Raw genomic sequence first — 115,343 nt, 5'->3', positions numbered from 1 at the left:
TACCGCTTCATCCCACGCATTATCAGTGCCATGGCCAAAAAATAGCCCTTCACTTGCAAACTGGCTGGTAGTCCAACGTAGCCAATCTCTGATTGTTAGTAAATCACTTACTGTTTCTTGCGTTAACGCTTCTGTTACCTGAAATTCGCTCATGTATTTATCTCAGTCATCATAATGTAATTGTTGCTATTGTAGCGGTTTTTAAGCTGGGTTTTTATGCTTTTTTTATTTAGAATGGCCCAATGAAAAAAGAACGCCCTGAATCCCACATGATAGATGATGCTGATCTAGATTTATTCCGCCAGTCCATCGCTGGTGCAACTAAGTATAAACAAGATACAGTGCGCTTTGAGAAGGCCCCTAGCAAACCCAAACTAAATGAGCTTGCCAGTCAAAAAAAGCAGCATCAATCTGAGTTTTATTTTTCCGACGAATATATCCCTGACATTGATACCCATGGCACTGTCAATTATGTCAGACCCGGCGCTGACAGATACCTTGCGAAACAATTGCGCAGAGGGGATATTGCACCAGAGTTGATCCTCGACTTACATGGTCTAAACAAAGATCGTGTGAAGGAAGAATTGGCTGCGTTAATCCATGCCTGCAAAAAGCAACACTACTACTGTGCCTGTGTGGTACACGGAATTGGTGAGCACATATTAAAGCACAAAGTGCCGCAATATCTTGTTCAACATCCAGATATACTCGCGATGCATCAGGCTCCTTTAGAGTATGGTGGTAAGGGCGCGGTGCTTATTTTAGTTGACCTTCCTCAATCAAATGAATTTAGACGCTAAATTTAATTAACCTATGTTGTGGATAAGGGCTTTGATATAACAAGAAGTTAATCCCTTACAGTTTTCGCATCCAGTGATGATATTTCGTTCAACATCAAAGCATTTTTGCGAAGTAATAGCGCGCTACTACAAGTAAAAATAACGACCAGAGTGTACAAAATAGCTTTATTTGGCCAATTCACTTATGCGCAGCTGAGGTTAATTAACTGGCTCATAGGCGCGCCATTGGTTAATATGCTTGATATCAAATATCGATAACGCATACATTAACAGGGTTCTTATGAACGAATTACTAAGTGCTGATCTTGCTATCATGCTTATTGAGCCATCTCCAACGCAACGAAAAATAATTACCAAAGAGCTGCAAGGCGAAGGAATCTTACACATTGATTTTGCCGACTCTATCGCTGATGCCAAAGCTCAACTACAAAGCAATATTCCTGATCTGATAATTTCCTGCCTTCACCTGCCCGATGGCAACGCGGTAGATATCCAGCATTACATCAATCACGACCTTAGCGAATATTCCATTCCATTTATGCTAATTTCCAGCGAAACACGAAAAGAGCAACTTGAGATATTCAAACAATCTGGCGTAATTGCCATTTTGCCCAAACCTTTTAACAAGCTGCATTTAGGCAAAGCTATCAACGCAACACTAGACATTTTATCTCCACAGGAGTTAGAACTGGACTTGTACGATATTCAAGATTTACGTGTGCTTGTTGTGGATGATTCTAAGCTGGCACGACAGTACATACTTAGGGTATTGACGAACTTAGGGGCAACCCGATTCACCGAGGCTGAAGATGGCGCTCAAGCGCTGGAAATACTACAAACACAGATGTTTGATTTAATCGTGACCGATTACAATATGCCACAAGTCAACGGCCAAGAGCTCACAGAGTCAATCCGTAACAGTGACAAGCATGCTCACATTCCCGTGCTTATGGTAACCTCAGAGGCTAATGATGCACATTTATCCAACATTATGCAGTCTGGCGTGAATGCATTATGTGACAAGCCATTTGAGCCCGATACAGTGAAAAAGTTGATTTATCAGCTGCTTGAACAAGAAAGCTAAAATATCGTCTTTTTAACCACTTCGAGTGGTCAATTTAGCACTAGGTGATTTTGTTGACCACGACCAAAAAGCTTAAAGTTCATTTAAAAACAATAAGTTAAAATATTTTTATAATATGGCACAACCCTTGTAATAGTTATCACGACTAACAATGCAAAGGAGCAATATTATGAAAACTTTAACTAAACTAACTGCTGTCGTATTAATTGGTTGTGCAAGTGCAACGAGCTATGCGAACCCACTACAATCTGACACGACCGCCGAATTATCTAATGTGATCAGCAATGCCATCACTACAAGCATCAACCACAGCATTGAAGAACTAAAAGCTTCAACGCTTAAAGCGGTCGCACATTCTCTAGATAATGCGTCGGAACAAGAAGCCACCATGGCTACATCTGAATCGACTCAAGTCAAAGAGGAAAGCTCACTATGAATTCTGAACTAATGTTATTGAGCTTACTTTCTCTACCAGTAATAAGCACATTTGTAGCATACGTGGGAGTTGAGCTGCTCCGCTTTGTAGGGCAAAGACTGAGCATGGGGTAACGCTATGGTTGTATCTAGATTAAACGAGGCGTGCAGGCAAATAAAAACCCGCCAAGCGGCGGGTTTTATAAAACGAAAGATGGCTTATTATAGCGCGCCTTCGTTTTCAGATAGGAACTTAGCAACACCTTCAGGGCTTGCGTCCATACCAGCTTTACCTTCAGTCCAACCAGCAGGACATACTTCACCGTGCTCGCTGTGGAACGCCAATGCATCAACCATACGTAGCATTTCGTCGATGTTACGACCTAAAGGAAGATCGTTAACTACTTGGTGACGTACATTACCTTCCTCGTCGATTAGGAATGAACCACGGAATGCAACACCAGCTTCAGGGTGCTCAACGTCATATGCTTTACAGATTTCGTGCTTTACGTCTGCAACAAGTGCGTACTTAACTGGACCAATACCACCATCGTTTACTGGTGTATTACGCCATGCGTTGTGTGAGAACTGTGAGTCAATTGAAACACCGATTACTTCAACGCCACGCTTCTGGAACTCTTCAAAACGCTTGTCAAAAGCAATCAACTCAGAAGGACAAACAAAAGTGAAGTCTAGTGGGTAAAAGAACACGACTGCCTTTTTACCTTTGATGTTTTCATGTAGATTGTAGCTATCTACGATTTCGCCATTACCTAGTACCGCTGCTGCTGTAAAGTCTGGTGCCTGACGGCCAACTAATACACCCATTGTTTTCTCCAAATAGTTAGGTTTTTGTCCAATTATATCTAGCACATATCCATGCGCTAAAACTGTACTGACTATATTGAGGCTGTTTTCAAAAAAACAACCTCAAAAAAAATTTGGCCTCAGTTTATGCCTCATCACTGTAAAATAACAATCGAATAAAGCGATAACTACCATCTATTTTTTTGATTAGTACTGAGCCACCTGTACAAAAAACGCCTCATTTTAGAGGCGTTTTTTGTTAAGCTGTTAGTCCATAATATTGTCTGGCATCTCACCACGGAGTTGCTGCCAAATCTCACCTGTTTTATGACCGTACTTACGCATAAGTGAAATGGCACCATCGTGATTTTGCTCTTGGGCAAGCGCTGTCAAGTCTTTATAAAACTGTCTTGCAAGCTCCCGTGTACGCGCATCTGAAAAATAATGACCACCGATTTTCGAGTACAAGCCCTTAAAGCCGTTGAGTACTAACACGTAAATGCGATTATTACCTGCAATCGCTAACTGGTGGTGAACACGATAGTCATATTCAGCAAAAGCTTCTGCGGTATCTTCCAGCTCATCACTTTTAGATAGTATTTCAATCACAGACTGAGGATTAAACTTGATTGCGGCACGAGTATAAATAGCGCTAATATTAGTGCGTGCTGACAATAACTGATCTGTAAGTTCAGGCATTTTGTCTTCATCCAAACGCGCTAACGTCTCAAGAATGTTTAAGCCTGATGTTTCCCAAAAGTTATTGACTCGCGTTGGTTTGCCATGCTGGATTGTTAGCCAGCCATCTCTTGCTAAGCGCTGCAATACCTCACGTAGAGTGGTTCTAGTAACGCCAATTAATTCAGACAGCTCTCGCTCGGCAGGTAAGATAGAACCAGGTGGAAACTCTCCGTTCCAAATAGATTCAACAATATACTCCTCAGCAAACCCTGCTGGACTCTTGGCTTTGAAAATTCTCATTTAGCACCACTTCTTTAAAAATGACCGCACATTATGCAATCCACTGATTGTACCAGATGATTTTCAAGTAACAAGCAAAGAAAGCGATTAGCGCTCAGCATGCGCTATAGCGAGATTAGTTGCAGCAAAAAGCGTTTATGACTCATAATAGCAACAAAATTAATACTCAGGAGTAGGTATGAATTGGTTAAGTGCACTGTCCTCATCTAAGAAAGCATGGGCGTTGCTAGCAATAAGTGCAGGATTGTTCGAAGTCACCGCATTGTATTTTCAATATGTAATGGGGCTAGAGCCTTGCATCATGTGTATTTACCAGCGTACCGCTATGCTGGGTTTATTTGCCGCTGGCATTGTAGGTTATTTATCCCCAACCAACTGGCAAGTAAAAGGTACTGGGTTCGCCATTTGGGGCATTAGTAGTATTTGGGGCTGGATGATTGCTCGCGAGCACATTAATATGCAAACGACCACAGACCCATTCGCTTTTACTTGTGACATTGTCCCTAACTTCCCAAGTTTTATGCCTGTGCATGAATGGTTCCCTGCATTTTTTGCAGCAACAGGTGACTGCGGAAACATCGACTGGTCTTTCCTATCACTCAGTATGCCAGGGTGGATGGAAGTTATATTTGCGTTTTATAGTTTAAGCTTTATTGCTGTGTTGGTAGCAAGCATTTTGGTTCGCTCAAAATGATTATTCGCCTTAGCCAGATAAAATCTCTCGAGCGCTACAAGCTACGTGACAAACAACGTATCTTGGCAATCGCATTAGATGACATGCCAGCCATGCGTAAAGTGGCACTACGCATTGCTAAGCTCTCGGTATTAATACCTTTCTTTATTGCTTTGGCGTACGTTGAAGGGTGGAGCTTGTTGCCCATTTTGCTGCTCGCTGGACTGAGCTACCCTTTGCTCACCAGCCCTATTGAAATACAGTTTGCCAAACCATGGATTAGCAACGCGGTTGACAAGTTTGAATCACAACAAGACTAAAAAGGGCCCTACGGCCCTTTAATCATAAGTTAAAAGCGAATCTTACCCTCTAATTTGGCAGCTATACGACTACCAATACCTTTAACTTGCTGTAACCCATCAAGGTCGACAAAGCGACCGTTTGTTTGGCGGTAATCAATAATAGCTTGCGCTTTCTTTTGGCCAACCCCCGGCAGTTTTGCCAGCTCTTCAAGTGAAGCGGAGTTTACATCCACCAAATGAGCGCTGTGTTCAACAACTTTAACGCTAGTAGACTTGTTGAGCTGCTGAGCTGCTACATTATAGTTAAGCCCAAAGCCAATAATTAACGTTACGACGAGTATAATAGATTGCATCATAGTAGTTCCTTACTAGTTATATTCCTTAATTAAGTCCTTTGTGTAAGTACTCATACAGCTAAGCTACTTACTATCAAGGAATATTAAATAAAGGAAATGTACCTTAATTTGTCAAGATGCATACTCATGAAAAATACGTAGGTCGCTTTTATGTAATAAAGTAACGTTAGGCTGACTAAAAGATAGATGGCAATGGTGAATAAAACCTTGCATAATCCACCAGAAAGATTTACTGTATAAAAAAACAGTGTTTAGCAGGAGTGATCATGGCTGTTATTGTTAAGTATGTGGTTGAAAGAAATGGAGTCGAGCGCATGACCTTTACCAGTAAAAAAGAGGCTGATGCATACGACAAAATGTTAGACGTTGCAGAGTCGTTGGAGCAGATGCTGAGCAAAGTTGACGTCCCTCTTAGCGAACAACAAGTTGAATCGCTAGCACTTGAGATAGCAAAGCAAAAAGACGATTTTTTAGCTGTGCTTAAGGGCGGTAAGCCCGTTGCGACAAAAAAAGCTAAGCCCTCAGCCAAAACAAATACTGAGAATGTAACGCCGTTAAAAGAAGCGTAGCTCAAATTGATAATAAAAAAGCCGCTATTGCGGCTTATTTATTTGCGAGTCGCTTGTTACTTCAATACGTCAGCAACAGCATCCGCAAAGTAATTGATGTTTGCTTGGCTGATACCAGCTACGTTTACTCGGCTTGAGCCAACGATATAGATACCATACTCTTTTTGTAAACGGTCAATTTGTTCTTTGTTGATACCTAAGAACGAGAACATACCATTTTGCTTATCAATGAACGAGAAGTCTTGAGCAACGCCCTTAGCCGCTAAGCTATCTTTGATTAGCGTACGTAGCCCATTAATACGTGTTCGCATTTCGTCTAGCTCTTCATGCCACATTTGAGTAAGTTCTGAGCTGCTTAGAATGATGTTTACAATATCAGCACCATGCGCTGGCGGCATTGAATAGATACTACGTACAACACTTAACAACACCGAGTTTGAAATATCGGCCACAGCAGCATCTTTTGAGATAAGGGTACATGCACCTACACGCTCACGATATAAACCAAAGTTCTTAGAACATGAAGAGCAAATGATCAGTTCTTCAACCGTATCAGCAAGTAAACGCAAACCGTAAGCGTCTTGATCTAAGCTTGCACCAAAGCCTTGGTACGCAATATCAATCAATGGCGTGAAGCCGACTTCTTTTGCAAGGTCTGCAACAACCTGCCATTGCTCTGCATTCAGATCCATGCCGCTTGGGTTGTGACAACATGCATGAAGTAGCACGATATCGCCTTTTGGCACTTGCTTAAGCGCAGCGATCATTTCATCAAACAGTAGACCCTTATTCTCGTAGTCGTAGTACGGGTATTCTTTAACCTGTAGACCAGCAGCCTCGAATAAACTGATGTGGTTTGCCCATGTTGGCGTGGTAACCCACACTGTCGCATTAGTATTACAACGTTTGATAAATTCTGCCGCTACACGTAACGCTCCCGTACCACCTGGAGTTTGAGCTGTGCGAACTCGATTAGCCAATAATGCGCTGTGCTCACCAAGAAGCAACGACTCCATTTTATGGCAAAAATCTAAGTTCCCAGCTAACCCAATGTAAGACTTTGTTTTTTCATTTTCTAGTCGAAATGCTTCCGCCTTTTTAACGGCACGTAGCACAGGTGTATCGCCCTGTTCGTCTTTATAAACCCCAACGCCTAAATCAATTTTGTTTGGGTTTGTATCTTGCTTGTAAGCAGCCATCAATCCTAGGATTGGATCTGTTGGTAGTGGTTTTAATTCACTGAACATGGGTCATCTCTTATTTTACGTTATATCAGCGAGCAATATCTGCACTGCACGGGCGCTAAGCATCGCTGAACACTAGGGTTTAAACTGAGCTCATATTAACATAAATATTGGTCAAAACGAGTCATATCACTCAGGTAGATACTGAGGAATTTTAATACACACAGCAATTAGTAAAGCTAGTACACTCGGTGTAAAAAAATCTTTGCTAAACGCTTCAGCATCAATAATACCAATACAGTTGTTTGCATTATCAAACAATGGTAAACACGCTTCCGCCTGTACTTTTGGGTCACACGTATAATACTCGCCGCCGTTATCAACATATGCCGCAACATCGTTGATAACTCGAGCATGGCCGCTGATCACCACCTGCACATTATTACTGGTGGCAGCAAATTGCTCATTAACAGGAAACAATGGCCTGCTCGGTGCGCCGTGGTATGCAAGTTTCAATAACTGCGCACCTTGTGATGTCTCACGAGTTTGATATATACCAAACCAGTCCACATTCGTTTGTCTTTGTACAAAAGCCACAATGGACTGTAACTTAGCTAACGCTTGTGAGGTTTGCTCGTCTTGTGGTAGTAATGAATTGAGTTCAAAAGGCTCATCCTGAAGGTGGCCAAATAAACTACATGCACCGCCTTCGCCAAGCTCAGGAATACGATAGGCCCACACCGCATCCTGCCAGTTACTTTGGTCCTGCAAAAATTCATCTAATTGAGATAGAGCCAATTCAACATCGGCGGGCTCTACATTAAGAGCCGATTGAGTTAGGTAAGAAGAAACCATCTAGCCATCCAAACATCTAAAAACAACGATAGACTAGCACGCTAATAAAGCTTTGCAAATAGAAATTATTGCAAAGAATAAACTATTTTTACTTCATTTCCTTGCACATTAAATTGAATGTCACATGACATTTCCTGAAGTAAGCGCAACCCTCGGCCGTACTCCAATTGCAGGTTGTCGTCTTTGCTGTCCTTAATCCTAAACCCGCTACCTGAGTCAGAGATTATAAATTCCAACAAGCTATCTTTGGGCACGTACTTAACGTGAATACTGATCAAAGCGTTTTCTATTTGAGTAAGCGCTTTTTCTCTTAATTGATAGTATTCTATAAAGCCATCTTCTCTATTTTTAATGTCTGAATCTAAACCAAGCACGCCATGGTCAACAGCATTGTTATATGCCTCTGAAAGCAGTAGAAAGATGTTTGACCTGTGTTCACTCACACCTTCGATTTTACTCAATACGTCAACCAACTCTAATATTGGATCTGTACTCACAATACATTGCGCATCAATTTGCACACCGAATTCAAAAGGGATTTTCGAGTATACAATAGGAGCTTGTTGGGCTTTTTCGCATGCTAAACAATTGATAATCGCAATGCTCAGATCATCTTGCTGCGCGCTATGTTCCGAGAAGCTATGGACGAGTTGTATAACTTGCTCAGTCGAAATATTGTGACGGCTTCGTAATGCCTCTTTTAATCGACTTTCACCAAACATTTCACCTTGCTTATTTTCTGTTTCGATTATGCCATCGGTCGCCATTACCAATCGCTGGTTTGCTTTGACTTCTAGATGAATCGTCGTACGTTCAAATTCATCATCGCTCAAGATCCCCAAAGCCATATGCTGCGATTCTAATGTTTGAACGACATCGCCCTGCTCATCAATCAAATACAAATCTGGCATACCGCCTAACCAAGCAGATACACTTTTCCCCGACTCACTCAGCTCCACGATTGCTGCGGCGCAAAACATGTTGCTTGGTAGCAATGTGTTCAGCACACCATTTAACTCAAATGCAATGTCATTTACCGCCATTCCCTTGCTAACCATTGCATAAAAAATACGTGACGCAGGCAATGCACCGACCGCCGCGGCTAAGCCGTGCCCTGTAAAATCTCCGAGCAGGCAATAAAATCCACCCATAGGACTCTTTGCCATCAAGAACATATCACCATTGAACATAGAAGCAGGTGAAAGGTGATAGTCACAATACTTATGAAATTTTGATGATTGGTCGAGCGCGTTACTGAAGATGTGCTCAACTATTTCATGTTCTCGCTCAATTTGATTGTAGTGATACTCTAGCTGCTTTTTTTGCTGGTTGGCTTCTTGGCTTAACCTTCGAGTTCGGGCATGAGCACGGATCTTGGCCGATAAGATCACTCTATCGAACGGTTTATGAATAAAATCATCGCCACCAACAGCCAAACACTTTTCAAAACTTTCGTGATCTTCAAGGGTGGTGATAAAAATGACGGGTAAATATACGTCCCCTGCCAACTCTTTAATTTTCGGTGCCGCTTCAAAACCATTCATCACTGGCATAAGAACATCAAGTAGCACCACATCAACTTTGCATTGCTTCATCAACTCAATTGCCTGAGCCCCATCATTGGCTACAACAACGTCATACTCTTGTTGCTCTAACATGGTTTTTAGCAAGATACAGTTTAACGGCTGATCATCAACAACCAATACACGCACAGTTACGGCTCCTGATTAAAGGTGTGTCAGTCAATATCAAACTTTTTATCAAACCTTGATATTTGCAATATTTTCTTTAGCTGCGGACGACAATTGGTGATTTGAATGGTATCGATGGAATCTGCGAGCGTTTTTTTCATGTTTAGCAGCATACCCAACGCAGAACTATCCATGTAATCGGTTTCTCTCAAGTCAACCACTACTTTCTCAGTTTGTTCACCAACATCGGCATACGCCTGACGAAATGACTGTACTAGGTTGAAGTCAAACTTCCCTCTAATTTGTATTGTTAATATCTTACCGTCTGCCGAAGAATTTTTGCTCAAACTCATGTTAAGCTCCTAATATATTAAGAATTTACTATCCAATGCACTGACTTAAATATAAACGCTTTATTCAGTTTAGCCACAAATAAGTCACTGTGAGCAAATTAACGCACTTTTTTCGCTTCTTGATTCCACCAGCCTAAAAACTACAGCTATGAAATAGATTAGTGTTATGATCTGAGCATTATTCTTTTTAAGCTGTGAGAGAAAAATGTCTGATAGTCGTTTAGTTTATTCAACAGAAACGGGCCGTATTGATACCAAGGAACCAAAAAAGGAAGTGGAGTCAAAAGTATTCAAAGATGGGTTCGTAAGAATTGAGAGACAAACAAAAGGGAGAAAAGGCAAAGGCGTTATGTTGGTTGTGGGTATTGATGCGCAGCAACACGACCTAAAAAAGCTGGCCAAAACACTCAAGAGTAAAATGGGCCAAGGCGGCGCTTTGAAAGATGGTGTGATTGAAATTCAAGGTGACGACAGAGAAAAGCTCAAACAAATATTAGAAACGCTTAAGTTCAAAGTAAAAATTGCTGGCGGTTAAATCGGCGCTATTTACCCATACCAGAGGGGTGGGTCGAACTCCTCTGCTAACCTCCAAAGAACTACACATTCCTCTGTTACACAATTAAACCTGTACGCGATACTTATGTAATATCGCATGAGCCATGGTCACACCAAGTCTTTAACCAAGGACAAAAAAGATAAATTCAGCTAAGCGCTCTTAACCTTTTGATTAATTAAGCTTTGTTTATTTCTCATCACGGTGAGTAGGAACTGAATGAGTTTTTTAACGTTAGGTAAAGACTGTTTATTTGGGTGAGTTAATACCCACAAGTCAGCAAATGAGTCTGAACTGGGCGCAAATTCAACTAACTGCGGAAAATGCTGTGCGATGTAATGCGCTCCCCTGATCATACCTAACCCATTTGCGGCTGCTTGATGGCGCAAAACTAAGTCTTCAATAACTAAATTGACCGAAGCATTTGGAAATGGCGTTTCAGCCAACCAAGCAGGGCGAGATTGACTGTGTGCAACTATCCAAGTGATATCTTTCTCACTGCTATTGTTCAGATAATCTCGGTGCATAAAGTAACCAAGCGAAATGGGACACAAACGATGCCCGACCAAGTAATCATCGAGCTGATCTGATGCACGAACCACCACATCTGCCTCGCTACTATCTAAGTCACTTAACGCATAGGTGGTGTTAATATTGAGCAGAATGTCAGGGTGCAGCGCTTGAAACTCACTCAACACGTCCATTAGCACAAACTGTAAGATTGCAGGAGGTAAAGACAGGTTAACCTGTTGCTTGGCCTGCTTAATAGTGGATTGGATCGCTGGTAGCTGGCTTTGTAACTGAGCTTGCATCGCTTTTGCTGTGGTAAGTAGCTGCTCCCCAAGCTCACTAAAAACCAGTTTGTTTTGTGTTGTTGTACATACAGCAATGGGATAACGCTGGTTGAGACTATGCAGTCTGCGCGCGACGGTTGTATGGTTTATCCCCAACAGCTTGGCCGCCCCACGCAGGGTGTGTGCGCTGTTTAATGCCAGTAGTAATTGAAAGTCATCCCAGCTTTGCATACATCATAACATCGTTCGTTTTGGTGTTATTAAATTAAAGTGTTTTTTGCATTGTGTATAGCAAATGCCGAAATTTTCCATTTGCCATCAATTAAATAGACATAGTAACTGGCCCCTACTTTATTATGTAAGGCTCCGGTTTTGGTATAGCGCTCGGCAATGTTGCTCACCAGCGCAATGTTGTCATCCAGTTGATGAATTGACACCTTGCCCCATTTAACATAGCTCACACCATCAGCTTTTAGACTTGATAAGAAAACCTGCACTTGCTGGTTCATTTGCGCGTGTGTGATCACACTCGGCTTGGAGCGCGATGACATCAACATAACCGTGTCAGCGTATAGCTCAGGTGTATTTGGCAAGACACCATGCTCTAAAAAGTGGTTATATTTGGCCATATAGCCTTCAAATAATGTGTTGATTTGTGCTTTGGCGGTGTCTCCAGCTAAAACACTATTGCTTAACAATAGTAATATCAATGCGGTACAAAATCTCATACTTGCTTTCTCCTTTTTTAGTTTTCATTATCCTAGCAAGTACTGCTGTGTGGGTCGCGGATTAAAATAGTTATTAGGCGCTGCGTTTTAGCACCAGGCTAATACTTATACAACCAGCCTAATCACTTCGGATCTGGTTATATATTTTAACCAAGCGGGAGCTAGATTGAGCGCTGAGGCTAAGAAGATAAACTTAATTAACTATCAATCATTTACCAAATCATCTAACAGAAATCATAAGAACCTCAAGCTTCCAAAGCGCAACTTGTGTAAGGTTAAAACATGTAAGCCAAAAATTGATGGATAACGTTTAGCAGGAATGAATCATGAAACATAATATTTATCTTTTACACCTATTGACGTTGTTTTTACTAACAAACACCAATGCTTTTGCAATGAGTGAACGCCCAACCCTAAAAGGCCCCTATCTTGGCCAAACACCACCTGGCATGATCCCAAAAGTATTTGCCCCAGGTTACGTCAGCACTCGGCACCGAGACCACACCCCATCCTTCACGCCTGACTTACAAGAGCTTTATTTTTCCAGAAAGGATGCAGATACAGATAAATGGTGGCTGATCCGATTCAAACAAATAGACAACGTATGGCATGAATCTGTGATCGGTCCAAGAGTGGGGCGGCCTTCGCTCGCACCAAATGGCAAAGTTATGCACTTAGGCAATAAATATATGCAACGTACACAAAGCGGCTGGTCCGAGGTAAAATCTCTTGGCCCCATGTTTGATAGATCTGACTGGGGAATTATGCGCTTATCAGCTTCGGCGGATGGTACTTACATCTTTGATGATTATAAAAATAATGATGTGTTGCGTATTTCTGAGGTAAAAAATGGCAAACGCCAAACGCCGGTATTGCTTGGCCCACACATCAATGCTGGCAAATGGACCGCCCACCCCTTCATCGCCCAAGATGCTTCGTACATCATCTGGGACAGTGAAAAAGATGATGGCTATGGAAATAAAGATTTATATATTAGCTTTCGCCTACCCAACGGAGATTGGGGCAGAGCAAAAAACTTAGGTGACTCTATTAATACCGCTGGAATGGAAGCAGGAGCTTATGTTTCTCCTGATGGTAAATATCTATTCTTTAATAGACACGTTCTAAAAGACGGCGAAACGCAATCTTCCACAGATGGTGATATCTATTGGGTAGATGCTGCAGTGATTGAGCGGCTGAGACCTAAGTCACCAGATAGCAAACTGTCAACCGTAGACTAAAAAACAGGCTGAGTGATATGTTGCCACACCTCTCAGCCCCATATGTTAGTACTCGAAGTTAACTTGTACAGGATAGTGATCCGATAACTCGTTGTAATAGCCGTCATGGTAGTAGCGACCATCGCTGAGGTTCCAATACCCTTTCAGATAGCTCCAATACCAGTTATTTGGTGCTTTTGGATATCGAACACGCATACTAGGCGCATTGCTAGGCTGTTTATGATCGCGATGCCAGAATACGTAATCCAAGGTATCGTTATAATCTAGGCTGTAATCAAAATAGTAGGCGTTAGCCTTGGTAAACCAGTTGTATTTTGCGGGGAATGAGCCAATAAGCGGCGTTTGAAAATTCAACTCTGCCCGTAAAGTCGCAAGCATATCAGCCACTTCATGCTGTTTACTCCATTCAACATTCATGTCGCCGCCGATAATAACCGGTTCACTGGCTGGAATATTTTCAGCGTCAATAAATGCTTGGATCTCACTTAACTGCCCCATACGAACATGGTGCTCTTGTTGGGTATCATCGTCGTGAGTTGCTTGTAGGTGCGTGCCAATAAGGTGGTAACGCTTGGCGTCTTTTTCTATTTCTACATAAGCAAAGCCTTTGTTTGCCATGTAATCCCAACTACCACTTAAGCTGTTGTTAAACACGTGTGCTTTTTGCGAAATGATGGGATATTTTGACAAAATAACCACGCCACCGCGAATAACAAACGGGCTGTTTGAGCAATTACCAGTTAGCGCGTCCCAACCACTGCCGCTACAGTCCTGACCAACGTTTGGCGTTTGATAGGGATATTGCGCCGACAATTGTGCAAGCGCTTGTTCAGCCTCACTGTTAAATGCCTCGCTGATGAGAATGACATCTGGACTGTCACTTAATGACTTTAATACCGCAGGTAAGCGTTCAGCTCGGTTTGCCTGATCCCAATCCTGTACATTTAATTGCATGATGTTGTAAGCCATGACTTTGAGTGAGTCGGCCATGCTGTGTGTGCTCAACAACGCAAGCGCGCACAGCAAAACATGCTTTATTTTCATTTTACTCTCCAATCTTTCATTTTTTTAATCGTCATTGAGATGTTCACCCGATATTTTGCTGACTAGATTTTGCCTACGGTGTGAAATTTCGGGGCAGAAATTAACCAATATAGGTGTCAGTTTGATTGCGCTAAGTTGCTTTTTTTATGAAGTTTTTCTGTAAGTTATACGACTTTTTAAGACTTTGATTGAGCCGCTGCTGTGGAAGTACGCAAGGTTAACGGATTGAATAGAAATAGCTCAGTAAAATGAAAAGGAGGCAATACATGCCTCCTTTTCGCTTACTTTTGTAATCATTAGAAAGTGCAGTGGCGGCCTGACGCTTGCCAGCTCTACATATCCGCCAATTATGAGTGGTAACTCAAGGTCATAGCGCAACTTTCACAAACTTAAGGGTCATACGGTCAGACTCTCCAATTTGTGTGTATACCTCTTTGTCTTTTTCTTTAAGCGCAAGACTTGGTGGTAGTGTCCAAACACCCTTCTCATAGTTTTTGGTATCTTTAGGGTTAGCGTTAACTTCTGAGCTTGCTGCAAGCTTAAAACCATAAGACTCAACCACATTAATTAAGTCCGACTGCTTCCAGCGGCCACGTTTGGATGACGCATCTCTGTCGCCTGCAAAGTTTTCATCCTCTCGGTGTTGAATAATAGCCAATACCCCACCGTCTTTGAGTATTAGTCTGGATTGTTTCAACCCATCTTCTAGTCGCCCTTGGTTTTGCCAGTTGTGCATAGTGCGAGCAATAAAGACAACGTCTAATGACCCCTCTTTCACAGGCAACCCCTCAGAGGCTGGCAACCATGTGCCAACCGCATTACTGCCGTATAAATCAGGAGCGCTTTTGATTGTGTCTGGGTAGGCAGCAAGCTTTTTAGCCCAATCGGGCCACTTTCCATAAAAAGCAGGATTATGTTGCAAGCCCACATAACGGCCTTTATCTTTTAACAAAGGCGCAAGTATATGAGTATACCAACCACCGCCTGGGGCAACCTCGCCTACCGCGGAGGCTTCATCTATACCAAAAAAGCGTAGCACTTGCTCAGGGTTACGATACACATCACGTTTAACCTCTTGCTCAGTGCGGTGAGGATTGTTATTCACAGCTTGCCAGATTGCATCTTTATCACTTGATTGCGCAAATACATTGGTGGTACCAATTGAAATTAACACAGATGTTATACCTGCGAGCAACTTGGTATGTTTCATTTGTACTTCCTTTTTATTGGAGTTTGAGGATGTTTTTGTCAGGTACTCTCACTAGTACTTGTGTTAGTTCTTGTGTTTATATTTAAAGCCCGTACGAATACCCACGATTGACTCTACAGCACTTCAACATCTACCTAAACTAGTTTTTTAACGCGCCTTTAATCACTACCCTGCATGAACCTAGAAAACATACGAAGCAAAGAGAGGAGATGACACTTAGAGTAAGTTCAGTTCAAGTTTTTATATTTACCCACTAAGGATATGTTATACTATAACACATCTATGTAGTTTGCCGTGAGCTCACTAAGCGACTAACCCATCAAAAAGGAAAGGTAGAATGAGAACTACCCAGCGCGTAACAGACAAATTTGCCGTTGGTTTATCCGTCATGTGTAGCATTCACTGTTTGCTACTGCCCATACTTTTATCCTTGTTGCCCAGCCTAACGGCACTCCCCCTCGGCAACGAGGCGTTCCATATTTGGATGATAGTAGCCGTGCTGCCAAGTAGTCTATTTGCACTCACACTTGGATGTAAACAGCATCAAGATTACCGACTATTACTCATCGGCGGTATGGGCTTAATCATGCTAGTGGCAGCACTTTTTTCAAATAACATCCATTTAGGTGAGGTAGGCGAGAAGGTGCTCACCTTACTGGGTTCAATATTAGTCGCTACAGCTCACTTGCGTAATTACCGACTATGTCACGCAAGCAAAAGCCATGATTGCCCATGCCCTGACACACAGTAAGTGAGTAAGTAATAGCTATAAAGTATTTGGCTTTGCTATAAAGTACCTTCGCAAGCTAAGATACTAAATAACCCAAGCTACAAGGATATGGCTTATATGAGATTCATTTTATTCCCACTACTTTTTTGCACGACACTTAATATCAATGCTCAGCAAAGAGAACCAACGCACTCAGATGGGTTATCTATTCATCACTCTAGCTTAGCGCGCTTTAATCTAGATAATGTGCAAAAACATATGTTACAAGCGATTATCGAGCAAGCCAAATTCGACAAAAAGGTAGATATTAAATATCACAACGGCTTGCAGGATACATTTGGAGATTTAAGCCGACGCGTTACCTACACTGGTAACGAAACTCTCAATCTGAGTATAACAAGTCGCAAAACAGGCGATGAGCATTTTTCCCTAAAACCTACTCATATATCCTATGGTCACGATCAAAAGCTTAGATCTATCGAATTTGCCTCGAATACTAAAGAGGCAAACGTTAAGCTTTATACAAACTTGATTGATGACCCAACTCACTCCCCAACACAGACTCATTCTGAATTAGTCATTTTTTCGCCAAGCAGACAAGTCATTATTAAACTGTCAACTGAGTGGCATACTTTGCAAACCCAAGAGACACACTCAACTGGCAACCTGAGCCGCTACCCCACTGGTGAAACCTCACCTTTGTAAACTTGCAGGCTTTTGAATAGATGAACAGTGACACCCAAGTTTGCATTGGGTATGTGATGCTACGTGTAGATATGCGAGTACATTATGACAGCCATAAATAAGATAAAATGAATAAAATAATAAACACCTAAATATAAATAACAAAATCTCAAACAACATCTCACCACCCAAATAAAAAAAACACAACAACTAAAAAAACATAATTATTAACCACCTATAAAAAACAAGAAAATAATATTAAATTTACCTTTGCAACATCATAAATAATATTCTAAGGTTAAATGGCTCAAACGGATATGAGCCTTTAAAAATGGACTTTCCCTTTCCCGCAACCTTACTGTAGGTAAGTTCATTGTCTCATTTTCAATTTGAGTTTTTACTAATTTATTTATATTAAGAAGGAAATTAATATGCAAAATGAAATGTATGAAGTTGAAGAGCTGGAAGCTCGCTTTGAGATGGAAAGTGTTGTGCCAACAGATGGTACAGTTGAGCCTAATGGTTGGTACTGCCGATGTGGTTGGGAGCCCAACTAAGTAGCAATACAGGTGGAGGAAGAAGCACCGCTGCTTTCTCCACCTATCAAGGTAAACCAACAATGGATACATTTTTCAAATATGTCAGGAGTATTAAAACATGGATTGTTCGATACCCAAAATAAGGGAAGATATAGAAATATCCTTATTCGACAAAGTCAAAGAAAAGAATCGGTATTTAGTTTCTATCGACTCAAAAAACTACTTGGTCTCTGAGGAGGTTATTGGCTTAATTAATAGGGCTAAAAGTTATCAACTTAACAATGAAAAAACAAACGAAAACAGAGACGGTGAAAACTTAAAAGAAAAACTAGAGAAAAACCTACCTAATTGCTTTTTTGAAAACCAACCTATAGACAAGCCTAGACCGCCCTTTATTATTAGCGTTGAGTTAATTTCTCAAAACAGCCTGCAAAAAATCACTGACTTACTAAAAGGACTGGTCAATAAGCGATTAGCCATATTAATACTGACAGTGTTCTGTTTACTACACCCAATGGTTCTCTACTCCATACCGCAATTAGAACACGGCCTAACGTCTTGGTATGCATGGCTCATATTTATTCCACTTTTTATATTGAGTTTTGTTATTCATGAATTAGGCCACGCCTCATCATGTGCAAAGTTCGGACAAAAACCCGGCGGGATCGGTTTTGGGTTGTACCTTATATTTCCTGCTTTTTATACCGATGTGACCAACGCATGGAAGCTAAACAAAAAACACAGAGCAATTGTTGATATATCTGGATTATATTTTCAATCACTATATCTTATAATAATAGACATATTAATATTATCCTCCCCTTCTGCTACTTTAATAACGTTATCTCACTTAATTTCGATTACCATGATACATACAATAAATCCATTTTTTAAGTTTGATGGCTATTGGTTTATGAGCGATCTAAGTGGCACTGTTAACTTACATAAAAAAGTAAAACAAACGATTCAATACTATTCAACAATCACATTTAAAAAGAACTTAAAAAAGCCAGACACTAGCTTTTTAATAATAACCTACTCCATTTGCATGCTGCTTTTCACTTGCTTTATGATCTACTTGCTAGGTAAGCTGGTTAGCGCTTATCAAGTATCTATTCCTACAAGCTACATTGCTTTCGTAAAAGAGCTTTCACTCAGTGAGAGTATATTAACCAAACTTGAGATACTACTTTCGTTTATTGGTTCTTTGTTATTTCCCATGCTTATTTTATGTGGGCTACTTTTCTACTGCTTCAAAATGTATAGCTGCTTTTTCATTTGCCCAGAGAATAAAGACGGAGATAAATAGATGATTAGCTTAAAGTCACTAGAAACCAAGCTTGATGCATGTCAGTCACATATAAAGTTAGTGTTCATTCCTACTAAAGTTTTTACCACTTCATTTGTAACGCTGCTTTCTAATCGCAAAGAACAAATATTGATACTAAAAAACACCCATTTACAAGAATATGCAGCTCATAATATCACCACTTGCTCAACCACTGAAGTAATTAAACAACTTAACGCTCAAGATACTTCCCCTAAAATTGTTGTGGTCACACCCGAGTTGCTACCGCACACGGTCTCGTCATGCAGAACAATGGTCTACAAAGAGCAAAGGTTTATTATTCCAGCCTTTATTGAGCTGCTATTGACTCATAAGCAGGCTGATTTGGTTATTCCTTTCTATACCCCTAATACAGTCCATTTTTTCATTGCACCAACAGCCAACATGCCGTTGCAAACAGTTATGCAGGAATACCTGTCTCTATTAAGTGCAGTCGGTGACCACAACGCTTTAAGGCAACTCTCATTTCTGTTTACATTACAGGTTGAGATTCATCGTCTTCTAACACTACAACATTATATAAACGCCCAAGAAAAGGCGAATAGAAACCGTTATTCAGCGATACTACATAAAGCTGAAAATCAAAAAAGAAGAATGTTTGAGCTGCTAGAAGGAGAAAGCAAATGATCACTTTTATAAAGCAGTCTCAGCTTTTTATTACCTCACTATACGATATATTTAAAAATCGAACCGTGTCTAACAGCGTATTTGATAACTGTAAATTTATCTGTTTCTCTCGCAAAAAGTCCATTGCAAAAGTTTTTCAGTACTTCCTGTCAAAGCGCACAACTCAGGCCCTGTATCGTTCAATCTTAAAAGGTTCATATGACCTTGAACAGTACCTTGATCGGCACGTTAGCTTTAGTAATGAAGAATACTGGAAAGCCTGCAAAGCGCATTCGGGCCCTATCATATTTGTTACTCCACATTACGGCCCTTTTGCAATTGGCTGCATGAAAATTTGCAAGGAACTAAATGGCCTTAAAAAGGTACATGCATTCTATGATCCACCCGAAAAAAATAGCTCTACAAAGTCGTACAAAGCTATTATCGGGGCACTTGGTTATAACTTTTCGCCTATTTTCAATAACAACCGAGGGGTTATTAAAGCCCTTAGAGCACTCAAGCAAAACCAAGCTTTGACCATGATGCCTGACGTTTTTGAGATAAACGGCCAAACCATATACGTGCCATTCTTTTCACATCTTTCTTGCGCAATGACTGGCACCGCTTATTTAGCCAGAAAATCATCAGCATTAATTGTGCATGCCTATGTAAAAAATTCGACTTTTGGACGCGTTGTTATTGATATTGAAAAACCGTTCAAATTAAACGCCTCTGAAAACCCTGAGCATGACCTTTACGTTCAAACATGCCACTCTATGAATTCGTTAGAAGAAAAGCTGAAAAAATCGCCAGAACATTGGATTTATCTGCCCGATTTATCTAGTCGATTAACGACCAAAAAGCTTGAGACTTCAAAAGAAGTCGAACAATTAATGGACTCACTCATAACCAGTTTAAATCTATCCAAGGAACTATAAAATGGCCAAAAGTAACGTATTAAATAATGTTCTTATTATTCTCTTGTGCGCGCTCGTTTGTTCATGTTCAACCATTCACATTACTGAAGATAACTTCCTGCGAGACAAGCAACAAGAAGTTTTGTATCACCTTGTGACGCACGAGCGTAGTTCTATTGCCAAGCTCGCCAACAGTGCGTCCTACTCCCAGTCTCAGCTCACGGCAACGCTGGAAAAATTGGTAGAACAAGGTTTGGTGCACAGTAAAGATGACCTCTGGAGCGTAACAGAGAAATACAAAACACAACAAAGCGAACGATTCAACGAGATATCTAAATTTGATTTGCTGAAATTGCAAAGCCAACTAACTTCACACCAGCTAAATATCACCTCGCTCCAAGAGTCAAATGTTCAAGTTGCATCACTGTTGGCTCACTCAGCAAATGAATCGTTACTCATATTTCCAGGCAATGGCTTTCATCTAGCGCCTGATCTCAAAGAACTTATAAAATTGCTCTCACCAAAGAGAAACCTGTTTGTTATAGAGTACCCAGGAATGGGTAACAATAATGGCCCTTTAACCGTTGAGTCACTCAAAAAAGCAGCTAACGAATTTTACCTTTTCGTTGCAGGCCATCCAAGTACACAAAATACCACACTTAATGTATACGGCTTTTCATTAGGCGGCTTTGTGGCATCAGAGGTTGCGGCATCACATCCGGTTGATTCTTTAATACTCGACTCAACCGCCCCTGATATCCAAAGCTGGATAGATGCCAACGTGCCAACTTATGCCAAGTTAATGGTTAATGTACAAGCAAGCCCAGCATTAAAAGCAATAAGTAACACCCGCTCCATCGAGAATCTTACTCGCCCCATTTTATTTATATCCGGTTCAGATGACCAAGTAACGCCACCTCAATTGATGAAAACCATATACCAATCCGCGACCCACGCCTCATACAAGAAACTAGTTTTACTACAAGGCGCAGATCATGGAGACAGTTTAGATCACACCCAATTTAGCCCAACGATAGAGGCATTTTTCAATCATGTAACAAAAATCAAAACGTCAGGCATGACTAAAAGAGCACTGCGTTAGAGCGAAGAGGCTGATGCAAAAGCTAAACTTTAAGGGGGGTAAAAACCAAACTCCCTTGAATTATCTGTTTTAACTTGCGCAAGAACTTTGACTAACACGGTAACTAAACCAATTAGTGCTGAAGAGTTTTAGTAGATTAGTACAAGGAGTACTATTGATCTAATGAACTGAGAATGAGTTTTTATTTTAAATAAGATAGGAATTAGTATTGTCCACTTCCCTTAACATGAGACATGTTTAATTAGAGTTTTCTGTAATATCACAATCAGGAGACAACGATGAAAAAGTCACGTTTTACAGAATCTCAGATCATAGCTGTGCTCAAAGAAACAGATGCGGGTATGAAGGTTGAAGAAGTGTGCCGCAAGCATGGGATCAGCAGTGCTACGTATTACAACTGGAAAGCCAAATATGGCGGGATGGAAGCGTCAGACGTTAAGCGCTTGAAAGAGCTTGAAGAAGAGAATGCCAAGCTTAAAAAGATGTACGCAGATGTCAGCCTAGAAAACCATGCGATAAAGGAGTTATTCGCAAAAAAGGGTTGGTGACAACGCAGAAGCGAAGTTGCGCCAGCACACTGGTTCAAGCGGGTATAAGTATTTTAAAAGCGTGCAAGTTTGTGGGTATTGGTCGCGCTACCTACTACCGCCCAGAACAAGACTGGCGAAAGGCTGACGCAGCTGTCATTGATGCGATCAATGCAGAATTAAAAAAGTCTCCCAGAGCTGGGTTCTGGAAATGCTATGGGCGTCTTCGTTTTAAAGGTTATCCGTTTAACCATAAGCGCGTTTATCGGGTGTATTGCCAAATGGGTTTGAACTTAAAGCGTAGAGTGAAACGCGTGTTGCCAAAACGAGTTGCACAGCCATTAGATGTTGTCGCTCAAGCTAATCATCAATGGGCCTTAGATTTTATGCATGATTCTTTATACTGCGGAAAACGATTCAGAACGCTCAATATTGTTGATGAAGGCACTCGTGAGTGCTTAGCTGTTGAAGTAGATACCTCATTACCAGCAGAACGAGTTGTTCGAACGCTTGAACAATTGAAAGCAGAGCGCGGTTTACCGAAACAAATTCGAGTAGATAACGGGCCTGAATTAATCTCAGCACGTTTAACTGATTGGTGCGAAGCGCATAACATCGAATTAGTTTATATCCAGCCAGGGAAGCCACAGCAAAACGGGTTTGTTGAGCGGTTTAATGGCTCATTTAGACGAGAATTTTTAGATGCTTACTTGTTTGAAAGTATCAATCAAGTAAAAGAAATGGTGTGGTTCTGGCGATTAGATTACAACGAAGAACGCACACATGAAAGCCTTGGTAACCTGCCGCCCGCAGCTTACCGAGCAAAGTTGGAAAACTCTAGTTTACAGGTGTCTCACTAACGGGGGAGTGGACACATATCCACGCTTATAAATTTCATTCCCATCAGCATCTTTGACTTGCCCCGTGGGCATAACTTCCCAGCCTTGTTTATTGAAAAATTCATCAGAAATTGCGGCTTGGATGGCTTCAACTTCCAGCGGTACCAGTTGTTTGTTTTCAAGTGTGGTGTTGGTTTTATCGCCTTTGGTTCTGTCTATAAACAAGTCTGAGTTGGCTTTTAATGTATTGAGCTGGTCACGGTATTTGTTACGTTCGGCAATCAAAGAGCCGACTACGGCTCTAATCACAGGGTCGTCGATGGCATCCAGAATATGTTGGTCGTTGCTGTTCAATAACTGCTTTTGGCGCACTGAGAGTGGCTTTTTACACGTCGCGCCTGCATAGGCTGCCCAAGCCTCAATTAATTGCTGAAAATGCTTTCCTGTGCGATTACGGATGGTTTGTGTTGATGGACCGCCTTGATTAGCCGTGTACGTTTAGTTAATGAGCAAGAAAAATCAATCGAGCTAAGAATGTATTATAACTATTTGAAATAAAAGGGATGAATATCGGTTTTAACGGTGGAAAATTGGTGATTGAAGTGTAAGTTGACATAAACAACAATGAAACTTCAATCACTTAAAAACATATTTGAAGTATAAGTTGGCATAAAATTGAAGTGTAAACTTGCAAAAAATGACTAAAATTTAGCAACCAGTTCTAAGTAAACCTTGTGACACTTGAGACTGTTCAAATGAGAGAATAATAGTAACAGATGCAAGTGTGGATTTCTCACTTCAAAATCAAATAGTCTGACTTGTGAAGGTGTTATCGATACAACGGGGCCTTGCCCCGTTAGATACATTATCTGCAGCTGCTACTTTGCGAAATAGCTATTTTACTTTCGCTACGCAAAATACTGAACATCAGTATAACACCGCTATTTAAGTTGGTAGAATGACAAACCTATAGCAACACACTGGTTTACAAATAGTTGTTGATTCCAAAATAATAGTAGTTCTACCAATTCACTCTGTGTTGGATAGAAATAGTTTTAGGTTCATATGTATTACGGCCATAACTACGTACCACAGCATTAACCTTAGCTGCATGACCAATATTTTCTCGGATTTTTGCTATTGCTTCGTCTGAAGCAACGACTAACCAGCCATTAGAGCAAATATCATCCATTTTAGGAGGCTGTCGAGAAACAGGGCCATCTTTCCAGTGGATGCTTTCAACCATTATGTTGCCCTTTTCATCAACCCAGCGAAAAAGTCCTTTCTCGGAAATAGACCACCCTAAAGAAAAACCTATCGATGGATTTAATGCTAACCACTCAATGCCTCCATGATCAATGTATGAACCTGTACCATAAATGACCAGTGATGGCTCTCGAGTAGCAGTCATTTCAGGATAATCAATAGCAGACCAATGCATCATGCTTGGAAATAAAGCAGAAGGTGACGTAATGTCCATATCTTCATTCAACCCTGGATGACAAACGTTAGACATTCGAATTTCAGTTGGCAAATCCCAATCTAGCCAGCTCCAGGCTGTTAGTTCACCAATAATTTGTTTCCCAGTGTCGCTCCTATCAACGAATTGTGTAATACCTTGTTCAATATCTTCTAACCATTCATCGTGCTTATAGGATACTTCTCGATCTTTTGCCTTCGGTATAACAATACACTCAGGTCGAATACTAGGCTCAAGCACTAATAACAATTCATCACTACGTTTGAAAATATCTCGCAGAAGATCAATTCCTTGAGGAGGTATTCTCCCTGCATCTAACAACTCGCATACTACATAAGAGAGTGCAAGCTTTGCTACTTTAGGCCGTAACCTATGATAGGTCAGCTCAAGCCCAATCCCTTTCATCCATTTTCTATAAGCTTCTTCTGCCTGCTTATTCCACTCACTCTCCGGGACAAGAGTTTTCATTAAATCGGCAGCTCTGTAGGCCAGATTCTCAAATGGCACGTTTGACATATCAGCTACAAGCTTCGCTTCAGTTAATAAAGGCCTAAGCAGCTCAATCGGATCATCAACATCTGGAAATGTTTCCCCAGGTCGAATGGCGGAAAACGGAATAGCTTCCTTTCTATTCTTTATTTCTGGTAACTCCAGTTCGTATACCAAGGGCAGTTTTGAACGCTCTTCTGGAGGTAGTTTACCTTCTAATTCTAACCTACTAGCCAACTCTAAAGCTGTCATCCTTACGCTAAAGTCTTCCGACGCACAGAGTGAAGATACTTCACCCTCAAATTGAAAAACAAATTCTTTGAAATCCTTCGCCAAGCTACTTAACAAAGACACTATTTTTACTTGCGTCAATCCAATTCGGTCTATTCTATTAGCTATTTGCTTACGAATTTCTGGCCAATTTACTTCAATTTTAGCCAAATCAATTATTGCCTGATGAGCCATATCCCCTAATTCAGGAATGGCGACATCGAGCATATCGAATGCAAACTCAATGAGTAAGCTAGCGTCTTCCTTCTCGCCAATGTCATCTAACAGTGCCGGTGGTTTCTCAGTATTTTTTTCAAAAGCATCTAGCTGGTATGCATGTTCTTTGATTTCCTTCCAAATCGGCAGGGCATCTTTATCCTCAAAGATAATTTCGACAATTTCTTTTAAGTTCCAAATTAAACTACTTGGATACCTATATTCACCAATATAATCATCCACTAAAGAAGCGAGCGCTTTAGGTCGCCACTGTTTAGCATCAATTTCAACAAGGGCTCTAAATACCGACTGCCTAGACCCCCCATCCCAATGCAAATCCCAGCCTTTAGCATCTGAATTATCGAATAAACCTTCAAATAAGCTATTCGCTTTATCCACTTCACCATGTGAAGACAAGGCGCGAGCAATGCAAGAAACAACATTATTATCTGGCTTGAATGGCTTTAATAGCATATGAAGTTCCTCCAACTGAGGGGCACTCATACCTTTTAAGAATGGTTGAATCAAATTCATCCAGCGGAAATAATCGACGGATTCCACAGTTCGAAGAAGCTGAAATAGGCTTTCAGAAGAATTTACTTTCAGCTGCGCTTCTTCATCTGTCAGTTTATACCCAGATTTCAATGTCAGAGAGGATTCATGAGTAACATGTTTTGCTTGGGGGGTAGAAATCGCCATTGATGCATAAAAACTATTGTCTAACCCCGCTTCCCTGACGCCAAGCGCCACCCCTTCTAACCACAAGTACCGATTTGAAGGTAATAGATGTGTCTTAATAGATGTAATAAGTTCTTCTACCACATCCGCCACGCCATCATCAGAAGATTGGCAGCAACGAGACACCAATTTTTTAGGCAGATCCGAAGGGTTGTACTCTTCGAAAGGAATCAGTAGCTTTCTCGCCATCACTGATATTTCTTTAAATGGCGGGTTAGGTCTATCAAGTATTCCAGACAGCAACCCTGTTAGGCCCGGAGCATAATCAAGTCCTTTATGGTCGAATACCCATCTCAAAAGCTTTAAGCCATATTGCGGGTTCCAACGAGTGATAATAGTGATGAGATCAAGTCCTGCTTCTTGCGTACCACGACCATTTCCCGATTGCTCTAAATTTACTAACGCCATAGAAAATCGACATATTTCATCATAGGCCAAATCAGGATATTGATTGATCAACTTACCTAGCCACATTACCCAATGAGAAAACTGCCTATCTTTCCTATGATATATTCCAAAAGATCCCGTGAAAATTTTTGGTAACAGACTAGCTGCTCGATTAGATTCACCAATCTTTGACCACATTATAGAAAGTTCATAGTACTCGGATATTTTGGAGTGAATGTCGTCGAAATCAGGTATCTCTTTTTCTATTTGATTCAGTACGTCAACCAAACCATCCTTGTGATATCCTTCCTTATACAAAGTGAAAGCAATTTCTCTTCGCCAGCTAGTAGGCCAATATCGTCTATTCCAGTCTTTTCTAAAAGCATCAGCTAGAGCCAAGATACAATCATGCCCGTGCTGAGATGTAGCCCTTATCGCGAAGTTAAAGTAATCTACAGCAGCTGATTCAAACTCATACCACCCAATCCAATCTCTTGTTTGGTTGTAAGGCTTTCGTAACAACTCAAAGGAGGGCTTTATCTCTTGAACAATAAAACTTGGCAGTAGCTTCTCTCCAGCCCAACCTCGTCCCCAAATACTTGAGAATCTGACTAAAGCACGTTCAAATAAAACGTTTCCTGTATACTTTTCTTCACTTTCTTTTGGAACCATCTTAACCGGGTCAACATCTTGGCCCAGCGCGGCTCGCAGTCTATTAAGACGAATTCTATCTGCGAATGGACTTAAGTTCTTCCATTGACCATACACGCCATGTTTATAAAGGTTTGGCTGTTCTAAGTTTTCAAACCAGGCTTTAGCTTTATCTATACATCCATTGGCTCTGTAATCCAGTTCAGCAACCAACAGCTTTTCTGAAAAATCCAAGTCATCGTTTTCAGACCAGTCAATAACCGCCTCGAATGCGGTCCCTATCAAAGCCGATGGATATTGGTTAATGCATATGGAAAAACATAAATTTATCAGGCTATCAAAGTGCTCTTCGTTTTCTGACAAGAAAGTGAAAAGCTCACCTATTCTTTCTTCGTCTTTTGTTTCATAAACACCATTGACCAACCGTCTCATTAAGCGAGCATGCAGATCTTCGTCATTGTTGCCCCATGCCCCTACATCATTATTTTCATACTTCGTTTGGTGTATAGTCGATACGAGGTCACCTAGCGGTATGAAATAATGAGCCACATCCACCCATCGTTTCAAATCTTCAGATCCACCATGATGCGGATCAACTGCATCCCCACCCGACAAATAGCCTAGAGGCTCAGCAGACTCAAAGATCCTTTTAGCTTCGCTAAAAAAGCTGTTCTGAGCAAGAACCTTAGAAAATTTGAGCGCTTCAGAATCATCTACCCTTAGTAGTTCTCCGTCAAAAATATAATTAAGCGCTGAACTTATTCCTTCAGATGAAAACAGGAGATTTAGTACATCAACTTCATTAAGAGCATCTCTTCGCTCTCTGAGCTCGCACTCAATTAAGATACACCTCACTATGGCAAGAGGATTATTCAGCTCTTTCGCCGACAATAGAACAGCATCAACATCACCGGTCACACTCGAAATATTCCGAAGACTAAAGAACTGTTTTCTAAAATAACTTTGAGTCCCAGCTTCAATAACAGCTTCCATTTGCTGAGCATTAAAAAGATGATAAATAGCCTCCCATCGCATTGGGTCACTATCATCAGACGACTGGTGGCAATACTCAGCTAATATCTTGTGATACTCTATATTTTTTGAACCATCAAAATTACCAAATAGATTCCGGCTAGTTTTATCCAAAATAAACTGCCTGAAACTATTGTGGAAAAATCGCCAACTTACATCACTGTCTTTCTTAAAATAGTGCGATGCACTCGATATAAAATCGCGAATAGTTGAATGATCAGACCATTTCTCAAGCACTTGAGTATTTATTGGCACCCTCAATCTTGACAATAAAGCAAGCAAGTCAACAAGGTTCTGATTGCTCTCTATTTGTCGCCAATAAACTGAGTAGCTCTGCTCAATATGTCCTTGGTAAAGAGGAAACTCATCAATAGCTTCATCAAAATCCCTACCTGAACTGTCAGTAATAAATTGCAGCAGATAAATCAAAGATAGTGGGTGCCCCAATGATTTTTCGAAAATTTTCTTCTTATTATCATCTGTTAGTTCGGAGCAACCTGGCCATTCGTTTATGGCTGCATAGACGTTTGGCCGAGTCAGAGGAGATATAACAATGGTTCGACCTTCATGGCTGACATGCTCCTTTATGGTGTCAGAGAGATCGTTCAACTCCAGCGTTTGACTACCTAGAATAAATATCACACCGTCAGGCACAGTGTTAGGAGGGGGCAAATCTGACAACAAGCTCTGTAGAGGATTTTGCTCTCTCTGAATATGATCTAACCCATCGACCATAATAATGGTGATCACGCCATCATTTTTCCATTTCTCATGGGCTTGCTGAAGCTGCTCCCCTAATAACGACAAGTATTCTTCTCTTGAACTAGGCTGCCCGGTACTTTCACCACGAAAGCCGTGATTTCTTAGCGACAAGGTGATGTCATGAAGAAAAGTTGTCGCTTCACCACGCCCTTGGTAAGTGCTATCGGGAACATATGCGTAATATCTAACTAATTTATATCCTGCTTTATACTTTAAAGTATGGGTAAGCGTTGTTGACTTTCCCGAACCAGGGCTTCCAAGCAAGGCGACATACCCTTGTTTGGTTTGTGATAAGACATCAGATATAGCATTCACAGTTTCTTCAATTTCCTGATAGGTTCGATCGATAGGAAATTCGTGAACAAACTTGTGCTTAAACCTATGGCTCCATGACAATCTATCCAACATGTCATCTTTGGATAGCTCAATAATTCGGCGTTCACCTCCCGCCATTTTCGTCAGGAGGTTATAAATTTTTTCAATATCCTCTTGTTTTCTTGCTTGTCCCTGATTGGTTACAGGAATATCAGCTGGCCGCTTATAATTGAATTCAAGCTCGCAACACCGAATGAAATTCAGAAATTGGTCATCGTTAAAATTTGACCGTTTCTGTAGATCCAATAGTGCCTCTTTCCAGCATACAGCTACTTTATCAAGACCTGTTTCACACCATGTTCTATCGAACCAGCACTCTTTTAAGAATGATTGAAAGTGAGCATGTTGAGGGGCTGTATCACCCAGAGGAATTTGGGCTTTAGGGTTTGAACTAGGTACTAGTTTGTGAATCAAATGAACCTTTACGGTTCTTTCCTTGTAATACTCATTTAAGTGCTTCCAACCTTCTGTAAGCTGCTTAAAAAGGCTAAGTTTTTCGTCTCCCTTTTTAGTCTTGCCATCTCTCACAAAATCGGCATAACTTATTGCATCAGTATATTCCGCCCACTTTACCTGATACGCATCAAGCTTACCTGTAGTCGCTATAAGTATGTCATCCAAGCTTCCCGCATCAGGATCGGCCACTCGAAACCATTCAAGACTTCCATTGAGCAAAGCTTCATATATTAGGCCTGCTGCTATTTCATACTGCGGAACATACCCTAGCATTGCGGTACGTTCACCATCACCTGAATTAATACTCGACATTACGAAAAGACTCCCTACAAAACGAACTCGATACATTCAGCTTGTGATTTTTAATCAAAATTACTGATACTACAAGCAGCATGACACCATAAATCAACTAATTAGGAGCTACCTGGGGTTTATTTTTTGGAAACTCAACTCTACTCAACAACCACCAAGTTGGAAACAAGTACATTAAAATCAACCTTCAAAAAAATGTTTCACTCAGCGTTCGTTTACTAGAAGTGCTCCTGTTGTTTCAATCACCAACTAAAGTTAATGTATTGAATTAACCTTAGTAAAAAGCCCAGTAAATTCTGGGGCTTTTGAATTGGCCTCTGCCTTTTCGGCAGGTGTATGTCATACGATGTGGTTGTTTACTTCCTGGCCTAATTTCAGCTGCCTATGCGGCAGGTCACTTATTTGATTGGTATACCCGATAATCTCGAAAATTTCCAGCTGCCTATTCGGCAGGTCACGCATTGGTACCAATGTCATTTGCTCACGATGAATTTCCAGCTGCCTATTCGGCAGGTCACTATTAACGTTAGACCAAAATCTTTTAAATTCCATACAATTAAGCCTACTTTCGGCAAATAACCTTTCTTTTATCCCCCCAATGTAACTCTTTGATATACAGCACTCCTAAAGCTATTGATATTTAAAAGGCTAATAGCGGAACACTGCCTGTGTGCTCTTTGTTTGTTGCAAAGCCATAGCTGTTAAAGGTGTTTTGTATTGAGTCTGTTGGCTCTAACCTTAGATGCAGTACAAAGTCGTTTTGATTGCTTTTACTGGCGATGGGGATTTTATGAAATGCGCTAATTTCTGTGTCGGTTGGCACGTACTGCGGAATATATTCTTCACCACGAGCTTCGGCTCTGCGTTTTGCGCGTTCCATTCGGCGGCGTTTTTCACCCATACATAACTTACCTAAGCTTTGATCGCGGATAATCTGTACTTCAGGGGCATCGACTGGTACTGGCTTTATATCAGACATTTCAAACAGCTTGTCGTGGGCCATCATTTCAAAATAGTTTTGCTGGCTTAGGTTTTTAAGTGCGCTTCTATCTTTACTTACAAAAGCTATTTGATTACCAAGGTGTTTGTCGGTCCATTTAGGGAAGCTTACACCAATGTGGTTGCAACTTCGTTTGTTCATAAAACCGTGCAATATGCCAATGCAGCGGCCTGCTAATAGGGTTACATCACAATTTGTTGGTAGGTAAGTAATGGTGAAATATGCTCGGCTCATTCTTTGGCCCTTTGGAATAACCCGCCTTTGATTAAAACCGCTGCTATGTAGTGAATATGGCTGGCTTGATCTTGGTTTTTTAGGCCGTTTTGCTCCATTTCTTTTACGTATAGCGCGACTTTTGGTAGCAGTGAATAAAAGTCTAATCGGTTGCTTGGTGCGCGTCTGGCAATCACGTTTTTGTAGTCTGCGCCGTATTCGTGAATTCTTAGCCGCTTGTTTGCGTCTTCATCGTACCAGTCATCAATCATTTGAATGGCAGCCCCTACCTTTTGAGAATGAAAGCAGGCTGCGTCTTTACCCGCTACTTGGGTGTAAGCGTAAGTTCTTGCTACGTCATCGTTTTCTGCGAATGATTGGCTTGGGTAAACCTCTTGTCCAAAGTAGGTGTCGAGCTTGGCGGTTACTTCTAAAAAGCAAAAGCTATATTGGTCTTCTAGACCTGTTTGAAGCACTTCTGTGAGTGTATGCAACGCGTCTTCAGCTTCGCACCATTTGCCATCCCAGCGTAAACGGTTTGCTTTGGTAATACTGATAGGGTCAAACCCTTTGCCAATTATCTCTAAATCTACATTGGGTGATGTTTTGTTTCGCCATAGCCACTCGCATATGAGAATGTTCTTGGCGTAGCGCTTTGCCAGCTCCCCAAAGCCACCATGCTGCTTGTAGGTGTTCATAAAACGTGTGAGCCAATAACTTACTTTTGGTTCACCACATACATTTGGTTCTAGGCTGTTTGCTTCTACTCTGAGTGAAAATCGGCAATAGAGTTGTTGCACGGTGGGCGGCACATAACAAAGCTCTATGGTGTGCGGATTACCAAAGGCTAAATCTTGCGGTGCAAGTTCTTTGGGTGTGGCTTCATTTTTATAGGCTTCAGCGAAGCCTGACTTTTGACCTCGGATCTTTTGCCGTTCAATTTGTAATGGTTCAAAATCGCTTTCGGGTGTTTTATAAAAAAATACCGCCTTACCTGGCGAGAGTGAGCGGGTGTATGAGAGCTGGCGCGGGAGTTTCATTAGTCGTACTCAAACTTGGCTTTTTTCATAAGCATAGATGCTTTTTTACAATGCATGGCCCAAAACCCATGATTAAAAAAATGCCGAGCGCCAGATAGCCGAACTGTGACCGCATCTACACATTCAAGCAACCCAATAACAGGCTCAACATAACAATGTAACTGGGTGATTGAGCTTTGCCTTGGTTTTGGTTCTTCAAGAGCTAAGTAACCCAGTGCAGCTGGCCGCATAGTAGGTCGCAGCGTTAACTGCTCAGCCAGTTCCTCAAAACTGCTTACCTCGACCGAGGTTGGATAAAGCCACGAACCACCTTTAGGTAACGAGCGGATGCGCTCAAACAATGCCAGTGGTTTTGCATAAACTTGGCACCAATCAACTTGATCATATAACGATGGAGGATGAAGCGTACCACCCGCATAACGTGATGGAAATGACGCTTTGAGTAGGCTTTCAGACAAGTCGTTAGCAACAGCTTGGTTGTTGGTTTGCACTCTAAACACCAAATCAAAACATATATCGCACTTAGGTATTTGCATAATTGCCGAACGCAGCGGCACACGCTTTTGACCGTCTTTTTTGAGTTTGTTGGGCTCTGGCAACTGCTTGTTGTTGTGCAATTGGTACGAGCGAACATACACAGCCACACCAATCACATGTACGCCACTGCCTAACAGCTTTTGCAGCTTGCGTTGAAATTGATGCCCCAAACCTTCAAGCGCGGTGATTGACGGTATACCCATTAGGTAAGCATTCGGCATTGCCTCGGCGTTATAGACTCGCAGATTCTGACAATGCACATACTGAATATGCTCCGCCTCAAATTCATCCTCTTGGTTATTTTGATGCGATAGCACATAACTAAGTTGCGCTTTTAAGATAGGCATTAGTTCTGGGTGATAAGCGTAACGCTTTAAGTATTTAAGCCCACTCATTTGCCTGTTAAGCTCTTGGCTTAAAGTAAGCTCTAACTGCTTGTATTCTTGCGTGGCTAAAAGTTTTACTGGTTCAGGGTCTGAGTCATTTATCGCTTCGTTTTGAGCTAGTTTGATAAGCTTTTCTAACCATCCATAAAGTGCTGTTCGTAGCGCCTTAGTTGCAGCAATACGTGCCAAGCGCTTTTGCCTAAGCGTATTAAACGGCTTTGACTTTGATAGCACCAGCAAAGCCTCGCTCACTGTTTTGCCATTTAATGCCGACACATTAAAAAGCCGGTGTTCGTCTTGGCTGTAGTAGTCGTTAACGCTTGTCGCACTGTAAGTTTTGGCAAAGTATTTAAGCACGTTCACTCTGCCGCCCAGTGCGCTTGGTAGCTCTCCCACATTTGCAGGGCGATTGTGTTCAATGACCCCGCGTTTAAGCAAACCGCTGCGCGTTGCCATTTGCAGCGCAGCTAAAACGGCGTGACTTACAACGGGCGATACACTCAAATAGTCTTGCTCTATTGGAATAAGTAACTGAGGGGTGTAATTACTGATTTGCTCGGGCAAGTCTTCACTTGGGAGCTGCGCAGCTATTTGCTCACACACTGCAATCACATCTCTTTTTAGTAATCCTAGCTCTCTAAACTGTGCTACCCAAAAAACCTCTTGCTTTGCAAGCATCTGTGCCAAACACACATATTCACCACGCCAAACAAAGCCTGTTAAAAACAACTTAGCATGATTAATTTTAGCGCTGTCGTGCGACCAGCCAAATTGCCTTGGATAACTCGCACTGCTGACTACCCTAAGCCCATCATCAACCACTTGCGCCATTAGCCTTTGGTGGCTAACTCGAATATCGGGGTATTTTAAATTATGGGTGTGATACCACTTTACTTCATCAATACAGGTTTTAAGGTGTTGCTCATCGCGTAGCGCAGCTTTGGCACTACTCACACTCGCTAAATCTTTGATGTCTTTTCGCTTGTAGGTGAGGTTAATTAAAATCACCAATGCTTGAGGTTCACTCCCTGTTATATCAACATGTTCAGAGTATGGTGCAAATGCGGCTCGTAGCGTTTGGGTAAGCTCTTTACTTGGCGTATTTTGTAGTAGTGTGTGCAGTTCCATTGATCACCATGGTGGTACAAATTGTTGTTGGTTATTAGGCATGTTCGGTGCAAAAGACTGCTGTAGCTCTATAACCTGCCTGAGGTAAAACACGCTATCGCTCGGCTTTAAAAACGTATTCTTTTTAGGTGGTTGAACTGCTGCTAAAAAGCCCTCTTCGTATAACCTAAACACTTGTTCGGTACTTGTGCCAAGAATTACTGCGGCATCGAGCATAGAGAGTAGTAGATCACCTAAGTTTGGGTGTTTTTTCTTAGGGTTTTGCTCTACTAGCTTGGTTAAAAATGTAATGATGGCCAACTGCACCGTGTTGTAGCCGTGCGAGCCAGCGCAGGCCAGTTTACTGTCTTTAAGCAAACTACCAAATACATCATTAAATGGTGTGTGGTTAAACGGCCTAAGCTGCTTTACTTTAGCAAGTTCAGCAGTACTAATTAGTTCACCCTCAAACCCACAGGGCCAGTTAGAAAAGTAGCTTACAAACAACTCGCTAAACTCGTCTTCATCATAGCTGATAGATTGACACTGGCTAAACCAAGCCATAAGCCCAACGAGCTTTGCAACGGCGTTACCTGCAAGGGCGTTACCTGCAAGGGCGTTTGCCAATTTTAAATCTGCTTGGTTTGCCTTTGCAGCTGGCTTGATTGCAGCACCACACTCACACTCTAAAAACGCCTCAGACGCTCTGTAATCAATTTCCGCAGCACAATGCCCACATATTCTAGTTAAGAGCTGATTATGCTTATGACAGGCTTTATAGGCTCTTAAATGCCAAAGGTAAGGTATGTGCGCAACTTGCTTTAAACATTCGATACAAACAGGAATGCCAGACTTACGAAGCAACTGACGAGGCACCAATAACCCACCACGAGAAACCGCCGTAATAGCACCAAACTGTGTATTACTGCGGAGCCAACACAAGTTAAGCAGCTCAGACGCTTCAACCCCTGCTAACTGCGCAACCAATCGCAGCGCTCGAACCCGAAAATTACTCGATTGAGATGCCTTATACACATCAACCGATTGCAACTCGTTTGGAAAAGCTCCCTCAAGCTCATGATCTTGCGCTACCAGCCAATCCCACAAAATATCGGCCATATCAGCAAAACCAAGATAACCATTGTCTTGAGACAAACGAAGCAAGTAGCTTTCAATGGTTTCATCTGGATAAGGAGTTGTTTGAGAAAGGAATTGCATTTAAAACCCAAACTAAGGAAAACTTAGTTTAGGTTTAGCTGAATACTTATTTATTGCAAGTCGAAATGTCACTTTAATTAAGGAAATAAGTTACTTGTGTTCTCGCCACTCTATCAATGCTGATTGAACATCATATGCCTGTCTAAACCCTTTAATACACCGGCTTTCAAAGTACTTAGGGTTGTACCGAATACTATCCGCAAGCTCATCGATATATTTTTTACCATTTTCAGTGTAACGAGCAGCTTCTGCATTTGATAACTTAACTTCCAAGGTAAAAACCCCAACCGTTCCAGCTATAACAGATATAAAGTGCTCATCACCGCACCGAAATAAGAGCCAAGACATATGCTCTTCGTCTAGAACTACCACTTTTTTCATCGTTGTACTCATTATGCCAACTAGCAGTTGTGTGCCTCAATAAACGCCCAGATCTTATCGCAAAGGTCTCTTAATTCTGGAGTCAATTGCCAATCATCAGATTCATTCATCACTTCAATTGCTGTATTGCAAAACTTAACTTTGTCTTTGATAGTCCCCGAATCGTCCTTATAGAACTTTCTTTTGGTACCACTATTGTTAGTAACATACGATTCCAAAATAGCGCCAACCCCACGCGTTTCAGATTTAAGCTTATCTTCTGTCAGGTTTTTGAAGTTATCAATATGGCATCCATCTCTGCCTCTAAATGTTCCCCAACGCCGTTTGGCCGTTTCTACAAATGGGTTAAACGGTATATAGTTTTCAATTTCTTTCCATTCTAATAAAAGGAAATTGTCGCCTAAGCTAGACTCAAGTGCTTTAACTCTATCACCTTTGCCATCAATATCAGCGTCAGCGATTAACAGTATATTTTGCGATAACTTTTTTGCTGGTGTTTGTGCATCACTTCCACTCTTATCTGAGCTAAAATCCCAGTGAGTAATATTGCTTCCCTGATATTCGGTAAACACATAGTGCAGGTTCTCATGCAAACTTTTTAACTTGTTAGCTCGGTCCTTATCGTCAAGCTCTTCAATATATTTTTTAAGGTATGTTCGCAAATAAAGCTTATCTGTAACGCCTTCAACCCAAATTGAGCAATTAGCTAATAGCACGGAGGAAGCTCGCACTCCCAACTCTGACAGTACATCACTTAATTCCAATGCTGGTTGAACTTTCGTTTCTCCGTTGATGCGTGAAACTCGCTGTATTGAAACATCATCACGCTCCTGAGCTAAGTCTAAAAAGTGATTTGAATGAGTAGTCATAAAAAACATATGCTCTTTGTGCTTAGCAAATGTTTCTATCAATGTGCGCAGCAATCCGGCATGAAGGTAATGCTCTGGTTCCTCAATAAAGAACATCGTTGGTTCTTCGGCCATAAACACTTTAAACGTCAAGATGATTATCGACTGTATACCATCGCCTAAATCGTAGATTGGTCTATCTTCATCATCACCCTCTTTAACATGAACAACATCCTTATCGATCATAGGTACGAGCGATATATCGTTACCAAAAAAGAAGTTTTCAGAAAGATATTCTTCAAACTCACGCACTTTTTGTCGTTTATCGTGAGAACCTAGCAAATGCTCCTTCAAATCCTCATACAGACTATGCCCAGTAAAGATCTCCCCACCTTTTGATGATGCTGAAAAATAATCTTTAGCGGTTCGAAACTCAAAAATATCCTCTTCCGCTACCTGCCTCAAGCTTCGTAATGTCGGTATATAAACTTTAGGCCAGTTTCTGGTTTGATATTCAACTGTGAATTTTTCCACTGACAAAGCAAAACGTGTGTCAATCCACTTGATGAAATTTGATCGAAATTCCTCTTCATCAACTCTTCGTGAATAGGCTGAGTCATGTCTTGATTCTGAATACACAGTAGCGATCAAAGTCTCAAAATTATTTGGCTGGCTTTTAATCTTTTGAAGGCAATGTTTTAACTTTCCTAAATGAATATAATTGAGAGTAAATGGCGTATGGGCTGTAGAAGATTTTTCTAAATAGTCTAAAAGCTCATCGGCCACATACCGTATGTTTAGTTCTGAGATATCGTAAGTCCAACTTTCTCGAGCTCCTGTAAAAAACTCTCTCAGTTTTCGGCTTTTACCTGAGTTGTTAGGACCAATAAAGAAGTTAATTTGACGGGTATTTTCCAGTTGCCAAAGCTCCTCATCAACTTTCCCGATTCTCTCTATTAAATTTGTATTGATTTCCATATTCAATTTGATTCACTATTATTTTTTAGAACCTAGAGCTTTGAGTAACTCTTTTTGTTCTTCTTCTGTAAGTTTACCGAGTGCACGTATTAACTCAGCTAAGGTCTTATCTTCACAATAAAAATAAGCCACAGGCACGCCCAACTCATCTGCAATACGCTTCATGGTTGTAAAGTCTGGTGCATGCTTACCTTTTTCGTACTGGTTCATTCTTGCGCTGGCCGTGTTGGGCTCCATACCTAAAGCAATGCCTAACTGCTGTTGCGTGTAACCAGCTGCTTTGCGGGCCTCTTTTAGGCGTAAGGGCGTTGGTGATTCCATGAGTACCTCAGCTACAAACTTCAATAGCTAAGATTCTCTTAGTATAGCGCCCACTTTGGTACTAAGGAATACTTAGTTAAGCTCAAACGTGCCACATTTTCTTTTCTGCTTTCTAATATTTATTCAGAGCTGAATATGCATGCATTGAATGAGAAGAGCATCACTAAATATAATGCCTGTCTGGTAATACTGGCATATCCACATAATGACAAAACTCAGAGTTAACTCTGCCAACTAGTTTAAATACGTCACCTTCCAACTCATAAAAGTCTCTTCTTGGAAGAAACTCAATTTCTATGCCTACAGTAGCAAGTAGCCCTTTCATTTTCTGTTGATGTGGCTTGTATTTAAAAGACCCTTGGCTCAGATCTACAACCTTGCTGTTGCTGTCCTTTACCACTGCATCAAGATGCTGCAGAAAGTCTATGTATCTTTCAGATGGAGTTAAAATTCCCTCTCTAGATTCTGGAAAGATCAAATTGTAAAATTTGAATGAGTTAATCGCTTTTGGTGATAATCGAAGAGTATTCGATGCCTCTGTAGAAAGAAATCCTTTAAACAGTTGATAGTGAGCTAGATGATTTGAGAATTTTGCTGTCTCTTGATGGCTTATATAGCTATGTAACGCAATATAAATACCATACACCGTAGCAACACCAAGGCTAACCGAAAACCCTATCTCCAAAGCTTTAATTGATGATGCGAAAATAGAAGCAAAATTCAGGGTGCAGGAATTGCTCAAACAAAAATCCATGTTACCTACATTGCTACTGCGAAAAGTTGCTATGTAAAATACGATAGAAACAATCAAACTAAGTGAAAAAGGGAACATACTAAAACACCAAAACTTAGTTTTTAGCTCATTAACTTTTATCATAATTAGGAAACACTTTTTTTAGTCTAGGACGTAATTTATTGACATAGTTAGGATAAGATTTAGCAATAAGGTTTAATCTCTCTTGAGCTCTATAAAACCTTTTATAAAACCAGTAGTTATCACCTTTTTTCTCATAATCTCGCTCTAACGTTGAAATCATAACCTTGATTCGTTTTAAATCTTTTTTTGACGGCTTTGGGTGCACTTTTAATAACCGTTCAGTTAACTTTTTATGCTGATTATGTCCCACTCGCTTTAGCTTATTGACTCTTCCCATACAGCGATTGTAGTCTTGTCGATACGCATGGGTCGTTCTAAATTTCGGTTCAGACGCAAGGCGTTCAACATTTTTAACTGAAGCTCGAATTCTAGAAATTTCATCCGCAGGCAAGCGAGGTTCTCGAAACGAAATTCTAAGCCCATGAACCAATAGTGGACCTTCAGAAACCCTAAAAACGTTAGTTTTTTCAACATTTACTGGCAAATCTTTTTCATGAAGCATATCTATGACGAGGCTTTTTACATAAGAAAAGTCGTAGTCTCTATCCATTGAAGAAATTGTAATATCGTCAACCAACCTGGTATATACCAAGCCTTTGCGCTTAACTCTCCTCACAACATCGGGTTCGACGTCGAACAGACATAACGAAGCAATATAACTAGAGGTTAGGGCTCCTTGAACAACAAAGCCTTTGTAACAGCAAAGTTCCGCTAAGCAGTTTGATACATCATCAGGATACTTAAAAAAACTGGTGAATATTCCAACAACATGATCAATGTGAATATTATTGAAAAAGTCCTGTACGTCGACTTTCAGGATACTACTACGTAGACAATGATTTTTTACACAAGCTACGTAGTCCTTATGTTCCAGCTCTCCATGCAAAAGGTGCTGATTTGGGATCGAACCATAGATGAAGCTCGGCCAGTGTATTATCGCACCACTTTTTGGATTAAATATACGGTTGTTTATACGCCGCTGAACTTTTCTTAGTGTTCGATGGGGGTTATAGACGACCCTTACACCACCAGAAGACTTCGGCACTTCTGACTTTACATACCTATCATCACCAAGCTGGCTAATCTCATCCAATTCGGACTCATCTATATCCAACGCCAAGCATAAATTTTTTATCGAGCTTATAGAGTTCCCTGAATCTTTATCATAGTAGTCAATTAATTCCATATTTTCGCTTCTTACTAGTAGGCTAGGCCTGCCCATACTGTAGGATGAATCGAGGAATACCTTATCCATCGAATTGACTTTGAGTACGCCATTCCTCGAAACGGCCTAGCCTAGACGTCAACCTCTACTCTGGGTTTGAGTGGGAAAGTGTCGGGCTCCCTCGGACGAGTTCGTTTTTTAACGAACGCCTGCAATTCACAGGCTATATCCTCAAAATCTTCTATCTATTTCAATGGTTAAAGGACAAGCGATACGCTTGCGTATCTAAAAATTAGACCTTGAAAACACTGTCGTCAACAAATTAGGTTAAATATAATTTCACTTCTTCAACAACTGAACCAGTGGTACTTTCTTACAAAACTGTGTATCTATAAATGTGTCTTAATCTTGAGGCCCATCAGATCTATACATGGAATACTTCTCCATCTCACAGCCTTTAATTTCACAGCTGAACCTAGCTGGACAGTTACAAGTTTGGGTGCCTATCCACATTAAATTTTTCACTAAGAAATACTTAGTTTCAGCGGTTCATCAAAGTACACCTTCGAAATCTACGTAACGCTTTGGTAATTTGGATACTCAGCAGAAGTTTGGCCTCTTTATAATGTAGGCCAATTAAATGAATTTATTTCAGCTGCTTTAATTGTTCCAATGTTAGTGTTTGCTCAAATGCTCCATTGAACATTTGAGCTTCAAGGTATTGTAAAACAGTATTTATGAATTTATCTAAGTTTTCTGTTGTTAAGTCCTGAGTACCTGTCGAAGCCAATGCATACTTAATAGCTTCATTAAAGTTATTTTCCCGCGCTTTTATCTGTTGTTGGTTAATTACAGAAGTTATAAGTCGGCCAAGAACTTGCTCAAACTGCTTCTCATCATAGCCTCGTTCTTCAACAAGGTCATTTATAGTTTTACAACCGAAATCAGCGTCACAGTCAACAGATTGCGAGCTTATAGGATCAACGGCATGATATCTTTTAATCTCGCCTCCTTCCCAAGAGCGGCTTAATACACAGCTTAGATTAATATGATTAAAAAGCTTTAACCCACAAAAAACCAATTTTTCCTTAGGATCAGCCCAAATGAAGATTTGATGGTAAAACTCCGAACCCCACTTTAGTTCTGGAAAGTTTGTGTTGTAATCAAAAGAAACTTCTACACGCTGTGTGGCTTTCCCTGTTATGTAATCTATAACTTTTTCAAACGATCCATCCCGCAGCCTTTCACTATCACATAGTGTCGCTAAGTAAGTAACCATCATTTTACATACAGATCTAAAAAACGGCTCTCCCCCTAATCTAAAAGAGCCCATAACCTTTGGTATATCATAGGTTGTGGTGACTTTTACGGAAGTATCCACCACGTCATCCAGAGATTTACCATTACTTAAAGCAAACTGCTCCATCAATTTTAAAGCTTCTTCAGGATTCCTAGCTTGGAAACTCATTTTGATTGCGTTACCGTCAGCAGGAAGGGTATTACCTGTCACTTTTGAAATATAAGGGGAGCCCCCTGACTTGAGTTCAAAGTCAAATCCATCAATGCTTCCCGCATTTTTTATCGTTTTCGCCTTTTTCTTCCTTCCCGTAGTTATGTTCAAAAAATTTGAGATAAAAACAAATTCATTGGCTAAACCTTTATCAATTTCATCACCCAGCCTTTTATTACATGACACACAACAAATATTTCGCGAAGTTTTCTTACCCCCTAAGCTCGATAAAATAGCATGCTCATTAGATCCTTTTCCGCTCTCAAACTCACTTCTTTCACAATATAGGCACTTAATCACAAGCTTCTCCAAAAGTTACCTCTAAATTTTTATCATTTCTTCAACAACCGCACCAACGGGACTTTCTTACAAAACTGGGGACCTATAAACGGATCTTCATCTTGAGGCCCATCAGGTTTAAACGTGGAATACTGTTCCACCTCACATCCCTCAATTTCATTAACATTCATCTCAAATACATTGTCGAGTTCTGGCCGCCATGCCTTAAACGCAGAACTTAAGCATTGCTTGTTGAGCGTTACAGTGTCACTGATAAGTGCTTCGGTAAGTGCTGAGTCTAAGAAGTTTTTCAGCTTTCGAAGGCAGCCATTTGAAATGGCAAAAAGTGATAATACAATTTCCAAATCCTCAAAGCGGGGTTTGTCTGAAAATGGCAATCGATTTGCAAACCCCTTAAGAACACGAATAAATAGTTGAAGCTCTTTTTTCTCTGATATTTTAAAGTAAGGAATAAAGCGGCGAATAAAAATACGTGATGACCACTGAGGCTCATCGGCTATTTGATCTATCCAAGGCATACCGACTAATACAATGGAGATCCCCGCTTTTTCATTAATGTATTTAAACTGATTTGCAATGTCTCGGCGCTTTTTACCTAGGTTGTTTTCAACAAGCTCTTGAAACTCATCAATAATAATTAGCTCCGTACCTGAGCGTTTTAGTTGCTCAACTAAACTTTCAGCCAACGCGATTTCATTGCCATGTTTAAGTCGTTTGCTAGATTTAGCTCCAAACTGTCCTAGGTCGTGCAGCAACTGCTTTAAGGTGGATTCAATTGATGGGTTACTCGGTATTCGGCTTAGCAGTACGGGGACTTTGCGCCGGCCATCAGCAAAGTGTGGTGGGTTGTTTTCGTAATAATGTTTAATCAATGCAGATTTACCACAGCCAGTATCACCACTTAACATCATGCATGGCTTTTCACCCGCAAGGTCGTGATGCAAACGCAGTTTGTCGAAATCATTTATGATGGTCTTTGGTATGGTGTATTCAATAAACACCGCTTTGAATTGATTGAGTTTTGCCTTTTTAGCCTCGGTCAGCATAACTAAAACGCCTCAAGATCTGAGACAAAATCATCCCAGTTATCGTCGTCTTTTGGCTGATCCGTTTTTATCTCTTCTTTGTTTTTAGAGGGTAAGGCTGGAGCTGCTATTGAGGTCAGGTTTTCATTGTTAATATTTTTAGCTCTAGCAATTGCTTTCACCCCTTTAACTTTCGCTTTTCTGAGGGCTTGAGAGACTTCTTTTACTTCCTCTTCAATGCGCTCGTTAATGTAGAGCCTAGCCTTAGCTAAACTTACCTCATCAACTTTTTCATAAGTATTTTCTCTCAAAAGGCGAACATTTATCTTATGCATATCAAGTGAAAGACCTTTAATTTGTTCTTGCTTAGGACTCACACTTGGCACAGTAATATAGCCATCTTCACCTTTTATAAATACATAAATTTCAGAGAGATCGTTTGGATTTATTTTGATAGTTACTTTTCTTGATTCATTTCGTGCCATTAGCTTTCGCAGGCTAGAAAGCTCATCACTATCATACCTAATGTGTTCATATGTAATACCACCCTTGCGTATGGTGCGCTCAGCGGTAATACCTAGAACGACGTCTAAATCTTCTATTTCTTGAGCATCCAACGTATACACTGGCGTTTTCTCATTCCCTTCTTGCCACAATTCATATGGTATATAGCGGTAACGTGAATCTGGTTCCTTATGATAAACGTCTATAACCCACTTATGAAACTGATGAACATATGTACTAAATCTTACATGAGCATATTTCTTTGGATCATAATCATGTTTTTCGGCTATGTTTGAGAAGGTTTTCCCGAGGATATCACCATTGTACTTATTGTTGATCGTCTTAAATGCACCTTCTACAAAAGGTTTATGCCAAGGACGTTCTATTTTGTTAAATTGGATATTTGTAACTACCTGACGGCAAGCAGAGTCTAACGATTCACACCAAAACTCGCAGGCGTTATCAACCACTAAAGTACCTATCTTTCCATGACACGGCCAATCACCTGTTATATCAGAATACCTACTTACGATAGACTCCTTTGGTATCATTGCTTGCCTTATAGCCTGCATTACAGCGATATAGCCTGGGCTTTTAAAACCAATATGAAATCCAATAATGCACCGGCTATATACATCCATCAGTAATGTTAGATTGGCCCGACCCAAAGGCACGAGTGTTTCATCATCAAGCAAAATTACATCCAATGGAGTGTGATCAATTTCTACTCTTTCTAAAGGTCTTAGAGGTAAGGTGTGGCTATCAACTTTGGCAAACTCAATATCAGCAAGTCGTTTGCCATATCTATCCACCATCAGATCATATTGAGGTAAGCTGTCTATTCGGTTTTTGAATGCTTTGTAAGACAAAGCTTTTAAAGGCGTAGAGATAACCGAATCGTTCTCCAATGTTATGAGGTCTTTGTAATATCTATACACCGCCGCAACAGATAGGCGCTCTTTTGTGCGATAGCGATTCAGAGCCATCTCGAAAAATTTGTCTGTCTCTGAAAGTGTATTTCTATTGCCCTTGCGGTCGTGCCTCGGGACGAGCGAAAGTATGTTTCCGCCTGATTCTACATATAGCTTGTGCCACCTTGCTAACGTTCGCCATGAAGGAACCTTTTCCCCTTCAAAGCTTGGGATATCTTTTAACAAAGAAGTTAAGTTTTTCTCCGTCCATCCTCCAATCAATCGTTTTGAAATCCATTGCAAATATTTAGTTCGAGCAACTGCGGTTTGTTGGATGTTTTTAGGATATGTAGCTAAATCTCGATTAATTGACTTCGGCTCAATGGGCTTAAATAGTGCAGGCTCATTAGTAAACTCATCTTCAAAACCAAAGTCATCTTTATTCATCACGCCATACCAGTGAATCTAAGCTGAGCTTAGAAGAAAGATCTGAGCTAATTTTACCAAGAGTTAACAGCCTACAAATTGAAGAAAAGATATCACCCACGGTTACTTTGATAAGTTGGGTAAGTTCACCAACACGAAGTTTTTTATAACGAGCAAGTAGATTAAGAATAGTAAGTTGTAACTCTGTAAGTGCTTGATACCCTGCATACTGATGTAATAGCTTAAGATTATCCAGCATGGGTTCAATACAAATCTGTGCATCTGTCACTAAGACAAGATCAATTCCGAGATCTTCTCTAGCTGTTTTGCGTTTTTGAGAGAATCGAGCAATAAAGTCTGAGCTTTCCGTTTTATATTTAGGTTTAATTTCAATCAGCTGCTGTTTATTTGATGTATTGGTGAGCAGAAAGTCGGGGGTATACCTGTTGCTTTTCCCTTCAAATTCATACATGAAACCCAGGGGCTGCGCTTCAAAACATTTTATTTTAGGGGAATATTCAAAATGAAAGCATGCATCATACTCGAGTGAGCTTTCGACTAAACACATACAATTGTTCTTTGCGCTGGCAAATTTGTATAAGTTTTTTACTCTGGAATGTTTGAGCTTCCGCCTAATCATTATTAGATCCAACGATTTGTGCTCATTAATAATTAGACTATGACAGGTTATTATGCAAATTCTGACAGGTTTGAAGGGCTAATATGACAACTTACACTTCAAACAACAAAAATAAAAATTTGGGTGGTAGTCTTACCAGCCACATCCCGGCACACAAGTCACAAGCTGTGGCTGCTCCCTTCCGGGCCTGACCAGATTCACCTGCTATTGTTGCGAGAGGACCAATAAGACTACCATTGAGGGCCTTGTTTGGCGCGGGAAGGATTATCTCTAGTTTCGGGTATAGTTTCAAGGGAAAACTGGGTTAAATAAGCCAACTGCTTAAACATCCAGCAGTTGGCTGTTGGGATTGCTACTTATTGAGCGACTTTTGTAGGGCTTCTAGGCGCTGTTTTACTTTTTTCATGTTCTCTGGGCCCATGCGTAAAAACTGCTTTTGCGCCTCAGATAGTTGCTCCCACTCTGGATAAGCATAACGATACGTTACGGAGTCTTTGATAAGCGGAATGTTACTCTTTGGAATTGGCGTGTTTAAAAGCTCGGTAATGGCTTTATCTAGCGTCAGGTTAAAATCTTCTCCATCATAGCCAATTTCTTCATAGGCTTGTGAGATAAGCGGCTTAAACCTGTCAAATAAGCGTACAATTTGCGCCGTGCTCATGCTCGATAAAAGATCAACATACGGTGTATAGCGCTCAAAACTATTTGGGTCGGTCACTACAATATCACCCTCAAGAGCCATAAACGGTTCTTGTGGTTTTTTCACGGGCATGTGTTTTTCAGCGATTTTACCTTTGGCAAGATTGTCCACAAACACCACGCCACGGCGTACCATATCGTCACTCACCAACAGTGCTAACGCTTTTTCACTCATCAGCTGCGCTACGCTTTGTTTTACTACTTCATCGCTGTTATCCAGCGCTGGTAGTTCAGGCTCTTCTGGTGTGGCCGTTTCTACTTCTAGTGGCGATTCATCACGCTGAGCTTGTGGGGGTTGTTCAACGGGCTCCGGGGCATTTTCTGGCTCAACATCCTGTTGTTGTGACTGTGCGGTATTGAGCTGTTGTGAGCTTTGCGGCTGCTCAACGACGTCTTGAGAGAACTTGGTATTTTCTTGCTTGTGCTCATTTTGTTTTGATAATACAAAAACCACTACCACCACTAATGCAACCAAAACGCTGGCTGCCAGCAACAATTGACTGCGTGACGGACCCTTTTTGTGAGTATGCTCCGAACTGGGCTCTGACATAACCGCTCCATAAAATTAGCTTGAAAAACAATATTCTTTTGAATATTTAAAAATTAAAACATAAAGTAAAAGTGAAAGCACTTATACTGCGATGATAGCAAGACTATTATCTACTGATGAGCAATATAGTCAAAAGTTCATTATTTTTCGAGGATATATGAATTTAAAACAACGCAAAGCTAATCGTCCAAAGGTCGCCTTGCTGCTTACCGGTGGTGGCGCTCGAGCCGCCTATCAGGTAGGTGTGCTCAAAGCATTAGCGCTGAGCATGCCACGCACTGCACCACTGCCGTTTCAAATCATCAATGGCACCTCCGCAGGCGCTATAAACTCAGCGGCGCTTGCTTGCTATGCCTCTTGTATGCACTTGGCTGTGCGCAAAATTGAATGGGTATGGAAGAGTTTCCACTCACACATGGTTTATCGTAGTGACTTTCTCGGGGCATTTGGCTATTTGATTGCCAATGCTATGCGTAGTTTTCAATCAAGCCACCTTAACCATCCACCTGCAAGCTTACTTGATAATTCACCGCTGCGTAGTTTGTTAAGTGAGGTATTAGATCTCGGTCGTATTGAGCGAAATATACATAAACAGTTTATTGATGCTATTTCTATCACAGTATCGAGCTATTCCACTGGCCGTTCGGTGGCCTATTACCAAGCCAAAGATGCCGAAACCTGGCAACGAGCAAAACGAGAAGGTGTGCCCGGTCGTATTTCGTTAGATGTATTGATGGCCTCCAGCGCTATTCCTATGGTGTTTCCAAGCGTTCGGGTTAAACACCATTACTACGGTGATGGCTCCATTCACCAATTATCACCGCTGAGCCCTTCTATTCATTTAGGCGCAGAGAAAATATTTGTGATTGGTGTGGAGCAACCCAAAATACGCGCGCCTTTAGGATATGAGCCACATTTTCCGGGGATGTCAGCAATTGCTGGTCACTTGCTCGACAGTGTATTTAGCGACACGCTGCAATCTGACTTGGAGCGACTACAACGCGTTAATCGCACCATTGGCCTGCTACCATCTCGCGAAAAACACAATGAGCTAAAGGTGATAGATACTTTGGTGGTCAACCCAACCGTTAACTTTAGAGACATTGCCGAGCAATATTACGATGATATGCCGCTGGCCATTAAAGTGCTACTACGTACCATTGGTGTTAAACGCCACTCCAGCTCAAGTTTAACCAGCTACCTGTTGTTTGAGAAAAGTTATACCCAACACTTGATAGAAATTGGCTATCAAGATGGAATGGCAAGATTAGATGAAATGCGCGCGTTTTTAGAGCTCGATAGTAACAAGTGGCGTTAACCGTTCAACAAATATTGTTCGGCGCGCTCCACTCTCCTTGGCTTACCCTTGAGCACTAATACATCACTAGCTTGCAACACCATACTTTGTACTGGTGACGACAGCTCTTCGCCATTTCTGCGAAGCGCAGTAATGGCCACTTTTTGTTTATCTAGATTCAGCTGCTCAATGGTCTTATCAACAGCAAATGCTGACTCTGGCAGTGCTAACGCATGAAGGTATTCGAGCCTGTCTACGTTCGCCTCAAGCGGGTCTTGCTCATCTCCGGCAAAAAAGCCATGTAAATATTCGTAGCGATTGTGGCGCTCTTTACTCACTCGCTTAAAAATGCGCCGCATCGGCACCCCCGACATATGTAACACATGCGATACCAGCATTAAGCTTGCCTCCAAGGCTTCAGGCACCACCTCGGTTACGCCCAAAGCTTTGAGTGAATCCAAATAGCTATCATCGGTGGAGCGCGCCAATATTTTAACCTCAGGCGCGACACGCTTTATCGCATCGATCACCTCTTGGCTTTGGTTAAAGTCCGAGCAAGTGATGATCACCAATCGCGCCTTGTCGACATTGGCTGACTTTAATAGTGCTTGCGACCCTGAATAACCAAACATCACCGGCTCCCCTGCGGTTTGGGCTTCTTGGACCAACATTGGGTTGCGCTCAATCGCCACGTAGGGAATCGCTTCAGGCTTTAAAAACCGCGCAATCGTTTGCCCCACTCGCCCATAGCCTAAAATCACCACATGGTCGCTCAAGCTCTCGGTATTAATATTATGGTTGTAGTCGTTTTTATATCGTTCACCATTGATATTAAGCGTGCGTAGTATGACGGAGGTTCTATCAATCATGTAGGGAGTAATCGCCATAGATAGCACCCCAAGTGCCACTAAAAAGGATGCGCTGTTTAAATCCAGTAGATTGTGTTTGCTTGCCAGCGCCACAAGCACAAAGCCAAACTCCCCCATTTGCCACAGTAAAATCCCCGCGGCCACCGCATCTTTCTTCCGCTCTCCCATGAGCTGTGCAAGTAACGCGATGATCAATACCTTAAGTAGTAGCAATGCGCCTAAAGCCAAAATGATGTAGGCAATTTTATCCGCCACATAAGGCACATTGAGTTGCATCCCTACCGTGACAAAAAACAGCCCCATTAAAATATCTCGAAATGGCCTGATCTCGGCTTCAAGCTGATGCCTATATTGGCTCTCACCAAGCATCATCCCCGCCAAAAAAGCGCCCAGTGCCATTGATAGACCAAACAAATAAGTCAGCCCACCTGCACACAAGGCTACTACCAAGGTGGTCAGCACAAACAGCTCATCGGTACGTACCGAGGCTACTTCATTAAATATTTTAGGCAAGCACCATTTACCAATGGCCCAAAGTAATAAACATACAAATGCGCCTTTTGCCAAAGCAAAAGTCAAAGCCCCGATGAGTACTTGATTGTTTGATTGAGCAATCAGCGGAAAGGCAATCAATAAGGGCACAACGGCAATATCCTGAAACAACAACATACCAATCGCCAACTGCCCCCGACGTAAGTTGAGTTTGCCGCTTTCTTTGAGTATTTTAACAACCACAGCGGTTGACGACAGCGCCATCAAACTGGCTATCACAAACGCACTGAGCCAATCATAATTAAGTGCTTTAACAACAAACATGCCCACTATGGTGGTTATTAACACTTGCAAACTGCCAAGGCCAAACACCAAATTGCGCATTGCCATAAGCTTTGGAACAGAAAACTCCAAGCCAAGACTAAACAACAAAAACACAATGCCAAGCTCTGCTATAAAGTGCATTTCATAACTGATGCTCATCCAGCCAATGCCGTGACTGCCAGCTAACACACCTGTAACTAGATACGCCAAAATGGCCGGCAAGCCAACACGCTTAAATAGCCACACCAAAACCACAGCGGCAAGCAAAAGGGCAAAAACCTCGGCAAAAATGTTCTGCAAATGGCCTCCAAGGCGTCAAAAATCTGGAAAATAGAGAAAGTGTTTGTCAATTAAATATAGCAAGCAACTGTTTTTCAGCCAGTTTAAATTGTTGGCACAATTCTCGCTTAAAGTAAGACAATAGTAGTACATTAGGGGAATATTGAATGGAAAATGTCCATATTTTGGCTCAACGCGTGTCAACACGCGGCGATTATTTGCCGTTCAACACCGAGCAATATATCAACCGTGAGGCAGATCCCATCTATAAACTGATAGAAGAGTTGCAAACAACGCTTCATATCGACGAGTTATTAACCGTGTTTGCTGAACACGTACAGCGCATTATCAAACTCTCAGGTCTACAATTTCACTCATCGTTGGGTGTAGCGCAAATGTACAACAGTGACAATCAGCATACGCCATACAAGTTTGATCTTGAGCTCAACGAAGAGCATCTAGGCCAGCTTGTTTACTTCTGTCAGTATCAGCTAAGTGATGCGATAAAGGAGAAGTTATGCCGTTTGCACAGTACACTGCTTTATCCAATGCGTAATGCTTTGACGTATAACAGAGTACTAAAACTTGCCACTAGAGACTCGTTAACAGGCCTTTATAATCGCAGCCAATTTAGCGACAACTTAGCGCAGCGTATCGAGCGTGGCCGCCGCCTACAAAGTAATTTCAGTTTGATGTTGCTAGATTTAGACAATTTCAAGCAAGTTAATGACCGTCACGGCCACAGCGCAGGTGATGAAGTATTGATTAAATTTGCAGATATCTTAAAGCAATCGGTGCGTACCACAGACACGGTATATCGTTTTGGTGGCGATGAGTTTGCTATCATCATTGACGACCCGCAATTTACCACCAATAAGGTCATTGCTGAGCGCGTTATGCATGCAGTACGCCAGTGCCATTTGCTGTCTAAGTTTGCTGTCACAACCAGTATCGGCTACACACTGTCTAACATAAAAGACTGTGAGACGAGTATTTTTGCCCGTACAGACAAAGGCTTGTACAAAGCCAAAGCAGATGGTCGTAACTGCGCAAGAACTAGCTAGTAATTCTTTGGCAGGCTCTGCCTCCCTAAGTGGAGCCTGCAATTTTTAATGCTCGACGGCATCTCTTAGAAACCCTACGCGATAAATGATCAGCGCTAAGGCGAACCCAAAAAAGTAGCCATTTATTACCCAAGCCAGCGCCACAAAGTTACTCAACTCACTGACTATGATCAGCATTAATGGCATCAACAGTGCGAAAATAAAAAAGCTGCCACCTTTTTCATGCCAGTACAGCAGCAGAAAGGTAGAGCTTATAGCACCAAACAGCAATGAAAACAAAAGGTTAGACAACAGTGGTGCACCGTCAACCACACCTAACAGCGCAAACAAAGCGATATTGAACAGCAACGCCCAAGGTGCTTTGCTAGCCAACGATTTTCCGATTTCTTGATTATTCACTTTTTGTTACTTCCCATTGTATACCTTGTTGCGCATCGAACAGCGTATGTTCCAAATAAAACCCAACAACTTGTACTAACTGTTCGTTATAAAAAATAAGCGGCACATGGTCACGTTGCCAGCTCGGCACGCCCGCTTCTTTTAGCCAATGTCTTACTGTGTTGCGACCAGGCTTATTCAACGGTCTGATCCTCTCATTCATGCGGCCAAACTGTACCGACACTTGCTCATCACCCTTTGGTAAGCGGACTCCCCGACCAAGGTGAGGCGTAATTATGTTGCTATCATCTATTTTTACGCAGCGTGAATGGGTAATGATCTGTGATGTTGGTATTATTTGTGGCGTGACGACATACAAATGCTGTCGATATCGTTTAATTTCAGCATGCCCCAAAGAAATACCCAGCTGCGCATCTTGTTTGCTGGTAAAAGCCTGATGCAACAGCTGTGACAACACCACCTTTGCTGGCATTTTCAGGTTATGACTTTGTAGCCAAGCTCGCACCACATTGGCCTGCCGAGCATGGCTAAGCTTTGCCAACGCAACCAAATCTAATGTGCGCTCTGCGGTTTGACACAGTTGTAAATCTTGCTCAGTGATCTCTTCAATCAACAACTGCTGTTGCTGTAGTAATTCAATACTACGCAGGGCGCTATTAACAAACCCCTTGAAGCGTGACTTAAGTAACGGTAAAACTTGATTACGCAAAAAGTTACGGTCGAATCGATCGTCTTGATTGGAATGATCTTCAATGTGAGAAATGGTAAAAGTTTTTGCAAATGCTTCAATATCTTGGCGACTTACGTTGAGTAAAGGCCTGATACACTGACGCCCTGACTCAAGTAAAATGCTCGGTCGCATTGCCGCCAAACCGGTTAGCCCTGAACCACGCTTCAACCTTAGTAAGAATGTTTCCAGTTGATCATCAGCATGTTGCCCTAAAACTAACACGCCACCTGTAGCTGCAAGTTTATCAAGCGCTGCGTAGCGTGCCTCGCGCGCTTGGGATTCTAAGCTATGGCGTGCCTTTTGCTCGACCAACACTGAGGTGGCTTTAAATTCAATATGTAAAGACTGACAAAGACGTTGGCAAAACTGCTGCCACATAGGTGAGTCAGCCGACAGGCCATGATCGATATAAATAGCCTCTACCATACACTCAGGTTGCTCTGTGCGTAACGTATGGCACAGATGCAGTAGCACTACAGAATCAACGCCTCCCGACAAGGCTACACTCATAGGCCTGCGATTTGGGTTTAACGCATCAACTGCTGATAAAAACTGTTTGTATAGCGTGGTATCTTTCATAATTCACAACGTAAAAAAGCCGCTCATAGCGGCTCTTTTATTGTATCACTGGATCAGTGCATAAACACAACTGACTTTTAGCAATAACCAAAAGACATCAGTCTTTGATAGCGCTGCTCTAGCATCTTATCAGTGCCCAATTCTTCCAGTTCAGCTAAATCACGCTTTAGCTGCACTTTGAGGTTTTTAGCCATACTATCGTAATCACGATGTGCGCCACCTAAAGGCTCTTCAATGATGTTGTTGATCAGGTCCAACTCTTTTACGCGTTGCGCAGATACACCCATAGCTTCAGCAGCAAGTGGCGCTTTTTCTGCACTTTTCCAAAGAATTGAAGCACAGCCTTCTGGCGAAATAACTGAGTATGTGCTGTATTGCAACATGTTTACACGGTCGCCCACGCCAATTGCCAACGCACCACCTGAGCCACCTTCACCAATAACCGTACAAATGGTTGGCACTTTCAATGCGGCCATAACTTTTAAGTTACGTGCAATGGCTTCACTTTGACCACGCTCTTCAGCACCTACGCCTGGATAAGCTCCAGGGGTGTCGATAAACGTGATAATTGGCATTTTAAAACGCTCAGCCATTTCCATCAGGCGTAACGCTTTGCGATAACCTTCAGGTTTTGGCATGCCGAAATTGCGTTTAATTTTTTCAGCCGTGTCACGCCCTTTTTGCTGACCGATCACCATAACAGGTTGACCATCAAGACGCGCAACTCCCCCTAAAATAGCCGGGTCATTGGCAAATGTACGATCCCCTGCAAATTCATCAAACTCAGTAAAAATACGGTTGATGTAATCGCGAGTGTACGGACGAAGTGGATGACGAGCCAATTGAGAAACCTGCCAAGCACCTAAGCCTGAAAAGACCTTTTTGGTTAACTCAACGTTTTTCTCTTTTAAACGCGTAATCTCTTCTTCAAGGCTCAGATCTAAACTGCCTGAACGGCTAACATTTTGTAACTCTTTTATTTTTACTTCCAATTCTGCAATGGGAAGCTCAAAATCAAGATAATTGAGGCTCATGCTCTAAACTACCTAATTAGTTAAATTCTAGTTCTATTTCTTGCGCCGCCATTTGTGATAATCGAGTCAATAGATCATCAGTAGGCGTCACACACCATTGGGTTCCCAGCGTTAACTCAGCTAACGCGTCTGGACGTTGATACGTTATCTTTATCGGACACGTACCAAATTTATAAGGTTCCAGTACTTTTCGTAAATTTTCGAAGAAGTTTGCTTCAATTTGCACCATATTTAGCGTCATTTTTATCGCACGAATACGTTTCTCTCGTGCTTGCGCTATAGTGCAGACGTCTCTGGCGGTCATTGTAATGCCCCCAGAGAAGTTATCAAAGCTGACCTGTCCTGTTATTACCAAGATTTGGTTAATTTGCAGCAATTCTTGGTACATTTCAAACTGTTCTGGGAATAAGCGTACATCAATACGGGCACTCTTGTCATCTAAAGTTATCAAGCCCCAGCGATTCCCTTTCTTATTTATCAAGGTTCTAGCATTAATCACTAAGCCCGCAGCGGTAGACTGTACATCGCGGTTAGTCGGCTGCAAATCGATTAACCGACCCGACGTGTAGTGCTTTAACTCTTTTCTGTATTGATTGATAGGGTGACCCGTTAAGTACAAACCTAACGTTTCTTTCTCACCATCTAACCACTGATTATCGGTGAGCGGCAACGCGCTGGTAAAGGCTTGTTCTACCTGCTCAGGCTCTACCGCCAATAACCCAAATAAATCAGATTGGCCGAGCGATTCGGCCTTGTGGTGTTGCTCGGCTGATTTCATCGCCCCTGTTAGGCTAGCAAGTAATGTCGCCCGCCCAGGCTGGGTTTTCTCCGGTCCAAGTTTGTCCAAAGCACCCGCATAGATAAGCTTTTCAACCACACGTTTATTTAAGCGTTTGAGGTCAACTCGCGCACAAAAATCAAAGAGATCTTTAAACTCGCCGCCTTGTTCTCTCGCTTCTAAAATAGCTTCTACCGGTCCCTCACCTACGCCTTTGATAGCACCAATACCGTAAACAATTTCACCCTGACGATTTACGGTAAACTTATAAACACCTGCATTCACATCGGGTGGCAATAAGGTGAGCTTCATGTTCTCACATTCATCAACCAGCGTAACGATTTTGTCGGTGTTATCCATATCCGCAGACATTACCGCCGCCATAAATTCAGCTGGGTAATGAGTTTTCATCCACAGTGTTTGATAAGACACCAAAGCATAGGCGGCAGAGTGTGATTTGTTAAAGCCATATCCCGCGAACTTTTCTACCAAGTCGAAGATTTTCATTGCAAGTTCGCCATCAACTCCGTTGGCAATTGCACCTTCTTCAAAGGTTGAACGCTGCTTGGCCATCTCCTCCGGTTTTTTCTTACCCATGGCACGACGTAGCATGTCCGCGCCACCTAGCGTATAGCCCGCCAGTACCTGAGCAATCTGCATTACCTGCTCCTGATATAGGATGATACCGTAGGTGGGTTCAAGAATTGGGATTAGACTTTCGTGTTGCCATTGCGCGTCTGGGTAAGAGAGTTCCTCTCTACCGTGCTTACGGTCGATAAAGTTATCTACCATGCCCGACTGCAGTGGCCCAGGTCTGAACAGGGCTACTAATGCAATCATATCTTCAAAGCAGTCAGGCTTTAGGCGACGGATCAAGTCCTTCATACCACGGGATTCTAGCTGGAACACCGCCGTTGTCTCTGCGCGTAGAAGCAGCTCGATACTTGCTCTATCATCCAAAGGAATAGCGTTAATATCAACCGGCTTTTTGCCTTCGCGAGCTAGTCGCTCGTTGGTCATGTCTAACGCCCACTGTAAAATAGTGAGCGTTCTAAGTCCCAAGAAGTCAAACTTTACGAGACCCGCGGTTTCAACGTCGTTTTTATCAAACTGGGTAACTGGAAACTTCCCTTCTTCATCGCAATATAAAGCGGCAAAGTCAGTAATGGTTGTTGGCGAGATAACCACACCACCGGCGTGTTTACCGGCGTTTCGCGTACAGCCTTCCAAAATACGACACATGTCGATGAGATCTTTAACTTCTTCATCACCGTCATAAGCCTCTGGCAATCTTGGCTCAACATCAAAGGCTTTTGCCAAGGTCATGCCTGGATCGCCTGGGACGAGTTTAGAAATGCGATCAACGAAGCCATAAGGGTGACCAAGCACTCGACCCACATCTCGAATTACCGCTTTTGCTGCCATGGTACCAAATGTGATGATCTGTGATACCGCATCACGGCCATACAACATGGCTACGTGGTCAATTACCTCATCTCGACGGTCCATACAAAAGTCAACGTCGAAGTCGGGCATCGAAATACGTTCAGGGTTTAGGAATCGCTCAAATAGTAAGTCAAATTCCAAAGGGTCAAGGTCGGTAATTTTTAGCGCATAAGCCACAAGAGAACCTGCACCCGAACCACGCCCAGGGCCTACCGGTATATTGTTATCTTTACTCCACTGAATGAACTCCATTACTATCAAGAAGTAGCCCGGAAACCCCATTTGGTTGATAACGTCTAGCTCTATTTGTAAACGCTCATCGTATTCAACGCGTTTTTCTGCACGTTCTTGTTCATCAGGGAATAAAAATTGTAAACGCTCTTCCAATCCATCTCTGGATACCTTAACCAGAAAGTCCTCAATTTTTAAATCACCAGTCGGATAATCTGGTAAGAAGTATGTGCCCAGCTGTACCGTGACGTTACAGCGCTTGGCAATTTCAACGCTATTCTCAAGCGCTTCTGGAATATCACTGAACAACTCCAGCATCTGCTCGGGCGTTTTTAGGTATTGCTCTTTTGAGAAACGTTTTGGACGGCGTTTGTCTTCAAGTGTGTAGCCATCATGGATTGCCACTCTAATTTCATGGGCTTCGAAGTCGTGCTCATGCAAAAATACCACTTCGTTAGTGGCCACTACCGGCAAGTCTCGCTCGCAGGCTATAGCCACAGCCGCATGTAAATACTCTTCTTCTTGTGCGCGACCAGTACGTGTGAGTTCTAAGAAAAAATGATCTTTAAAATGTTGTTCATAAAACGCTAGGGTATCGAGCACCAGCTGTGGGTTGCCTTTAAGCAATGCTTTACCTACATCGCCATCTTTAGCACCTGAGAGCAGAATAAGCCCTGCTTTATGTTCTGCCAGCCATTGTTTATCAACCACTGGGCGATGAAATACATGACCACGTTGATAGGCTTTGGAAATGAGTAAGGTGAGATTTTTATAACCTTCGTTGTCTTTGGCCAGCACTACCAAGCGACTGGGTTCATCTGGAAATTCGTCGCTCTTAAGCCAAATATCTGCACCCACAATAGGCTTGATCCCTGCCCCATGAGCCGCGCCATAAAAACGCACCAAACCACATAAATTCATCTGATCGGTTATGGCAAATGCTGGGAGTGCGAGTTCTTCGGCTCTGGCGACAATAGGCTTAGTTTTGGCGAGCCCATCCACCATAGAAAAATCACTGTGAACACGTAAATGAACAAACTCTGGGGCAGCCATATCTATAGCTCCTTCAAGGCTAATATACGCTGCACTGGTTTAAAACTTTTTCTATGGTGTGGTGTAATACCATGCTCTTCTAACGCAGCAAAATGAGCTTTTGTAGGATAACCCTTATGTCCTGCAAAGCCAAATTCAGGATACTGAGCATCTAGCGCCAGCATTTCTTGGTCTCGTGCGACTTTAGCAATGATAGACGCGGCACTGATCTCTGGCACTAAACTATCGCCCTTTACAACACTTTGTGCAGGCATCATGAGCTTGGGTAGGCGATTGCCATCAACAAATACAAAATCAGGACCGATGCTAAGCCCTTCAACCGCTCGGCTCATGGCGAGCATAGTAGCGTGTAAAATATTAAGCTCGTCAATTTCTGCAACCGATGCTCGACCTATGCTGTAACTGAGTGCTTTTTGTTTTATTTCTTCAGCGAGTAGCTCACGCTTTTTTTCAGTCAGCTTTTTTGAATCATTCAATCCAGTGATAGGGTTATTTGGGTCTAAAATAACCGCAGCAGTCACTACATCACCTACCAAGGGGCCACGGCCGACTTCATCCACACCAGCGATGTACCGTACGTCAGGGCGCTCAATCTGCATTAATTAACTCCTCTACTGCATTTGCCGCTTGCTTGCTGGCATCAAGACGAATGTTATGGTGAATTTCGTAAAACTTGTCGATTAAAACGCTATTATCCCCTTTGAGCATGGGGTATAAAGCGTCCGCAAGCGCATCTGAGTTACACTCTTGCTGTAAAAACTCTGGCACTAAACGCTCGTCCGCCAATAAGTTTGGCAAAGAGAAATATTTGATATTGAAGGTGAAAAAGTTCTTGAAAATCCAATAGCTGAGCGGTTTAAATTTATACCCCACCACCATCGGCTTTTTATACAACATGGCTTCTAGTGTCGCCGTTCCTGACGCCAATAACACAGCATTTGCCGCAGACATCGCGGTACTGGATTGACCATCGAGCATCATGACACTCAACTCTGGCGTCGTTTGCTTTAAAATGGCTTCAAACTGCGCACGACGCTTTGCATTTACCAACGGCACGATGATTTTCAGCGACGGCAAACGCAACTTAAGCTTTTGTGCAGCTTGTAAATATGTTTCGCTCAATAGCCCGACTTCTGAACCTCGGCTACCCGGCAGTAAAGCCAGTACTAGGTCTTTTTCACTTAGCCCAAGCGCCGCACGCGCGGCGCTGCTATCATGATCCAGCTCAATTTCATCCGCTAAAGTATGACCCACAAACCTGCAAGGCACATCATGTTTATCGTAGAATGATTTTTCAAATGGTAACAGGGACAAAACTAAATTGGTCGCTTCGGCAATGCTATAAATACGTTTTTGACGCCATGCCCAGACTGAGGGGCTCACATATTGGACGGTTTTAATTCCCGCTTTTTTAAGTGGCTTTTCAACGCGTAAATTGAAGTCAGGGGCGTCTATGCCAACATAAATATCTGGCGGATTATCAATAAAGTATTGCACAAGTTGTTTACGGATCTTAAGCAACCTAGGCAGTCGACCCAGCACTTCGACAAGCCCCATCACCGCAAGCTCTTCCATGTCAAACAAGGTACGGCATCCTGCGGCCTGCATTTTTGGGCCAGCTATCCCAACAAACTCAGCATTGGGATATATCTTTTTGAGTGCGCCGATTAAGCCCGCGCCCAATATATCACCAGATAATTCACCCGCCACGAGGCCAATAGTTAACTTTTTGTTATTTATCATCACATTAATCTATTTTATAAATAAAAACGCCATACATAAGCTTTGTATGGCGTTTATCAGCATATAGGCCTTGCTATCGCAATATTTCGTTAGCGAATAATACCGCGATCCGAGGTGTCTAAGAAGTCTATCATTTGCTGTACGGCGGCATATTCAGACGCTTCTTGGCGCATCGCTGCAACCGCTTCATCTAAACTTAACCCTTTACGATACAGAGCTTTATATGCTCGACGCACAGCCATGATCTCTTCGCTGCTAAAGCCTCGGCGTTTCATACCTTCGGTATTAATTGCTGCGGGTTTTGCTGGAGTACCTGTCGTTGTCACAAACGGAGGCACATCTTTACTCACCCCTGAATACATACCAATGAAGGCATGCGCACCAACCTTACAAAACTGGTGAACACCTGTATTGCCCGCCAAGATGGCCCAATCACCTACATGTACGTGGCCTGCAACGCTGGCACCATTAGAAAAAATGACATTACTGCCAATCACGGCATCATGCGCTACATGGGTATAGGCCATAAACAAGTTATTGCTACCTATTTTAGTGATGCCTTGATCTTGAATCGTACCACGGTGGATTGTGGCACACTCACGGATGATATTATTATCACCCATAATTAATTGTGTTGGTTCATCCTTGTACTTTTTATCTTGGCAAGCTTCTCCCACAGAGGCGAACTGGTAAATATGATTACCAGAGCCAATGGTTGAAGGTCCTTTGATCACTACATGAGATTCAATGGTGCAGTTATCGCCAATCACTACATCATTCCCGATATAGCTATAAGGACCCACAGAGACGTTATCGCCTAGCTGTGCGCCTGATTCAATAATCGCAGTAGGATGGATCACTATTAAAACTCTCTTCTTGCACACATAAGATCGGCGCTACAAACAACTTTACCGTCAACTTTTGCTTCACCGTAAAACTTCCAGATATTACGACGCTCTTTTACAAATTCAATATGCAGATGCATCACATCACCCGGAAGAACGGGCTGCTTAAAGCGTGCGTTATCAATTGCTGCAAATAAGTATAGCTCGTTCTCGCTGCGATTCTCTACCGTTTTAAAACCCAGTAGACCTGTTGCCTGCGCCATCGCTTCGAGAATCATCACCCCAGGAAAAATAGGTTGATCTGGGAAATGGCCAGTAAAAATTGGCTCGTTTACCGTTACATTCTTAACGGCGTGTAAATACTCGCCAGCTTTATAATCAATAACTTTATCAACCAACAACATTGGGTAGCGGTGTGGTAATAACTTTAAGATTTCTTGGATATCAAAACCGTTCAGTTCGTTTGCCAAAGTAGCATCCTTTTTATTCATCTATCTTTTTTAGCTGTTCTGTTAAAGACTCAAGCGCCTTCAAACGCTGCTTAAAGTCTGTCAGATTGCGTAAATGAGCCATATTGCGTCGCCACTCTTTGTTGGTACTATGAGGCATACCAGAGGAGTAAACACCCGCCGTAGTAATCGATTTGGTGATCATGGTCATACCGGTGATAATAACACCATCGCAAATTTCCATATGGCCATTAATACCCACCAGTCCCGCTATTTGGCAATGCTTACCAATTTTTGTACTGCCAGCAACGACTGATGCACCTGCGATCGCCGTACCTTCACCGATCTCTACATTATGTGCTATTTGAATAAGATTATCTAAAATTACATTATCATGAATAATAGTGTCATCCAGTGCTCCGCGGTCAATCACGGTATTTGCACCCACTTCTACACTGTTACCAATAATAGCGCGTCCAACTTGAGGGATTTTTACCCACTTTCCCGCATGATTTGCATAACCAAAACCATCGCTGCCAATAACCGCACCGGATTGAAATAAGCAATTTTTACCTATTTCAACTTCGTGGTACACACTGACATTCGCCCATAGTTTAGTGTTATCACCAATTTTTGCGCTGTTACCTACAAAACATCCTGCGCCAACCTGTACGTTGTCACCCAGTTCTGCGTTTGCTTCAATGACTGCATTCGCAGCGATAGAAACATTTTCCCCTAACTTGACCGACTCATGAACCACCGCACTTGGGTGCACGCCTTGTGCTGAGCGAGGCGTGGTATCCATGAGTTGTGCAAGCTTCGCATAGGCAATATAAGGGTTGTTAACGATTAATTTATTGCCTTTGAAGTGTTCGGCATCAGACTCACAGAGTATTACTGCACCAGCATGGGTGGTCGCCAGTTGAGCACGATACTTACTGTTTGCTAAAAAGCTAATATCTTTGTCTGTTGCCTGCGCGAGTGTCGCTATCTTATCGATTTGACACTCGCCGTCGCCAACTAGCGATGCATCAATTGATGCCGCCAGTTGAGCTAAACTATAACGTTTGGTCATTACTTTTTGCTTACCGCTTCAACAACTTTGTCAGAAAGGTCCGCTACTTTATCAGGGTTGAAGTAAATTGTCGTATCTTTTACTTTAACTTCATCAAACTTACCGCTTTTAGCAACATCTTCAATAGCACCGATGATTAGCTTTTGCACTTTTGCCAACTCTTCGTTTTGACGCTGTTTGATTTCTTGCTCTAAAGGACGGCCTTTCTCAGCAAGCTCTTTTTGCATGCCTTGAATTTTGTCACGTAACGTTGTCTTTTGCTCATCGCTCATCGTCGCGCTTTCACGCTGAAATTTTTCCATTTCAAAGCGAATGTCGCCTTGTAGCTTTTCTAACGCTTGACGACGCTCAGCGAATTCACCCTGTAACTGCTGTTCGATCTTAGCTACCTGAGGGATATTTTTGTAGATCTGTTGCATGTCTACAATGCCTACTTTATGTGCCAATGCACTTGCTGATGTTCCCATCATTAACGTAGCCATCAAACCCATTGCAGTTGTTTTTATAAGTGTTTTCACAATTAACTCCTTAGAATGTATTACTGATATTAAAACTGATCGTCTTGGTTTCGTCATCATCTTCTTTCTTAAGCGGATATGCGAAACTGATCAGCATGGGGCCCATCGGCGAGATCCACTGAACCGATAAACCGGTAGAAACCCTAAAGCGGGTTGGATCCGAGTAGTCCGAAAGCCTCTTGTATTGATCTTCATGTAAGTTTGAATAGCGATCTACATCAAACTCAGTATCCCATACGTTGGCCGCATCAACAAACAGGCTGGTACGTACAGAACTTGTGTTGTCTTCATCTAAAAATGGCGTAGGCACGATAAGCTCAGCACCCAATGTCGCCTTAGCGTTACCACCGATACGGCCACCTGGTACAAGTAAATCAAACTCGCTATCTCCGCCAATATTTGCAGTGGCGGTGCCATCTGGTAAAGTCGAACCAGGAATTTCTGTCATCCTACGCTGAATGGCTCGTGGCAATATGGTATTGCGTTCAAAACCACGTAGTTCGTTCTCAGAGATTCTAAAGAACTCTTGGAACGGCAATGTTTGCTCATAACCATTTGTTTCGCCATAACCGTTTCCGTATGCAAGACCTGCTCTTGCCGAGAAAACCCATTGATGGTCATTACTGATAGGCCAGTAGAAACGCGAGTCATAATCTACTTTGAAGTAGTTAAGATCCGAGTTTGGCGATGTCGCTCTAAACGTTAAACTTTGGCGAGAACCCGCTGTTGGGAACATGCCTCGGTTAACTGTCACACGGGACCAACCAGCACTTAACTCGTATTTCGTAAAGTTATATGCGCCATCAGGATCTTCTGGGTCTAAAAATGCCAGACGCAAAATACGTGTTTGCTCGTAATCTGCAATGTAATCCAGCTTTTCGTCTATCCAACGTACACCAAAATTGATTCTGTTTATCGCATTGATTGGGAAGCCAAAGTTTGTACCTATACCATACTGACGAGAGTCATAGCCGATCAAGCCCAATTTACTACCATCAAAGCTGCTGTAATAAATGCTGCTACCTTGTGATACACCATCTGGGGTGAAGTATGGGTTGGTATACGAGATACTATAGTTGTTCTGGCTTTTAGAGGTATTGATGTTAAATGCAAGCTGGTTACCCGTGCCAAGGAAGTTAGACTCACTGACACCCACGTTAAACTGCAAGCCACCGTAAGAACCATAAGCAACACCGGCTTGGAAGCTACCTGCTGGTTGCTCTTTCACCGTGAAGTCAACATCTACCATATCGTCAGCGCCTGGTAGCGGTTTAACTTCAAAGTCTACCTTTTCCATATAAGGCAACCGTTGGATCTGGAGCTTAGAACGCTCAAGATTTTGGTTAGACAACCATGCGCCTTCAAGTTGCGTCATTTCACGGCGTACAACCTCGTCAGAGGTCACTTGGTTACCATTAACAAGAATACGACGAACATACACACGTTTACCCGGATTTACCGATAAAGTGAGCTGTACTTCTTTGTTTTCATCATCAATTTCTGGAATGGTACGTACTTCAGCATTGGCATAACCAAAACGAGCGAGATAACCTTTGATAAATTCTTCAGAAGAAGTCACGATTGAACCGTTATAAAGCTCGCCCGCTTTGAGTGGAATAATACTTTTGACAAGCTCTTCACGACCCAACAAATCACCGATGAAATCATAGCCTTTAACGGTGTATGTATCCCCTTCAGTAATGTTTGCTGTTACATACACAGACTCTCTTTCTGGGCTAACAGATACCTGTGTAGAGTCGATGTTGAAACGCAGATAACCCCTATCTAAATAGAAGCTACGGATCTTTTCTAAATCGCCCTCAATGGTCTGCTTTTGATAGCGGTCGTTTGACATAAACTTCCACCAAGGCAAATCTTGCTGTGATTCAACCAGCGTAAGTAGTTCCTCATCTGAGAATAGCTCGTTGCCCACCAAGTTGATTTGGCGAATAGACGCGGCATCCCCTTCTTTAAATTCGAGCTTTAAACGCACACGGTTACGGGGTAAATCGATAATGCTTACCTCAATCTTGGCATTATATTTACCAATACTGTGGAAGAACTCAATCAACCCTTTTTCAATATTGTCTATCACCGTTTTATCCAACGGCTCACCAACACGAATGTTTTGCTGCTCTAAGCTTTCATTAAGCTGTTCATCTTTGATGTCTTTGTTGCCATCAAAGTCAATTCCCGCAATAGTCGGGCGCTCTTGAACCTTGAAGATGATTTGCTCACCGTCACGAAAAGCTACGATATTGTCAAAATGGCCAGACTTATATAACGCTTTAATAGTCTGAGAAATCGTATACTGATCGACAGTATCACCAACATTTATTGGAATATGCGTTAATGCCGCACCAAGTGCAACACGCTGCAAACCTTCCACTTTCAAATCTTCAACGATAAAGGAGTTTTGCCCTAATGCGGCAAAACTAGCGCCAAGTAAACTCGTTACTGCAAGATGTTTTTTTATAGGCATTTTATTATCTTTATCCTTTACAACAGTTAGCGCCCTAAGCGCTTTGATGGACGTCACTCACGCCATTCGAGCTACAGCCTCGAGACATCGTTAAGTAATGCAAAACAAGTTAAAGCTATAAGTACTAACGCACCTACCTTAAACCCTAACTCTTGTGTCTTTTCAGAGACTGGTTTTTTACGAATTAGTTCAATTATGTAATACATTAAGTGCCCACCATCCAAGACAGGTAGGGGCAATAAATTAAAAACACCAAGATTTACACTAATTAGTGCTAAAAAGCTTAAAAATGCAACAATTCCATAGCTAACGCTGTTGCCTGCACCAACGGCAATGCCAACAGGGCCACTTAGGTTTTTGACCGACACTTGCCCTGTAATGAGATTACCTATCATGTCAAAGCTCAGGCGGATCAACTCAAAAGTTTTCTCAGCGCCAAGCACCATACTATCCCATGGACCATAATGTCTAGTTTCGATATACCCGTCTGGCCATTTTTCAAGCAGTGGAATAACACCAAGAAAGCCCTGAGATGCACCATTTGGCCCAATTCGTTCCTGTGGTGTGACCGGTAAATCAACGACCCTGTCATCTCGAGACACACTGAGCATCAGCGACGTATTTGCAGAAGCTTGAATGCGCTGTACAAACGCCTGCCAATCCTCTATTGGCTCTCCATCGAGCGCAACTAAGGTATCATTAATTTGCAACCCAGCTTGTTGTGCGGCGGAATCATCCGCAATATGTCCAAGCGTCAACGTTAGCGCGGGTCTAAACGGCACAATGCCAACGGCATTAAGCGGAGCTTCATCCTGCTTGTCTAATTTCCAGCCATTAATATCTAGCGTTCTAATTGCGATTTGCTGATGGGCATCCTGAACTTTCACTTCCAGGCGCTTCTCACCAAGGTGCCGCATTAAAGCAAAGGTGACATCTTGCCAAGAACTGACTTCTTTGCCTGCCATAGTGAGGATATGATCACCGCTTTGCATGTTAGCCTTGGCAGCGATGGAGTTAGGCTGAACGTCGCCAACAAATGGTTTGGCATGCTGCACACCTATCATGTACATGGCAGCCAGTACGATAATTGCAAATAAGAAGTTAGCAATTGGCCCCGCAGATACTACAGCGATACGAGATAAAACAGGTTTATTGTTAAAAGCAAGGTGGCGTTTTTCGGCGGGGACATCATCGACACGTTCGTCCAGCATTTTTACGTAACCACCCAATGGGATCATGGCAATTACGTACTCGGTACCCTGTTTATCGTACCAGCGACAAAGCGGTTTACCAAAACCTATGGAAAACCTTTGAACTTCAACACCTGCTCGCCTTGCTACCCAAAAATGACCATACTCATGGACCGTAACAAGAATGCCTAAAGCAACAATAAATGACGTTAAGTTCCACAGAAAATCAACCATAACTTACCTTATTCGACTTACACATTCATGCGCCAGTGCTCTGGCTTGCGCATCTTGCGCCATGATTTCGTGTACCGAGTTTAAAGAATGTAGCGTGGACTTTTCAAGCACTTCGGCGTTTACACGGTAGATATCACAAAAGCCGATTTGTCGGCGCAAAAATGCCTCAACGGCAATCTCATTTGCTGCGTTGACGACCGTTGTAGCGGCTTGGCCTGAACGACATGCATCAATAGCAAGCGCCAAATTCGGGTATCGGGAAAAGTCAGGCTTGGTAAAGGTAAAGTCGGTAAGCGTAGCGAAATCGAGTGGTTTAACACCCGCGTCAATGCGCTCTGGATATGCCAACCCGTAAGCTATGGGCGTACGCATATCAGGTTGCCCCATTTGTGCGATGATAGAGCCATCCGTGTACTGAACCATAGAATGGATCATACTTTGTGGGTGGATCACCACTTCAATGTCCTCAGCTTGGCACGCAAACAACCATTTGGCCTCAATAAATTCCAAACCTTTGTTCATCATGGTTGCAGAGTCTACCGATATTTTTTGCCCCATAGACCAGTTTGGGTGAGCTACGGCTTGCTCAACCGTTACGTCTTTTAGCGTCTTCAAATCGCGGGTTAAAAACGGCCCGCCTGAGCCCGTTAACAAGATTTTGCTGACTCCAAACTGGCTGAGCCCTTGCTTTGCATCTTGTTGTAGCGTGTGCGGTAAACACTGATAAATGGCGTTATGTTCGCTATCAATCGGTAGTAAAGTCGCCCCATGTTGAGTAACTTTATCCATAAACAGCTGGCCTGACATAACTAGGGATTCTTTATTCGCCAATAAGACCTTCTTACCCGCCTCAACGGCTGAAAGTGTAGGTATAAGGCCAGCAGCCCCTACAATGGCAGACATAACGGTATCAACGTCGTTATGAGCGGCTATTTGCGCCATCTGTTCACTGCCGTGCAAAACTTCCGTAGATATATGCGCAAGATTTTCACGTAACTTTTTTGCCGCTTGCTCACAATCCATGATGGCAAACTTTGGCTGGTGCGTAACACACAGTTGCGTCATCAGCTCAACATTACGGCCCGCAGCCAAAGCATAAATACTATAACGTTCACTGTTACGTGTGATCACATCTATGGTGGATAAACCTATTGAACCCGTTGCTCCTAAGATAACAACTTGTTCTACTCGTTGGCTCATAAGGTTACCGTCCATGCGTAAAACAGAGCAAATATTGGCGCTGCCGCAGTAAGGCTATCAATTCTGTCCAAAATACCACCGTGTCCAGGCAGGCAAGCGCCTGAATCCTTTAAACCCACTTCACGCTTGAACATGCTTTCGAGCAGATCCCCAACAGCAGAAAATAAAGCAATAAAAACAGTCATTATCGCGTATATTGGCCATAGCTTCTGTTCCACCTGCGCAAAGTGGCAAAATATCACCACAAATATAACAGCAGTGATCACGCCACCGATAAGGCCTTCAATGGTTTTATTTGGACTCACATTCGGCATTAGCTTGTTTTTACCAAAGTTTTTTCCAGCAAAATACGCTCCAATATCCGCACTCCAAACAATACCGAGCACCACCATAATCAGCGTTGACCCGTATTGATGAGCCTGTTGATATTCCGCACTGCGCAATACATTAAGCGCGAGCCACAAAGGCACCAGCGTTAACAAGCCTGCCACAGCCCGCATTACGATTCCCTCACTCCAGGCTTTTGCCATTCGGGGGTATTTTATAACCAAGAAGGTAGCGACTAGCCACCACGCAAATGCCAATGTAAAAACATAGTTGGCATCAGCTTGCAAGCGTCCGCCTTGCCACAAGGTAGTGATAGGCCAGTGCCAATGCAGCAATAGCAGCACACCAGACATTAAAATCACAAAGCCACTACGCTGCTTTATCGATGATAGGCCAATAAAAGCGGACCATTCCCAAGCGCCGAGCAGTACAATCGCACCGGCAATAAAACTAAATAACGCAAGCGGTGTATAAAACACCAAAAGCATCGCCAGTGGCGCAAGTACCACTGAGGTTAAAATTCGTTGTTTTAGCAAACTAATTTACCTTTAACTTGTTGTTTTGGACGCAGCGAGTAGTTGTTTTATTTGATCGCCGGTGCAGCCAAAGCGCCTTTCTCTAGATACATAACAGGCAATTGCCTCTGAAAACGCCTCGTCGTTAAAATCTGGCCATAAAGTATCTGTAAAATAAAGCTCAGCGTATGCTGCCTGCCAAAGCAAAAAGTTACTAATGCGGTAATCACCGCCAGTTCGTATCAGTAAATCTAGTTCGCTTTGGTTTGCCATTGTAAGATGTTTTGAAATTTCATCTTCCGTGACTTGTTCTGGTGTTAAGCTTCCTTCCGCCACCTGTGTCGCTAACTTTTGTGCAGCCTGAGTTATATCCCAACGGCCGCCATAGTTAGCAGCAACATTAAGTTGTAGTCCAGTATTCTCACTCGTCAACTGATGTGCGGTATTAATTCGTTCCTGCAAAGATGCAGGAAAACGCGCTAAATCTCCGATTACCGTCAATTTAACGTTGTTTTTATGTAGTTTCTTAACTTCTTTTGTCAGGACTAATAAAAACAGCTCCATCAGTGTACTAACTTCATCTTCTGGACGACGCCAATTCTCGCTGCTAAATGCAAATAGTGTCAAAGATTCAATGCCCAAATTTGTGCAAAACTGCACAGCGTTGCGAACTGAATCGACACCTTTCTTATGCCCATATGTACGAGGTCGATTTCTCGACTGCGCCCAGCGACCATTTCCATCCATAATGATGGCAACATGTTTTGGCAAAGATTGCTGTGAAATTGTTTCAGCGTTTAAAACCATAATCCCGATTTAGATAAAAAAAAACGCCGCCTAGTATACCCCAGACGGCGTTGCAAAACTAATAAATTTACAAGGACCTGTTGCCCCTTCAAGATTGAAATTTAGCCAATCCAGAGAGATAAACGGGTCTGTTATTAGATTTCCATCAACTCAGCTTCTTTTGCGCTCAATTGTGTATCCATTTCTTTAACAAACTTATCTGTTAGCTTTTGAATTTCATCTTCTGCTTGACGTGCTTCGTCTTCAGAGATTTCTTTGTCTTTTAGTAAGGCTTTAATGTCGCCATTTGCGTCACGACGAATGTTACGAACCGCAACACGGCCGCCTTCCACTTCGCCGCGTACAATCTTAATTAAATCTTTACGACGTTCTTCCGTTAGTGGAGGAAGAGGTACACGAATAATAGTACCCGCTGACATTGGGTTTAAGCCTAAATCAGACGACATAATCGCCTTTTCAACAGCTTGTGCTAAAGACTTATCAAATACACTGATTGTTAGTGTACGTGCGTCTTCTGTAGATACATTCGCAACTTGGTTTAGCGGTGTATCCGCACCATAGTAAGAAACGGTAATTCCGTCTAAAAGAGCTGGGTGAGCACGGCCAGTACGGATTTTAGATAATTGGCTAGCAAGTGCTGCTACGCTTTTTTGCATGCGCTCCTGCGCATCTTTTTTAATATCGTTAATCACAATTCAATCCTAGTCTTAACTGATTATTCCGAGGCTGCAGAAGAGATCAAAGTACCCTCTTCTTCGCCCATGATTACGCGTTTTAAAGCGCCTGGTTTGTTCATGTTGAATACGCTCAAAGGCATATCGTGGTCACGGGCTAGCGTAAATGCCGCTAAGTCCATCACCTTTAATTCTTGATCAATCACTTCATTATACGTCAAATGACGGTAAAGTGTGGCGTCTGGGTTCTTCACAGGGTCATCACTGAACACACCATCTACCTTAGTGGCCTTAATAACCGTGTCGGCTTCAATTTCAATACCACGTAAGCATGCAGCTGAGTCAGTGGTAAAGAATGGATTACCCGTACCTGCAGAGAAAATAACCACTCGGCCAGACTTTAACAAGCTGATAGCTTCAGCCCAGTTGTAAGCATCACATACCCCGTTTAACGGAATAGCAGACATCAAACGAGCGTTAACAAAAGCACGGTGTAGCGCATCACGCATTGCTAAACCGTTCATCACAGTAGCAAGCATCCCCATGTGGTCACCCACAACTCGGTTCATACCCGCTTCTGCTAACGAGCCACCGCGTAAGAAGTTACCACCACCGATAACTAAACCCACTTCTACGTCGAGCTCTACAAGTTCTTTGATTTCTTGTGCCATGCGATCCAACACTTTTGGATCGATACCAAAGCCTTCATCTCCCATTAAAGCTTCACCGCTTAATTTAAGAAGAACGCGTCTAAAAACAGGTTTTCGATTGATAGTCATATTTTTCGGGCCATTTGTGAAAGTGAGATAAAAAATAACCGCGCTTATGATATTCATAAATGCGCGGCTATTTTAAAGAATTTTCAGCATCGAAGCAAAAGCAAATCGAGGAAACACCATCGGTATTTGCCTTTGCTACTGAACAAAATTATTCGCCTTTTGCAGCAGCGATTTGTGCAGCAACTTCTGCAGCGAAGTCTTCTTCTTTACGCTCGATACCTTCACCAACTTCTAAACGTACGAAGTTAGATACTGTAGCGCCTTTTTCTTTAAGGATTTCGCCAACAGTTTTCTTAGGTTCCATGATGAAAGCTTGACCAGTAAGAGAAACTTCACCAGTGAACTTCTTCATACGGCCAACAACCATTTTCTCAGCGATTTCAGCAGGCTTGCCTTCGTTCATCGCGATGTCGATTTGTACCGCTTTTTCTTTTTCAACTACGTCAGCTGGAACGTCTTCAGGGTTAACGTACTCAGGCTTAGAAGCAGCTACGTGCATCGCAACGTGCTTAAGTGTTTCTTCGTCAGCTTCACCTGCAACAACAACACCGATACGCTCACCGTGACGGTAAGTAGCTAGGTTAGCACCGTCGATGTACTCAACGCGACGAACGTTGATGTTTTCACCGATTTTAGCAACTAGTGCAACACGTGCGTCTTCGAACTGTGCTTGTAGTTCTGCAATCGTAGTTTTAGATGCAGCAGCAACGTCTAGTACAGAGTTAGCGAACGCTAGGAAATTAGCGTCTTTAGCTACGAAGTCAGTCTGACAGTTAACTTCTAGTAGTGCAGCGAAACCTTCGCCTTCTTTGATAAGGATTGTACCTTCAGCAGCGATGTTACCCGCTTTTTTAGCAGCCTTTGCAGCACCGCTCTTACGCATGTTTTCAATCGCCAGCTCAATGTCACCATTGGTTTCAGTTAGCGCTTTTTTACAATCCATCATGCCAGCGCCAGTACGCTCGCGTAATTCTTTTACTAGGGCAGCAGTTACAGCCATTAGAATATCCTCAAATATGAATTCTGTTTTAGGGAAGCGGAATAACCGCTCTTCAAGAATATCAAGTCTTCACCTCAATTAGATGAAGACTTGATGACAGCTAATTACTCAGCTTCTACGAAATCGTCGCTTTCAGCTTGAGCAACGATGTTGCTTTCACGGCCTTCAGTGATAGCAGCAGCTACTGCGCCAGTGTAAAGCTGGATAGCGCGGATAGCGTCGTCGTTACCTGGGATGATGAAATCAACACCATCTGGGTTCGAGTTAGTATCAACTACAGATACTACTGGAATACCTAGGTTGTTAGCTTCGCGAATTGCGATGTGCTCGTGGTCAGCGTCGATAACGAAGATAGCGTCAGGAAGACCGCCCATATCTTTGATACCGCCAAGGCTCTTCTCAAGCTTTTCCATTTCACGAGTTAGCATTAACGCTTCTTTTTTAGTCAGCTTTTCGAAAGTACCGTCTTGGCTTTGAGTTTCAAGGTCTTTAAGACGCTTGATTGATTGACGAACTGTTTTCCAGTTAGTCAACATACCACCTAACCAACGGTGATTTACGAAGTACTGATCACTTTGAAGAGCTGCTTCTTTAACTGCTTCGCTTGCAGCGCGCTTAGTACCTACGAAAAGAATTTTACCTTTGTTAGATGCAGTGTTCTGTAAGAACTTAAGTGCATCGTTGAACATAGGAACAGTTTTTTCTAGGTTAATGATATGTACACGGTTACGAGCGCCGAAGATGAAAGGCTTCATCTTAGGGTTCCAGTAACGAGCTTGGTGACCGAAGTGAACACCAGCCTGAAGCATATCGCGCATTGAAACGTTTGCCATTTTAATTTCCTCTAATAAGTTAGGGTTAAGCCTCCACATATCCCATAGCACCAACATGCTCAGAAATTACCAAGACATGCACCCAAGTGTATGTGTCGATATGTGTGTGTGTTAATATGAATGTGTTTATCTTAAATACAAACAACCCCGTAAGATTTATTTGTAAAAAGACGGCGCGCTTTATACCATATAAAAGTGCATAACTCAACGATAAGTACAAAATTTGTGCGTTGTTGCTAACTTAAAAATACCGACTTGGAGTGTCAATGAGTGCAGTGATTAAAACCCCTGAAGAAATCGAAAAAATGCGTATTGCTGGGCGCTTAGCCGCAGAAGTATTAGAAATGATTGGGCCATATGTGAAGCCTGGGGTCACTACAGATGAGCTAAATACAATTTGTCACGATTATATTGTTAACGAACAAAATGCGATACCAGCCCCACTGAATTACCATGGCTTTCCGAAGTCAATTTGTACGTCTGTGAATCACGTTATCTGTCATGGTATTCCTAACGATAAACCGCTAAAAGAAGGCGACATTATTAATATCGATGTCACCGTAATTAAAGACGGCTACCACGGCGATACCTCGAAAATGTTCTACGTTGGTACACCCACCATTCAAGGTAAGCGTTTAAGCGAAATCACTCAAGAGAGCCTTTATCTTGCCATTAAGATGGTTAAGCCTGGGGTACGTTTAGGTGATATTGGTGCCGCGATTCAAAAGTATGCTGAAGGGTTTAATTACTCTATTGTGCGCGAATATTGTGGCCACGGCATTGGTAAAGAGTTTCATGAAGAGCCACAAGTTATGCACTATGGTAAGCCGGGCACCGGTGAGATGTTAAAAGCAGGCATGTGTTTAACCATCGAACCTATGGTCAATGCTGGTAAGCGCCAATGTAAGTTGCTAAAAGACGACTGGACTGTTGTAACCAAAGACCGTAGTCTATCAGCTCAGTGGGAACATACATTATTGGTCACTGAAAATGGCGTTGAGATCCTTACCCTGCGTAACGACGAGACAATTGATAGAGTGATTGAACACTAGGAGCCTTAGGTGGCACTGCCTAACAGAGTAAAAAAGCTGCTCGACAATGCCGAGCAGCTTAATGATTATAAAGATTGTTCTGCTTATTTTTATAAATGGCTACACAACGAGTTTTCTAAGCAACCTGTACGAAACCTGATCAACGCTCGCGCTGAGTTTATTGACCGCCTGTTAATCAAGTTGTTCAACGACACAGGTCTTGCCCAATACCCAGAAATCGCCCTGATCGCAATTGGAGGCTATGGGCGAGGTGAGCTTCACCCTTACTCTGATATCGACTTCTTACTGTTGGTACAATCGCCACCCGATGAGCAACTTACCAATAATCTAGAGGCTTTCGTGACGTTATTGTGGGATCTCAATCTAGAGATTGGTCACAGCGTACGTACACACGAGCAAGTTCTGGAACAAAAAAAGCAAGACGTTCACTTTACTACCAGTCTACTAGAAAGCCGCTTGATCTGCGGCAATCACATTGAATTTGAGCGTTTAAAAAGTCACATCATGGAAACGCCTATTTGGCGCTCTGATGAGTTTTTTCTCGCCAAGCTCGATGAGCAAAAAGTTCGCCACCGAAAGTGTCATGGCACCGCCTACAACCTTGAGCCTAATGTCAAAGAGAACCCCGGTGGCTTGAGGGACCTACAGACTATTTTCTGGGTCGCGAAAAAGCACTTCCACGCTGAAACCCTCGAAGAATTAATCAGCCACGGCTACCTCACCCATGAAGAGTACCAAGAACTTTTAGAATGCATTGAGAATTTGTGGAACATCCGCTTTGCGCTACATTTAGCGGCTGGTCGCAACGAAAACAGACTGCTGTTTGACCATCAACCTAATGCAGCGGAGCTACTGGGCTTTGGTGCCGAAGGTAAAGCCTCAGTAGAGCGCATGATGAAACGCCTGTTTCGGATCATGAGTCGGGTTCGCGAAATGAACCAAATGCTGTTGTCTTATTTTGAACAAAGTATCCTGCCAGATAGCGCTGAGCAGACCGCAGTACCGCTGGACAGAAACTTCGAACGAGTTGGCAATAAGATCCGCGTTAAAAACCCTTCGGTGTTTTTCAGACGTGAACAATTGTTTGTTCTGTTTGAACATATTGCTGACAACTCTGAAATCATTGGCATTGACCCTAACACTATCAGAACCATGCGTCAGGTACGTCGCAGACTGCTTGGCGACTTACAAGATTATGCTGGTTGTCGAGACGCGTTTTTGCGCCTGCTAAAGCACCCCAACGGGATGGGCCGCGCATTTACACTGATGCATAAACACGGATTGATCGCTGCCTATTTGCCACAATGGCGAAATATTTTCGGTCAAATGCAATTTGACCTTTTCCATGCCTACACGGTCGATGAGCACACGCACAAACTCGTAAAAAACATTTATCAGTACTTTGATAAAACCCAGCCAAGTGACTTTCCTATTTGTAGCGAGATAGTCACGCGGATGGATAAACCAGAGTTACTGTACTTAGCGGCAATATTTCATGATATTGCTAAAGGTCGTGGTGGTGACCACTCAGAATTAGGGGCGGTGGATGCCCAAGCGTTTTGTAAAATGCATGGCTTTACCACCTCAGATTCACGTCTTGTCGCTTGGCTGGTCAAAAGTCACCTGTTGATGTCTGTCACGGCACAACGCAAAGATATCAACGATCCGGACGTCATCAATGAATTTGCCTCACAGGTTAAGAACGAGCGTCAGCTCGATTACTTATACTGTCTAACCGTTGCGGATATTCGGGCGACCAACGACAATTTGTGGAACGATTGGAAGAATACCCTGTTGCGTGAGCTGTATTTACATGCTCAGCGAGCATTGCGTCTTGGCCTTGAAAACCCCATGGACATGCGCGATCAAATCCGTGATAAAAAGCGCCAGGCTAAACAACGACTGATTAATAAGGGCTTTGAGGAAGAGTTTATTGATTTGAGCTGGTCACGTTTTAAAGCCAATTATTTTACGGCATTTAGTGAACAGCAAATCTCTTGGCATAGTGAACACTTACTTAAGTCAAAAGACTTGAGCCAAGCAAGCGTAATGGTCAGTGAAAAGCCACTACATGGCGGCACGCAAGTATTTGTATATAGCCCCTATGAGGCCACACTATTTGCCAAACTAGTCAGCGTCATTGGCTCTAAAAAAGCGCAGATCCAGCACGCTCAGGTGATGACCACCAAAGACGGTTACGTGGTATTTAGTTTTGTGATCCTAGAGGTGAACGGCAATCCGATTGCCAGTACCCGCGCCAACTCTATCCGTAGGGGGATTGAGGCGGTATTACAAGACCCTAAAAAGAAGATACGGCTCAAGAAGAATCGCTCTCAGCGCTTTAAAGATTTTAATATTAAACCAAAAGTTATTGTGCGACCTCATGCGCGCAGTGACAGAAATCTTATTGAAATCCAAGCGATTGATATCCAAGGTTTACTAACTAAGATCGCTGAAGTATTTCAAGCCAATTCACTGCATATTCATGCCGCGCGGATTACAACCGTGGGCGAACGTGCAGAAGATTTCTTTGTGGTATCAGATGAAAATTACAAAGCGCTAAGCGAAGAACACAAAGCCGAATTACATCGTGATTTAATGAAAAAATTAAACGCAGAATCCGAATAAAAGAGGACATTATGTCAGATTTAAAATTAATCATTGAACAAGCGTGGGAGCAACGCGACAGCATTACACCAACGCAAGTATCAGAGCCTGTTAAAAGCGCAATCACCCAAGCGCTCGCACTGCTAGATTCAGGCTCAGCTCGTGTAGCTGAGAAAATCAGTGGCGAGTGGGTCGTACACCAATGGTTAAAAAAGGCGGTATTACTGTCATTTCGTATTCGTGACAACCAGCCTATGCACGATGGCGTAAGCCAATATTTTGATAAGGTGCCTTTAAAGTTTAGCGACTATACGCCTGAGCAGTTTAAACAAGGTGGTATGCGCGTTGTGCCTAATGCGGTTGCGCGTCAGGGCAGCTATGTGGGTAAGAACGTGGTGTTGATGCCTTCTTACGTTAACATCGGTGCTTATGTGGATGAAGGCACAATGGTGGATACTTGGGCAACCGTTGGTTCATGTGCTCAGATCGGTAAAAACGTACACCTGTCAGGTGGTGTGGGCATCGGTGGCGTACTAGAGCCACTACAAGCGAATCCAACTATCATTGAGGACAACTGCTTCATCGGAGCGCGCTCAGAAATCGTCGAAGGTGTAATTGTTGAACAAGGTGCAGTGATTTCAATGGGTGTGTATATTTCTCAAAGCACACGTATCTATGACCGTGAAACTGGCGAAATTCACTATGGCCGAGTACCAGCCGGTGCTGTTGTGGTGCCGGGTTCATTACCAAGCAAAGACGGCTCACACAGCTTATATGCTGCTATCATCGTGAAAAAAGTAGATCAGCAAACACGTGAAAAAGTAGGCATTAACGCCCTACTGCGTTCGGTGGATGAATAACCTAATCGGTTATTCATAAAAAAAGCGCCAAATGGCGCTTTTCAAACTGTTATTTATTATTACAGAGCTGCAAACACATCATCTGTTTTAGCGGCACACACAAAATCGTTTTTGTGTAGGCCCTTGATAGAGTGGCTCCACCAAGTCACAGTCACTTTGCCCCACTCAGTTAATAGCCCTGGGTGATGACCTTCTTCTTCAGCCATCGCGCCTACCTTGTTGGTAAACTCAAGCGCTGCTTTGAAGTTCTTAAACTTAAATACACGCTCAAGCTGCATGATGCCATCACGTACTTCAGGAACCCAATCTGGGATCTGTTTAATCAATACCGCTAGTTCTTCATCTGACACTTTAGGCGCATCCGCACGACACGCTTCACATTTTTGTGCACTTAAATCAGACATCTAATAAATCCTTAACTTGCTAACTTTTCTTTAGGTGGAAATTTTGGCTCGAATAAGCCCAACTCTTTTGCTTCTTCAACCAATGACATGATATCCATTTGTGAAATATCAAACAAATCATGGATTGAGTTAATGGTGTAGTACACAGGTTGCATAATATCAATGCGATATGGTGTACGCAGCACGTCCAAGACATTTAAAGGTGAAATCTCTGGTGTGTCAGTGTAAACATACTGAGTTTCGCCAGGGCTTGATAAAACGCCACCACCATAAATACGCAAGCCTTTTTCGGTTTGCATTAGACCAAACTCAACTGTAAACCAGTATAAACGCGCTAGATACACTCGGTCTTTTTTCTGTGCGGCATATCCCAGCTGGCCGTACTTGTGCGTAAACTCAGCAAAGTCTGGATTAGTCAGCATAGCGCAATGACCAAAGATCTCGTGGAAAATATCAGGCTCTTGTAAGTAGTCAAACTCTTCTCTGCTGCGTATAAACGTCGCAACTGGGAATTGTTTGTTTGCTAATAGACGGAAAAACTCATCAAAGTCGATAAGCGCCGGAACAGGGGCCACTTGCCAGCCAGTTTCTTTACCCAGCACTTCGTTAAGCTCATGTAGCTGTGGAATGCGATCATGCGGTAGGTTGATCTTCTTCAACCCCTCCATGTACTCATCGCACGCTTTGCCTTCAATACACTTTAGTTGACGAGCCACTAGCTCTGACCAAATTTCATTCTCTTCATCACTCCAAGCAATGATGCCATTTGCATCGGGTTGCTTAGAAGTATATTTGCTCGATTTAGCCATTTTAACCTTCTTTTTACATCGGTCGATCTATGATGATCGCGCCTCAACTTGTTACTACGATACTATGTAAAACTAACGAAAAGTGTAATAGCTGACGCTCACGACGCCATCTGAACAAACCACAATTTTGTACACCTTAAATTACAAATTTGTATTAAAAAATAAACACCCGCCAAATAGGCGGGTTTTATAGGCTTTCAGTGTAAATATAAATTTACATCAAATCACCTCAAAAGCGTTCTCTAAGTCTGCAATGATATCTTCCACATCCTCTAGTCCGACAGAAATACGGATCAGACCATCTGAAATACCAGCCGCTTGACGCTCTTCTGGTGTATAAGGAGAGTGTGTCATTGAAGCTGGATGTTGAATCAATGTTTCAGGGTCGCCTAGGCTCACAGCCAGTGTGCAAAGCTCAGTCGCATTGATAAATGCTTCACCATCTTGCAAGCTGCCCGCTATCTCAAACGCTATCACCCCACCTGCACCTTTCATCTGTTCACCCAAAAACTTATAACCTGGGTGAGAGGCAAGTCCAGGGTAGTAAACCTTACTCACTTTCGGGTGCTTTTCTAAATACTCAGCCACCTTTTGGGCACTTTCACAGTGACGAGCCATACGAACAGCCAAAGTCTTTAAACCACGATTAATGAGCCACGCGTCGTGTGGGCTGATGGTCGCGCCAATATCTTTAAGCACGGTAAGTTTAATCAGTTCGATATGTTCTTTAGTACCACACACGATACCCGCTACAACATCACCATGCCCATTGAGATACTTGGTGGCACTGTGGATGACAATATCAATTCCGAAATGTTTAGGCTTTTGTAACAGTGGCGTCATAAACGTATTGTCGATCACGCTAATCAATTGATGTTGTTTTGCAAAGTCGCCCAACATTTTTAAATCCAAAACTGTCATGTTCGGGTTTATAGGCGTCTCCGCGAAGAGCATTTTGCTATTTGGTTTTAAAGCCGCTTTAAGCTCCGTTTCATTGGTCATATCCACAAACGTTACCTCGATACCAAACTTAGGTAACATGTGTGCAAACAACGCAAAACTACAACCGTACAACGCACTTGACGCTATTAAGTGGTCTCCTTGTTGTAGGAAACTTAGCACCGAAGCCGATACAGCCCCCATACCGGTTGCAGTGGCAGCCGCATCTTCCATCTCTTCCAGCTGTGCTAACTTTTGCTCTAATTCTCGTGTCGTTGGGTTGCCAAGACGTGTGTAAATGTAACCGGCTTCTTCTCCTGCGAAGCGTGCTGCACCTTGTGCCGCATCTTTAAACGCAAAAGTAGATGTTTGATACAACGGCGCAGTAAGCGCACCATGTGGGTCTTCAAAATGTTCTGGGCCGTGAATACATTGCGTGTTGTCGTGATACTTCTTCATAAATTAACCTGTTAACTTATTATTCTGTAATTGATTTATCTAATAAATAAGTCAGCGAGGTAAAATTCACAAGCAAGCCAGACGCTAAGATGGCTAGCTAGTCCCACTTGCTCATGGGGAGGTGTACATAATTGTTGTCACCTACTCGTTTTAGTTACAGTCTCTGTACGTTTTAATAGTGTTTTAACTAACTGATCGACCGTTGATTTCAGTAAGTTTGGTTTTTGTTCGAGGCGTGGCAATGGCCGACATAGCTCCATCGTCTTATATCCTAAGCGTGCAGTAAACACGCCTGCACTTAAGCCCTGACCTGCTCTGGCTGAAAGCTTGCCTAATAATTCTGCGCCTAAGCTTGTCGCAGCGAGATCTGTGACAAGTTCCGCAGCCCCCACAAACACCATTTGCTTGAACAGCAATTTGTACAAGGTGATACGACTGCGATAGGCTAACTTAATGCCGTAATGTTTGGTGATTGCTTCTATCAAATGAATACCACGCCATAGCACCGCGAGCATATCAACCAGTGCTAATGGGCTCATCGCCACCAGCAATGCACTGGTTGTAGCGTGTTGACTGATCATTTCTTTGGCACGCTGGTCTTGTGTCTGTAACAAGCTTGATTCGTACAGTTGTAACACTTCTTTGTCTGTATGATGGGATTTAATAGCTGCTTTAAACTCTTCAACCTGTTGCTTGGGGTGATGTTCAAGCAGCGGGCTCAACCAATCCTGTGCTTCTCCGATTTGGGTGCTATTGAGCAATCTCTGGCCATCTTGGCGATGTTGCTGATGGTGTTTCAGCTTTCGTAATGCGCTTGCTTCTTTAATAATGAATAGCAACGCACTCATTACAGCTAGCCCCAATACGCTAATGTAAAGTATTGCCAATAACCAAGAGTTTTGCAGTGCTTCGACAATGCTATAGACGCTTTCAACCACCACAAGGGTGAGTAGACTAATAACAAAGTAGCCGAACAAACCTAATCTTCTTTTTGGTTTTTGAAATACCTGCTCAAGCACCACCTCTTGTTCAGCTTCCATCCCCGTGCTTTCATCTGCTGCTGTATCTATGTGCTCACCTTCTAGGCGTTTACCCGACTCTAGCGGCGGCTTACCATGATCAGGCTCAACACTGGTCGCAATACGCCTACCAGCGCGTAACTTCTTGACGTCATTCATGCTAATTTATCTCCGATAAGAAATTGTAATGCGTGGTCAAGACGAACATGGCCAAGTTCTCCCTTTGAAGCTTTTAGCGGCGAAAATGATAAGAACTCAAAACCCTGCTCAGGCCACTGCTGAGCAGATAAGCAGTGATTTGGTGGTTGTGGTGGTAAGTAAGTCGTCCAACCATCCTCTGCCAATACTTTGCCATAAACACATTCCAATGACTGACCATTTTCTTGTACTCGTTTGACTTGCGTACTTTGTACTGAAGAAATTGCCATTGTATCCACCGCGACCCCTGCAAAGCGCAGATCATTACTGTGCGCTCCCAACATATCGTTGAGCAACAAGGCAATATCCGCCTGCTGTGATGGGCTAACATGATCGCATTTATTAGCTGCAAACAGGACCTTGTCTATTTTTGGGTAGAACAGTCGTTTTAGTAGCCCTGACTTGCCGTAATTAAACACTTGCATCACATGCCCAATCGCTTCCTTTTGCTCTGCCAATGTATCTGGCCCATCGTTGAGGGCACTCAGTGCATCAACCAGCACCAATTGTCTGTCAAACTGACAGAAGTGCTGTTTATAAAAAGGTGTAACCACTTGTTGTTTGTAAGCTTCAAAACGCGCTTTTAGCTGCTGATATTGACTGTTATCACCACCTTGAGCCTGAGCATCCACCGGAAAAAATAGTAAAATAGGCGCGCCTGCTAAGTCTCCGGGGATAAGCATTCTGCCCGGTTGTAGTTGGGCAAGGTGGGTATTTTTCTTCAGGGCAGCGAGTACTTGCTGGTAGCTCTGTGCTAATGTTTTCAGTATCTGTTCATCGACTTGCTCTGCGCTGTTGAAATCTGCCAACAATGATAAAAATTCTTCACTATAAGGCTTATAGGCATCTGCTTTTAGCAAGGCCAACATGGCCTCACTCCAAGTTTGGTAGTCCTGTGACATCATGGGCAGATCAGCCAACCACTCTCCTGGGTAATCAATGAGCTCAAGATATAACGTGCTAATACCAGATAGGTGCTGTTTAAGTCCATGTTTTGTTTCAAACTTAATCGCCAATGTTAAGGTGTTGATGCGTTCAGTGGATGGTGGCCATCTAGGCTCATCCGCAAGTAAACATGAGATAGCACTTTGATAATCAAAGGTAGGAATATCCAGCGCTCTTTGCGGAACTTGCTTAGCTGCAATAAGGCGCTGTTCACGGACCACATCAAAAAAGGGAAGATTTTGCTTATTCGCCTGACTGGTTAGGTGCTTAACTAAGGCCGTGATGAATGCGGTTTTGCCACTACCGCTAAACCCCGTCACCGCCAGTTTTACATGTCTGTCTAGGCTGCGATTAATGGCTTTTTGGGTACTTGATTTGATTTTTTCGAGGGCATTTTGAGTAATAAGCTTAGCTTTCATGTTTGTTCAGGTTCCCTCTTTATTTGGTTTCAAGCGCTGTGGCGCACGCACGCCACATTAGCTTTTCAGTTCAAGACTACAACTTATTGATCTCTCTGCTCACTGTAAATTCGCTAGAGGTCACGTACTTCTCCATATTTTGAATACGGTCATCTAAACGAGTCAGGCGCTCTTTTAAGTCAAACAATGCACGTCTTGGCGGCTCACCCTTTTGCCAAACTTTAAATTTAACAGAGATAGGGTCCTCATTGTTTTTATCACTCTTAAGAGACTCTGAGTATGGTTTAGTATCTAAGATAAACCAACATGCAATGTAAGCTACAACAAACAAAGGTCCACCTGAAAGCAACACTGCGGTAATGACCAAAATACGTACTAACCACAATTCCATATTAAAGTAATCGCTTAGTCCCGCGCATACCCCAGCGATTTTGCCGCGTTTCGGGTCTCGATATAGCTCGCGCTTTAAACTACTCATACTTGCGTCTCCACTGTGGTGCTTCTTGATCAAGCAATGCTTCAAGTGTCTCAACACGTTCAGCCATTTTCTCGGCTTTGTTGGCAAGCTCGATAAGCTGACGATGTTCGTGTTCGCTCAACCCCTGACTTACCTGCTTTTTACTGCGATAGTGTAAAATCAACCAAAGTGGTGCAACTACCGCCATAAAAATAATAATTGGTGCTACTAAAACGTCTAAGTCCATAATTTATTACTCCACAAGAAAAGGCATAACCTTGCAGTTGGTATCTACTGAATTAGTTCAGCAGATACCAGTTAAGTTCATTTGTTATTAGCTAGCTTTTTCTTCAGCTCAGCCAATTCATCATCAATTTTTTCATTTTTCTGTAAGTCTGCAATTTCATCAGCCAGCGACTTCTTACCTAAGTCGTATGACTCAATTTGCGACTCTAAACCGTCAATCTTACTTTCATAGCGTTCAAAACGGTTAAGCGCATCTTCTACTTTTGAGCTATCAAGTGCTTTTTTAACTTCAAGACGCGACTCTGCAGAGCGTTGACGCAATACGATAGCTTTTTGTCTTGCTTTGGCATCTGCCAGCTTTTCTTGCAAAGTTGTTACTTCTTGCTGCAATTTTTCGATGTGTGTTTCAACATGCTCAAGTTCAGACTTAACACTTTGTGCCGACTCTTCAGACTTTTGTCTTTCAAGCAATGCAGCTCGAGCTAAGTCTTCACGGTCTTTGCTCAATGCTAACTCGGCTTTTTCCTGCCACTGTTGAGTTTGCGCATTAAGTTGCTCAACACGACGCGTCAGCTCTTTCTTTTCTGCTAATGTTTTAGCAGATGTAGAGCGAACTTCAACTAATGTATCTTCCATTTCCTGAATGATAAGACGAACCATTTTTTCTGGATCTTCGGCTTTATCTAAAATGGCATTGATATTAGAATTAACGATGTCTGCAAAACGAGAGAAAATTCCCATAATCTTTACCTCTTTGGTTTATAAATTTGAATTGCTGACTGGTTATGTATCAAATTACTTGCCAACTTTTCAAAACCATAAAAGAATAACAATATCATAAGGTTAACTGATTTTAAAAATAACTTTAGTTCAACCCATTTTTGAAATACACTAACAGTTAGCAAAAATAACTAAGAGTTAGGCAATATGAGCCAATTTCGCCAACAGGATAATTTACTCGGCCAATCTGATAGCTTTTTAGCTGTGTTGGACCAAGTGTCACAACTGGCGCCACTTGAGAAACCCGTTCTCATCATTGGTGAGCGTGGTACAGGTAAAGAGCTTATCGCAGCAAGGTTACATTATTTGTCTGAGCGATGGGAACAGAACTATATCAAACTTAATTGCGCCGCGCTCAATGAAAATTTACTCGAAAGTGAACTCTTCGGCCATGAAAGTGGCGCATTTACCGGTGCTAGTAAGCGTCACGAAGGTCGCTTTGAGCGCGCCAATGGTGGCACTTTATTTTTAGATGAATTAGCAAACACCTCAGCAATGGTGCAAGAAAAACTGCTTCGCGTTATAGAGTATGGTGAATTTGAACGCGTAGGTGGCAAGAGCACGGTAAAAGTTGATACTCGTCTCGTGTGTGCAACTAATGAAGATTTACCTACCTTAGCTGATAACGGTGAATTTCGTCACGATTTGCTCGATAGACTGGCCTTTGACGTAATTACTTTACCCCCACTTAGAGCACGTCAGGACGACATCATGTTATTAGCCGAGCAGTTTGCCATTAACATGGCCCGCGATCTCAACTGGTCTCTGTTTAGCGGCTTTACCCGTAAGGCCACCGAGAAATTGTTAGAATACGACTGGCCCGGCAATATTCGTGAACTAAAAAATGTCATCGAGCGCAGTTTATATCGCCACGGCAGTGAAAGTTTACCGGTACACAATATCGTTTTAGACCCGTTTGAAAGCCCGCATCGCCCTACCCAGCGCGTAAAAGCCACAGTGATGCCACAAACAAGTGCCCCCTCAGCGGCAACGCTAAGTCAAGCAGATACTGCGCAGACGTCAGAGCCACAAAGCAATGCTTCAACAGCAAGCTTTCCATGTGATTTAAAATCGCTTTCTAATGAATTTGAAATCGACTTATTACAAAAAGCACTTAAACATAGCCAATTTAATCAAAAGAAAACTGCACAAATGCTTGGTTTAACGTATCATCAGCTACGTGGATATTTGAAAAAATACAACTTATTAGACTCGGGTCAAAAACAAGAGGCATAAGCGTGCGTAATTTGCTGTTAGGTGTATTGTGTACCTACTTGCTAGGCTGTATAGATGCCAGCCAACAGACTATTAGAAAAACCCAAGGGTTAGTATATTGCTCTGAAGCAAATCCAGTGTCGTTCAACCCACAAGTGACGACCACAGGCTCAACCATCGACATCATAGCGAGTCAGCTGTATGACACCTTATTGAGTATTGATCCGGAAACCGCTGAATTTCAGCCCGAAATCGCCCATTCTTGGCAGGTCAGTGACGACGGTAAGATGATCACATTTTACCTACGTAAAGATGTACAGTTTCATCATACCGATTACTTTACCCCTACTCGTTTGCTCAATGCTGATGATGTGGTGTTCTCTTTTCGCCGGTTGTTTGATGTGTATAACCCCTATCACTTTGTGGGCGACGCAAACTATCCCTATTTTCAAAGTGTAGGGCTAGATCAACTGATTCGTCAGGTTGTGAAGGTGGACGATTACACGGTCCGCTTTGAGCTATTCAATGCAGAGAGTAGTTTTTTATCTAACTTAGCTACTGACTTTGCGGTGATCCTATCGCAGGAGTATGCTGATCACCTCGCGGCGCTTGAGCAAAAATCGCTATTTGATACCTACCCGATAGGCACGGGCCCATACAAATATAAGAGCTTTTTGCGCGATAACCTGATCCGCTACCATCGTAACGAGCACTACTGGAAACACCCTGTACCAATGCAACAACTGGTTTTTGATATTACCACCAACGGTACTAGCCGCATTGCCAAAATGCTAACCAAAGAATGCGACATCACCGCACACCCAAGTGCGACACAATTAAGCGTACTGGCCGCTCGTGATGATATTCGCGTGGATAGAGCACCAAACCTCAACATTGGGTATTGGGCATTCAACACTGAAAAGCCGCCTTTTGATAACCTGTTAGTGCGCAAGGCTTTGGCACATTCTGTCGATTTTGAAAAAATCATGCAGGCGGTATTTTACGGTAATGGTATCATCGCGCGTTCCCATTTGCCGCCTTCGTCTTGGGCGTTTAAAGCGCAAAACAATATGCCAACTTATAACCCTGAGTACGCCAGACAACTGCTTGTCGAAGCAGGATATAAAGACGGTTTTAGCATGACCCTGTGGGCAATGCCTGTATCGCGTATTTATAACCCCAATGCTAGAAAAATGGCCGAACTCATTCAAAGTGACCTCAAGGGAATTGGCATATCAGCACGCATTGTTGAATATGAATGGAATACATTCTTAGAGCGTATTGGTCAACATGAACACGATAGCGTGTTGTTAGGATGGGCGGCTGATACGCCAGACCCTGATAACTTTTTCAGTCCATTGTTAAGTTGTACCGCCACCTTTAGCGGAAAAAACCCAGCAAACTGGTGTAATCCAGAGTTTGACCTACTTTTGACCCAAGCTTTAGACACCACAGATGTTGAGTTACGTAAAACTTTTTATCATCAAGCACAGCAAATGATTATTGAGCAATTACCTTTAGTGCCAATTGCACATGGTATGCGCTTTCAAGCCACCAGCGCAGATGTTAAAGACATTTCTCTTCGTCCATTTGGTGGCATCTCTCTAGGTAAAGCGAGGCGCGACTGATGTTATTTGAATATTTGCTCAGGCGCTTATCTTTGCTGTTGTTCATGATATTCACGTTAACCGTGTTTACGTTTTCTTTGAGCTATATGTTCCCAGGTGAGTTATTGACCAATGTCAGTGGTCAAATGAATCCATCCTTCACGCAAAGCCAACAATTGACTGAAAAGTATCACCTCAATGAGGGGGTGATTGTCCAGTATTTGGCTTTCTTGCAGCGCATCTTGCAAGGCGATTGGGGCGTATCTTTGTCATCTGGACAAAGCGTATTCGACCATGTGGTTAAGCTTTTCCCTGCTACTTTAGAGCTATGCGTGTACGCGTTACTGGTATCAATCTTCGTTGGCATCCCTGCGGGAATTATAGCGTCGGCCTATCACAAACGTTGGCCCGAGAAGGTCATTAATTCGCTAAGTCTACTTGGGTTTTCGGTGCCTATATTCTGGTTAGCATTATTACTTATCATGGTATTTTGCCTAGGACTCGGCCTGTTCCCCATGTCAGGTAGAATTGGCCTACTTTATGAAGTGGAGCCCATTAGTAACTTTATTTTACTTGATATTGTTTTGCAGGGGTTTCCCTATCAAGGCCTCGCATTTGTGGATGCTTTGCATCATTTGGCTTTGCCTACCATCGTGCTGGCGATGTACCCAACGACTGTGCTGATCCGTTTTACCAGAGACTCTATGCTCGATGTGTTGGAGCAAAATTATATCAAAACAGCACGCGCCAAAGGTCTCAATCGACGCCAGTTGATCATGCATCACGCCCTGCGAAATGCGCTACTGCCAGTAATAAAACAAATTGGCTTGCAGTTTAGTACCTTGATCACCCTTGCCATGATCACTGAAGTGATTTTCTCTTGGCCTGGTGTGGGCCGCTGGCTCATAGATAGTATTTATCAACGCGATTACCCTGCCATTCAGGGTGGCCTGCTGGCGGTATCAATGTTTGTCATTTTAGCCAATATGCTGGCTGAGTTTAGTCATACTTTACTAGACCCATTATCGAGAAATCAGGCCCATGGCAAAGTTTAGTTTATTTAGCGAAGAGTCAAATCGCTCGCCACTGTCTCGGTTGTGGCGAAAGTTTAAATCTAATCACCCAGCACTGGTTGGGCTTTGGGTCTTTGTTGCCTTAACACTGTTGGCTATTACTGCACCATTTATCGCGCCGTATGGTATCAACCAACAACATGGTGACGCCTTGCTACTACCGCCATCGTGGCATGAACTTGGTGATGTGCGCTTTATCCTCGGCACCGATGATTTGGGTCGTGATGTGTTATCAAGATTAATGAATGGCGCAACATTTACATTTGGCCTGTCCATCATCGCCGCGCTTGTGACGACCTTAATCGGTGTTGTACTAGGTACCTTTGCGGGGATCAGTAAAGGGCTGCGTTCTAGCCTACTCAATCACTTGTTAGACATCACGTTATCTATCCCTTCCCTACTACTGGCTATCATCATTATTGCGGTGTTAGGTCCAGGGTTACTCAACACCGTGTGGGCGATTATTTTTGCGCTGTTACCCCAGCATGTTCACTCGGTCAGAAACCTCGTGGTAGAAGAGCTCAGTAAAGATTACATCAGTGCGTTTCGTCTGGATGGCGCATCAAAGTGGCAAATTCTTATCCGTGGGGTTTTACCAAACATTTACGAGCATATCGTGGTTATTTTCACCATGGCTTTATCTACCGCAATTTTGGATATTGCCGCACTGGGCTTTTTAAAACTGGGTGCACAACCTCCCACAACCGAGTGGGGCGCAATTTTGGCTGAAAACCTCAGCCTCATTTATCTAGCACCTTGGACGGTTGGCCTGCCCGGTGTGTTACTATTTATTGCAGTATTATCTACTAATCTAGTAGGTGATGGCCTTAGGCAGGTACTCAAAGGGCGAAAGGTGGATTAATGCAGTTGCTCGATATTCGAAATTTGACCATAGAATTGCAGACCGAAGAAGGTGTGATCCGCGCCGTCGATAGAATCAACCTCAGCCTAAAAGAGGGAGAGGTTCATGCCCTTGTGGGCGAATCTGGTTCTGGTAAAAGCCTAATTGCCAAAGCCATTGTGGGTGTATTGAACAAGCGTTGGACGGTAACGGCTGACAGAATGCACTGGCAGGGCGTGGATCTTATGAGGTTGAGCCCTGAAAAGCGCCGTAAAATTGTGAGCCGAGATATGGCGATGATCTACCAAGAACCGAGCCGGAGCCTAGACCCTACCGCTAAAATATACGATCAGGTTGCCGAGTCGATACCTGACAGCAGCATCAAAAGTAACTTTTTCTCACGCAGCAGCGAAAGAAAGAGCAAGGTTAAGGCACTGCTACACAAGGTAGGGATCAGAGACGACAAAAAAGTAGCCAGCAGCTACCCACACGAGCTCTCTGAAGGGGTCTGTCAAAAAGTCATGATAGCCATGGCTATTGCCCGTAGCCCCAAACTGTTAATTGCTGATGAACCAACTACCGCCCTTGAAAGTGTTGCTAAAGCACAAGTTTTTCGCTTACTTAAAAGCCTTAATCAGCTGAAAAACATGTCTATTTTGATGATATCTCATGAGCTTGAAGAGATCACAGACTGGTCACACGCCATGCATGTTTTATATTGTGGTCAGATGGTTGAAGCGGGTCCCACCGATAAGGTATTTTGCACCCCATTTCACCCTTACACACAAGCACTGGTAAAAAGCCTACCCGACTATGCACAAGGGCTTGCCCACAAAGAACCGTTTTATGCACTTAAAGGCACCATTCCTCCGCTACAGCATTTGCCCATAGGCTGCCGACTTGGACCGCGTTGCCCGCAGGCTCAAAAGCAATGCGTCGTTACGCCAACACAGAGCAAAGTACACAGCCATACTTACGCATGCCACTTTCCACTGATGAAGGATAAGCCTAAATGCAACCACTCCTAAAAGTGCAAGCACTAAACAAATCGTTTTGCACACGCGCGGGTGTATTTAAACGCACGCATGCTCAGGTTCTGACCAATATTTCCTTCTCTGTGGGAGTGGGTGAAACCCTTGCCATTATTGGTGAAACCGGTTCGGGTAAGAGTACCTTAGCACGGGTATTGGCAGGTGCGGATCATGCCGACAAGGGGCAAATACTACTTGACGGTGACACCATCGAAGATGATGGTTTACGTAACACACAATGTCGCCATATTCGGTTAATTTTTCAAGACCCAACGCGTTCGTTGAACCCAGGTCTAACCATTGGCGACATGCTGGATGACTGCCTACGCCTAAATACCGAACTGACCATACAACAACGTGATAAAAAGATTAAACATACGCTCACTCGTGTAGGTTTACTTAGTGAACATTATGACTATTACCCACACATGTTTAGCGGCGGGCAATTGCAACGTATCGCACTGGCAAGGGCACTCATTTTAGACCCAAAGGTGGTGGTATTGGATGAAGCGCTATCGTCGTTAGACCCTTCGGTTAGAGCCCAGACCGTAAACTTATTGTTAGAGCTACAACGCGAGTCAGGCTTGAGCTATGTGTTGATCACCCACCACTTAAGTTTAGTAAAACATATGAGCGACCAGCTATTGGTGCTAAATAAAGGAAAAGTCGCCGAATACGGTAATACCCAAAGCATTTTTGCTGCTCCTAAATCACGCGTGATGCAACGTCTATTGAATGTGTAACACGTAAACTGTGCCAGTGACCACTGGCAACAAACTCTAGCTGTGACCACTTTTGGCTCTGTATCAGCGCTTTTCTGCTCCCCACCGTCACTGTTAAACGTCAAATGAACACAAGGTTAACCTTGTTTGATTTTGTGTTAAAAAAGTGTACACTGCGACACAGGTTTAGTGACAAGATTGGTCTTAAAATAATTGTCGCGCTTATATCAAACATGGATAACATTGCGCAGACTCATCAATACACAGTCACCACAATTTCACTCGTCGCTTGTTTATAAAGGGAATAACATTAATGGCGCCTGCATTAACTGCCAACAATCAGGCTAAGCTTTTCCATCTCTTTGTCACGTATTTCCTCACCTACTACAGACGTATGAAAAATCTCATTAATAAAAATAACGATACAACTTTGTTAACAAAGACCCATTTACTCGTACAACAATAAGGAGGTATGTATGCTGATAATGAAAAACTTAGCCAAAGTATTTTACGCCGATAGGATTAAAACACAGGCGCTACATCCATTTGATTTACAGGTAGAACAAGGAGAGTTTGTCAGTATCATCGGCTCTTCAGGCTCGGGAAAAACCACTTTTTTGAATATTGCAGGGCTTTTGGAAGAGCACAGTGAAGGCGTCTATCTACTCGACGGACAAGACGTGACCACCATGAAAGACAAGCAAAAGTCAGCGTTTCGAAATGAGAAAATTGGCTTTGTTTTTCAAAGCTTTAACCTCATTCCTGAGCTAAACCTATATGACAATGTAGATATGCCACTGCGCTATAGAAAGTTCACAACAGCAGAGCGCGACAAACGTATTATGCAGGCACTAGAGCAAGTGGGCCTAGCTGGCAGAAAGCATCATTATCCAAACCAGTTGTCAGGTGGGCAACAACAGCGAGTAGCCATTGCCAGAGCCATTGCAGGCTCTCCTACGATGATCCTTGCCGACGAACCAACCGGTAATTTAGACTCGAAAATGGCACAGGGCATTATGACATTGCTTAAAGACATCAACGCCCAAGGCACCAGTATCATTATGGTCACCCATGACAATGAACAGGCCGCTCAAGCCAACCGTATCATCCAAATCAAAGACGGCCATTTGAGTGAATTACAAACGCTTGAAAAAGCCATTGCATGAGTAACGAGCCATGATGACCTACTATTTTAAGCTAGCCTGTTTGGGCGTGCGTAAAACCCCGTTTTTGAGTTTTTTAATCGTCGCCATGATAGCCATTGGCATTGCTGCAACCATGACGACTTATACCGTCAGCTATATGATGTCAAAAGACCCAATACCAACAAAAAGCCAAACGCTCTTTAATGTACAGCTTGATAACTATACTAAGGAATATGCCATAGAAATGGGCGACAAGTTGGGCTACACCATCACCTATCAAGATGCGGTTAACTTACTCAAGTCAGATATTCCAGTTAACCAAGTGGCGCTTAACTCCACTAAAGAAACGCTTTCTAACCCCTTGCGGACAGATCTAGATACACTCAATGTGATGGTACGCACCACAACACCCGACTTTTTTAGACTGTTTGATGTGCCATTTACTTATGGTAACGGCTGGGACCAACAAGCCGAAGATGATGCTGCACAAGTGATTGTACTTACTAAAAAAATCAACGACCAACTCTTTAATGGTGAAAATTCAGTGGGTAAAACAGTTGTCTTTGCTGATAGAATCTTTCGCGTTGCAGGCGTGCTCGATTATTGGTCCCCCATTCCTAAGTTTTATAGCACCGCAGTGGATACCTATAACGACCCATATGATGTATTTATTCCTTTAAATACACAGATTAAAAATGAGTTTTACTCCGCCTTGAACTCCGATACTTACTGCACGCAAGAGCCAGCCGACGGTTCTTTTGCAACACTGCTCACATCTGAATGTACCATGATAAACATGTGGGTTGAGCTGCCAGATGAGCAAACTAAAGCGCAATATAAAGACTTTCTCACCAGTTATGCCCAACAGCAGCAAGCCTTTGGTCGCTTTCCTAATAGTACCCGCTCCAAGCTACTCAATGTAAAAGAACGTTTGATTGATGATGATATGATCCCAAACGAAGGTCAGCTTGCAGTGTGGCTTGCGGTGCTCTTTTTGATTGTTTGTTTGCTCAACTGTATGAGCCTAATGATGGCGAAATTTTTTGGCCGTTCACGAGAGGTAGGCCTTCGCCGAGCGGTAGGTGCCAGCAAGCAAGCCATTTTTATACAGTTTTCTGTTGAATTGGCCCTATTAGGGGCGCTCGGTGGGCTACTGGGACTCGCACTAGCACAGCTTGGGCTTAACATACTCACCGGCATTTATTACTACATGCCCGCAGGCATTATGCAGATGAACCTGCCTTTGGCTGTCACGACTTTGTTGTTAGCACTGCTGTGTAGTTTGCTATTTGGGCTTTTCCCAGTATTAAAGGCGAGCCAAACCACGCCATCTAGCCAGCTTAAGAGCCTGTAGGAGCGAGATATGAAAGACTTTTTCCCAATTTTAAAATCGCTTAAAAAGCAAAAGATTGCGCCAATTCTGCTCGCATTACAAGTTGCGATTACCTTTATGGTGTTGGTCAATACCGCCTACATGATAGGTGAGCGCAGCAAAAAAATGCAGCGCCCAACTGGTTTAGATGAAGCCAACACATTTTATATTGTTACCAATTTCTTAAGTGAGCCGCATCAAGTAATAGCGGAGCAAAACGATATTCTAAGACAAATTAGGGGGGTTGAAGGTGTAGTAGGCGCAACTGCTCTCCCTAGCTTGTCCTTGGTTGGCTGGGGGCGTTACACCGACTTCTACTTAGAGCCAGAAGGCAATAGCGTTGGCTATGGTGGTTATTTGAGTAGCGACGAGCACGCATTAAAAACCCTTGACCTTGAAATGATTGCTGGTGAATGGTTTGTGCCCAGTGATATTTTAGAAACGGATAAAGAAGGGACTTTTCTTCCGTCTCAAGTGGTCGTAACCCAAGCCTTAGCACAAAAAATATATCCTAACAATTGGCGTGATATTGTCGGTACTACACTCTACTTTAACGGCGCGCCACACCGCGTAAAGGGCGTGATAAAAACCCTACAGAATGCTTGGCAGTTCTGGTCTGCTGTTGATGCAACGGTACTGGCAGGTGTGAATGAAGCTCAGCATACATCTCCCAGTCACATCGCGATACGCACCCAACCAGGCAGACTAGAGGAAGTGATGAACAACACCGTTGATACGCTGCTCAAAACCCCTGGTCGTAAGATTGAGAAAATGAGCACAATGCGCGAAGTAAGACAAAAAGCCTACAAAGAAGATTTAGCCACCAGCAAAATACTCACCGCCATTGGTTTGGGGCTTGCCATTATCACAGCGCTGGGCATATTTGGTCAGGCTCGTTACAACGTGAGCCGCAGAACCCAACAAATTGGTACTCGCCGCGCGCTGGGTGCTAATAAATGGGATATTGTGCGCTTTTTTATGGTTGAAAATGCGGTTGTTTCAAGCATCGGAGTGGTGATTGGTTTGCTCGGCGCTATCATTCTCAATAATCAATTTGTTGAGCTGCTATCAATTAACCCCGTACCACTGAGCTATTTACTAGCAGGTACCGTGGTGATTTTTATACTTGGGCAACTGGCGGTTATCTACCCTGCCACCCGAGCCAGTAGAGTCTCCCCCGCGATCGCCACCCGTGGTGCTTAGGCTTATAACTCAAACTCGTTAGCATGTGAATGCTAACGAGCTGCTTGCGTACTGATAAATGGATTTACTCCGATAGTAAACAAAATGTTGATTTTTTAACCCTATTGAAATAATCTGTCCCTAAAGCCCTGCACGGCTTAAACACTGTTTATTACTGGCATTACTAAAGTTACAAAACCATTTTTTGTTTTACCAGAAGCCACCATTGTTAATATTATGTATATTTAGATGCGGAAAAATCTCCCCATCGCAATAAAAAGGGAAAGGACGTGATTAATGGTGACGATCTAAGGTCGATGAGGTTAAAAGCCGGCATTTCTCAGGAGCAGATGGCAAGAAAACTGGAGTGCGACCGTAAAACAATTAGTAACTATGAATTTGGGGTAAGCGATATTCGCTCCAAAGAGCTATTCAAATGGTTTTTATATTGTAAAATCGACGTTGACTCATTGCTTAACCAAATCAAAGGCCTAAACGATGAAGTTAGCAGCTCTGAGAAATCAAAATTACAGGATGATGAATAATGAAAAGAGCCAACTTGCTAAATATGTTTAACATTGGTTCGACTAATGCTGAAGTTAGCCCAGAGAAGTTAGTGAGTGATCAAGGTTTTGAGTTAAGTCATAGACAATGCTCTTTTATCGCAAGCGCTGGGCCATGGAAGCCACCAGCTCCTTATCAAGCCAGCAATGTGCTTCCTCTGCCACTAACTGACGCTCAAGATGGATAACAATATGAAGTTTTCGCAATTAATGATGCTTACTATTATTTCACTGGCCATATCTTATATTATGATCGGTAACCCAAAAGTGACATCTGAAATTTATATTCTAGTAATTGCACTCACAGCTCTTTATGGCGCTATCAAAAAAGAACCTAACATATTACATATTTCTGTGCTTTTGCTGCTGATAAACTTAGTTGAATACATCATTTTCGCTTATGAAATAATTAACATAAACAGTTTTTTTGATAATGAAGTATTATACGGCAGCCTAATCTTTGGTATTCAGCTTATAATCAGCATACTTTCTATCTTTATTTTTGTCTTAAGAGTTCAAATATCAAGAGCTATTTCTCATTCAAGTAAAATTGAATTAACTTATTTTGATGGTCTATTCCACTGGGTATTTATTTACTTGTCTTTGATTTATGTACTCGCAATCCTTGAAAACCTCGCTAGACATTTACTAGGTTGGCATAATATTACGCTGATCTACCACAGTTTCGAGTCTCTCGTTTACATTGGTTGGGCGGTCTCTTGTGCCCTACTGTTAACCATGGTGATTGTGACAGAGAAAAAGCATAAACAGCGAAGATTTGAACCGTCATAGGGAGTGATATGATCAGTGGCGACGACCTGAGGTCAATGAGGTTAAAAGCGGGTATTTCTCAACAAGCAATGTCACAAAAGCTCGAATGTGACCGCAAAACGGTGATCAACTATGAGTTAGGGGTAAGTGATATCCCTTCTAAACTGCTATTTAAGTGGTTTCAGTGTTGTAAGCTCGACCTCAGCGCACTGATGAACCAGATAAAAGCTGTTCGTGGTGAGGCATCGGGTAATGGCCAATCAAATTTACTAGATTTCGTCACTTTGGTACTGATCTTAAGCCCTCTTTGGGGGCCTAAGATTATGATGGAGATATACATTGCTGCGATTACTTTAACCGCGTGTTATGGGGCCGTCAAAAAAGAGCTAAATGTGCTTCATATCGCTTTAATATTGTTGTTCATCAATCTCGTGGATTATATCGTTTTTGCTTTTGGCATTGTTGATCTAAGCACTGAGGGTAAGGATGAAATACTCCACGGTAGCTTAGTTTATGGAGTGCAATTATTAATAAGCATCTTTGCCATTGTAATGCTGATCTTAAGAGTGCAAATATCAAGAGCATTCTCTAACTCTAGTAAAATTGAGCTAACCTACTTTGACGGTCTATTTCATTGGACATTTATTTACTTATCTTTGATATACGTACTCGCAATCGTTGAGCTCTTTGTCCGGTATAGACTAGAAATGCATAGCGTTACAATCATCCATGATAACTTTAAATCACTCGTCTATATCGGTTGGGCTATCTCCTGTGCGCTACTTCTAACCATGGTCATCGTCACCGAACAAAAGAATAAGTTACAAAAAGCTGATTCTTTATAGTATTACGGCCTTTGAGTAATCGCTTTGAGGCCGAGTCACAGTGATAAATCGTGCCACACATGCTGTTTTGCTCTTTTTTATCCACAACATGGTACTTTGCACGTTAAACAGGTTGTCACTTGCAAATCTCAGATACAAACAGAAGCCACAGCTTACTATTCTTTAAAAGATCTTTACCTTCGTCAGGAAGACAACATCTTTACATGAGCAATGCTGTCACCCTAGTTGTTCAAACAACGCCCTTTCCTAATCTCTCTTGTCATTCTGAACTTGTTTCAGAATCTAATAAAAAGGCCATCACTTGATGTTAGAGCCATTCACTTAAAAGATCCTGACCTTCGTCAGGATGACGGCATATATGTTTGACGCACTTGTCATGCTGAACACATTTCAGGACGAGACACCTTAAACAAAAAAGGCCGCAACCTAAGTTGCAGCCTTTTTAGATTCAAGCAATAAGATGGTTATTCAAAGAACAATTTATCGCGCTCTTTTTTGCCCACTTCGTTCATCGTCGCGGCATCAAATAGACGACCATTGATCATGGTGTAAGCCACCTTATCTGTATTACGAATGTTTTTAAGTGGGTTGCTATCTAGTACCACTAAATCAGCAAGTTTACCGGCTTCAATAGAACCGATATGTTTGTCTAGGCCCACATACTTCGCTGAGTCTAACGTTGCTGCACGCAGTGCTTCGTGTGGCGTCATACCACCTTGAGCAAACATCCAAATTTCCCAGTGTGCTGCTAAGCCTTCACGCTGACCGTGCGCACCTAGGTTCACCAAAATGCCTAGCTCTTGTAGCTCTTTGGCAACGCGTGCGTTGTTTACGTGGTTATAGTGATGATCAGGTGATTTGATACGACGCATAGAACGCGGTAACAACTGGTTCTTAGGCACAAATTTACTCAATCGTGGGTGGTTCCACACATCGGTTTTATCGTACCAATAGTTTTCACCCCAGATACCACCATACGCTACACCCAATGTTGGCGTGTAACCCACTTCGGTTTGCGACCACAATTGCTTCACATCATCATAAATATTGGCAACTGGAATTGAGTGTTCAACCCCCGTGTGGCCATCTACTACCATGGTTAGGTTGTGTTGTAGCAGCGATCCCCCTTCTGGCATCACCATCATGCCCATTTCTCTTGCTGCTTCAACAACTTGTTGACGCTGCTCACGGCGAGGCTGATTGTATGACTTAACACTAAACGCCCCCACTTTTTGTAAGCGCTCAAGGTGGAACTTAGCATCATCTAACGAGTCGATGTGTGCGGTGTAACCCGGTACATTGGCGCCGTATAAAATAGTACCCGTTGAGAAGATACGCGGTGCTACAATCTTACCCGCCTTTTGCATTTCGCTGGCCGCAAAGATTTCTGTGGTATCGTTTGAAGGGTCATGGATAGTAGTCACACCTAGCGCTAACCCTGCTAGGTTCTTCCAGTTTTGCTCTGGAATGATCTCCTCGCTGGCTTGCGAGCCGTGAGCATGAACATCAACTAATCCAGGCATAATGGTTTTGCCTGTTACATCAATCACTTTAGCGCCTTTAGGAATAGCAACATCACCGACACTACCTACTGCTTTGATATGCTTACCATCGGTCAGTACCACACCGTTTTCAATCACTTTATCGCCTTGCATGGTAATGATGTTAGCACCTGTCAGCGCAATCATGCCCTTAGGCTCTGCCATGTCTTGTTTAAAGCCAATGTCAGTACCGCTTTTTACTTTGAAGTCAGCGTCTTTGTCTTGCTTTATGTCAAACATGCCATCAAGGCTTGCATGGTATAGCTCAGGCCCTAAGCTCCAGTAAAGCTTGTCACCTTTGGCGCTCCAGCTAATATTCTCACCCGCACGTACAGATAACTGCTGCACTGGGAATTGCTTGTCATTTGGAGAAATTGAGATGGTTTTACCAGTTTGCACAAATGGTGTTACAAACACTTTGAAACGCTCAGCAAATGCCAGATATTTACCATCTGGTGATACACGATATTCGGTTGCATGCTCCGCGTCATAAAGCGTGCGAGACTTTTTCGTTGCTAATTCAATCGCGCGTAACTCTGGGTTTTTGCCCTGTGCCATCACGTAAATTACATCGTTGCTATCGGCAAATTGTGCTTGATAGCCCACTTCACTGATAAGTTCTACGTCACCACCATTGCTTGGCACTTGGTATAAACCAGGCTTTAATGACCATTCAGGCGCCAAAATTGAGCTGCCGCGAGACTTACGAAACACCACGGTTCTACCATCAGGGCTAAATGTCGGCTCAACGTATTTACCCGGCTCTTTGGTGATAACTTTACCACTGCCGCCGCTTGCTGAGACTACACGTACACTGCCCTGCTCATTGTCATCCCAAGTGGTATAAACAATTTTCTTACCATCACGAGAGAACTGTGGGAAAAATTCAAAGTGACTGTTTTGCTTGGTCAAGCGCTTCACTTTGCCCGATGCTAAATCGCGCGAGTAAATATGGCCCATGGCTTCGAAAATAGCCGTTTCACCATTTGGTGAAACCTGCACATTACGTAACATCTTCACGTCAAACTGAGCTTGGTCGATGTCTTGTGCAAAGCGCAGTGCTTTTTGTACTTTCTTGGTGGTATTTACACTAAACTCGATGGTTTCAAACGATTTGTCATCAACCGCCACTTTATGAATTTTACCACCCGCCCAGAATACCAAGCTTTCGTTATCCGGCGTCCATGCAATTGTTGGGTATACCCCATGAATCGCCCAAGTCTCTTGCATGTCACGCTCTAGGTTGCCATACAATTTGGTTTCTTTGCCCGATTCTAAATCATACAAGTACAGACTTGATTGGAAGTCATCACGTTTAACATACGCAAGGGTTTTACCATCAGGGGATGGTGTAGGTCTAATTGCGCCACCCATGCCAGATAAGATAACTTTAATTTCACCCGTCTGTCGATCAAAGCGCTTGATCTTATAAATACCCGCTACCGAGTCTTTTGAATAGTGGAAGGTTTTGCCCGGTGTTGCATCGTGCGAAAAGTACACGTAACGACCGTCTGGTGAAAATGCAGGTTCACCCAAGTCTTTTTGATCGTTTTCACGCTTCGTTAACTGTACGCCGCTGCCACCTGATTTGTGGTACATCCATACTTCACCCGCGCCCAAAGAACGTGATGCTGTAAAGTGCTTACGTGCCACAAGAAAGTCGCCGTCTGGGCTCCAAGCTGGGCTGTTCAACAAACGAAATGTTTCATTGGTCACAGCTCTTTGCTCTGAACCATCGACGTTCATTAGCCAAATGTTGTCACCGCCGCCCTGATCCGAGGTAAAAGCGATGTGTTTGCCATCAGGGCTAAAACGTGGCTGCATTTGCCAGCCAATATCACTGGTAAGTTGCTTTGCTTCACCACCTGAAATTGGCATGCTGTAAATATCACCCAACAGATCAAACACTAAGGTTTTACCATCTGGACTCACATCCACGTTCATCCATGTACCTTGCGTGACGGAGATCTTCGCGTCTAAAAACTCACCTTGAGGGGCGTCTACTTGCCATTTTTGCGATTTTTCTTCTGCTGCATAACTGGCTACACTGCTTGTGCCCAGTGCCAATGCGATAGAGAGCGACAGTGCGCTATAAAACTGCTTTTTCATCATTCTTATACTCTCAACTAAAATTTGCACCATCACAGCAAAAATTAGCTAAAGTTGCCAGTAAAATGCCATCAATTACAGATTTATACGGCTATTGTCTAGATTTACTCTCAATATCGCTGCCACTGTGCTGGGTCAAACTTGAAATAGCGCATTAACAGACGGTATAACTCGGGATCATACTCTCTCAACTGTGCTGGCTTTTCGATGAAAGTTTCAGTGAGAACAGCAAAAAATTCCGCCTCATTGGTGGCCCCATAACTGTGCATCACATGAGGCATTTGATAGGCCACATGGCTTTTTAAATTGCTGTATGCTCGATTGAATACTCGTGCCCAATCAGCGTAATCCTGCTTAGATGGCAGTTGTGGCGTACCATTGGTTTGTCCTGTTTGTTGATCCAACTGATGAGCGAACTCGTGAAACACCAAATTATGACCATCTCCTGGCAGGCGGTTACCCTCCAATACATCGTGCCAGCTCAACACCAATGTGCCGCCAGGCCAAGACTCCCCCTGACGAACAGAGGTGTGATAGTTCACTAAGCCCGCTGCATCTTGACTGGTTTGCGGCACATAGTAGCTACTTGGATAGAGCAAGACTTCTTTAACATTTGGATACAGCGGCCAAGACTGGTTAAGCACTAACAAACACGCATCCGCCGCTACAATCAATTCCATTGCACGATTCACCCGCAGTCCATCACGGCCTAAAATACGCTTTTCCCCCAAAAACCAAGCGACATGTCTTTCCAACGCAGCTCGGTCAGCATCAGTCATCGCACGGTAAATTGGCATGTATTGTAACAGCACCTGTCTGTCTGGTTGGCTCAGGGTTATCTCTTTATACTTTCGCGCCCAAAGCAGGTTTTGAATGTGTTGCCAACGCCAATACAACACCACAAAAACCACCAAAGCCAACAACAAAAAAACATTTATCATATTGATTACTTATTCATCTTTTTAAACATAGTTGGTACAAACTACGGCATTTTCAATACAGCTTTGATAATATTTGCCTGTGTGTGACTTTTATCTACGTGCCTATTTATGACTTTACCTATTGCTGCCATACAATCTGACTTTCTCACCACCCTCGCCAATAATCATGTGGTGGTCAGCGCAGCAACAGGCTCGGGTAAGTCAACGTGTTTGCCTTTGTGGGCCCGTGCGCAAGGACGAGTGCTGGTGATTGAACCGCGTCGCATTGCCTGCACGTCACTGGCAGAGTACCTCGCACAACAGGACAATACTGAGCTTGGCTATCAAATCGGCTATGCCATTCGCTTTGAACAGCACTTTACTGAGCACACGCAAGTGGTGTTTGCCACACCGGGTGTGGCGCTACGCTGGTATTTTGAAAATCAATTAAGCGATTTTGACGTAGTTATGTTGGATGAGTTTCACGAACGCCGTTGGGACATGGACTTATTACTCGCACTACTTAAAGTACACAACCAGCACCGTTTAATCGTCACCTCAGCGACGCTGAACACCAAACCACTTATCCACTATTTACAGGCAGCTACACTCCATTCCGAAGGCAAAATGTTTCCCGTTGAGGAGCGTTTTATCGCCAATGACTCGCGCGCCATGCCCAGCAAATATGATTTAAGTGAACGTGTGCGTGAGGCCTGTGAACAAGCGCTCGATAATACCGATGGTGATATTTTGGTTTTCTTGCCCGGCAAAGCAGAGATTCTAGCCGCTGCGGGCCAGTTATCACACCTTGATGCACTGGTCGTACGCTTGTATGGTGGCTGTAATCCACAGCAACAACGTTTGGCATTGAATGCCCAGCAGCAACAGCGGGTTATCTTAGCAACTAATGTGGCCGAAACGTCTTTGACCATCCCTAATGTCAGCTGTGTGATTGACTCAGGGCTTGAGCGCCGCACACATTTACGTGGTGGTAAAACCGTACTCAACCTTGAAGCCATTGCTAAAGATTCTGCCAAACAGCGCTTGGGCCGCGCAGGAAGAACCCAATCAGGCTTATGCATTCGACTCTACGGTGAACATGCGCCGCTTATTGATACCACCCCCCCAGAAATACACCGTGAAAATCTCACAGAATTGGTACTCGCGGCCGCTTGCTCTAGCGATGGCGTGGATAGCTTGCCGTTTATTGAGCCATTGCCGCAAACCTCTAAAGCAGCAGCAATCACGATGTTGACCCAAATAAATGCCATAGATGCGCAGCAACGCGCCACTGCACTTGGCAAGCAACTTTATCCACTACCGATTGATGCACAACTTGCCTACTTAATCTGTGCTATGCCCAGTAAGTCTTTACAGCAGGCCATGGTTGATGCTATCTCAGTGCTAAGCGTACCGGCTCGCGTTTATCAACTGCCAAGTTCACCCGAGCAAATCGACGCCTTGAACAAGCGCTTACCCAATCACTGTGATTTAGAATTTGTCATCGCCCTAGTGCGCGAGCAGTTAGAAGACATCAAAGTAGAACCTGATGCCCTAAAAGAGGCTCAACAATTTAGTGATCAGCTACGTATTGCCTTTGATCTGCCACAGCGTAAACACGCAGCCAGTTATGATAGAAATCAGCTCATTGAAGCGATTGCCAAAGCCAAACCTGATTGGCTATTCGTCAAACGCAATAATCGCCGAGGCGCGTTTGGTAATGGCGAAAGTGAAGTGATCCCTGCAAAAGAAACACGCATTAACGACAACTGCAAAGCCATGCTCGTGCTCGATACCTATGCCCTAGCAGGTAAAGGTACTAAACAAGCCATGACATTGGCCACCTTAAATGCGCCTGTTAGCCTGAGCTTGATTACGTCGCTGGGCCTTGGTGAGCAACAGTTTATTGATGCCTGTCTGGTTGATGGCCGAGTGATGGCAAAATTCAGCTACGCGTATGCGGGGCTTGAACTTAATGAGCAACTCGTCGAACCTGCTGGCCAGTTGCTTATCGACGCCTGTGTTGCGCTGATATTAAAAGGTGAACTACTGGCCCCCGCTGGCAAGCAGGTTACACAATCACTGGCGGAGCACCAGCTTTACTACCAAGCACACGGTAACACTGTCGATGTCCTCACCGCACAGCACTACCTACAGAAAAAGCTACCAGAGCTTGGCCTGCAAGAACAGGAAGATATAGAGCTGATTGAACCACAAGATTTATTCTATCAACAACTTGAGCCTTGGGAGCTTGAGCCATTCATTGAAAAACACCCACCACATGTACAGCTCAACGATCTATTGATGCAGGTTGAGTATTCGTTCACAGCTAAACGCATTGTTTTAAACTATGTCAGTGGTAATCGAAAAGATGCCCCAAAAAAGTGGGAGCTGCCAGCTTGGCCTGGCTTTAAAGTCAGGTACAAAAAAGCCAGTAAAGTGGTAGATGTAAAATAACCGATAACATTGTAAACAGACAAAAACAAAACAATCTAATTACTCCGTTATTTGGCACAATAACTGGTAAAATTTTGCATATCTGCTTAGTTAAACAACAAATGTATTCAAAAAAGGCACTTAAAATGAACAGCTTTGCTAATTTTTTATTGCCAATTCTGCATATCTCATTGTATAATGCTCGCCCAATCGAATAGCAGCTTTTGCTGGCCTTTCATTTTTGTAATTTGTCGTATTTCGCTTATAAATTTATGCAGTCTCCCATGGATGATTGCGTTTTTGCGCGCGCGTTTTACAAACAGTTCGGCTAGTGGTTGCATTCACGGTTGGCGAGTCCCTCGCAGAAACCAAACACACACGAGATTTAAAACATTAACCGTTTCTGAGGAACAAATATGAGCACCACAGTACGCAATTTAAACCCTGTCGCAGGCGCATTGGCGTTAGCATTTGCAAGCTTAGCTTCAACATCAGTGATGGCCCAAGAGCAAGAAGCACAAGCCGAAAAGTCAAAAATGGAAGCCATAACCGTAACCGCGACAAAGCGCTCACAAGTTATCTATGAAGTACCAATTGCAATGAGTGCGTTCTCTGGTGATGATTTAGACTCACAAGGTATCTCGGATATCACTGATGTGGGTAAATTTGTTCCAAACCTAAATATCACAGGCTTCTCAGCGGGTCACAACTCTTCAGCTAACCCGTTTATCCGTGGTATCGGCTTACAAGATCACTTGATCACAACAGACCCTGGCGTAAGCGTTTATGTTGACGGTGTATACCTTGGTCGCCAAGTTGGCCAAAACTGGAACCTAGCAAATATCGAGCGTATCGAAGTATTGCGTGGTCCACAGGGTACACTGTACGGCCGTAACTCAATCGGTGGTGCTATCAACATCATTACCAAAGCGCCTGATCAAGCCGCTGTCACTAAGGTAAGTGCTGAGGTGGGTACTCGCGGTCGCCTTAAAGGTAGCATTTTTACTAACCAAGCTGTTTCAGAAGACTTAGCCTTTAATTTTAACATGGGCTTTAACCGTCGTGGCGGCATTGGTGAGTTTGTAAACTTGCCAAACGCTGAATACGATGTAGGCGAGAACCAAGAATTCCACGGCCGCGTATCTGTAAAATACAATGCCAGCGAAGATTTACGCTTAGTATTCACCGCAGATGCCAATGATGGTGAAGGCGGTACACGCCCTTACACAACGCTAATAGACGAATTGCCAAATGGTCGTTTGTATCAAAATGGTTTACGCAATGAGCAAACCACAGCAGACCCATACGACAATGCAACGAGCACCTATGAAACATCAACGGTTTCAAACAAAGCGAACGGCGTATCTTTAACCGCTGAATACGACATCAATGCTGACTTTGGTACCAAGTTTATTTTCTCTAAGCGCTCAAGTGAATACAAAGCGGGCTTAGATGATGACAGCACAGCGGTTGCACTTGACCATTACCCAGAGCGTGGTACAGCTGACCAAACGTCTGTTGAATTACAACTAACGGGTTATTTAGGGCGCGCTGACTTTGTAACCGGTGTGTACTGGTTCAATGAAGAAGGTTCAAACCGTCAAGACTCTTCAGAAGCAAGCTTTAACGGTGGCCCAACTAAGTTGGAGCTTGATCAAGAGACAACCAGCCGTGCGGTATTTGTTAACGTCGGCTATGATGCCACTGACGATTTACGCATCTCGGGCGGTGTACGTTACACAGAAGACGAAAAATCAGCTTCTACTAACGTATTCGACCCTGTTGGCACTATCTACTCAAGCCGCGAGTGGGATGAAATTTCTTGGGAATTAGCAGCCAATTACACCTTTGAAAATGGCTTAAACTGGTATGGTACCGTACAAACTGGTTATCAATCAGGTCAGTTCCCAGCTCGCCCTTACTTCTTAATCGGTCAGTTCTTCGGTGCCGGTGGTTTTGATAACCCTGAAGCGGCTGCCATCGTACGTGCTAACAACGCATTTATGGCCAGCGATAACATCAGCGCAATTAACTACGAAACAGGCTTTAAAGGTCAGTTGACTGATGATTTCAGCATGAGCGTCGCATTTTTTAACACTGAATACGATGACCTACCGTATCAGGTAAACGTAGTAACAGACGCGGGCTTTGACACCAACAACCTGATTGTTGAACAAACATCGCGTGGTGTGGAGTTCGAAAGTACTTACTATGTGACTGATAGCTTTACGTTACATTCAAGCTTTGGCTTTATGGACGTTGATGTGCAAGAGCAAAACGGTGTAAAACCAGTTGCACCACTCACACCTGAGTGGACTGCATCAATCAGCCCATCATATGAATTTGGCTTAAGCAATGGTGCAACTGTCACTACGCGTTTGGACGTTTCTTACCGTGATGATATGTATGGTGAACCAAGTTCAGACCCTCGCCGTATGACACAAATCGACGCACGTACTACCACCAACTTTGATATCTCATACGCGCCAGCGAACGCTAACTGGGATATCTCGTTATATGGTCGTAATATTTTCGATGAGCGTTATGATGATGCACGCTTGAACACAGGTGACTACATCCTAGTGATCAAGAGCAACGATGCAAGCGAGTTTGGTGTACGTTACAAAGCGACATTCTAAATACTTGTTTCATACCTTGAACGCAAATTGCCAGCATCCATGCTGGCAATTTTGTTTTGGCCTTTTGCCAGTCAATAAACGACCTGTAGAACGCCCAAGACGTACGCCGCACTAATTGGTTAGTTTCACTTGGCTGACTTGAGCGGGATGGTAATGGTAACAGTGACCCCGTGTGTTGGGTTGTTGACCAAACTAATACTGCCATTGTGTTGCTCAATGACGTTCCTACAAAAACTCAGCCCAATCCCTTGCCCTTCCTGTTTCGTGGTAAACAAAGGCACAAATAGATTTTCTTCATTAGCGAAACCATGACCATCATCAATGACTTTAATGACAGTATTGTGATTATCTTCGCTTAACACCAAGTCCACCGTTTCTGCCCCCGCTTCCAGCGCATTTTTAACGAGGTTAATCAGGACCTGCTCCAAAATGGACCTATCAGCCCAGATCCACCCCGACTTAACGGTAACGTGCAATGCGCGCTGTTCAAACAGCCCTTTAACTTGTTGTGCCAACTGTTTAGCAAAAACCTGCTCATAGTGTAAATTCACTTCTTTGGTCAAAGAGGCATAACGATTAATGAAGTTCTGCAGTGACATACAACGCTCTGAAATCAGCGCTAAGGCGTCTTGATCACGCTGATTAGTTGCACGTGCAGACAAGCTCTCAGCGATGCTAGAAACAGGTGTTAATGAGTTGCGTATCTCATGCCCCATAACATTCACCATCTGTCGCCAAGCTTTGTCCTGACTATTGCGGATTGTTGACTCAATATTGGTAAATATGAGCAGCTGATAAGTTCTACCCGCATCAATAAAGATGCTATGACTTATCTGCCACTGCTGATTAATTTGCTGTTTGTTTGTCAATAATTGCCATGTGTTGTCAACTTTAAGCAAGCCCAATAATTTAAGTGAAGCATTGCGATACCGCTGCCATGGCTGACCATCGTATAACAAACTAAACGCGCCATTGGCATACGACAATTGATCTTTTTGATTGATCACCATTACTGGGGTCTCGAGCTGATCTATCAATTGGTAAACCAAGAACGCATGTTGGTCATAGCGTTGCTTTTTAATCGACAGTTCTTCACTTAACTCTCTTAAGTGCTGATGAAATTTACCGACCACTCCGAGGGGAAAAGCAGGCTTAGCATATTGTTTGTAATCTTCTTGCTTAATTGATTCTATATGTAACAAAGCGCGGTGAAAGCTCAATAAAATGCGTTGGCGAAAGTACGCAATGGCAAATGTATAGCAACACAGCATCACACACATCGATAACACAACTTGCCACGTTAGCCACGCAAAATACCAAGCACAAGCCAGCGTTACCGCCGAAAATAGTGCCACAAACAGCAACAACCAAAACGCAATAAATGCTTCCAGCGTTTTATCTTTGAATGTCATCATATTTTTCCAAGCGTCTGTATAGCGAAGACTTAGTAAGACCTAGCAGATTCGCCGCCTGGGTAATATTGTTGTCACTGGTTGCAAGGGCTTGTTTTATCAATTTTCGCTCAGCTTGTTCTAGTGTCATCATGGTGATGGTATCGTTAGGCTGATGATCATCATTAACTGGCGTTATCATTGACAAATCTTCAGCACAGATCTGATCCGACTGAGATAGCAATACCGCACGCTCCATTAAATGGCTAAGTTCGCGAATATTCCCCGGCCAAGCATAATTGCATAGGATATCTTGTGCTTGTTCAGTAAGCGTAATAGTGGGCCTTTGATATTTATGCGCAAAGATTTGAATGAAGTACTCCGCAAGCGGCACGATATCCAGCGTACGCTCTTGCAAAGACGGCACTCTAAATTCCAAGGTATTTAACCGGTAGAACAGGTCCTCTCTAAACTGCTCATTATGGATCAACTTTTTAAGATCGGCATTAGTAGCGCTGATGATACGGGTATTCATCTGCTGTGTATGGCTTGACCCAAGCACTTCATACTGTCCAGACTCAAGTACTCGCAGCAGTTTAGCTTGCTGTGAGAGTGGGATATTCGCAATCTCATCTAAAAATAGCGTGCCATGGTTGGCAAGCTCAATGCGACCAATACGATTGCTTTTAGCATCTGTAAACGAGCCCTTTTTGTGCCCAAACATTTCACTTTCAAATAAAGTTTCAGAGATAGCACCCATATTAACGGAAATAAACGGCCCAGATTGGTAGTTTGACAAGGTATGTATTTTCTCGGCTAACTGACTTTTCCCCGTCCCATTCTCCCCCGTCAGTAGGACATTCACATCCGTTGCCGCAATATTGTTTATTTGTTTCATTAACTGCAACATACAGGGAGAACGCCACGCATAGCCTTGCTGATACTCAGGCTCCAAACGCTGCTGTAGCTTTTGATTTTGCTGTTGTAAGCTTGATAACGTAAGTTGGTGCTTGATAATTTGCAACAAACGCTGGTTTTTCCAAGGCTTTTCAATAAAGTCTCCAGCACCAAGTTGCATTGCTTTTACGGCAAGTTCAACGTTAGACCATGCTGTCATGGCAACCACCGGAATACTATACTCTGACTGAGATAACCAAGATAAAAACTCAATACCTTCCTCTCCAGAGGTAATATCCCGAGAGTAATTCATATCAAGTAATATCAAGTCAATATGGTTGTGCTTTATCGCATCACGCGCCTGCTCTGGACTGTTGGCCTCAAGTGGAGAATAACCATTATCTTCCAATACAAAGCTGGTACTTAGAAAAATATCGTGTCGATCATCGACGATCAGAATACAAGGTTTACTCAAGACGTTCCTTTCTTGCTTTTTGTTTATTATTGAGGACGTGGTACCTATAAGGCCAATAGCTGGCCACTGTGTGAGATTATGATACACAGCTAGATAATAGGGTCAAGATAAATACAGGGAGCATCAGTATCGCGCCCAATGATTGACGTGCGAGATTGATAAGCACCACGGCGGGTATTTAACAGGTTTGATACCCTACGCTATGGCGCAATATAAAAAGCATACAGGCGCGAAGCTGGACTGCTTTACGCCTTGATATAATTAAGAAGGTTAATCAGTAGTAAGTACTTCTTCACTTTCCTCAACGGTATTGTTAACGTTAGACTCTCTGTTTGTTGGTGTGGTTAGGATCTCGCCATCCAACAATTTAAACTGCTTGGTCGCCCTGTCTGCGTATCGAGACTCGTGAGTTACCATACAAATAGTAGTGCCGTTTTGATTCAGTTGTTCGAGTACATCCATAATTTGGTCACCCGTATTAGAATCTAGGTTCCCTGTCGCTTCATCAACAAACAAAATAGCAGGGTCTCCCACCAAGGCTCTAGCGATTGCTATACGTTGCTGCTGACCACCCGATAGTTGGTTAGGTTTATGTTGTGCTCGATGAGTCATGCTGACCATTTCTAGGCATTTATTCACACGCTGTTCTATCTCTGTGGTGCTCATAGCTTCACTTCTATAGCGCAGTGGGAGTGCGACGTTATCAAACACTGATATTTGATCTATCAAGTTAAACGATTGAAAAATAAAACCAATTTTACTATTCCTAATTTCCGCAGCCTCATCTAGTGACAAGTTAGAAACGTCAACACCTTCTATCTTATATTCCCCACTTGTCGGCATATCTAGCAAACCTAATAACGAAAGCAGTGTCGACTTACCACAACCAGAAGGGCCAGATATTGATACATAATCCCCCTTATAGATAGTTAGGTTAACGTCTTTTAATGCGTGCGTCTCCATATCCTCTGTTTCAAAGACTTTGGAGATATTTTTCATTTGGATCTTAATTTCGCTCATATCTATATTCCTACTAATTTTTCCATATTCTTTAAGGAGTTATTGCCAATTCTGGTGCTGTACTTTTCAGGTTCGATAAATCTGAAATTATGAAAGCATCATCTGGCTTTGCGCCTGATATAACTTCAATGTATCGACCTGCTATTTGGCCTAGCTCTAAAGTTGTTAGTTGTGCTGTTGAGCTGCCTGAAGTTAGGCGGTATAAATTTATTTTGCTATGTTGCTTTACATTGACCGGACGCTCAATGTAAAGCACCTGTTGCAACTTATCAGCGATGATTGAAGCGTCTACATTCAGCTGAGGACGTGCACTAGCAGGTAATGTTTCAGGCAAGGCAATTTCTATTTCTACCGTATTGTCCTGAACAATAGGCTCAATACGTGAAACCTTGCCAACTATTTTGTCCCGTCGCGTATCAACAACCGCTGTTTGGCCAACAACAACCTGCTGTACTTGACTTTGTGGCACTCGAACTAAAGCGATTAGATCCGTAACGCTGCCTATCAATGCAACTTCCTGACCTTGCGTTAAGCTTTGCCCCAGTTCCACTGACAACCTTTGCAAAACACCTGAAAACCCAGCTTTTACCTCCAATGCATCTAGACGAGTTTGTCTAATCTTCACCTGACCTTGCTGTTGCTTTAGTCGCTCTTGTTGAATATTTACAGACTCTTGATGAACTAGTTTCAGTTGCTCGATACGTTTTTTAAGTATTTCAATTCTCTTCGCCAGTTGGTTTTCTTCCAGCACCGACTCTTGATAAGCCAATTGAGATACAATGCCTTGTTCTATTAGCTTTTCTTCAGCTTTGCGATTGAGCGTTGCAGACTCATAACGCGCCGTCAACTCGGCAAGATTCGCTGTTTCATTCAGTATTTCCCTCTGGTTATTTAACTTCAGTTGCCGCAAGTTAGCCATAATCTGCAATAACTCTTGCTGAGCATCCTCAACCTCCTGAATTAATTCAGGGTTTTCTAAGCGTACAATCACACTATCAGGCTCCACATGAGCACCAGGTTTCAATACAACCTCTTTAACCGTAGCTGGCGTCAATGCAGTCAGCAATTGTTGTCGATTGGAGCTCAATACCCCAAAGCCTTCAGTGACAACTTCTAGATCACCCAGCTTTACCTTCTCAACAAGTACATCTTTACGAGATACCGAGACCGTTCCAGCCGCTTTCAAAGCCCAAGCAATTAAAGCGATTACGACAAGTAATACTACCGCCACTAATTGATATTTGTTTGCCAACCATTGTTTTTTGGGCTTCTTTTTAACTACATCCATAATCCCGAACCTTTTGTTTAGCTAAAGCTTGATTACTGACTATCACGTAACGAGTGAATAGGCATAACATTAATAATTGAGCGTAGAGGCCAATAACACGCAAACCATGTCATTAAACTGATAAGCGCAAGTGTCACGAAGAACATCGCCACCGTCCCCATGTTTACGTAGCTGCTTAACGCTTGTGCAAAGCCAATGTATAGACCGAGTAAAATGATTAGGCTTGCAACAAGGCCTATCACAACTGAACCCGCATTATCTTTTATGATTAAACTAATCACATCCTTACGTGATGCACCGATTGCAAGACGAGTCCCCAGTTCAAACTTACGCATTTGTGTGGCGTAGTTAAGAATACCGTACAAGCCAATAGTGGCTAACAAAAACGTCAAGGTTGCTAAAACAGAGCTGGTGATAGCCGTAGTGTACTGAGTGAACAACATCTGACTTTTCTTCTCCTCTAATGTATCTAAATCTTTTAGATACAACTGGCTGCTCACTTCTTTGAGAATTGACGCTATCATTTCACGAGACAAGGTTTGGTTAGGTTTCATCTTTAAAATGAATTGACGCTCATCAGCAGATGTCAACATATAGGCGCGCATTGGAATGTCTGTTTCATTTGGAACTTTAACGCCTTTGACAACCCCCCCCACACTCAGTAAATCACCGCCAACTGAGATTTTTTTACCCAACGCACTACCTTCACCTGCCAACCTTCTTGCGTACACATCGTTGATAATGATGCTGTAGTTTTGATCTTTAAAATCTGATTCACTGAAGAAGTTACCCTCGATCAGTGTTTGCCCCGTCATGTTGAAGTACCTATCGTCAATATAGCGACTTTGAATCGTCAGGCTTTCTTGAGTTTCTTCAACTGTTTGAATACGCATCCCATTGATTTCTAGCGGTGAAATAGCCTGAGATACATCATCAACTTGCGGTAAAGCCTGAAGTCTATTTCTTAGCTCTAACATAAGTGCTTGAAGCTGCTCGCTCGACAAATTGCTAGATCCGTTAACATTGATATTAAAAGTCGTAATATCCTTTGTTTCAAAGCCCAATGGCTCTGTAATAATTTTTAAAGAGTCTTTCAAAAGACCAATATTGATAAATACCAGCGTCGTTACAATCGTCACCTGTGAAATCACCAGTATCCTTCTCACTTTTTCAGAAACTTGAACACCAGTGCCCTTACCACTTGACTGTAGAATAGAGTTCAGCGCTTTATAGTTAACGATACCAGCGCTTAAACGCGCGAAAAATAAAGCGATGATTAGCGCAATAAGCACAGCAGATACAAAGGTAAATCCGTTTAATGCCAGCTCATCGATACGCGGAAAGCTAGACGCTAAGTAATGTTGAAGTACCCAAAAACCACTGTTGGCAATAACTAACGCCAACGCCAGAGATGCAAAAACTAATAATGCCGACTCTGTAAGTAACGAATGGAATAAATGACGCTTTTTAGCACCCACAACAGCTTGGATTGCTAATTGACGCTGCTGTTCAGCCGTACGAGACATAAATAAATTAGTAATATTAGTACATGCAATCAGTACCAGTCCTGTTACACCCGCCAGTAAAAGTAGCACCGTATTAGTACTGTCTCCCAATATTGCTTCTTTAAATGACTTCAATTCCATTTGAATCGTCCACCCCTTAAAGCGTGCGATATCTGATACGTTTTCTTGCCAGTAATTATTGAAAGGTCCAGTGAGGGTTTGCTCAATCTGTGAAGGTGCCATTTGACCATCAAGTTTACCAATAAAGTGTAATCGGGTGATAAATCCACCCCAACGGTTTCTCCAATTATCACTCTGGTGGTATGAGTTAAAATCCCAAGGTAAGTAGATATCAGTTTTACTGCCTGTACCAGCAAGCTGAGGTTCAACGAATGACTCAGACAACACACCCACAACCTTATAGTTGTTCCCGCTGACCGTAATGGTTTTGTCTAATATTTCGCTATCTAAGTTAAATTTTTGCTTCCATGTGTGATAGCTCAAGATGGCGACGGGATTATAGCTTTCTTTGTTTTCAGTTTGCTCAAATGCCCGACCAAGGGCCATTTGACTGCCCAATAACGTGAACCATTTAGGTGTTGCATAGATTGTCTTGACCGTTGGATGAGTCGGAAGCGAGCTTAGTACACTTTCGCTATAAAGCGCTATGGCCGATTCACTAAACACAGTTTGCGTGTCATATAGGTGAATTAAACTAGGATAGTTATACGCCCTACCAAGCACCTCTGCATTTTTATCTTTAACCACTGAGTTGAGCTGGTATAAAGCACCTTGTTCGGGGTAAGGTAGAGGTTTAACAATTACGATATACGCTAACGTCAGAATGCATAATAAAGCACCCAAACTTATCCCCAGTGTTGCAATGACAGTGGCTGAAAAGCCCTTTTTAAGGCGTAATCCAGCCCAAGCTTGCTTTAATAGATAAATACTTTGGTTCATCCTTTGCTTCCTGTTTTATACGATTTGACTCAATAAAGCCATACGATCAATTTTCAACAATAAAACTAATATTGCGAATAACATGCCACTTATAGCCACTTTTCAACGTGTGTTCGGCCTGCTAAAATAAAGAATTTAAAACCATTTAAAACAACAAGTTAAACCAACCCCTCCATACAACTTCGTATTTAGCTTGTCACCCTACAACGCTTAGAAATAGCGTTTCAATTTCAATAGACCGATATCGAACACTTACAGCCCGATATCGGACGGTTAATACCAATCAATGACCACCCCAAACATGAATACAATTGTGGTTATTGAATCAATCATCAAGGCAAACGTGAGCTCCTAAAGTCACTCCTAGAGATACCAAAACACAGCGCGAAGTGAAGAGTCCAGCTACTGATATCAGTGATTTAGAGATGAAAATAAAAAGCCGCAAAGTATCGATAATACTTTGCGGCTTACACTTAACAGAAACTAGAGGTCAATCAGGTTAACCTCCAACAAACATCATACAGTTTGAATACAACTAGAATACCTCCTGAATATGAGGTTGCGTCAATATCGAGAAGTGATCAGCTGCAACATCTACAATCGTAAGTGGCTGCATCAACAAGTCATTCCAACCATAATCGTCAGGTATATGTGCTCCATCAAAAGAGTGTGTTGCTCGATAAAGACTTATATTCAACGTGCTTGGCAGTTTGGTTGGCAAATAAGTGAGATAACAGTTTAAATTTGCCTTATACACGCTGTAATAAGTAACAAATTGTGTTGGCGTCATATCAACACCTTGGCTTTGGAAGCAACTGGATACATACTGCCCAAGCTCACTGTCTGTGAGCGACTGTAAATGTTGTATATCTAACTCTAAGGCCACACCGAACTGTTGTGCAAAGTTAACACAAACGCTATACAACTCTTCCATTTGTGTATTTTGCCCACCATATCGTTGTTTAAACTGTTGCTTAAATATAAGCGGTGTGTAGGCGTCAATCAGTTTTAACGAAGCAACTGACTCATTGTTTAGCAATAGCTGTTTCGCCATTTCAAAAGCCACCACACCACCATAGGAATGCCCTACTAGATGATAAGGACCACTGGGCTGAACTTCTTTTAGTGCCGCAATGTTTTCACGCGCTGTGCGTTCCACACTTTCCAATGGAGTCATAGTGCCATCTAAGCCTATTGCTTGTAGTGCATATACAGCATAAGTACCACCCAATGCTTGCGCCATTGGCTGAAGCGACAACACATTGCCTCCTGCTCCTGGCACAACAAATAGGGTCTGCGCCTCACCCTCGTCATGTAAAGGTACAGTAATGCTAAAAGACTGCTCTTTTTCTATGGTGAGCCGCTCACCTAGCTTTACTATATTTGGTGTTTTAAATAGCTCTGCTAACGATAACGTCTGTTCAAAATGCGCACTAATTTTTGCCATAAGTTTCACAGCAAGTAACGAGTGTCCGCCGAGGTCGAAGAAATTCGCCGTCGTGCTGATTTTATCCGCTTCAATACCCAACAGTTGTGAGAATATACCTACTAGAGCATGCTCTGCATCACTGCATGGTGCTACATACTTCCCTTGTAAACTCGCACAATCTGGCTGTGGCAGCGCTTTTTTATCTACTTTACCATTTGCAGTCAAAGGCCATGCATTCACTACCATAAGTACACTTGGCATCATGTGATCAGGCAGAGACTTTTCTAAGCGCTCTTTAATCTCAGTAATAAGCTGAACCTGACCCGCCTCATTTAACGTGTTACTGGCTTTGATATAACCAATCAACTGTAGCGAACCCGCCAGCTCTTTGGCCATCACCAATGCAGATTCCACTCCCTCCTGCACTGCGAGTTGCGCTTCGACTTCACCCAGTTCAATCCTAAACCCTCGGATCTTAACTTGATCATCCACTCGTCCAATAAACTCTAAATTGCCATCTGGTAAATAACGCACTAAGTCACCGGTACGATATAAGCGCTCTGAGCTATTTGGATGCGTGGCATCATAAAATGGGTTGGCGATAAAGCGCTGCTCACTCAACTGCTGACGATTCAAATAGCCACGAGCTAAGCCATCACCACCAATGTATAGTTCACCTATGCTTCCAAAGGGTACTAAGGCATTTTTGCCATTTTCGCTCAAAATATAGCACTGCACATATGCTAAAGGTCGGCCAATCATTGCTATCTCGGTGCTGACAAGTGCCCGTGTACTGTTAACCGTGCACTCTGTTGGTCCATAGACATTGAATGTCTTTGTTCCACGCTGACGATAATCCACCAGTTGCTGCCATAATTTACTCGAAATTGCTTCTCCTCCAACCATTAAGTTGGGTGGTGTAAACTCTCCCCAGCCATCAATCCAATGCTGTAACAAGGTTGGCGTACAATCTAGCAACTCAATATCATGTGATTCTATACACTGTCGCAATAGCGCAGGATCTTTTTTACACTCATCACTGAGAATAATCATTTTACGGCCACAGAAGAGGAGAATGATTCCCTTTACCGAGCCATCAAATATGTAATTTGAGCTCCAACCGATCGTATTTACCTCATCAAACCAAGATGGAATTTCGCTTGCCAAAGCTTGTACACTGCGATGCTCAAT

General features: G+C 42.8%; 99 protein-coding genes, 1 other RNA gene and 1 pseudogene (1 of these 101 running past the window's edge). 36 read left to right on the top strand and 65 right to left on the bottom strand.

Annotated elements, in window-relative coordinates; genetic code table 11:
- Positions 1-153: the start of a 50S ribosomal protein L3 N(5)-glutamine methyltransferase gene (prmB, locus tag L1070_RS03705; RefSeq protein ID WP_237124548.1), read on the bottom strand. Its footprint begins 783 nt before the window's first position; only the first 153 of its 936 coding nucleotides appear in the window; the start codon lies at positions 151-153; its stop codon lies beyond the left edge, outside the window.
- Positions 154-242: 89 nt separating this feature from the next.
- Between prmB and smrB the strand changes: the two genes are divergently transcribed.
- From smrB to L1070_RS03690, 3 genes are all read left to right on the top strand, one after another.
- Complete coding sequence (smrB, locus tag L1070_RS03700; protein ID WP_237124547.1) at positions 243-800, top strand: endonuclease SmrB; 558 nt, start codon at positions 243-245, stop codon at positions 798-800.
- A gap of 280 nt (positions 801-1,080) precedes the next feature.
- Positions 1,081-1,884, top strand: a complete 804-nt coding sequence (locus tag L1070_RS03695) for a response regulator (RefSeq protein WP_070984325.1) — start codon at positions 1,081-1,083, stop codon at positions 1,882-1,884.
- A gap of 169 nt (positions 1,885-2,053) precedes the next feature.
- Positions 2,054-2,320 (top strand): hypothetical protein, encoded by a 267-nt coding sequence (locus L1070_RS03690; RefSeq protein ID WP_237124546.1) that lies wholly within the window; start codon positions 2,054-2,056, stop codon positions 2,318-2,320.
- A 200-nt stretch (positions 2,321-2,520) separates the two neighbouring features.
- Here L1070_RS03690 and L1070_RS03685 read toward each other — a convergent pair whose 3' ends face one another.
- Positions 2,521-3,126, bottom strand: coding sequence for a peroxiredoxin C (locus L1070_RS03685; RefSeq protein WP_237124545.1), 606 nt, complete (start codon positions 3,124-3,126; stop codon positions 2,521-2,523).
- A 246-nt stretch (positions 3,127-3,372) separates the two neighbouring features.
- Positions 3,373-4,086, bottom strand: a complete 714-nt coding sequence (gene fadR, locus L1070_RS03680) for a fatty acid metabolism transcriptional regulator FadR (protein WP_237124544.1) — start codon at positions 4,084-4,086, stop codon at positions 3,373-3,375.
- A 178-nt stretch (positions 4,087-4,264) separates the two neighbouring features.
- Here fadR and dsbB point away from each other — a divergent pair, with 178 nt between their 5' ends.
- Both dsbB and L1070_RS03670 read left to right on the top strand, forming a co-directional pair.
- Positions 4,265-4,780 (top strand): disulfide bond formation protein DsbB, encoded by a 516-nt coding sequence (gene dsbB, locus L1070_RS03675; RefSeq protein ID WP_237124543.1) that lies wholly within the window; start codon positions 4,265-4,267, stop codon positions 4,778-4,780.
- Positions 4,777-5,079 carry a hypothetical protein gene (locus tag L1070_RS03670; protein ID WP_237124542.1) on the top strand — a complete coding sequence of 101 codons (303 nt, stop codon included), beginning with the start codon at positions 4,777-4,779 and terminating at the stop codon, positions 5,077-5,079. The genes dsbB and L1070_RS03670 overlap by 4 nt, the downstream gene beginning before the upstream one ends.
- Before the next feature lie 29 nt (positions 5,080-5,108).
- On the opposite strand, the gene L1070_RS03665 is transcribed toward L1070_RS03670, so the two are convergent.
- Positions 5,109-5,417, bottom strand: coding sequence for a ComEA family DNA-binding protein (locus L1070_RS03665; RefSeq protein ID WP_237124541.1), 309 nt, complete (start codon positions 5,415-5,417; stop codon positions 5,109-5,111).
- 266 nt (positions 5,418-5,683) lie between these two features.
- On the opposite strand from L1070_RS03665, the gene L1070_RS03660 reads away from it, so the two are divergent.
- The gene (locus L1070_RS03660; protein ID WP_070984315.1) at positions 5,684-5,986 is read left to right on the top strand and encodes a YebG family protein; all 303 of its coding nucleotides are present in this window, start codon (positions 5,684-5,686) and stop codon (positions 5,984-5,986) included.
- A gap of 56 nt (positions 5,987-6,042) precedes the next feature.
- Here L1070_RS03660 and L1070_RS03655 read toward each other — a convergent pair whose 3' ends face one another.
- The 4 genes from L1070_RS03655 to L1070_RS03640 form a co-directional block, all read right to left on the bottom strand.
- On the bottom strand, positions 6,043-7,233 hold the full coding sequence (locus L1070_RS03655) for an amino acid aminotransferase (protein ID WP_237124540.1): 1,191 nt from the start codon (positions 7,231-7,233) through the stop codon (positions 6,043-6,045).
- Positions 7,234-7,359: 126 nt separating this feature from the next.
- Complete coding sequence (locus tag L1070_RS03650; RefSeq protein WP_237124539.1) at positions 7,360-8,025, bottom strand: GAF domain-containing protein; 666 nt, start codon at positions 8,023-8,025, stop codon at positions 7,360-7,362.
- 65 nt (positions 8,026-8,090) lie between these two features.
- A complete protein-coding gene (locus L1070_RS03645; protein ID WP_237124538.1) occupies positions 8,091-9,737 on the bottom strand; it encodes a SpoIIE family protein phosphatase in 1,647 nt (548 codons plus the stop codon).
- 26 nt (positions 9,738-9,763) lie between these two features.
- Entirely contained in the window at positions 9,764-10,069 is a 306-nt protein-coding gene (locus tag L1070_RS03640; protein ID WP_070984311.1) for an STAS domain-containing protein, read from the bottom strand.
- Between the two features lie 205 nt (positions 10,070-10,274).
- Here L1070_RS03640 and L1070_RS03635 point away from each other — a divergent pair, with 205 nt between their 5' ends.
- On the top strand, positions 10,275-10,604 hold the full coding sequence (locus tag L1070_RS03635; RefSeq protein ID WP_070984309.1) for a translation initiation factor: 330 nt from the start codon (positions 10,275-10,277) through the stop codon (positions 10,602-10,604).
- Positions 10,605-10,774: 170 nt separating this feature from the next.
- Here the strand turns inward: L1070_RS03635 and L1070_RS03630 are convergent, their stop codons facing one another.
- Both L1070_RS03630 and L1070_RS03625 read right to left on the bottom strand, forming a co-directional pair.
- Positions 10,775-11,647 (bottom strand): LysR family transcriptional regulator, encoded by an 873-nt coding sequence (locus L1070_RS03630; RefSeq protein WP_237124537.1) that lies wholly within the window; start codon positions 11,645-11,647, stop codon positions 10,775-10,777.
- Between the two features lie 29 nt (positions 11,648-11,676).
- The gene (locus L1070_RS03625; RefSeq protein WP_237124536.1) at positions 11,677-12,144 is read right to left on the bottom strand and encodes a hypothetical protein; all 468 of its coding nucleotides are present in this window, start codon (positions 12,142-12,144) and stop codon (positions 11,677-11,679) included.
- A gap of 326 nt (positions 12,145-12,470) precedes the next feature.
- On the opposite strand from L1070_RS03625, the gene L1070_RS03620 reads away from it, so the two are divergent.
- Entirely contained in the window at positions 12,471-13,385 is a 915-nt protein-coding gene (locus L1070_RS03620; RefSeq protein WP_237124535.1) for a hypothetical protein, read from the top strand.
- Positions 13,386-13,430: 45 nt separating this feature from the next.
- Here the strand turns inward: L1070_RS03620 and L1070_RS03615 are convergent, their stop codons facing one another.
- Positions 13,431-14,429, bottom strand: a complete 999-nt coding sequence (locus L1070_RS03615; RefSeq protein WP_237124534.1) for a sphingomyelin phosphodiesterase — start codon at positions 14,427-14,429, stop codon at positions 13,431-13,433.
- Positions 14,430-14,796: 367 nt separating this feature from the next.
- Positions 14,797-15,639 (bottom strand): hypothetical protein, encoded by an 843-nt coding sequence (locus tag L1070_RS03610; RefSeq protein WP_237124533.1) that lies wholly within the window; start codon positions 15,637-15,639, stop codon positions 14,797-14,799.
- Positions 15,640-15,976: 337 nt separating this feature from the next.
- On the opposite strand from L1070_RS03610, the gene L1070_RS03605 reads away from it, so the two are divergent.
- From L1070_RS03605 to L1070_RS03575, 8 genes are all read left to right on the top strand, one after another.
- The gene (locus L1070_RS03605) at positions 15,977-16,390 is read left to right on the top strand and encodes a MerC domain-containing protein (protein ID WP_237124532.1); all 414 of its coding nucleotides are present in this window, start codon (positions 15,977-15,979) and stop codon (positions 16,388-16,390) included.
- A gap of 96 nt (positions 16,391-16,486) precedes the next feature.
- Positions 16,487-17,074, top strand: a complete 588-nt coding sequence (locus L1070_RS03600) for a hypothetical protein (protein ID WP_237124531.1) — start codon at positions 16,487-16,489, stop codon at positions 17,072-17,074.
- A gap of 410 nt (positions 17,075-17,484) precedes the next feature.
- A complete protein-coding gene (locus tag L1070_RS20325) occupies positions 17,485-17,610 on the top strand; it encodes a hypothetical protein (protein WP_275423235.1) in 126 nt (41 codons plus the stop codon).
- Between the two features lie 100 nt (positions 17,611-17,710).
- Positions 17,711-18,901 carry a hypothetical protein gene (locus L1070_RS03595; RefSeq protein WP_237124530.1) on the top strand — a complete coding sequence of 397 codons (1,191 nt, stop codon included), beginning with the start codon at positions 17,711-17,713 and terminating at the stop codon, positions 18,899-18,901.
- The gene (locus L1070_RS03590) at positions 18,902-19,567 is read left to right on the top strand and encodes a hypothetical protein (protein ID WP_237124529.1); all 666 of its coding nucleotides are present in this window, start codon (positions 18,902-18,904) and stop codon (positions 19,565-19,567) included. It begins immediately after the preceding gene.
- A complete protein-coding gene (locus tag L1070_RS03585; RefSeq protein WP_237124528.1) occupies positions 19,564-20,484 on the top strand; it encodes a lysophospholipid acyltransferase family protein in 921 nt (306 codons plus the stop codon). Before L1070_RS03590 ends, L1070_RS03585 begins: the two co-directional genes overlap by 4 nt.
- Before the next feature lies 1 nt (position 20,485).
- On the top strand, positions 20,486-21,565 hold the full coding sequence (locus L1070_RS03580; RefSeq protein ID WP_237124527.1) for an alpha/beta fold hydrolase: 1,080 nt from the start codon (positions 20,486-20,488) through the stop codon (positions 21,563-21,565).
- A 278-nt stretch (positions 21,566-21,843) separates the two neighbouring features.
- Positions 21,844-22,952, top strand: a protein-coding gene (locus L1070_RS03575) for an IS3 family transposase (protein WP_237124526.1) whose coding sequence is annotated in 2 segments (ribosomal slippage) — positions 21,844-22,090 and positions 22,090-22,952 — 1,110 coding nt in all. Because the reading frame shifts where the segments join, the coding sequence is not laid out codon by codon here.
- On the opposite strand, the pseudogene gmtX reads toward L1070_RS03575, so the two are convergent.
- From gmtX to L1070_RS03490, 17 genes and pseudogenes are all read right to left on the bottom strand, one after another.
- Positions 22,935-23,411: pseudogene (gene gmtX, locus L1070_RS03570) on the bottom strand (gamma-mobile-trio protein GmtX); the annotation flags it as partial. The gene L1070_RS03575 and the pseudogene gmtX sit on opposite strands and share 18 nt — an antisense overlap.
- Before the next feature lie 541 nt (positions 23,412-23,952).
- Positions 23,953-30,099, bottom strand: coding sequence for a hypothetical protein (locus tag L1070_RS03565; RefSeq protein WP_237124524.1), 6,147 nt, complete (start codon positions 30,097-30,099; stop codon positions 23,953-23,955).
- A gap of 640 nt (positions 30,100-30,739) precedes the next feature.
- A complete protein-coding gene (gene cas6f / locus L1070_RS03560; protein WP_237124523.1) occupies positions 30,740-31,333 on the bottom strand; it encodes a type I-F CRISPR-associated endoribonuclease Cas6/Csy4 in 594 nt (197 codons plus the stop codon).
- Complete coding sequence (csy3, locus tag L1070_RS03555) at positions 31,330-32,352, bottom strand: type I-F CRISPR-associated protein Csy3 (RefSeq protein WP_237124522.1); 1,023 nt, start codon at positions 32,350-32,352, stop codon at positions 31,330-31,332. The genes cas6f and csy3 overlap by 4 nt, the downstream gene beginning before the upstream one ends.
- Positions 32,352-34,403 carry a type I-F CRISPR-associated protein Csy2 gene (locus L1070_RS03550; protein ID WP_237124521.1) on the bottom strand — a complete coding sequence of 684 codons (2,052 nt, stop codon included), beginning with the start codon at positions 34,401-34,403 and terminating at the stop codon, positions 32,352-32,354. Before L1070_RS03550 ends, csy3 begins: the two co-directional genes overlap by 1 nt.
- Before the next feature lie 3 nt (positions 34,404-34,406).
- Complete coding sequence (locus tag L1070_RS03545; RefSeq protein WP_237124520.1) at positions 34,407-35,600, bottom strand: TniQ family protein; 1,194 nt, start codon at positions 35,598-35,600, stop codon at positions 34,407-34,409.
- A gap of 90 nt (positions 35,601-35,690) precedes the next feature.
- Positions 35,691-35,981, bottom strand: coding sequence for a hypothetical protein (locus tag L1070_RS03540; protein ID WP_237115944.1), 291 nt, complete (start codon positions 35,979-35,981; stop codon positions 35,691-35,693).
- A 20-nt stretch (positions 35,982-36,001) separates the two neighbouring features.
- Entirely contained in the window at positions 36,002-37,807 is a 1,806-nt protein-coding gene (locus tag L1070_RS03535) for an ATP-binding protein (protein WP_237124519.1), read from the bottom strand.
- Between the two features lie 18 nt (positions 37,808-37,825).
- Positions 37,826-38,128 (bottom strand): helix-turn-helix transcriptional regulator, encoded by a 303-nt coding sequence (locus tag L1070_RS03530; RefSeq protein ID WP_237124518.1) that lies wholly within the window; start codon positions 38,126-38,128, stop codon positions 37,826-37,828.
- A gap of 163 nt (positions 38,129-38,291) precedes the next feature.
- Positions 38,292-39,005 carry a retron Ec48 family effector membrane protein gene (locus L1070_RS03525; protein ID WP_237124517.1) on the bottom strand — a complete coding sequence of 238 codons (714 nt, stop codon included), beginning with the start codon at positions 39,003-39,005 and terminating at the stop codon, positions 38,292-38,294.
- Positions 38,992-40,191, bottom strand: coding sequence for a reverse transcriptase family protein (locus L1070_RS03520; protein WP_237124516.1), 1,200 nt, complete (start codon positions 40,189-40,191; stop codon positions 38,992-38,994). The genes L1070_RS03525 and L1070_RS03520 overlap by 14 nt, the downstream gene beginning before the upstream one ends.
- A gap of 625 nt (positions 40,192-40,816) precedes the next feature.
- Entirely contained in the window at positions 40,817-41,980 is a 1,164-nt protein-coding gene (locus tag L1070_RS03515) for an HNH endonuclease (RefSeq protein WP_237124515.1), read from the bottom strand.
- Between the two features lie 32 nt (positions 41,981-42,012).
- Entirely contained in the window at positions 42,013-43,026 is a 1,014-nt protein-coding gene (locus L1070_RS03510; protein ID WP_237124514.1) for a TniB family NTP-binding protein, read from the bottom strand.
- A gap of 2 nt (positions 43,027-43,028) precedes the next feature.
- A complete protein-coding gene (locus L1070_RS03505) occupies positions 43,029-44,867 on the bottom strand; it encodes a Mu transposase C-terminal domain-containing protein (RefSeq protein WP_237124513.1) in 1,839 nt (612 codons plus the stop codon).
- On the bottom strand, positions 44,860-45,414 hold the full coding sequence (locus tag L1070_RS03500; RefSeq protein ID WP_275423234.1) for a TnsA endonuclease N-terminal domain-containing protein: 555 nt from the start codon (positions 45,412-45,414) through the stop codon (positions 44,860-44,862). Before L1070_RS03500 ends, L1070_RS03505 begins: the two co-directional genes overlap by 8 nt.
- A 202-nt stretch (positions 45,415-45,616) precedes the next feature.
- An RNA gene (ffs, locus tag L1070_RS03495) (signal recognition particle sRNA small type) lies at positions 45,617-45,713 on the bottom strand.
- Positions 45,714-45,838: 125 nt separating this feature from the next.
- Positions 45,839-46,735: a DUF3014 domain-containing protein gene (locus tag L1070_RS03490; protein ID WP_237124511.1), complete on the bottom strand. Its 897-nt coding sequence runs from the start codon at positions 46,733-46,735 to the stop codon at positions 45,839-45,841.
- A gap of 157 nt (positions 46,736-46,892) precedes the next feature.
- Here L1070_RS03490 and L1070_RS03485 point away from each other — a divergent pair, with 157 nt between their 5' ends.
- Positions 46,893-48,053: a patatin-like phospholipase family protein gene (locus tag L1070_RS03485; RefSeq protein ID WP_237124510.1), complete on the top strand. Its 1,161-nt coding sequence runs from the start codon at positions 46,893-46,895 to the stop codon at positions 48,051-48,053.
- Here the strand turns inward: L1070_RS03485 and L1070_RS03480 are convergent.
- Positions 48,050-50,017: a cation:proton antiporter gene (locus L1070_RS03480; protein ID WP_237124509.1), complete on the bottom strand. Its 1,968-nt coding sequence runs from the start codon at positions 50,015-50,017 to the stop codon at positions 48,050-48,052. The two genes, L1070_RS03485 and L1070_RS03480, sit on opposite strands and share 4 nt — an antisense overlap.
- A 146-nt stretch (positions 50,018-50,163) precedes the next feature.
- On the opposite strand from L1070_RS03480, the gene L1070_RS03475 reads away from it, so the two are divergent.
- The gene (locus tag L1070_RS03475; RefSeq protein WP_237124508.1) at positions 50,164-51,060 is read left to right on the top strand and encodes a GGDEF domain-containing protein; all 897 of its coding nucleotides are present in this window, start codon (positions 50,164-50,166) and stop codon (positions 51,058-51,060) included.
- Positions 51,061-51,105: 45 nt separating this feature from the next.
- On the opposite strand, the gene L1070_RS03470 is transcribed toward L1070_RS03475, so the two are convergent.
- The 19 genes from L1070_RS03470 to rpsB form a co-directional block, all read right to left on the bottom strand.
- Positions 51,106-51,459: a hypothetical protein gene (locus tag L1070_RS03470; protein WP_237124507.1), complete on the bottom strand. Its 354-nt coding sequence runs from the start codon at positions 51,457-51,459 to the stop codon at positions 51,106-51,108.
- Positions 51,452-52,768: a tRNA lysidine(34) synthetase TilS gene (tilS, locus tag L1070_RS03465; RefSeq protein WP_237124506.1), complete on the bottom strand. Its 1,317-nt coding sequence runs from the start codon at positions 52,766-52,768 to the stop codon at positions 51,452-51,454. The genes L1070_RS03470 and tilS overlap by 8 nt, the downstream gene beginning before the upstream one ends.
- Before the next feature lie 77 nt (positions 52,769-52,845).
- Positions 52,846-53,802: an acetyl-CoA carboxylase carboxyl transferase subunit alpha gene (accA, locus tag L1070_RS03460; protein WP_070984268.1), complete on the bottom strand. Its 957-nt coding sequence runs from the start codon at positions 53,800-53,802 to the stop codon at positions 52,846-52,848.
- 16 nt (positions 53,803-53,818) lie between these two features.
- Positions 53,819-57,310, bottom strand: coding sequence for a DNA polymerase III subunit alpha (gene dnaE, locus L1070_RS03455; RefSeq protein WP_237124505.1), 3,492 nt, complete (start codon positions 57,308-57,310; stop codon positions 53,819-53,821).
- Positions 57,311-57,312: 2 nt separating this feature from the next.
- Positions 57,313-57,909, bottom strand: a complete 597-nt coding sequence (rnhB, locus tag L1070_RS03450) for a ribonuclease HII (protein ID WP_237124504.1) — start codon at positions 57,907-57,909, stop codon at positions 57,313-57,315.
- Positions 57,899-59,056 carry a lipid-A-disaccharide synthase gene (gene lpxB, locus L1070_RS03445; RefSeq protein WP_237124503.1) on the bottom strand — a complete coding sequence of 386 codons (1,158 nt, stop codon included), beginning with the start codon at positions 59,054-59,056 and terminating at the stop codon, positions 57,899-57,901. Before lpxB ends, rnhB begins: the two co-directional genes overlap by 11 nt.
- 86 nt (positions 59,057-59,142) lie before the next feature.
- Positions 59,143-59,913: an acyl-ACP--UDP-N-acetylglucosamine O-acyltransferase gene (gene lpxA, locus L1070_RS03440; RefSeq protein WP_070984258.1), complete on the bottom strand. Its 771-nt coding sequence runs from the start codon at positions 59,911-59,913 to the stop codon at positions 59,143-59,145.
- A 2-nt stretch (positions 59,914-59,915) separates the two neighbouring features.
- Positions 59,916-60,368 carry a 3-hydroxyacyl-ACP dehydratase FabZ gene (gene fabZ / locus L1070_RS03435; protein ID WP_070985566.1) on the bottom strand — a complete coding sequence of 151 codons (453 nt, stop codon included), beginning with the start codon at positions 60,366-60,368 and terminating at the stop codon, positions 59,916-59,918.
- A 13-nt stretch (positions 60,369-60,381) separates the two neighbouring features.
- Positions 60,382-61,422 carry a UDP-3-O-(3-hydroxymyristoyl)glucosamine N-acyltransferase gene (gene lpxD / locus L1070_RS03430; protein WP_237124502.1) on the bottom strand — a complete coding sequence of 347 codons (1,041 nt, stop codon included), beginning with the start codon at positions 61,420-61,422 and terminating at the stop codon, positions 60,382-60,384.
- Entirely contained in the window at positions 61,422-61,940 is a 519-nt protein-coding gene (locus L1070_RS03425; RefSeq protein ID WP_070984254.1) for an OmpH family outer membrane protein, read from the bottom strand. The genes lpxD and L1070_RS03425 overlap by 1 nt, the downstream gene beginning before the upstream one ends.
- 10 nt (positions 61,941-61,950) lie before the next feature.
- On the bottom strand, positions 61,951-64,422 hold the full coding sequence (bamA, locus tag L1070_RS03420; RefSeq protein WP_237124501.1) for an outer membrane protein assembly factor BamA: 2,472 nt from the start codon (positions 64,420-64,422) through the stop codon (positions 61,951-61,953).
- Positions 64,423-64,493: 71 nt separating this feature from the next.
- Positions 64,494-65,846, bottom strand: a complete 1,353-nt coding sequence (gene rseP / locus L1070_RS03415) for a sigma E protease regulator RseP (protein ID WP_237124500.1) — start codon at positions 65,844-65,846, stop codon at positions 64,494-64,496.
- 3 nt (positions 65,847-65,849) lie between these two features.
- Entirely contained in the window at positions 65,850-67,046 is a 1,197-nt protein-coding gene (ispC, locus tag L1070_RS03410) for a 1-deoxy-D-xylulose-5-phosphate reductoisomerase (protein WP_237124499.1), read from the bottom strand.
- Complete coding sequence (locus tag L1070_RS03405) at positions 67,043-67,909, bottom strand: phosphatidate cytidylyltransferase (protein ID WP_070984244.1); 867 nt, start codon at positions 67,907-67,909, stop codon at positions 67,043-67,045. Before L1070_RS03405 ends, ispC begins: the two co-directional genes overlap by 4 nt.
- Positions 67,910-67,921: 12 nt before the next feature.
- Positions 67,922-68,695 carry an isoprenyl transferase gene (locus L1070_RS03400; RefSeq protein WP_070984242.1) on the bottom strand — a complete coding sequence of 258 codons (774 nt, stop codon included), beginning with the start codon at positions 68,693-68,695 and terminating at the stop codon, positions 67,922-67,924.
- Positions 68,696-68,829: 134 nt separating this feature from the next.
- Positions 68,830-69,387 carry a ribosome recycling factor gene (gene frr / locus L1070_RS03395; protein WP_070984239.1) on the bottom strand — a complete coding sequence of 186 codons (558 nt, stop codon included), beginning with the start codon at positions 69,385-69,387 and terminating at the stop codon, positions 68,830-68,832.
- Between the two features lie 23 nt (positions 69,388-69,410).
- Positions 69,411-70,148 (bottom strand): UMP kinase, encoded by a 738-nt coding sequence (gene pyrH / locus L1070_RS03390; protein WP_070985565.1) that lies wholly within the window; start codon positions 70,146-70,148, stop codon positions 69,411-69,413.
- A 148-nt stretch (positions 70,149-70,296) separates the two neighbouring features.
- A complete protein-coding gene (tsf, locus tag L1070_RS03385; RefSeq protein WP_070984237.1) occupies positions 70,297-71,148 on the bottom strand; it encodes a translation elongation factor Ts in 852 nt (283 codons plus the stop codon).
- Between the two features lie 104 nt (positions 71,149-71,252).
- On the bottom strand, positions 71,253-71,981 hold the full coding sequence (rpsB, locus tag L1070_RS03380) for a 30S ribosomal protein S2 (protein WP_070984234.1): 729 nt from the start codon (positions 71,979-71,981) through the stop codon (positions 71,253-71,255).
- Positions 71,982-72,247: 266 nt separating this feature from the next.
- Between rpsB and map the strand changes: the two genes are divergently transcribed.
- The 3 genes from map to dapD are packed head-to-tail and all read left to right on the top strand — an operon-like array spanning position 72,248 to position 76,500.
- Positions 72,248-73,033 carry a type I methionyl aminopeptidase gene (gene map / locus L1070_RS03375; RefSeq protein ID WP_070984232.1) on the top strand — a complete coding sequence of 262 codons (786 nt, stop codon included), beginning with the start codon at positions 72,248-72,250 and terminating at the stop codon, positions 73,031-73,033.
- Positions 73,034-73,042: 9 nt separating this feature from the next.
- The gene (gene glnD, locus L1070_RS03370; protein ID WP_237124498.1) at positions 73,043-75,661 is read left to right on the top strand and encodes a [protein-PII] uridylyltransferase; all 2,619 of its coding nucleotides are present in this window, start codon (positions 73,043-73,045) and stop codon (positions 75,659-75,661) included.
- 11 nt (positions 75,662-75,672) lie between these two features.
- Positions 75,673-76,500 (top strand): 2,3,4,5-tetrahydropyridine-2,6-dicarboxylate N-succinyltransferase, encoded by an 828-nt coding sequence (gene dapD, locus L1070_RS03365; protein WP_070984227.1) that lies wholly within the window; start codon positions 75,673-75,675, stop codon positions 76,498-76,500.
- A gap of 59 nt (positions 76,501-76,559) precedes the next feature.
- On the opposite strand, the gene L1070_RS03360 is transcribed toward dapD, so the two are convergent.
- From L1070_RS03360 to pspA, 8 genes are all read right to left on the bottom strand, one after another.
- The gene (locus tag L1070_RS03360; protein WP_070993115.1) at positions 76,560-76,904 is read right to left on the bottom strand and encodes a 4a-hydroxytetrahydrobiopterin dehydratase; all 345 of its coding nucleotides are present in this window, start codon (positions 76,902-76,904) and stop codon (positions 76,560-76,562) included.
- Positions 76,905-76,915: 11 nt separating this feature from the next.
- A complete protein-coding gene (gene phhA / locus L1070_RS03355; protein WP_237124497.1) occupies positions 76,916-77,713 on the bottom strand; it encodes a phenylalanine 4-monooxygenase in 798 nt (265 codons plus the stop codon).
- A gap of 219 nt (positions 77,714-77,932) precedes the next feature.
- Entirely contained in the window at positions 77,933-79,111 is a 1,179-nt protein-coding gene (gene megL, locus L1070_RS03350) for a methionine gamma-lyase (RefSeq protein WP_237124496.1), read from the bottom strand.
- A 137-nt stretch (positions 79,112-79,248) separates the two neighbouring features.
- The gene (locus L1070_RS03345) at positions 79,249-80,289 is read right to left on the bottom strand and encodes a TIGR01620 family protein (protein WP_237124495.1); all 1,041 of its coding nucleotides are present in this window, start codon (positions 80,287-80,289) and stop codon (positions 79,249-79,251) included.
- Complete coding sequence (locus L1070_RS03340) at positions 80,286-81,692, bottom strand: YcjX family protein (protein ID WP_237124494.1); 1,407 nt, start codon at positions 81,690-81,692, stop codon at positions 80,286-80,288. The genes L1070_RS03345 and L1070_RS03340 overlap by 4 nt, the downstream gene beginning before the upstream one ends.
- Before the next feature lie 76 nt (positions 81,693-81,768).
- The gene (gene pspC, locus L1070_RS03335) at positions 81,769-82,170 is read right to left on the bottom strand and encodes an envelope stress response membrane protein PspC (RefSeq protein ID WP_070984212.1); all 402 of its coding nucleotides are present in this window, start codon (positions 82,168-82,170) and stop codon (positions 81,769-81,771) included.
- Entirely contained in the window at positions 82,163-82,399 is a 237-nt protein-coding gene (gene pspB, locus L1070_RS03330; protein ID WP_237124665.1) for an envelope stress response membrane protein PspB, read from the bottom strand. Before pspB ends, pspC begins: the two co-directional genes overlap by 8 nt.
- Before the next feature lie 74 nt (positions 82,400-82,473).
- The gene (gene pspA, locus L1070_RS03325) at positions 82,474-83,136 is read right to left on the bottom strand and encodes a phage shock protein PspA (RefSeq protein WP_237124493.1); all 663 of its coding nucleotides are present in this window, start codon (positions 83,134-83,136) and stop codon (positions 82,474-82,476) included.
- Positions 83,137-83,322: 186 nt separating this feature from the next.
- Here pspA and pspF point away from each other — a divergent pair, with 186 nt between their 5' ends.
- The 13 genes from pspF to L1070_RS03260 all read left to right on the top strand — a co-directional run bounded on the left by pspF (position 83,323) and on the right by L1070_RS03260 (position 95,542).
- On the top strand, positions 83,323-84,411 hold the full coding sequence (pspF, locus tag L1070_RS03320) for a phage shock protein operon transcriptional activator (protein WP_237124492.1): 1,089 nt from the start codon (positions 83,323-83,325) through the stop codon (positions 84,409-84,411).
- Positions 84,412-84,413: 2 nt separating this feature from the next.
- A complete protein-coding gene (locus tag L1070_RS03315; RefSeq protein ID WP_237124491.1) occupies positions 84,414-86,018 on the top strand; it encodes an ABC transporter substrate-binding protein in 1,605 nt (534 codons plus the stop codon).
- Entirely contained in the window at positions 86,018-87,052 is a 1,035-nt protein-coding gene (locus L1070_RS03310; protein WP_237124490.1) for an ABC transporter permease subunit, read from the top strand. The genes L1070_RS03315 and L1070_RS03310 overlap by 1 nt, the downstream gene beginning before the upstream one ends.
- On the top strand, positions 87,039-87,932 hold the full coding sequence (locus tag L1070_RS03305; RefSeq protein WP_070984200.1) for an ABC transporter permease subunit: 894 nt from the start codon (positions 87,039-87,041) through the stop codon (positions 87,930-87,932). Before L1070_RS03310 ends, L1070_RS03305 begins: the two co-directional genes overlap by 14 nt.
- On the top strand, positions 87,932-88,939 hold the full coding sequence (locus L1070_RS03300; protein WP_237124489.1) for an oligopeptide/dipeptide ABC transporter ATP-binding protein: 1,008 nt from the start codon (positions 87,932-87,934) through the stop codon (positions 88,937-88,939). Before L1070_RS03305 ends, L1070_RS03300 begins: the two co-directional genes overlap by 1 nt.
- Positions 88,924-89,685, top strand: a complete 762-nt coding sequence (locus tag L1070_RS03295) for an ATP-binding cassette domain-containing protein (protein WP_237124488.1) — start codon at positions 88,924-88,926, stop codon at positions 89,683-89,685. Before L1070_RS03300 ends, L1070_RS03295 begins: the two co-directional genes overlap by 16 nt.
- Positions 89,686-90,140: 455 nt before the next feature.
- On the top strand, positions 90,141-90,830 hold the full coding sequence (locus L1070_RS03290) for an ABC transporter ATP-binding protein (RefSeq protein ID WP_237124487.1): 690 nt from the start codon (positions 90,141-90,143) through the stop codon (positions 90,828-90,830).
- 10 nt (positions 90,831-90,840) lie between these two features.
- A complete protein-coding gene (locus tag L1070_RS03285) occupies positions 90,841-92,163 on the top strand; it encodes an ABC transporter permease (protein ID WP_237124486.1) in 1,323 nt (440 codons plus the stop codon).
- A gap of 9 nt (positions 92,164-92,172) precedes the next feature.
- The gene (locus L1070_RS03280) at positions 92,173-93,384 is read left to right on the top strand and encodes an FtsX-like permease family protein (protein WP_237124485.1); all 1,212 of its coding nucleotides are present in this window, start codon (positions 92,173-92,175) and stop codon (positions 93,382-93,384) included.
- Between the two features lie 269 nt (positions 93,385-93,653).
- Positions 93,654-93,908: a helix-turn-helix transcriptional regulator gene (locus tag L1070_RS03275; RefSeq protein WP_343221723.1), complete on the top strand. Its 255-nt coding sequence runs from the start codon at positions 93,654-93,656 to the stop codon at positions 93,906-93,908.
- Positions 93,908-94,114 (top strand): hypothetical protein, encoded by a 207-nt coding sequence (locus tag L1070_RS03270; RefSeq protein WP_237124483.1) that lies wholly within the window; start codon positions 93,908-93,910, stop codon positions 94,112-94,114. Before L1070_RS03275 ends, L1070_RS03270 begins: the two co-directional genes overlap by 1 nt.
- 4 nt (positions 94,115-94,118) lie before the next feature.
- Entirely contained in the window at positions 94,119-94,718 is a 600-nt protein-coding gene (locus L1070_RS03265) for a hypothetical protein (protein WP_237124482.1), read from the top strand.
- A gap of 8 nt (positions 94,719-94,726) precedes the next feature.
- Positions 94,727-95,542 carry a helix-turn-helix transcriptional regulator gene (locus L1070_RS03260; protein ID WP_237124481.1) on the top strand — a complete coding sequence of 272 codons (816 nt, stop codon included), beginning with the start codon at positions 94,727-94,729 and terminating at the stop codon, positions 95,540-95,542.
- Between the two features lie 464 nt (positions 95,543-96,006).
- Here the strand turns inward: L1070_RS03260 and L1070_RS03255 are convergent, their stop codons facing one another.
- Positions 96,007-99,192, bottom strand: coding sequence for an amidohydrolase family protein (locus tag L1070_RS03255; protein ID WP_237124664.1), 3,186 nt, complete (start codon positions 99,190-99,192; stop codon positions 96,007-96,009).
- A 110-nt stretch (positions 99,193-99,302) separates the two neighbouring features.
- The gene (locus L1070_RS03250; RefSeq protein WP_237124480.1) at positions 99,303-100,133 is read right to left on the bottom strand and encodes a M90 family metallopeptidase; all 831 of its coding nucleotides are present in this window, start codon (positions 100,131-100,133) and stop codon (positions 99,303-99,305) included.
- 108 nt (positions 100,134-100,241) lie between these two features.
- Here L1070_RS03250 and L1070_RS03245 point away from each other — a divergent pair, with 108 nt between their 5' ends.
- Both L1070_RS03245 and L1070_RS03240 read left to right on the top strand, forming a co-directional pair.
- Positions 100,242-102,569 (top strand): DEAD/DEAH box helicase, encoded by a 2,328-nt coding sequence (locus tag L1070_RS03245; RefSeq protein ID WP_237124479.1) that lies wholly within the window; start codon positions 100,242-100,244, stop codon positions 102,567-102,569.
- 395 nt (positions 102,570-102,964) lie between these two features.
- On the top strand, positions 102,965-105,187 hold the full coding sequence (locus L1070_RS03240; RefSeq protein ID WP_237124478.1) for a TonB-dependent receptor: 2,223 nt from the start codon (positions 102,965-102,967) through the stop codon (positions 105,185-105,187).
- A 125-nt stretch (positions 105,188-105,312) separates the two neighbouring features.
- Here the strand turns inward: L1070_RS03240 and L1070_RS03235 are convergent, their stop codons facing one another.
- From L1070_RS03235 to L1070_RS03210, 6 genes are all read right to left on the bottom strand, one after another.
- Positions 105,313-106,602: a HAMP domain-containing sensor histidine kinase gene (locus tag L1070_RS03235; protein WP_237124477.1), complete on the bottom strand. Its 1,290-nt coding sequence runs from the start codon at positions 106,600-106,602 to the stop codon at positions 105,313-105,315.
- On the bottom strand, positions 106,583-107,950 hold the full coding sequence (locus tag L1070_RS03230; RefSeq protein WP_237124476.1) for a sigma-54 dependent transcriptional regulator: 1,368 nt from the start codon (positions 107,948-107,950) through the stop codon (positions 106,583-106,585). Before L1070_RS03230 ends, L1070_RS03235 begins: the two co-directional genes overlap by 20 nt.
- Positions 107,951-108,220: 270 nt before the next feature.
- Positions 108,221-108,970, bottom strand: a complete 750-nt coding sequence (locus tag L1070_RS03225; RefSeq protein WP_070984171.1) for an ABC transporter ATP-binding protein — start codon at positions 108,968-108,970, stop codon at positions 108,221-108,223.
- Positions 108,971-109,001: 31 nt separating this feature from the next.
- Positions 109,002-110,258, bottom strand: coding sequence for an HlyD family efflux transporter periplasmic adaptor subunit (locus tag L1070_RS03220; RefSeq protein WP_237124475.1), 1,257 nt, complete (start codon positions 110,256-110,258; stop codon positions 109,002-109,004).
- A gap of 32 nt (positions 110,259-110,290) precedes the next feature.
- Positions 110,291-112,723, bottom strand: a complete 2,433-nt coding sequence (locus L1070_RS03215; RefSeq protein WP_237124474.1) for an ABC transporter permease — start codon at positions 112,721-112,723, stop codon at positions 110,291-110,293.
- Between the two features lie 535 nt (positions 112,724-113,258).
- A partial coding sequence (locus tag L1070_RS03210) for an alpha/beta fold hydrolase (RefSeq protein ID WP_237124473.1) occupies positions 113,259-115,343 on the bottom strand: 2,085 nt, incomplete at its 5' end.

The sequence above is a fragment of the Pseudoalteromonas sp. MMG022 genome (assembly GCF_021654245.1).
Classification (GTDB): domain Bacteria; phylum Pseudomonadota; class Gammaproteobacteria; order Enterobacterales; family Alteromonadaceae; genus Pseudoalteromonas; species Pseudoalteromonas amylolytica.
The sequence above is the reverse complement of the archived record's forward strand: the minus strand, read 5'-3'. Positions and strand labels throughout refer to the sequence as shown.

Coding starts and splice junctions, on each gene's coding strand:
- L1070_RS03540 (WP_237115944.1), bottom strand. CDS start 35,981: ATGAAAAAAGTGGTAGTTCTAGACGAAGAGCATATGTCTTGGCTCTTA.
- L1070_RS03550 (WP_237124521.1), bottom strand. CDS start 34,403: ATGGAACTGCACACACTACTACAAAATACGCCAAGTAAAGAGCTTACC.
- tilS (WP_237124506.1), bottom strand. CDS start 52,768: ATGAAAGATACCACGCTATACAAACAGTTTTTATCAGCAGTTGATGCG.
- L1070_RS03510 (WP_237124514.1), bottom strand. CDS start 43,026: ATGCTGACCGAGGCTAAAAAGGCAAAACTCAATCAATTCAAAGCGGTG.
- smrB (WP_237124547.1), top strand. CDS start 243: ATGAAAAAAGAACGCCCTGAATCCCACATGATAGATGATGCTGATCTA.
- dnaE (WP_237124505.1), bottom strand. CDS start 57,310: ATGGCTGCCCCAGAGTTTGTTCATTTACGTGTTCACAGTGATTTTTCT.
- L1070_RS03630 (WP_237124537.1), bottom strand. CDS start 11,647: ATGCAAAGCTGGGATGACTTTCAATTACTACTGGCATTAAACAGCGCA.
- map (WP_070984232.1), top strand. CDS start 72,248: ATGAGTGCAGTGATTAAAACCCCTGAAGAAATCGAAAAAATGCGTATT.
- L1070_RS20325 (WP_275423235.1), top strand. CDS start 17,485: ATGCAAAATGAAATGTATGAAGTTGAAGAGCTGGAAGCTCGCTTTGAG.
- L1070_RS03635 (WP_070984309.1), top strand. CDS start 10,275: ATGTCTGATAGTCGTTTAGTTTATTCAACAGAAACGGGCCGTATTGAT.
- L1070_RS03280 (WP_237124485.1), top strand. CDS start 92,173: ATGAAAGACTTTTTCCCAATTTTAAAATCGCTTAAAAAGCAAAAGATT.
- ispC (WP_237124499.1), bottom strand. CDS start 67,046: ATGAGCCAACGAGTAGAACAAGTTGTTATCTTAGGAGCAACGGGTTCA.
- bamA (WP_237124501.1), bottom strand. CDS start 64,422: ATGCCTATAAAAAAACATCTTGCAGTAACGAGTTTACTTGGCGCTAGT.
- L1070_RS03660 (WP_070984315.1), top strand. CDS start 5,684: ATGGCTGTTATTGTTAAGTATGTGGTTGAAAGAAATGGAGTCGAGCGC.
- L1070_RS03295 (WP_237124488.1), top strand. CDS start 88,924: ATGCAACCACTCCTAAAAGTGCAAGCACTAAACAAATCGTTTTGCACA.
- L1070_RS03345 (WP_237124495.1), bottom strand. CDS start 80,289: ATGAATGACGTCAAGAAGTTACGCGCTGGTAGGCGTATTGCGACCAGT.
- L1070_RS03270 (WP_237124483.1), top strand. CDS start 93,908: ATGAAAAGAGCCAACTTGCTAAATATGTTTAACATTGGTTCGACTAAT.
- L1070_RS03650 (WP_237124539.1), bottom strand. CDS start 8,025: ATGGTTTCTTCTTACCTAACTCAATCGGCTCTTAATGTAGAGCCCGCC.
- cas6f (WP_237124523.1), bottom strand. CDS start 31,333: ATGAGCCGAGCATATTTCACCATTACTTACCTACCAACAAATTGTGAT.
- L1070_RS03665 (WP_237124541.1), bottom strand. CDS start 5,417: ATGATGCAATCTATTATACTCGTCGTAACGTTAATTATTGGCTTTGGG.
- L1070_RS03615 (WP_237124534.1), bottom strand. CDS start 14,429: ATGAAAATAAAGCATGTTTTGCTGTGCGCGCTTGCGTTGTTGAGCACA.
- L1070_RS03250 (WP_237124480.1), bottom strand. CDS start 100,133: ATGATAAATGTTTTTTTGTTGTTGGCTTTGGTGGTTTTTGTGGTGTTG.
- L1070_RS03485 (WP_237124510.1), top strand. CDS start 46,893: ATGAATTTAAAACAACGCAAAGCTAATCGTCCAAAGGTCGCCTTGCTG.
- L1070_RS03605 (WP_237124532.1), top strand. CDS start 15,977: ATGAGAACTACCCAGCGCGTAACAGACAAATTTGCCGTTGGTTTATCC.
- L1070_RS03220 (WP_237124475.1), bottom strand. CDS start 110,258: ATGGATGTAGTTAAAAAGAAGCCCAAAAAACAATGGTTGGCAAACAAA.
- pspF (WP_237124492.1), top strand. CDS start 83,323: ATGAGCCAATTTCGCCAACAGGATAATTTACTCGGCCAATCTGATAGC.
- L1070_RS03655 (WP_237124540.1), bottom strand. CDS start 7,233: ATGTTCAGTGAATTAAAACCACTACCAACAGATCCAATCCTAGGATTG.
- accA (WP_070984268.1), bottom strand. CDS start 53,802: ATGAGCCTCAATTATCTTGATTTTGAGCTTCCCATTGCAGAATTGGAA.
- pspA (WP_237124493.1), bottom strand. CDS start 83,136: ATGGGAATTTTCTCTCGTTTTGCAGACATCGTTAATTCTAATATCAAT.
- phhA (WP_237124497.1), bottom strand. CDS start 77,713: ATGGCTAAATCGAGCAAATATACTTCTAAGCAACCCGATGCAAATGGC.
- L1070_RS03490 (WP_237124511.1), bottom strand. CDS start 46,735: ATGTCAGAGCCCAGTTCGGAGCATACTCACAAAAAGGGTCCGTCACGC.
- L1070_RS03260 (WP_237124481.1), top strand. CDS start 94,727: ATGATCAGTGGCGACGACCTGAGGTCAATGAGGTTAAAAGCGGGTATT.
- L1070_RS03310 (WP_237124490.1), top strand. CDS start 86,018: ATGTTATTTGAATATTTGCTCAGGCGCTTATCTTTGCTGTTGTTCATG.
- L1070_RS03610 (WP_237124533.1), bottom strand. CDS start 15,639: ATGAAACATACCAAGTTGCTCGCAGGTATAACATCTGTGTTAATTTCA.
- L1070_RS03520 (WP_237124516.1), bottom strand. CDS start 40,191: ATGGAATTAATTGACTACTATGATAAAGATTCAGGGAACTCTATAAGC.
- tsf (WP_070984237.1), bottom strand. CDS start 71,148: ATGGCTGTAACTGCTGCCCTAGTAAAAGAATTACGCGAGCGTACTGGC.
- rnhB (WP_237124504.1), bottom strand. CDS start 57,909: ATGCAGATTGAGCGCCCTGACGTACGGTACATCGCTGGTGTGGATGAA.
- L1070_RS03535 (WP_237124519.1), bottom strand. CDS start 37,807: ATGGAAATCAATACAAATTTAATAGAGAGAATCGGGAAAGTTGATGAG.
- dsbB (WP_237124543.1), top strand. CDS start 4,265: ATGAATTGGTTAAGTGCACTGTCCTCATCTAAGAAAGCATGGGCGTTG.
- L1070_RS03580 (WP_237124527.1), top strand. CDS start 20,486: ATGGCCAAAAGTAACGTATTAAATAATGTTCTTATTATTCTCTTGTGC.
- L1070_RS03690 (WP_237124546.1), top strand. CDS start 2,054: ATGAAAACTTTAACTAAACTAACTGCTGTCGTATTAATTGGTTGTGCA.
- L1070_RS03565 (WP_237124524.1), bottom strand. CDS start 30,099: ATGTCGAGTATTAATTCAGGTGATGGTGAACGTACCGCAATGCTAGGG.
- fadR (WP_237124544.1), bottom strand. CDS start 4,086: ATGAGAATTTTCAAAGCCAAGAGTCCAGCAGGGTTTGCTGAGGAGTAT.
- L1070_RS03595 (WP_237124530.1), top strand. CDS start 17,711: ATGGATTGTTCGATACCCAAAATAAGGGAAGATATAGAAATATCCTTA.
- L1070_RS03300 (WP_237124489.1), top strand. CDS start 87,932: ATGCAGTTGCTCGATATTCGAAATTTGACCATAGAATTGCAGACCGAA.
- L1070_RS03590 (WP_237124529.1), top strand. CDS start 18,902: ATGATTAGCTTAAAGTCACTAGAAACCAAGCTTGATGCATGTCAGTCA.
- L1070_RS03640 (WP_070984311.1), bottom strand. CDS start 10,069: ATGAGTTTGAGCAAAAATTCTTCGGCAGACGGTAAGATATTAACAATA.
- L1070_RS03305 (WP_070984200.1), top strand. CDS start 87,039: ATGGCAAAGTTTAGTTTATTTAGCGAAGAGTCAAATCGCTCGCCACTG.
- L1070_RS03505 (WP_237124513.1), bottom strand. CDS start 44,867: ATGAATAAAGATGACTTTGGTTTTGAAGATGAGTTTACTAATGAGCCT.
- L1070_RS03240 (WP_237124478.1), top strand. CDS start 102,965: ATGAGCACCACAGTACGCAATTTAAACCCTGTCGCAGGCGCATTGGCG.
- lpxD (WP_237124502.1), bottom strand. CDS start 61,422: ATGACCAAACGTTATAGTTTAGCTCAACTGGCGGCATCAATTGATGCA.
- L1070_RS03245 (WP_237124479.1), top strand. CDS start 100,242: ATGACTTTACCTATTGCTGCCATACAATCTGACTTTCTCACCACCCTC.
- L1070_RS03340 (WP_237124494.1), bottom strand. CDS start 81,692: ATGAAAGCTAAGCTTATTACTCAAAATGCCCTCGAAAAAATCAAATCA.
- L1070_RS03265 (WP_237124482.1), top strand. CDS start 94,119: ATGAAGTTTTCGCAATTAATGATGCTTACTATTATTTCACTGGCCATA.
- rseP (WP_237124500.1), bottom strand. CDS start 65,846: ATGGTTGATTTTCTGTGGAACTTAACGTCATTTATTGTTGCTTTAGGC.
- L1070_RS03290 (WP_237124487.1), top strand. CDS start 90,141: ATGCTGATAATGAAAAACTTAGCCAAAGTATTTTACGCCGATAGGATT.
- dapD (WP_070984227.1), top strand. CDS start 75,673: ATGTCAGATTTAAAATTAATCATTGAACAAGCGTGGGAGCAACGCGAC.
- L1070_RS03545 (WP_237124520.1), bottom strand. CDS start 35,600: ATGCAATTCCTTTCTCAAACAACTCCTTATCCAGATGAAACCATTGAA.
- L1070_RS03360 (WP_070993115.1), bottom strand. CDS start 76,904: ATGTCTGATTTAAGTGCACAAAAATGTGAAGCGTGTCGTGCGGATGCG.
- L1070_RS03530 (WP_237124518.1), bottom strand. CDS start 38,128: ATGGAATCACCAACGCCCTTACGCCTAAAAGAGGCCCGCAAAGCAGCT.
- L1070_RS03620 (WP_237124535.1), top strand. CDS start 12,471: ATGAAACATAATATTTATCTTTTACACCTATTGACGTTGTTTTTACTA.
- L1070_RS03235 (WP_237124477.1), bottom strand. CDS start 106,602: ATGATGACATTCAAAGATAAAACGCTGGAAGCATTTATTGCGTTTTGG.
- L1070_RS03525 (WP_237124517.1), bottom strand. CDS start 39,005: ATGATAAAAGTTAATGAGCTAAAAACTAAGTTTTGGTGTTTTAGTATG.
- megL (WP_237124496.1), bottom strand. CDS start 79,111: ATGAAGAAGTATCACGACAACACGCAATGTATTCACGGCCCAGAACAT.
- L1070_RS03600 (WP_237124531.1), top strand. CDS start 16,487: ATGAGATTCATTTTATTCCCACTACTTTTTTGCACGACACTTAATATC.
- pyrH (WP_070985565.1), bottom strand. CDS start 70,148: ATGACTATCAATCGAAAACCTGTTTTTAGACGCGTTCTTCTTAAATTA.
- L1070_RS03500 (WP_275423234.1), bottom strand. CDS start 45,414: ATGTGTTTAGTCGAAAGCTCACTCGAGTATGATGCATGCTTTCATTTT.
- L1070_RS03695 (WP_070984325.1), top strand. CDS start 1,081: ATGAACGAATTACTAAGTGCTGATCTTGCTATCATGCTTATTGAGCCA.
- csy3 (WP_237124522.1), bottom strand. CDS start 32,352: ATGAAACTCCCGCGCCAGCTCTCATACACCCGCTCACTCTCGCCAGGT.
- L1070_RS03400 (WP_070984242.1), bottom strand. CDS start 68,695: ATGGTTTTAAACGCTGAAACAATTTCACAGCAATCTTTGCCAAAACAT.
- L1070_RS03685 (WP_237124545.1), bottom strand. CDS start 3,126: ATGGGTGTATTAGTTGGCCGTCAGGCACCAGACTTTACAGCAGCAGCG.
- L1070_RS03475 (WP_237124508.1), top strand. CDS start 50,164: ATGGAAAATGTCCATATTTTGGCTCAACGCGTGTCAACACGCGGCGAT.
- L1070_RS03670 (WP_237124542.1), top strand. CDS start 4,777: ATGATTATTCGCCTTAGCCAGATAAAATCTCTCGAGCGCTACAAGCTA.
- L1070_RS03585 (WP_237124528.1), top strand. CDS start 19,564: ATGATCACTTTTATAAAGCAGTCTCAGCTTTTTATTACCTCACTATAC.
- L1070_RS03215 (WP_237124474.1), bottom strand. CDS start 112,723: ATGAACCAAAGTATTTATCTATTAAAGCAAGCTTGGGCTGGATTACGC.
- L1070_RS03285 (WP_237124486.1), top strand. CDS start 90,841: ATGATGACCTACTATTTTAAGCTAGCCTGTTTGGGCGTGCGTAAAACC.
- L1070_RS03255 (WP_237124664.1), bottom strand. CDS start 99,192: ATGAAAAAGCAGTTTTATAGCGCACTGTCGCTCTCTATCGCATTGGCA.
- pspC (WP_070984212.1), bottom strand. CDS start 82,170: ATGAGTAGTTTAAAGCGCGAGCTATATCGAGACCCGAAACGCGGCAAA.
- L1070_RS03225 (WP_070984171.1), bottom strand. CDS start 108,970: ATGAGCGAAATTAAGATCCAAATGAAAAATATCTCCAAAGTCTTTGAA.
- L1070_RS03625 (WP_237124536.1), bottom strand. CDS start 12,144: ATGAGATTTTGTACCGCATTGATATTACTATTGTTAAGCAATAGTGTT.
- rpsB (WP_070984234.1), bottom strand. CDS start 71,981: ATGGCAAACGTTTCAATGCGCGATATGCTTCAGGCTGGTGTTCACTTC.